Annotated in this window: 115 protein-coding genes and 1 tRNA gene (2 of these 116 only partly in view); 58 read left to right on the forward strand and 58 right to left on the reverse strand. The window is 63.3% G+C overall.

The features are described from left to right. The 8 genes from hemE to CCK88_RS16260 all read left to right on the forward strand — a co-directional run. Positions 1-395, forward strand: the end of a protein-coding gene (gene hemE, locus CCK88_RS16225; protein ID WP_086471611.1) for a uroporphyrinogen decarboxylase. 652 nt of this gene lie to the left of the window's left edge; the window shows 395 of its 1047 coding nt (coding positions 653-1047); the start codon falls outside the window, past its left edge; its stop codon occupies positions 393-395. Next, positions 392-817, forward strand: coding sequence for a protoporphyrinogen oxidase HemJ (hemJ, locus tag CCK88_RS16230; RefSeq protein ID WP_086471612.1), 426 nt, complete (start codon positions 392-394; stop codon positions 815-817). The genes hemE and hemJ overlap by 4 nt, the downstream gene beginning before the upstream one ends. A 198-nt stretch (positions 818-1015) precedes the next feature. Continuing rightward, the gene (gene rho, locus CCK88_RS16235) at positions 1016-2281 is read left to right on the forward strand and encodes a transcription termination factor Rho (protein WP_086471613.1); all 1266 of its coding nucleotides are present in this window, start codon (positions 1016-1018) and stop codon (positions 2279-2281) included. 74 nt (positions 2282-2355) lie between these two features. Further along, positions 2356-3642 (forward strand): tRNA uridine-5-carboxymethylaminomethyl(34) synthesis GTPase MnmE, encoded by a 1287-nt coding sequence (gene mnmE, locus CCK88_RS16240; RefSeq protein WP_086471614.1) that lies wholly within the window; start codon positions 2356-2358, stop codon positions 3640-3642. Positions 3643-3788: 146 nt separating this feature from the next. Then, the gene (gene mnmG / locus CCK88_RS16245) at positions 3789-5651 is read left to right on the forward strand and encodes a tRNA uridine-5-carboxymethylaminomethyl(34) synthesis enzyme MnmG (protein WP_086471615.1); all 1863 of its coding nucleotides are present in this window, start codon (positions 3789-3791) and stop codon (positions 5649-5651) included. Next, positions 5651-6298: a 16S rRNA (guanine(527)-N(7))-methyltransferase RsmG gene (gene rsmG, locus CCK88_RS16250; RefSeq protein ID WP_170926527.1), complete on the forward strand. Its 648-nt coding sequence runs from the start codon at positions 5651-5653 to the stop codon at positions 6296-6298. Before mnmG ends, rsmG begins: the two co-directional genes overlap by 1 nt. A gap of 18 nt (positions 6299-6316) precedes the next feature. Further along, positions 6317-7117: a ParA family protein gene (locus CCK88_RS16255; RefSeq protein WP_086471617.1), complete on the forward strand. Its 801-nt coding sequence runs from the start codon at positions 6317-6319 to the stop codon at positions 7115-7117. 10 nt (positions 7118-7127) lie between these two features. Further along, positions 7128-8003: a ParB/RepB/Spo0J family partition protein gene (locus CCK88_RS16260; RefSeq protein ID WP_086471618.1), complete on the forward strand. Its 876-nt coding sequence runs from the start codon at positions 7128-7130 to the stop codon at positions 8001-8003. A gap of 55 nt (positions 8004-8058) precedes the next feature. On the opposite strand, the gene holA is transcribed toward CCK88_RS16260, so the two are convergent. Together holA and leuS are read right to left on the reverse strand one after the other, a co-directional pair. Next, entirely contained in the window at positions 8059-9081 is a 1023-nt protein-coding gene (gene holA / locus CCK88_RS16265; RefSeq protein ID WP_086471619.1) for a DNA polymerase III subunit delta, read from the reverse strand. After that, positions 9081-11690: a leucine--tRNA ligase gene (leuS, locus tag CCK88_RS16270; RefSeq protein WP_086471620.1), complete on the reverse strand. Its 2610-nt coding sequence runs from the start codon at positions 11688-11690 to the stop codon at positions 9081-9083. The genes holA and leuS overlap by 1 nt, the downstream gene beginning before the upstream one ends. Positions 11691-11822: 132 nt before the next feature. Here leuS and CCK88_RS16275 point away from each other — a divergent pair, with 132 nt between their 5' ends. From CCK88_RS16275 to CCK88_RS16285, 3 genes are all read left to right on the forward strand, one after another. Next, on the forward strand, positions 11823-12497 hold the full coding sequence (locus CCK88_RS16275; protein WP_086471621.1) for a YggS family pyridoxal phosphate-dependent enzyme: 675 nt from the start codon (positions 11823-11825) through the stop codon (positions 12495-12497). A gap of 137 nt (positions 12498-12634) precedes the next feature. Further along, positions 12635-13318, forward strand: a complete 684-nt coding sequence (locus CCK88_RS16280; protein ID WP_086471622.1) for a response regulator transcription factor — start codon at positions 12635-12637, stop codon at positions 13316-13318. Between the two features lie 110 nt (positions 13319-13428). Next, positions 13429-13881 carry a Crp/Fnr family transcriptional regulator gene (locus CCK88_RS16285; protein WP_170926528.1) on the forward strand — a complete coding sequence of 151 codons (453 nt, stop codon included), beginning with the start codon at positions 13429-13431 and terminating at the stop codon, positions 13879-13881. Positions 13882-14022: 141 nt separating this feature from the next. Here CCK88_RS16285 and CCK88_RS16290 read toward each other — a convergent pair whose 3' ends face one another. From CCK88_RS16290 to CCK88_RS16310, 5 genes are all read right to left on the reverse strand, one after another. Next, on the reverse strand, positions 14023-14835 hold the full coding sequence (locus CCK88_RS16290; RefSeq protein WP_086471624.1) for an exodeoxyribonuclease III: 813 nt from the start codon (positions 14833-14835) through the stop codon (positions 14023-14025). 279 nt (positions 14836-15114) lie between these two features. Next, positions 15115-15663: a 50S ribosomal protein L19 gene (gene rplS, locus CCK88_RS16295; protein WP_086471625.1), complete on the reverse strand. Its 549-nt coding sequence runs from the start codon at positions 15661-15663 to the stop codon at positions 15115-15117. 256 nt (positions 15664-15919) lie between these two features. Then, positions 15920-16597 carry a tRNA (guanosine(37)-N1)-methyltransferase TrmD gene (trmD, locus tag CCK88_RS16300; RefSeq protein WP_425290635.1) on the reverse strand — a complete coding sequence of 226 codons (678 nt, stop codon included), beginning with the start codon at positions 16595-16597 and terminating at the stop codon, positions 15920-15922. Beyond that, positions 16597-17133, reverse strand: a complete 537-nt coding sequence (rimM, locus tag CCK88_RS16305) for a ribosome maturation factor RimM (protein ID WP_086471627.1) — start codon at positions 17131-17133, stop codon at positions 16597-16599. The genes trmD and rimM overlap by 1 nt, the downstream gene beginning before the upstream one ends. Positions 17134-17194: 61 nt before the next feature. After that, the gene (locus CCK88_RS16310; protein WP_086471628.1) at positions 17195-17794 is read right to left on the reverse strand and encodes a DUF4893 domain-containing protein; all 600 of its coding nucleotides are present in this window, start codon (positions 17792-17794) and stop codon (positions 17195-17197) included. Positions 17795-17875: 81 nt separating this feature from the next. On the opposite strand from CCK88_RS16310, the gene CCK88_RS16315 reads away from it, so the two are divergent. Beyond that, positions 17876-18202, forward strand: coding sequence for a hypothetical protein (locus CCK88_RS16315; protein WP_086471629.1), 327 nt, complete (start codon positions 17876-17878; stop codon positions 18200-18202). A 72-nt stretch (positions 18203-18274) separates the two neighbouring features. Here the strand turns inward: CCK88_RS16315 and CCK88_RS16320 are convergent, their stop codons facing one another. The 7 genes from CCK88_RS16320 to htpX form a co-directional block, all read right to left on the reverse strand. Next, on the reverse strand, positions 18275-18598 hold the full coding sequence (locus CCK88_RS16320) for a hypothetical protein (protein WP_086471630.1): 324 nt from the start codon (positions 18596-18598) through the stop codon (positions 18275-18277). Between the two features lie 128 nt (positions 18599-18726). After that, the gene (locus tag CCK88_RS16325) at positions 18727-19101 is read right to left on the reverse strand and encodes a metallopeptidase family protein (protein WP_086472010.1); all 375 of its coding nucleotides are present in this window, start codon (positions 19099-19101) and stop codon (positions 18727-18729) included. 53 nt (positions 19102-19154) lie between these two features. Beyond that, on the reverse strand, positions 19155-20561 hold the full coding sequence (gene leuC, locus CCK88_RS16330) for a 3-isopropylmalate dehydratase large subunit (protein ID WP_086471631.1): 1407 nt from the start codon (positions 20559-20561) through the stop codon (positions 19155-19157). Positions 20562-20664: 103 nt separating this feature from the next. Then, on the reverse strand, positions 20665-22248 hold the full coding sequence (purH, locus tag CCK88_RS16335) for a bifunctional phosphoribosylaminoimidazolecarboxamide formyltransferase/IMP cyclohydrolase (RefSeq protein WP_086471632.1): 1584 nt from the start codon (positions 22246-22248) through the stop codon (positions 20665-20667). A 118-nt stretch (positions 22249-22366) separates the two neighbouring features. Next, positions 22367-23983, reverse strand: coding sequence for a heparinase II/III family protein (locus tag CCK88_RS16340; protein ID WP_140049025.1), 1617 nt, complete (start codon positions 23981-23983; stop codon positions 22367-22369). A gap of 103 nt (positions 23984-24086) precedes the next feature. After that, positions 24087-25388: an RsmB/NOP family class I SAM-dependent RNA methyltransferase gene (locus CCK88_RS16345; RefSeq protein ID WP_086471634.1), complete on the reverse strand. Its 1302-nt coding sequence runs from the start codon at positions 25386-25388 to the stop codon at positions 24087-24089. Positions 25389-25433: 45 nt separating this feature from the next. Further along, complete coding sequence (gene htpX / locus CCK88_RS16350) at positions 25434-26417, reverse strand: zinc metalloprotease HtpX (RefSeq protein ID WP_086471635.1); 984 nt, start codon at positions 26415-26417, stop codon at positions 25434-25436. A gap of 94 nt (positions 26418-26511) precedes the next feature. On the opposite strand from htpX, the gene CCK88_RS16355 reads away from it, so the two are divergent. Further along, positions 26512-26724 carry a DUF1674 domain-containing protein gene (locus CCK88_RS16355; protein ID WP_086471636.1) on the forward strand — a complete coding sequence of 71 codons (213 nt, stop codon included), beginning with the start codon at positions 26512-26514 and terminating at the stop codon, positions 26722-26724. On the opposite strand, the gene CCK88_RS16360 is transcribed toward CCK88_RS16355, so the two are convergent. The 7 genes from CCK88_RS16360 to ccmA form a co-directional block, all read right to left on the reverse strand. Continuing rightward, complete coding sequence (locus tag CCK88_RS16360; protein WP_086471637.1) at positions 26699-27196, reverse strand: SRPBCC domain-containing protein; 498 nt, start codon at positions 27194-27196, stop codon at positions 26699-26701. The two genes, CCK88_RS16355 and CCK88_RS16360, sit on opposite strands and share 26 nt — an antisense overlap. 36 nt (positions 27197-27232) lie before the next feature. After that, the gene (locus CCK88_RS18280) at positions 27233-27379 is read right to left on the reverse strand and encodes a Flp family type IVb pilin (protein ID WP_140049026.1); all 147 of its coding nucleotides are present in this window, start codon (positions 27377-27379) and stop codon (positions 27233-27235) included. A gap of 67 nt (positions 27380-27446) precedes the next feature. Further along, positions 27447-27980, reverse strand: coding sequence for a DsbE family thiol:disulfide interchange protein (locus CCK88_RS16365; protein ID WP_086471638.1), 534 nt, complete (start codon positions 27978-27980; stop codon positions 27447-27449). Next, a complete protein-coding gene (ccmD, locus tag CCK88_RS16370; protein WP_086471639.1) occupies positions 27980-28126 on the reverse strand; it encodes a heme exporter protein CcmD in 147 nt (48 codons plus the stop codon). The genes CCK88_RS16365 and ccmD overlap by 1 nt, the downstream gene beginning before the upstream one ends. Further along, on the reverse strand, positions 28123-28884 hold the full coding sequence (locus tag CCK88_RS16375; RefSeq protein ID WP_086471640.1) for a heme ABC transporter permease: 762 nt from the start codon (positions 28882-28884) through the stop codon (positions 28123-28125). The genes ccmD and CCK88_RS16375 overlap by 4 nt, the downstream gene beginning before the upstream one ends. Positions 28885-28894: 10 nt before the next feature. Then, a complete protein-coding gene (gene ccmB / locus CCK88_RS16380) occupies positions 28895-29560 on the reverse strand; it encodes a heme exporter protein CcmB (RefSeq protein WP_086471641.1) in 666 nt (221 codons plus the stop codon). Then, positions 29557-30198 (reverse strand): heme ABC exporter ATP-binding protein CcmA, encoded by a 642-nt coding sequence (gene ccmA / locus CCK88_RS16385; protein ID WP_086471642.1) that lies wholly within the window; start codon positions 30196-30198, stop codon positions 29557-29559. Before ccmA ends, ccmB begins: the two co-directional genes overlap by 4 nt. Positions 30199-30351: 153 nt before the next feature. Here ccmA and acnA point away from each other — a divergent pair, with 153 nt between their 5' ends. The 3 genes from acnA (at position 30352) to CCK88_RS16400 (ending at position 34649) form a co-directional block, all read left to right on the forward strand. Then, complete coding sequence (gene acnA, locus CCK88_RS16390; RefSeq protein WP_086471643.1) at positions 30352-33108, forward strand: aconitate hydratase AcnA; 2757 nt, start codon at positions 30352-30354, stop codon at positions 33106-33108. Between the two features lie 136 nt (positions 33109-33244). Further along, a complete protein-coding gene (locus CCK88_RS16395; protein WP_170926529.1) occupies positions 33245-33979 on the forward strand; it encodes a DUF1223 domain-containing protein in 735 nt (244 codons plus the stop codon). Between the two features lie 319 nt (positions 33980-34298). Next, positions 34299-34649, forward strand: coding sequence for a DUF2794 domain-containing protein (locus CCK88_RS16400; protein ID WP_244557593.1), 351 nt, complete (start codon positions 34299-34301; stop codon positions 34647-34649). Positions 34650-34660: 11 nt separating this feature from the next. On the opposite strand, the gene CCK88_RS16405 is transcribed toward CCK88_RS16400, so the two are convergent. Both CCK88_RS16405 and CCK88_RS16410 read right to left on the reverse strand, forming a co-directional pair. Further along, positions 34661-35158, reverse strand: a complete 498-nt coding sequence (locus CCK88_RS16405) for a GNAT family N-acetyltransferase (protein ID WP_086471646.1) — start codon at positions 35156-35158, stop codon at positions 34661-34663. A gap of 97 nt (positions 35159-35255) precedes the next feature. Beyond that, positions 35256-36026: a Bax inhibitor-1/YccA family protein gene (locus tag CCK88_RS16410; RefSeq protein ID WP_086471647.1), complete on the reverse strand. Its 771-nt coding sequence runs from the start codon at positions 36024-36026 to the stop codon at positions 35256-35258. A gap of 258 nt (positions 36027-36284) precedes the next feature. Between CCK88_RS16410 and thpR the strand changes: the two genes are divergently transcribed. The 6 genes from thpR (at position 36285) to CCK88_RS16440 (ending at position 40293) form a co-directional block, all read left to right on the forward strand. After that, positions 36285-36824 (forward strand): RNA 2',3'-cyclic phosphodiesterase, encoded by a 540-nt coding sequence (gene thpR, locus CCK88_RS16415; protein ID WP_086471648.1) that lies wholly within the window; start codon positions 36285-36287, stop codon positions 36822-36824. A 230-nt stretch (positions 36825-37054) separates the two neighbouring features. Beyond that, positions 37055-37576, forward strand: a complete 522-nt coding sequence (locus CCK88_RS16420; RefSeq protein ID WP_086471649.1) for an invasion associated locus B family protein — start codon at positions 37055-37057, stop codon at positions 37574-37576. 87 nt (positions 37577-37663) lie between these two features. Further along, complete coding sequence (locus CCK88_RS16425; RefSeq protein ID WP_086471650.1) at positions 37664-38170, forward strand: invasion associated locus B family protein; 507 nt, start codon at positions 37664-37666, stop codon at positions 38168-38170. Between the two features lie 218 nt (positions 38171-38388). After that, positions 38389-39597 carry a dual-specificity RNA methyltransferase RlmN gene (gene rlmN, locus CCK88_RS16430; RefSeq protein ID WP_086471651.1) on the forward strand — a complete coding sequence of 403 codons (1209 nt, stop codon included), beginning with the start codon at positions 38389-38391 and terminating at the stop codon, positions 39595-39597. Positions 39598-39661: 64 nt separating this feature from the next. Beyond that, a complete protein-coding gene (locus CCK88_RS16435) occupies positions 39662-39895 on the forward strand; it encodes a type II toxin-antitoxin system Phd/YefM family antitoxin (protein ID WP_086471652.1) in 234 nt (77 codons plus the stop codon). Next, a complete protein-coding gene (locus CCK88_RS16440) occupies positions 39877-40293 on the forward strand; it encodes a type II toxin-antitoxin system VapC family toxin (RefSeq protein WP_244557566.1) in 417 nt (138 codons plus the stop codon). The genes CCK88_RS16435 and CCK88_RS16440 overlap by 19 nt, the downstream gene beginning before the upstream one ends. A 2-nt stretch (positions 40294-40295) precedes the next feature. On the opposite strand, the gene CCK88_RS16445 is transcribed toward CCK88_RS16440, so the two are convergent. From CCK88_RS16445 to CCK88_RS16460, 4 genes are read right to left on the reverse strand one after another with little or no spacing between them, the layout of a single operon-like run. Beyond that, on the reverse strand, positions 40296-41144 hold the full coding sequence (locus CCK88_RS16445) for a 23S rRNA (adenine(2030)-N(6))-methyltransferase RlmJ (RefSeq protein WP_086471653.1): 849 nt from the start codon (positions 41142-41144) through the stop codon (positions 40296-40298). Then, positions 41141-41791, reverse strand: a complete 651-nt coding sequence (locus tag CCK88_RS16450; RefSeq protein ID WP_086472012.1) for a LysE family translocator — start codon at positions 41789-41791, stop codon at positions 41141-41143. The genes CCK88_RS16445 and CCK88_RS16450 overlap by 4 nt, the downstream gene beginning before the upstream one ends. A gap of 56 nt (positions 41792-41847) precedes the next feature. Beyond that, on the reverse strand, positions 41848-42243 hold the full coding sequence (locus tag CCK88_RS16455) for a GFA family protein (RefSeq protein ID WP_086471654.1): 396 nt from the start codon (positions 42241-42243) through the stop codon (positions 41848-41850). Continuing rightward, a complete protein-coding gene (locus CCK88_RS16460) occupies positions 42240-42704 on the reverse strand; it encodes an Lrp/AsnC family transcriptional regulator (RefSeq protein ID WP_086471655.1) in 465 nt (154 codons plus the stop codon). The genes CCK88_RS16455 and CCK88_RS16460 overlap by 4 nt, the downstream gene beginning before the upstream one ends. A gap of 127 nt (positions 42705-42831) precedes the next feature. On the opposite strand from CCK88_RS16460, the gene CCK88_RS16465 reads away from it, so the two are divergent. From CCK88_RS16465 to CCK88_RS16510, 10 genes are all read left to right on the forward strand, one after another. Further along, the gene (locus tag CCK88_RS16465) at positions 42832-44055 is read left to right on the forward strand and encodes an argininosuccinate synthase (protein WP_086471656.1); all 1224 of its coding nucleotides are present in this window, start codon (positions 42832-42834) and stop codon (positions 44053-44055) included. Between the two features lie 228 nt (positions 44056-44283). After that, on the forward strand, positions 44284-46410 hold the full coding sequence (locus tag CCK88_RS16470; protein WP_086471657.1) for a putative bifunctional diguanylate cyclase/phosphodiesterase: 2127 nt from the start codon (positions 44284-44286) through the stop codon (positions 46408-46410). Positions 46411-46686: 276 nt separating this feature from the next. Beyond that, positions 46687-48501, forward strand: coding sequence for a translational GTPase TypA (gene typA, locus CCK88_RS16475; RefSeq protein ID WP_086471658.1), 1815 nt, complete (start codon positions 46687-46689; stop codon positions 48499-48501). A 130-nt stretch (positions 48502-48631) separates the two neighbouring features. Beyond that, positions 48632-49252 (forward strand): DedA family protein, encoded by a 621-nt coding sequence (locus CCK88_RS16480; RefSeq protein WP_086471659.1) that lies wholly within the window; start codon positions 48632-48634, stop codon positions 49250-49252. A gap of 297 nt (positions 49253-49549) precedes the next feature. Further along, positions 49550-49852: a YggT family protein gene (locus tag CCK88_RS16485; RefSeq protein ID WP_086471660.1), complete on the forward strand. Its 303-nt coding sequence runs from the start codon at positions 49550-49552 to the stop codon at positions 49850-49852. 6 nt (positions 49853-49858) lie between these two features. After that, positions 49859-50299 (forward strand): GNAT family N-acetyltransferase, encoded by a 441-nt coding sequence (locus tag CCK88_RS16490; RefSeq protein ID WP_086471661.1) that lies wholly within the window; start codon positions 49859-49861, stop codon positions 50297-50299. Positions 50300-50458: 159 nt separating this feature from the next. After that, complete coding sequence (locus CCK88_RS16495; RefSeq protein WP_086471662.1) at positions 50459-52573, forward strand: sodium-translocating pyrophosphatase; 2115 nt, start codon at positions 50459-50461, stop codon at positions 52571-52573. A 224-nt stretch (positions 52574-52797) separates the two neighbouring features. Beyond that, positions 52798-53883 carry an NHL repeat-containing protein gene (locus tag CCK88_RS16500; protein ID WP_086471663.1) on the forward strand — a complete coding sequence of 362 codons (1086 nt, stop codon included), beginning with the start codon at positions 52798-52800 and terminating at the stop codon, positions 53881-53883. Between the two features lie 171 nt (positions 53884-54054). Further along, positions 54055-54612 (forward strand): dihydrofolate reductase family protein, encoded by a 558-nt coding sequence (locus tag CCK88_RS16505; RefSeq protein WP_086471664.1) that lies wholly within the window; start codon positions 54055-54057, stop codon positions 54610-54612. Positions 54613-54650: 38 nt separating this feature from the next. Next, positions 54651-55013 carry a VOC family protein gene (locus CCK88_RS16510; protein ID WP_244557567.1) on the forward strand — a complete coding sequence of 121 codons (363 nt, stop codon included), beginning with the start codon at positions 54651-54653 and terminating at the stop codon, positions 55011-55013. 72 nt (positions 55014-55085) lie between these two features. On the opposite strand, the gene CCK88_RS16515 is transcribed toward CCK88_RS16510, so the two are convergent. Together CCK88_RS16515 and CCK88_RS16520 are read right to left on the reverse strand one after the other, a co-directional pair. Further along, positions 55086-55988 carry a heme-dependent oxidative N-demethylase family protein gene (locus CCK88_RS16515; protein ID WP_086471666.1) on the reverse strand — a complete coding sequence of 301 codons (903 nt, stop codon included), beginning with the start codon at positions 55986-55988 and terminating at the stop codon, positions 55086-55088. Continuing rightward, a complete protein-coding gene (locus tag CCK88_RS16520; RefSeq protein WP_086471667.1) occupies positions 55985-56428 on the reverse strand; it encodes a MarR family winged helix-turn-helix transcriptional regulator in 444 nt (147 codons plus the stop codon). The genes CCK88_RS16515 and CCK88_RS16520 overlap by 4 nt, the downstream gene beginning before the upstream one ends. 75 nt (positions 56429-56503) lie before the next feature. On the opposite strand from CCK88_RS16520, the gene CCK88_RS16525 reads away from it, so the two are divergent. After that, a complete protein-coding gene (locus CCK88_RS16525) occupies positions 56504-57031 on the forward strand; it encodes a cytochrome b (RefSeq protein WP_086471668.1) in 528 nt (175 codons plus the stop codon). 140 nt (positions 57032-57171) lie between these two features. Here CCK88_RS16525 and CCK88_RS16530 read toward each other — a convergent pair whose 3' ends face one another. Then, the gene (locus CCK88_RS16530; RefSeq protein ID WP_086471669.1) at positions 57172-58545 is read right to left on the reverse strand and encodes a serine hydrolase; all 1374 of its coding nucleotides are present in this window, start codon (positions 58543-58545) and stop codon (positions 57172-57174) included. Positions 58546-58605: 60 nt separating this feature from the next. After that, complete coding sequence (gene ppa, locus CCK88_RS16535; protein WP_086471670.1) at positions 58606-59139, reverse strand: inorganic diphosphatase; 534 nt, start codon at positions 59137-59139, stop codon at positions 58606-58608. Positions 59140-59275: 136 nt separating this feature from the next. Here ppa and CCK88_RS16540 point away from each other — a divergent pair, with 136 nt between their 5' ends. Then, positions 59276-59896 carry a hypothetical protein gene (locus CCK88_RS16540; protein ID WP_140049027.1) on the forward strand — a complete coding sequence of 207 codons (621 nt, stop codon included), beginning with the start codon at positions 59276-59278 and terminating at the stop codon, positions 59894-59896. Here the strand turns inward: CCK88_RS16540 and CCK88_RS16545 are convergent. Further along, positions 59890-60342: a tellurite resistance TerB family protein gene (locus tag CCK88_RS16545; RefSeq protein WP_086471672.1), complete on the reverse strand. Its 453-nt coding sequence runs from the start codon at positions 60340-60342 to the stop codon at positions 59890-59892. The two genes, CCK88_RS16540 and CCK88_RS16545, sit on opposite strands and share 7 nt — an antisense overlap. Before the next feature lie 211 nt (positions 60343-60553). On the opposite strand from CCK88_RS16545, the gene CCK88_RS18285 reads away from it, so the two are divergent. The 3 genes from CCK88_RS18285 to CCK88_RS16555 are packed head-to-tail and all read left to right on the forward strand — an operon-like array spanning position 60554 to position 66379. Then, positions 60554-61363: an ImuA family protein gene (locus tag CCK88_RS18285; protein ID WP_140049028.1), complete on the forward strand. Its 810-nt coding sequence runs from the start codon at positions 60554-60556 to the stop codon at positions 61361-61363. Then, positions 61290-62921, forward strand: coding sequence for a Y-family DNA polymerase (locus tag CCK88_RS16550; protein WP_170926531.1), 1632 nt, complete (start codon positions 61290-61292; stop codon positions 62919-62921). Before CCK88_RS18285 ends, CCK88_RS16550 begins: the two co-directional genes overlap by 74 nt. Then, the gene (locus CCK88_RS16555) at positions 62918-66379 is read left to right on the forward strand and encodes an error-prone DNA polymerase (protein WP_244557568.1); all 3462 of its coding nucleotides are present in this window, start codon (positions 62918-62920) and stop codon (positions 66377-66379) included. Before CCK88_RS16550 ends, CCK88_RS16555 begins: the two co-directional genes overlap by 4 nt. Before the next feature lie 8 nt (positions 66380-66387). On the opposite strand, the gene CCK88_RS16560 is transcribed toward CCK88_RS16555, so the two are convergent. Continuing rightward, entirely contained in the window at positions 66388-66678 is a 291-nt protein-coding gene (locus tag CCK88_RS16560) for a 4a-hydroxytetrahydrobiopterin dehydratase (RefSeq protein WP_086472013.1), read from the reverse strand. Between the two features lie 206 nt (positions 66679-66884). Between CCK88_RS16560 and CCK88_RS16565 the strand changes: the two genes are divergently transcribed. Then, entirely contained in the window at positions 66885-69152 is a 2268-nt protein-coding gene (locus CCK88_RS16565) for a putative bifunctional diguanylate cyclase/phosphodiesterase (RefSeq protein ID WP_170926532.1), read from the forward strand. 133 nt (positions 69153-69285) lie between these two features. After that, positions 69286-70041 (forward strand): N-acyl amino acid synthase FeeM domain-containing protein, encoded by a 756-nt coding sequence (locus tag CCK88_RS16570; protein WP_086471676.1) that lies wholly within the window; start codon positions 69286-69288, stop codon positions 70039-70041. Positions 70042-70060: 19 nt separating this feature from the next. Here the strand turns inward: CCK88_RS16570 and CCK88_RS16575 are convergent. The 5 genes from CCK88_RS16575 to hemC form a co-directional block, all read right to left on the reverse strand. Next, positions 70061-70136, reverse strand: a tRNA-Thr gene (locus tag CCK88_RS16575). Between the two features lie 48 nt (positions 70137-70184). Further along, positions 70185-71570, reverse strand: coding sequence for a heme biosynthesis protein HemY (locus tag CCK88_RS16580; RefSeq protein ID WP_086471677.1), 1386 nt, complete (start codon positions 71568-71570; stop codon positions 70185-70187). After that, positions 71567-72799: a COG4223 family protein gene (locus CCK88_RS16585; protein WP_086471678.1), complete on the reverse strand. Its 1233-nt coding sequence runs from the start codon at positions 72797-72799 to the stop codon at positions 71567-71569. Before CCK88_RS16585 ends, CCK88_RS16580 begins: the two co-directional genes overlap by 4 nt. Positions 72800-72823: 24 nt before the next feature. Beyond that, positions 72824-73555, reverse strand: a complete 732-nt coding sequence (locus CCK88_RS16590; RefSeq protein WP_086471679.1) for a uroporphyrinogen-III synthase — start codon at positions 73553-73555, stop codon at positions 72824-72826. Continuing rightward, complete coding sequence (gene hemC / locus CCK88_RS16595) at positions 73555-74493, reverse strand: hydroxymethylbilane synthase (protein WP_086471680.1); 939 nt, start codon at positions 74491-74493, stop codon at positions 73555-73557. Before hemC ends, CCK88_RS16590 begins: the two co-directional genes overlap by 1 nt. Positions 74494-74549: 56 nt before the next feature. Between hemC and tsaD the strand changes: the two genes are divergently transcribed. From tsaD to CCK88_RS16620, 5 genes are all read left to right on the forward strand, one after another. Further along, positions 74550-75620: a tRNA (adenosine(37)-N6)-threonylcarbamoyltransferase complex transferase subunit TsaD gene (gene tsaD / locus CCK88_RS16600; protein WP_086471681.1), complete on the forward strand. Its 1071-nt coding sequence runs from the start codon at positions 74550-74552 to the stop codon at positions 75618-75620. Next, on the forward strand, positions 75617-76606 hold the full coding sequence (locus CCK88_RS16605; RefSeq protein ID WP_086471682.1) for an NAD(P)H-dependent glycerol-3-phosphate dehydrogenase: 990 nt from the start codon (positions 75617-75619) through the stop codon (positions 76604-76606). The genes tsaD and CCK88_RS16605 overlap by 4 nt, the downstream gene beginning before the upstream one ends. 1 nt (position 76607) lies before the next feature. Next, positions 76608-76901 carry a YciI family protein gene (locus CCK88_RS16610; protein WP_086471683.1) on the forward strand — a complete coding sequence of 98 codons (294 nt, stop codon included), beginning with the start codon at positions 76608-76610 and terminating at the stop codon, positions 76899-76901. Between the two features lie 5 nt (positions 76902-76906). Further along, positions 76907-77341 (forward strand): EVE domain-containing protein, encoded by a 435-nt coding sequence (locus tag CCK88_RS16615; RefSeq protein ID WP_086471684.1) that lies wholly within the window; start codon positions 76907-76909, stop codon positions 77339-77341. Positions 77342-77443: 102 nt separating this feature from the next. Then, the gene (locus CCK88_RS16620) at positions 77444-77845 is read left to right on the forward strand and encodes a DUF1761 domain-containing protein (RefSeq protein WP_086471685.1); all 402 of its coding nucleotides are present in this window, start codon (positions 77444-77446) and stop codon (positions 77843-77845) included. On the opposite strand, the gene CCK88_RS16625 is transcribed toward CCK88_RS16620, so the two are convergent. The 4 genes from CCK88_RS16625 to dapF form a co-directional block, all read right to left on the reverse strand. Next, positions 77837-78526 carry a septation protein A gene (locus tag CCK88_RS16625; RefSeq protein ID WP_086471686.1) on the reverse strand — a complete coding sequence of 230 codons (690 nt, stop codon included), beginning with the start codon at positions 78524-78526 and terminating at the stop codon, positions 77837-77839. The two genes, CCK88_RS16620 and CCK88_RS16625, sit on opposite strands and share 9 nt — an antisense overlap. 92 nt (positions 78527-78618) lie before the next feature. Next, positions 78619-79893: a signal recognition particle-docking protein FtsY gene (ftsY, locus tag CCK88_RS16630; protein ID WP_086471687.1), complete on the reverse strand. Its 1275-nt coding sequence runs from the start codon at positions 79891-79893 to the stop codon at positions 78619-78621. 24 nt (positions 79894-79917) lie between these two features. After that, positions 79918-81180, reverse strand: coding sequence for a tRNA (N(6)-L-threonylcarbamoyladenosine(37)-C(2))-methylthiotransferase MtaB (gene mtaB / locus CCK88_RS16635; protein WP_086471688.1), 1263 nt, complete (start codon positions 81178-81180; stop codon positions 79918-79920). Next, positions 81180-82028: a diaminopimelate epimerase gene (gene dapF / locus CCK88_RS16640; protein WP_086471689.1), complete on the reverse strand. Its 849-nt coding sequence runs from the start codon at positions 82026-82028 to the stop codon at positions 81180-81182. Before dapF ends, mtaB begins: the two co-directional genes overlap by 1 nt. A 245-nt stretch (positions 82029-82273) precedes the next feature. Here dapF and CCK88_RS16645 point away from each other — a divergent pair, with 245 nt between their 5' ends. Beyond that, the gene (locus CCK88_RS16645) at positions 82274-83470 is read left to right on the forward strand and encodes a GNAT family N-acetyltransferase (RefSeq protein ID WP_170926533.1); all 1197 of its coding nucleotides are present in this window, start codon (positions 82274-82276) and stop codon (positions 83468-83470) included. Here the strand turns inward: CCK88_RS16645 and CCK88_RS16650 are convergent. Next, positions 83467-84660 (reverse strand): GNAT family N-acetyltransferase, encoded by a 1194-nt coding sequence (locus CCK88_RS16650; RefSeq protein ID WP_170926534.1) that lies wholly within the window; start codon positions 84658-84660, stop codon positions 83467-83469. The genes CCK88_RS16645 and CCK88_RS16650 overlap by 4 nt on opposite strands. A 195-nt stretch (positions 84661-84855) precedes the next feature. On the opposite strand from CCK88_RS16650, the gene CCK88_RS16655 reads away from it, so the two are divergent. From CCK88_RS16655 to rpsP, 3 genes are all read left to right on the forward strand, one after another. Then, positions 84856-85293 (forward strand): class I SAM-dependent methyltransferase, encoded by a 438-nt coding sequence (locus tag CCK88_RS16655; RefSeq protein ID WP_086471692.1) that lies wholly within the window; start codon positions 84856-84858, stop codon positions 85291-85293. Positions 85294-85490: 197 nt separating this feature from the next. Beyond that, entirely contained in the window at positions 85491-87077 is a 1587-nt protein-coding gene (gene ffh / locus CCK88_RS16660; protein ID WP_086472014.1) for a signal recognition particle protein, read from the forward strand. 33 nt (positions 87078-87110) lie between these two features. Beyond that, positions 87111-87473: a 30S ribosomal protein S16 gene (rpsP, locus tag CCK88_RS16665; protein ID WP_086471693.1), complete on the forward strand. Its 363-nt coding sequence runs from the start codon at positions 87111-87113 to the stop codon at positions 87471-87473. A 121-nt stretch (positions 87474-87594) separates the two neighbouring features. On the opposite strand, the gene leuB is transcribed toward rpsP, so the two are convergent. From leuB to leuD, 4 genes are all read right to left on the reverse strand, one after another. Next, positions 87595-88695 carry a 3-isopropylmalate dehydrogenase gene (leuB, locus tag CCK88_RS16670; protein WP_086471694.1) on the reverse strand — a complete coding sequence of 367 codons (1101 nt, stop codon included), beginning with the start codon at positions 88693-88695 and terminating at the stop codon, positions 87595-87597. A gap of 86 nt (positions 88696-88781) precedes the next feature. Then, positions 88782-89420, reverse strand: coding sequence for a CPBP family intramembrane glutamic endopeptidase (locus CCK88_RS16675; RefSeq protein ID WP_086471695.1), 639 nt, complete (start codon positions 89418-89420; stop codon positions 88782-88784). A 91-nt stretch (positions 89421-89511) separates the two neighbouring features. Next, positions 89512-89907 carry a RidA family protein gene (locus CCK88_RS16680; RefSeq protein ID WP_086471696.1) on the reverse strand — a complete coding sequence of 132 codons (396 nt, stop codon included), beginning with the start codon at positions 89905-89907 and terminating at the stop codon, positions 89512-89514. Positions 89908-89929: 22 nt separating this feature from the next. Then, positions 89930-90535, reverse strand: coding sequence for a 3-isopropylmalate dehydratase small subunit (leuD, locus tag CCK88_RS16685; protein WP_086471697.1), 606 nt, complete (start codon positions 90533-90535; stop codon positions 89930-89932). 480 nt (positions 90536-91015) lie between these two features. On the opposite strand from leuD, the gene CCK88_RS16690 reads away from it, so the two are divergent. Together CCK88_RS16690 and CCK88_RS16695 are read left to right on the forward strand one after the other, a co-directional pair. Then, entirely contained in the window at positions 91016-91525 is a 510-nt protein-coding gene (locus CCK88_RS16690; RefSeq protein WP_086471698.1) for a hypothetical protein, read from the forward strand. A 28-nt stretch (positions 91526-91553) separates the two neighbouring features. Beyond that, a complete protein-coding gene (locus CCK88_RS16695) occupies positions 91554-92489 on the forward strand; it encodes a LysR family transcriptional regulator (RefSeq protein WP_086471699.1) in 936 nt (311 codons plus the stop codon). On the opposite strand, the gene CCK88_RS16700 is transcribed toward CCK88_RS16695, so the two are convergent. After that, on the reverse strand, positions 92486-93433 hold the full coding sequence (locus CCK88_RS16700; RefSeq protein WP_086471700.1) for a hypothetical protein: 948 nt from the start codon (positions 93431-93433) through the stop codon (positions 92486-92488). The two genes, CCK88_RS16695 and CCK88_RS16700, sit on opposite strands and share 4 nt — an antisense overlap. A gap of 241 nt (positions 93434-93674) precedes the next feature. Between CCK88_RS16700 and CCK88_RS16705 the strand changes: the two genes are divergently transcribed. After that, on the forward strand, positions 93675-94352 hold the full coding sequence (locus CCK88_RS16705) for a glutathione S-transferase family protein (RefSeq protein ID WP_210189960.1): 678 nt from the start codon (positions 93675-93677) through the stop codon (positions 94350-94352). 78 nt (positions 94353-94430) lie between these two features. Here the strand turns inward: CCK88_RS16705 and argC are convergent, their stop codons facing one another. Then, a complete protein-coding gene (argC, locus tag CCK88_RS16710) occupies positions 94431-95384 on the reverse strand; it encodes an N-acetyl-gamma-glutamyl-phosphate reductase (protein ID WP_086471701.1) in 954 nt (317 codons plus the stop codon). 55 nt (positions 95385-95439) lie between these two features. Beyond that, the gene (locus CCK88_RS16715) at positions 95440-95913 is read right to left on the reverse strand and encodes an SRPBCC family protein (protein WP_086471702.1); all 474 of its coding nucleotides are present in this window, start codon (positions 95911-95913) and stop codon (positions 95440-95442) included. A 151-nt stretch (positions 95914-96064) separates the two neighbouring features. Here CCK88_RS16715 and deoD point away from each other — a divergent pair, with 151 nt between their 5' ends. Both deoD and CCK88_RS16725 read left to right on the forward strand, forming a co-directional pair. Next, positions 96065-96778 (forward strand): purine-nucleoside phosphorylase, encoded by a 714-nt coding sequence (gene deoD / locus CCK88_RS16720; protein ID WP_086471703.1) that lies wholly within the window; start codon positions 96065-96067, stop codon positions 96776-96778. Positions 96779-96784: 6 nt separating this feature from the next. Then, complete coding sequence (locus CCK88_RS16725) at positions 96785-97141, forward strand: DUF1304 domain-containing protein (RefSeq protein ID WP_086472016.1); 357 nt, start codon at positions 96785-96787, stop codon at positions 97139-97141. A 177-nt stretch (positions 97142-97318) separates the two neighbouring features. Here the strand turns inward: CCK88_RS16725 and CCK88_RS16730 are convergent, their stop codons facing one another. Further along, entirely contained in the window at positions 97319-98716 is a 1398-nt protein-coding gene (locus CCK88_RS16730; RefSeq protein ID WP_086471704.1) for a M20/M25/M40 family metallo-hydrolase, read from the reverse strand. A gap of 131 nt (positions 98717-98847) precedes the next feature. Here CCK88_RS16730 and CCK88_RS16735 point away from each other — a divergent pair, with 131 nt between their 5' ends. The 5 genes from CCK88_RS16735 (at position 98848) to CCK88_RS16750 (ending at position 104517) form a co-directional block, all read left to right on the forward strand. Next, positions 98848-99642, forward strand: a complete 795-nt coding sequence (locus CCK88_RS16735; RefSeq protein WP_244557570.1) for a FadR/GntR family transcriptional regulator — start codon at positions 98848-98850, stop codon at positions 99640-99642. A gap of 136 nt (positions 99643-99778) precedes the next feature. After that, positions 99779-101374 (forward strand): OpgD/OpgG family glucan biosynthesis protein, encoded by a 1596-nt coding sequence (locus CCK88_RS16740; RefSeq protein ID WP_244557571.1) that lies wholly within the window; start codon positions 99779-99781, stop codon positions 101372-101374. Next, entirely contained in the window at positions 101371-101508 is a 138-nt protein-coding gene (locus CCK88_RS18515) for a hypothetical protein (protein ID WP_170926536.1), read from the forward strand. Before CCK88_RS16740 ends, CCK88_RS18515 begins: the two co-directional genes overlap by 4 nt. Before the next feature lie 14 nt (positions 101509-101522). After that, positions 101523-103292 carry a glucans biosynthesis glucosyltransferase MdoH gene (mdoH, locus tag CCK88_RS16745; protein WP_086471707.1) on the forward strand — a complete coding sequence of 590 codons (1770 nt, stop codon included), beginning with the start codon at positions 101523-101525 and terminating at the stop codon, positions 103290-103292. Beyond that, on the forward strand, positions 103279-104517 hold the full coding sequence (locus tag CCK88_RS16750) for an OpgC family protein (RefSeq protein ID WP_086471708.1): 1239 nt from the start codon (positions 103279-103281) through the stop codon (positions 104515-104517). The genes mdoH and CCK88_RS16750 overlap by 14 nt, the downstream gene beginning before the upstream one ends. Positions 104518-104563: 46 nt before the next feature. Here the strand turns inward: CCK88_RS16750 and CCK88_RS16755 are convergent, their stop codons facing one another. The 7 genes from CCK88_RS16755 to CCK88_RS18840 form a co-directional block, all read right to left on the reverse strand. After that, the gene (locus CCK88_RS16755) at positions 104564-104950 is read right to left on the reverse strand and encodes a RidA family protein (protein ID WP_086471709.1); all 387 of its coding nucleotides are present in this window, start codon (positions 104948-104950) and stop codon (positions 104564-104566) included. 95 nt (positions 104951-105045) lie between these two features. Beyond that, entirely contained in the window at positions 105046-105789 is a 744-nt protein-coding gene (locus CCK88_RS16760) for a GntR family transcriptional regulator (protein ID WP_086471710.1), read from the reverse strand. Between the two features lie 64 nt (positions 105790-105853). Further along, entirely contained in the window at positions 105854-107020 is a 1167-nt protein-coding gene (locus CCK88_RS16765) for a pyridoxal phosphate-dependent aminotransferase (RefSeq protein WP_086471711.1), read from the reverse strand. A 42-nt stretch (positions 107021-107062) separates the two neighbouring features. After that, positions 107063-108346 (reverse strand): NAD(P)/FAD-dependent oxidoreductase, encoded by a 1284-nt coding sequence (locus tag CCK88_RS16770; RefSeq protein ID WP_086471712.1) that lies wholly within the window; start codon positions 108344-108346, stop codon positions 107063-107065. Positions 108347-108348: 2 nt separating this feature from the next. Then, positions 108349-109305 (reverse strand): ABC transporter permease, encoded by a 957-nt coding sequence (locus CCK88_RS16775; RefSeq protein ID WP_086471713.1) that lies wholly within the window; start codon positions 109303-109305, stop codon positions 108349-108351. Further along, a complete protein-coding gene (locus CCK88_RS16780; RefSeq protein WP_086471714.1) occupies positions 109302-110240 on the reverse strand; it encodes an ABC transporter permease in 939 nt (312 codons plus the stop codon). The genes CCK88_RS16775 and CCK88_RS16780 overlap by 4 nt, the downstream gene beginning before the upstream one ends. Then, a protein-coding gene (locus CCK88_RS18840) for a dipeptide ABC transporter ATP-binding protein (protein WP_086471715.1) crosses the window boundary here: on the reverse strand, positions 110237-111254 show its 3' portion. The gene runs 827 nt beyond the window's last position; 1018 of the gene's 1845 nt are visible here — the last part of the coding sequence; its start codon lies beyond the right edge, outside the window; its stop codon occupies positions 110237-110239. Before CCK88_RS18840 ends, CCK88_RS16780 begins: the two co-directional genes overlap by 4 nt.

Raw genomic sequence — 111254 nt, forward strand, 5'->3', positions numbered from 1 at the left:
CCCGCAACGTCATGGAGCCCAATCGGCGGATCGTCGAGGGATTGCGGCAGCGCATTCCCAACGCGCCGATCATCGGCTTTCCGCGCGGTGCTGCCGGCAATCTGCGGCGCTATGCGGAGTCCACGGGGGTCAACGTGCTCGGCGTGGATTTTGCGACGCCGCTCGAGTTCGTGCGGTCCAGCCTGCCTCCCGATATCGCGGTACAGGGCAATCTTGATCCGCTGCGCCTGGTGGTCGGTGGGGAAGCGATGGAAAGCCAGGCGCGCGCCATTCTTTCGGCGTTCTCCGATCGTCCGCACATTTTCAACCTTGGCCATGGCATCGTTCCGGAAACGCCGATCGCCCATGTCGAGCGACTGGTTGATCTGGTCAAATCCTGGGAGGCACGCGCATGATCGAGTGGTTCAAGGCCCTGCATGTCATTTCGGTGATCGCGTGGATGGCCGGCATGCTCTACCTGCCGCGGCTGTTCGTGTATCACGCGGTGGCGGAAGTGGGTTCGGTGCAGTCGGAAACCTTCAAGGTTATGGAGCGGCGCCTGTTCCGCGCCATCACGACGCCGGCCATGATAGCGACCTGGGTTTTTGGCCTCGCCATGGTGGGCCACGGCATCGTCGACTGGGGATCGGTCTGGCCCTGGGTCAAGGCGGCGTTCGTGATCGCGCTTTCGGGCGTTCATGGGCTCTACGCGCGGCACCTCAAGGATTTTGCGCGCGACGCCAACCGCAAGTCGCAGAAATATTTCCGCATGCTCAACGAAGTGCCGACGGTGTTGATGATCGTCATCGTGATCATGGTGATCGTGAAGCCGTTCTGAGCGGTCGCAGCCGCGGCGGTTTCACGTGAATCGCTTGGGGCGACGGCGGCACGGCTTGAATAAACGGGCGGATCAGGCTACATGGAGGCAAGGCATCCCCTAATTGCGCGACCGCCCGGTTGCTGCGCGGGTGTCGAACTTCCCCTTCCTTTGTGACTATCCAGTCTTACCGATATCCCTCCAGGGTCGTTTCGCTACATGCAGAATATCAAGCTCAGTGAGCTCAAGGCCAAATCCCCGGCTGAACTCTTGGCCTTTGCCGAGGAACTCGAGGTCGAAAACGCTTCGACCATGCGCAAGCAGGAGTTGATGTTCGCCATTCTCAAGGAATTGGCTGCCCAGGACATCAACATTGTCGGCGAAGGCGTGGTCGAGGTGCTCCCCGACGGGTTCGGCTTCCTGCGTTCTCCTGATGCGAATTATCTTCCGGGCCCTGATGACATCTATGTCAGCCCCAGCCAAATCCGCCGCTTCGGGCTGCGGACCGGCGACACGGTCGAGGGCGAAATCCGCTCTCCCAAGGAAGGCGAGCGCTATTTCGCGCTGCTCAAGGTTTCGACGATCAATTTCGAAGATCCAGAAGCCGTCCGCCACAAGGTCAACTTCGACAATCTGACCCCGCTCTATCCCGAAGAGCGCCTGCGCATGGAACTGCCCGATCCAACGCTGAAGGATCGCTCGGCCCGTCTGCTCGATCTCGTCGCGCCTCTGGGCAAGGGCCAGCGTGCTCTGATCGTTGCGCCTCCGCGCACTGGTAAGACCGTATTGTTGCAAAATATTGCACAATCGATCGCCACCAATCATCCCGAATGCTATCTCATCGTGCTGCTGATCGACGAGCGGCCGGAAGAAGTGACGGACATGCAGCGCTCGGTGCGCGGCGAGGTGATCTCCTCCACATTCGACGAACCGGCATCGCGCCACGTCCAGGTCGCGGAAATGGTGATCGAAAAGGCCAAGCGCCTCGTCGAGCACAAGCGTGACGTGGTGATCCTTCTCGACTCCATTACCCGTCTCGGCCGCGCCTACAACACCGTCGTTCCAAGTTCGGGTAAGGTGCTGACCGGTGGCGTCGACGCCAATGCGCTGCAGCGTCCAAAGCGTTTCTTTGGCGCGGCCCGCAATATCGAGGACGGCGGTTCGCTCACCATCATTTCCACCGCGCTGATCGATACTGGATCGCGCATGGACGAAGTGATCTTCGAAGAATTCAAGGGTACCGGCAACTCGGAAATCGTGCTCGACCGCAAGGTGGCCGACAAGCGCGTCTTCCCGGCGATCGACATCAACAAGTCCGGCACCCGCAAGGAAGAACTGCTGGTCGAGCCAGATATCCTGCGCAAGATGTACGTCCTGCGGCGCATCCTCAACCCGATGGGCACCATCGATGCGATGGAGTTCCTCACCGACAAGGTGCGTCAAACCAAGACCAATTCGGATTTCTTCGATTCGATGAACACCTGATCCGCAGAGATCGACGCTTTTGGAGAGCGACATGCCCCAAGCGTGTCGCTCTTTTGCTTTTGGACCCCACGAGCATGACATCAGCCGATACAATCGTCGCGCTTTCGTCCGGGGCACCGCCTTCAGGTGTCGCCGTCATCCGCCTTTCCGGGCGCGATACAGCCCGCCTGGTGCGCGCAGTCAGCGGTGAATTGCCTGAGCCACGCAAGCTGGTGCTGCGACCGATCGGGCAAGACAGCCTCCTCGATCGCGGGCTTGTGGTGTGGTTTCCCGGGCCCTACAGCTTTACGGGAGAAGATTGCGCCGAGTTGCAGGTGCATGGATCGCCGGCAGGGGTGCGGGCCATCCTGAACCTCCTCATCGCGAATGGGGCCAGGCTTGCCGAAGCTGGCGAATTTACGCGCCGCGCCTTCGAAAACGGCAAGCTGGACCTCATCGAAATCGAAGGCCTGGGCGACCTTCTTGAAGCGGAGACCGAAAACCAGCGTCGCCAGGCCCTGGCACGATTCGAGGGCGGGCTCAGCCAGCGCATTGACGCGTGGCGCGATACCCTGCTCGATCTCAGGGCGGAGATCGAAGCCAGACTCGACTTCTCCGACGAAGGCGATGTCGACGAAGCCCTGCCTGAAGAATTCGGCGCGCAGATTCTGGCACTCTACAAAGATATCGACACGGCGCTGGCCGGCTATGCGCAGGGACTGATCATCCGCGAGGGAATAAGGGTCGCCCTTGCAGGGGCACCGAATGCCGGAAAATCAAGCCTGTTGAACGCGCTGGCCAAGTCCGACATCGCAATCGTTACCGACGAAGCGGGCACGACGCGGGATGTTCGGCAGGTGCCATTGAACATTGATGGGCAGCTTTACATTCTCCTCGATCTTGCCGGTCTCCGCGACACCGACAGCAAGGCGGAAGCCGAGGGAGTCCGCCGCGCGCGCATGGCGATTGCCGATGCCGATATCGTCCTCTGGCTGACCGCGCCGGATATAGAGGATGATCTCGACAGACCGGACAATGCAATTGTCGTGGGCACCAAATTTGATCTCCGCGCGGTGGCTGATGTTGATATCACCGTATCTGCGCTTACCGGTGATGGGATTGACGAGCTCGTGCGCCGTATCACAGCCATCGGAGAGACGCTGACACAGGGCGAGCCGAGTTTGCTCAGCCATGAGCGCGATCGGGTCGCTCTGATGGAAGCGCTTGCAGCGCTGCAGCGCTCGGCGGCACAGCTGTCATCCCCGGAACTTGCTGCCGAAAACCTGCGAATTGCCTCCCAGTCACTTGAACGTTTGGTCGGGCGGCTGGACGCCGAGCGGGTTCTGGACCGGCTGTTCGCGAGCTTTTGCATCGGGAAATGAACCGACCCTCTCGGATTCACGTGAAACACCAGACCTGTAACAACCAAAATTGATTCACGTGAAACATCTGGATGGCTGACATCGACACATCCTTCAATTGATTCACGTGAAACATTGGCCTATGTCAGGCGCCTCGGAGAAATGCCATGACTGACTATGCCGTGATCGTCGTCGGCGGAGGCCATGCCGGCTCAGAGGCTGCTGCAGCCTCGGCACGAATTGGCGTCCCGACTGCCCTTGTCACACATCGATTTGCCACTATCGGCGAGATGAGCTGCAACCCCGCGATCGGCGGTTTGGGCAAGGGTCATCTCGTCCGAGAAATCGATGCGCTGGATGGCTTGATGGGTCGGGTGGCCGATCAGGCCGGCATCCAGTTCCGCGTGCTCAATCGCCGAAAAGGACCCGCGGTTCGCGGGCCCCGCGCTCAGGCGGACCGCAAGCTCTATCGGCAAGCCATGCAGGCGGCGATCCGGGCGCAGCCGAATCTCGATGTCATCGAAGGTGAGGTCGACGATATCGAAGTGACGGATGGCGTGGTGTCCGGGGTCGTGCTCCTGGACGGCCGCCGCATTGGCACCAAGGCTGTCGTGTTGACGACGGGTACGTTTCTGCGTGGCCTTATCCATCGGGGAGAAGAAACAGTTCCCGCAGGCAGGGTCGGCGAAAAGCCTGTTCTGGGTCTCTCAACGCGTCTCGAGGAGTTGGGCCTGCAACTTGGGCGTCTTAAAACGGGCACGCCGGCGCGGCTCGATGCAGCCACTATCGATTATGCCGTGCTCGAAGACCAGCCCGGCGACACACCTCCAGAGCCATTCTCGGCGCTTACGACGGCCATCATGACGCGCCAGGTGTCGTGTCACATCACCCGAACAACAGCCGAAACGCACCGGATCATCTCCGACAATCTTCATCGCTCGGCGATGTATTCGGGCCGTATCCAGAGCCGCGGGCCACGCTATTGTCCGTCGATCGAGGATAAGGTGGTTCGCTTCGCGGATCGGGACAGCCACCAGATCTTCCTCGAACCGGAAGGTCTTGACGATCATACGGTTTATCCCAACGGCCTTTCCACCTCGCTTCCTGAGGACGTACAGGAGGCGTTTCTGCGCTCCATGCCCGGGTTAGAGAATGTGCGGATCATTCGCCCCGGCTATGCAATCGAATATGACTATGTTGATCCGCGGGAGCTTCGCCCGACGCTGGAAGTGAAACGCCAACCTGGTCTCTACCTTGCCGGTCAGATCAATGGCACGACAGGATACGAAGAAGCCGGCGCACAGGGTCTCCTGGCGGGCGCTAATGCTGCACTGGCCTCGACCGGCACGGCTCCGCTCGTCCTGTCCCGCACGGAAAGTTATCTTGGGGTGATGGTCGATGATCTCGTCACCCGTGGGGTGAGCGAGCCCTATCGCATGTTTACGTCGCGCGCCGAATTCCGCCTGCACTTGCGTGCCGATAATGCAGACCAGCGTCTCACCGGACTGGGTTTGAGCAACGGCTTGGTCGGAACCCAGCGCGAAGAAATTTTTCGGCAGAAGTCCGATGCCTTGCGTAAAGGACGCAGCCTGCTTCACAGTCTTTCGGCCTCACCCAGCGAGGCCCGAAAGGCCGGTCTGGCCGTGAACGAAGACGGGAAGCGTCGCACGGCCTTCGATCTGCTGTCCTATCCCGATATCGCGGTAGACGATCTGACGCGGCTCTGGCCCGAACTGGGCAAACTGGACGAGATGATACGCGAGCAGGTGTCTATCGATGCTCAATACGCGGTCTATCTCGATCGGCAGAAGGCAGACATCGAAAGTGTCCGTCGCGATGAACAGCGCGCGATCCCTGACGACATCGACTACCATTCCATCCCGGGCCTCTCGATGGAGTTGCGTAACAAGCTTCATCTCAACCGTCCGCAAACAATCGCGCAGGCTCAGGCCATGGACGGTATGACCCCGGCAGCGATCACATTGCTGTTGGCTGTCATTCGCCGCGGTGAGCTGCGCAAGGCCGGATGATGGGCGACATTGCCGCTATCCAAGCCTATGCCGGGCACGTGACGCGACCCATCGAAGCGGTTGCGAATGACCTGGAATCATATGCCAAACTGCTCACAAAATGGCAGTCCGTACAGAATCTTGTTTCACGTGAAACACTGAGCCAGATCTGGACGCGCCATTTCGCCGATAGTTTGCAAGTCATGACACTGACAAAGCCGAGCGATCGGCTTTTCCTCGATTTTGGGAGCGGCGGGGGATTCCCGGCATTGCCAATGGCAATCGCCAGCAAGGGCAGTGATCGACGGTTTGTGCTGATTGAGCCAACTGCACGAAAGGTCAGTTTCCTGCGCACGGTGACGCGGGAACTGGGTCTCAATGTCACCGTCATCGGTGTGCGGAGTGACCAGACTGATTCACGTGAAACAGGGACGCCTGACGTCATAACTTCGCGGGCGCTCGCCGCGATGCCCCAATTGTGCACCTGGATGGCGCCGTTTTTCGGTCCGCAAACCCGCGCCCTGCTGCATAAAGGGCGGGAACATGTTGAAGAGCTCGCGGAATCGGGTGCGCACTGGCACCATGACGTGCTAATAACCAAGAGTGATACCGATCCGGGCGGCGTGATCGTCGAGGTTACAAATCTGCGCGGAAAATCAGTAAGTTAGCGGCAGACGGAGGCCAATTTGGCACCCCGGATTTTGACTTTGGCGAACCAGAAGGGCGGCGTGGGAAAGACAACCACGGCGATCAATCTGGCAACGGCTCTGGCAGCGATCGGCGAGCGCGTTCTGATTGTCGACCTTGACCCTCAGGGCAATGCGTCGACCGGCCTGGGCATTTCGCGTACCGATCGCGCCCTTTCGGCCTATGACGTGTTGGTCGGGGAGGCAAGCGTTCCAGAGGCCGCGATCATGACGACAGTGCCCAATGTCGCGATCGTACCGTCCACCATGGACCTCCTGGGCGTCGAACTCACCATTGCGGGTCAGGCCGATCGCGCGTTCAAGCTGCGCAATGCCTTCAAGCAGCTCGACGAGCTCCGCATCAATGATCAGGCCGTGAGCTACATCCTGATCGATTGCCCGCCTTCGCTGAACCTGCTGACCGTCAATTCTCTCGTGGCAGCGGATGCCGTGCTGGTGCCGCTGCAGTGCGAATTCTTTGCGCTCGAGGGGCTGAGCCAGCTGTTGCAGACCATCGAGCAGATTCGCTCGACGCTCAATCCGCGCCTCTCGATCCAGGGCGTGGTCATGACCATGTTCGACAAGCGGAACAATTTGTCCGAGCAGGTTCTGCATGACGTTCGCAGCGAAATGGGCGACCTGGTCTACGAGACGGTCATTCCCCGCAATGTGCGGCTGAGCGAGGCGCCGTCCTACGGCAAGCCTGCGCTGCTCTACGATCTCAAATGTGCGGGCAGCCAGGCCTATCTGCGCCTCGCGACCGAAGTCATTCGCCGTGAGCGGCGACTGGCTGCAGCCTAGGAGGCCTCAGATGACCGACAAACCCACACGCCTCGGCCGTGGCCTTGCAGCGCTGATCGGGGACATGGCCGCCATGGAAGGCGCCCGGGTGACCGAAATGGGATCGAGCGGCAAGAAGCTGCCGGTCGACTTCATTATCGCCAACCGCGCAAATCCGCGGCGCACTTTCGACGCGGATCAGCTCGAGGAGCTCACCAACTCGATCCGCGAAAAGGGCGTGATGTCGCCCCTGCTGGTGCGGCCTACCGATGATCCGAACGTGTTCGAGTTGATTGCTGGCGAGCGCCGCTGGCGGGCGGCGCAAAAGGCGGGCCTTCATGACGTGCCGGTCATCGTGCGCGAAGTCGATGACAAGGAAGCGCTTGAGCTTGCCATTATCGAGAACGTGCAGCGTGCCGACCTCAATCCGCTTGAAGAGGCGATGGGCTACGGCCAGCTGATCGAGCAGTTCGAGTATACGCAGCAGGATCTGGCGCAGGTTATTGGCAAGTCGCGGTCGCATGTTGCCAACACGTTGCGGCTGCTGCGGCTGCCTGAGGACGTCCGCGGCATGGTTGCGAGTGGGACGCTGACCGCCGGGCATGCCCGCACGCTGATCACCGTCGAGGATCCAGCCGGTTTGGCGCGCCAGATTGTCGACAAGGGGCTATCCGTCCGTGAAGCGGAGGCGCTCAGCCAGCAGCGCGACCTGCCGCGCAAGAAGCCAGTTGTAGATGCACAGCAGCGGGACGCCGATACCCTGGCGCTGGAGCGCAAGCTGGCCGACGCGCTCGGTCTCAGCGTGGCGCTCAACCATTCCGAGCGCGGCGGAAAGCTCGAAATCCGCTACAAAACATTGGAGCAGCTCGACGACATCTGTCTCAGGCTGACAGGTCGAACCAACTAAGCTGCTGATGGAATTGCTGTTCCACGTGAAACCCGCCGAAATGGCGGGTTTTTTGTCAATGCGTGGCGGCCATCAGGCACAGAGCCAAGGTGGTGCGACGCAAGACAGCCTCGGCCAATTGAGGGCGTCTGCGTGTGTCGGAAACGGCGCCCAAAAGCCTTTCAGTGGCCGATGCCAGAGCGGGCTCAGTCCACAGACGCAATTGCTGTTCCAGCGCGCCCATGCGCGAGAAATGCGGCTTGGGCTTGACGCCCTCGAGCACCGAACGCGGTGTTTTGCCGCCGTCGACTTCCACGCGCCAGCGCCGGATATTGGTGAAATGGGTATTGAGCATGGCAAGGAGCTGCTGCGGATTGACGTTGGCCGCCAGAGCGCGGTTTAGCGCCAGTTCGAGCTTTTCGGCATGGCCGCCACCGGTTGAGTCCAGGATCGCATCTATCGCCAGCGCACCATTATCAGCACAGAGCAGCAGGACGTCGTCGCGCGTCAGCGTCTTTGTGCGGGCCGCATAGAGCGTCAGTTTTTCAAGCTCTCTGCGGGTGATTTCCCGGTCGTTGCCGAGAATGTCCCGTAGCGTCGTTGCCACATCCGGATCGGCGCGAATGCCCGCCTGGTTGAAGGTTTCGCGCATCAGCGCGAGCAGCGTCTCGTCAGAGTCGGGATAGCAGGGCAGGGCGCGTCCCAGCTTCGCCGCTTCGACCAGAGCCCGCAGGGCGTCGCGCGGCGGCAGGTTGTCGGCCTCCAGCACGATCGCAGCGCCGCCCGGATCGTCCCGCAATTCCGTGAGCGGCATCACGAGGGTTTTGGTGGCATTGCGCACACGGATGATGCGTTTTCCGCCGAACAACGACACCGACCGGGCTTCAAGCACCAGCAGCGAAGGATCCGACTGCAGTTCCGGGCCATCGAATATGGTCACGTTAGCGGACGCAGGATCATCACCGCTGAGGAAGCGGATGAGACGTTGTGCGGTTTCGCGCACCAGCCCGCCATCAGGTCCGTAGGCAAGGAATAGGCCTTCGGTGAGATCGGGGCGCGCCAGATAGCGCGCCACCTCATGGGCCTTGAGTGCCGTCATCACACGACCAGATTGACGATGCGATCCTGCACCACCACGACCTTCTTGGGTGTCTTGCCCTCCAGTGCCTTCTGTACAACCTCGAGAGCGAGGACAAGCTTTTCGACCTCGGCTGCGGGCATGCCCTTGGGAACAGTGATTTCGCCGCGACGCTTGCCGTTGATCTGGATCGGCATCGTCACTTCGTCGTCGACCAGCAGGGTTGGATCGACGTCGGGCCAGGATGCGTCAGACACAAGGCCCTGTTTGCCCAGGACTTCCCAGCACGATTCCGCCAGGTGCGGCATCATCGGGTTGATCAGCTGGACAAGGCGCTCCACCCCCTCAAGAAGCGCGGCCGCAAGAGCGGTTCCGGGCTGGCCGTCGCGGGCTTTGGCCAAGGCATTGGTCAGCTCATAGATGCGGGCGACGGCGCGGTTGAAGCCCAGGCCCTCGATGTCCTGTGCTACGCCGGCGACAGTGCGATGCACAACCTTGCGCAAAGACTTCGCATCTGCATCGTCTGACGTAACAGTGCCTGAAGATTGTTTGGCGATTTCAACACTATCATTGACCAGCCGCCAGATGCGCTGCTGGAACCTGCTGGCGCCCTCGACGCCGGACTCCGTCCATTGCACATCACGCTCCGGCGGGGAGTCGGACAGCATGAACCAGCGAGCCGTGTCGGCGCCGTACGTGGCCACGATGTGGTCGGGATCCACGACGTTCTTCTTGGACTTGCTCATCTTTTCGACCGAGCCGATGGTGATCGGACTGCCGGTCTGAATGTGCTTTGCCGTCCGGATATCGGCATTGGTCTCGAAGAGGACTTCGGTCGGCGGCACCCACTCACCCTTCTCGCCCTTGTAGGTCTCGTGGGTCACCATGCCCTGGGTGAACATGCCCTTGAATGGCTCGTCGAGGCCGACATGGCCCGTTGCCTTCATGGCGCGGGTGAAAAAGCGCGAATAGAGCAGGTGCAGGATCGCGTGTTCGATGCCACCGATATACTGATCCACCGGCAACCAGCGATCGGCTACGGCCGGGATGGTAGGCGTATCGGCGTGGGGCGCCGTGAAGCGGGCGAAATACCAGGAACTGTCCACGAAGGTGTCCATGGTGTCGGTTTCCCGGCGCGCAGCACCACCGCACTGTTGGCAGTGGACGTGCTTCCACGTCGGGTGATGGTCGAGGGCGTTGCCGGGCTTATCAAAGCTCACGTCATCGGGCAGTTTCACCGGCAGGTCCTTTTTGGGCACGGGGATCGTGCCGCAGACCTCGCAATGGATCACCGGGATAGGGCAACCCCAATAGCGCTGGCGCGAAATGCCCCAGTCGCGCAGGCGATAATTGGTTTCGAGCGTACCCTGCGGCTTGCCGTCGACGGTGCGGGCACCGAAATGGGCAGCAATCGCTTTCTTGGCATCGTCAATGGAGAGGCCGTCGAGAAAGCCCGAATTGAAAATGTTACCAACGTCAACATAGGCCTCATCGCCGACCGCGAAGGTGGCGGGATCGGCGCCGGGCGGCAAGACGACGGGCTTGACCGAGAGACCATATTTGCGCGCCAGGTCGAGGTCTCGTTGATCGTGTGCCGGACAGCCGAAAATAGCGCCGGTGCCATAGTCCATCAGGATGAAATTGGCCACGTACACGGGCAGTGTTTCGCCCTCGATGACCGGATGTTTCACGCGAAGCCCGGTGTCAAAGCCCTGTTTTTCGGCCTTTTCCAGCGTTTCGGTGGCGGTGCCATGACGATGGCATTCGGCAACGAATTCGGCGAGGCCCGGATTGCTGGCCGCCAAGGCCGTGGTCAGAGGATGATCGGGCGACAGGCCGATAAAGGACGCTCCGAAAATAGTGTCCGGGCGTGTGGTGAACACCTCGATGCTCTTCGCATCGGTTTTGTCGCTGGCGACCAGTTCGAACAGCAGACGCAGGCCCTCGGACTTGCCGATCCAGTTGCGCTGCATGGTGCGCACCTTTTCCGGCCAGCCAGTGAGGCCATCCAGGGCCTCCAGCAGGTCCTCGGCAAAGTCCGAGATCTTGAAGAACCACTGGGTGAGCTCGCGCTGCTCGACTACGGCACCCGAGCGCCAGCCCTTGCCGTCGATCACCTGCTCATTGGCAAGCACGGTCATGTCCACCGGGTCCCAGTTGACCTTGGAGGATTTGCGCGTGACCAGGCCAGCGGCGAGCATGTCGATGAACATGGCCTGCTGGTGCTGATAGTATTCTGGCGAACAGGTCGCGATCTCGCGGGTCCAGTCGATGGAGAGGCCCATCGACTTGAGCTGGGCCTTCATGGCTTCGATATTTTGATAGGTCCAGGTGCCCGGATGGGTCTTGCGCTCGATGGCCGCGTTCTCGGCCGGCAGGCCGAAGGCGTCCCAGCCCATGGGGTGCAGGACGTTCTTCCCGCGAGCGCGCTGGTAGCGCGCCACGACGTCGCCCATGGCGTAGTTGCGCACATGGCCCATATGGATGCGGCCAGACGGATAGGGGAACATCTCGAGGACGTAGTAGGGATCGCGCGGATCGTCATTGGACGTGACAAAGCTCTGGCGCTCGTTCCAGACCTGCTGCCATTTCGGTTCGCTTTCGCGCGGATTGTAGCGTTCGCCGCTCACGTATCATCGTCCTTGCAAGATTTTCCGCAAAGCGCGCCGCAAGGGCGGCGCAGCTTGCGTTTTCGAGGGTTTTTGGCTACCCGGACCATCACCAGAAATCCCTTGCAAGGTCAACAGAAACGGGGCGGCGATATGGCCGACACGCTCTCCGCTGCGCATACGGCGCTCGAATACATCCGCAACCGCATGGAAAAGGCGCGCCGCCGTTTTGGCGCGCCACCCGATCATGTCGAGCTGGTGGCGGTTTCGAAGACCTTCACCGCCGACGCCGTCGAACCGTTCCTCATGGCGGGGCAGCGGGTGTTCGGCGAGAACCGGGTCCAGGAAGCCAAGGACAAGTGGCCCATCCTCCGGGAACGCTACCCCGATGTCGACTTGCATCTCATCGGACCGCTGCAGACCAACAAGGTGCGCGAGGCGGTGGCGCTGTTCGATGTGATCGAGACGGTGGACCGCGAAAAGCTGGCAAGGATGCTGGCAGAGGAAATGCAGCGGGTCGGCAAGACCATTCCATGCTTCGTCCAGGTCAATATCGGTGGCGAGGAACAGAAAGCCGGCGTGTCGATCGGCGAGGCGGTCGACTTCGTTCGCAGCTGTCGGGACCAGTACGGGCTCGATATCGTGGGCCTCATGTGCATTCCGCCCGACGGGCAGCCGGCCGGTCCCTATTTCGCCCTGCTCGCGGAGTTGGGGCGCGCGGCTGGTGTGGCGCAACTCTCGATGGGGATGAGCGGCGATTTCGAGACGGCCATCGCCATGGGCGCCACCCATGTGCGCGTGGGTTCGGCGCTGTTCGGCCGACGTTAGCGCCACCCGGGGCTTGCAACTTTCCCGTCCAAATCGCGTTCTTTCAAGTTGAATAACGCCGTTGTGAAACACCGGCCAAAAACGAGTCGCAATCGTGTGAGCCTTGTCACACCAGACGGAAAAGCCCGGAGAATACAATGAACAAGCGACGCATCCTGGTCGTGGACGACGACGCGGACCTGCGCCAGACTCTGGTGGAACAGCTTCAGGGCGAACCTGAATTCGACATACTCCAGGCCGGCACTGCCAACGACGCCCTCAAGGCGGTTCGCGAGAACAATATCGAACTCACCATCCTCGATGTCGGCCTGCCCGACATGGATGGCCGCGAGGCCGTCAAGCTAATGCGCCAGGAGGGCTACAAGAGCCCCGTGCTGATGTTGACCGGCCACGATACCGATGCCGACGAGATCAAGGGTCTTGAAGCCGGTGCAAACGACTATCTGACCAAGCCGTTCCGCTATCCGGTGCTGCTGGCGCGCATCAACGCTGCGCTGCGCCAGCGCGACCAGAGCGAAGACGCCGTCTTCACCATCGGCCAATACAGCTTCCAGCCTGCAGCCAAGGTGCTGGAGACCAACGACGGCATCAAGGTGCGGTTGACCGACAAGGAAACCTCGATCCTCAAGTATCTCTATCGCCAAGGTCCCAAGACCATTACCCGCGATGTACTGCTCAAGGAGGTATGGGGCTACAACAACCGGGTGACCACGCACACGCTCGAGACGCATATCTACCGGCTGCGCCAGAAGATCGAGCGCGACCCGTCCAATGCGCGTCTCCTGGTCACCGAAGATGGCGGCTACAGGCTTGTCCCCTGATATCGGGACAAGACCGTTCAAATTCGCTCCGAACTGACTTATAGCTTGAATGTGAGCCGCCCAAGTCCCATTGGGCGGCCGTTCGCGCATCGGGTCTGGGGCTCATGAGAATGGACGACGCGGCCGGGGTGCTGGCCCGGGCCGATTTCTTCGACATCTGCGATGATGAGCAGCTGCGAATGCTTGGCTTTGCGGGAGATCGCAAGCACTTCGAAGCCGACGCGGTGATCTACCAGTCCGGGGAGACGCCCGGTGGTGCATTCGTGCTGATCGAGGGCACCGTGCGGGCCCGACACGAGGGCGCGGAAGCCGGCAAGCCTTATGCGCTGTCCGAACCGGGCAGCGTGATCTCGCCAACGGCTCTCATCATCGACAAGCCACGGCCCGTGACCTTCACGGCCGTTACCGATTGCGAACTGTTGTTCGTGCCGCGAGCCGCCTTCATGAAACTGGCGCGGCAGGACCCTGAGCTTGCAGCGCGCGCGGCGGCCCGCATCCAGCAGGATCTGGGGCGCTACATGCATGCGCTGGAGCCACTGCGCGGCAAGATGAAGGGCGCCTGAGGCGCCGTCCCGCTAACCCGAATTCGTCCCCCGGCCTGACCCGAGGATCCGTCGCCAGGCCAGCAAGCGTTGGGAGTGGCCCTCAGACCAAGTCCGAGGGCGGCGCCGTGTTCGGGGAAGGGTCAGTGGCGGATAGCGCCTTCAGACGCTTGCAAAACGCGCAATGACGGGTACGTGGTCGCTCGGCTGCGGATCGTAGCCGCGATAGGTCTTGATGATCTCGGCACCCACCGAGCGTTCGGCGACGTCGGATGTTGACCAGATGTGGTCGAGGCGACGGCCCTTGTCCGCCAGCTCCCAATTGGCGCTGCGGTAGCTCCACCAGGAATAAAGCTTTTCGTCATGGGGCACGTGCTTGCGCACCAGATCGACCCAGCCATGGCCGCCGGAAAGCAGGGCATCGAGGCGCTCGGTTTCCTGCGGCGTGTGGCTGACGATCTTGAGCAGCTGCTTATGGCTCCAGACATCGTTTTCATGCGGGGCGATGTTGAAATCGCCGGCGATCAGGTGGCCGCGCTGGAACACAGGCTCGGTGAACCAGGTCTTAAGTTCGTCGAGGAAGCCCAGCTTGTGCCTGAACTTGGGATTGATCTCGGGATCGGCTTCGTCGCCGCCGGCGGGAATGTAGAAATTGTGCAGCGTGAACGGGCCGTGGCCGAGATCGACGAGGGCGGAGACGTGCCGCGATTCCGGGATGTCGCAGAACACCCGGCTCGATATATCGGTCAGCGGAAATTTCGAGACGATGGCGACGCCGTGATAGCCCTTCTGGCCGTGCACGGCCATGTGTGGATAGCCGGCCTCGATGAAGGCGTTCCGTGGAAACTGGTCATTGGTGCATTTGATCTCCTGAAGCATCAGCACATCGGGCTGATACCGGGCGAGAAAATCCAGCACCATCGGCAGGCGCAGGCGAACCGAATTGATGTTCCAGGTGACGATGGATTGGGTCATTGCGCATCCAGGCTAGATCGAACGGCGGGCAGGGGTCTTATCGCCAAGCCAGGCGCGGGGGTAAAGCCGGAAATGGCATTGGGATGTGGTTGCTGACGCGGGATGGCAGGATGGTGCCGGATGTCCCGCCAACGCGATCGCAACAGTGGCAGCGGCCCTCAAGTCCGTGCGCGCCATCATGCATGCGTTCGCCGCGGCGTTTCACGTGAATCCTTGGCTTCACCGCCAACAAAAAGCCCGGCACAGAGGCCGGGCTTTCCAATTCGACAGGGAGCGATCTTATTCGCTCTTGGCTTCGCCTTCAGCGGCAGCGGCCTGTTCGGCGGCGGCCGCAGCGGCTGCGGCTTCAGCGTCCTTGGCGGCCTGCTCTGCGGCAAAAGCCTCGGCAGCTGCGATCTTTTCAGCTTCGCGGGCCTCGCGGGCAGCCTGGGCGGCCGAGCGTTCGGAGGCTTCGATCTTCTTGGTGCGCGAGTTGGTCGATTCAAAGATACGAGCCGACTTACCGCGACGGTCGCGCAGGTAGTACAGCTTGGCGCGACGGACCTTGCCGCGCTTGATCACTTCGACCGACGAGATGTTGGGCGAGTAGATGGGGAACACGCGTTCCACGCCTTCGCCGTAGGAAATCTTGCGGACGGTAAAGCTTTCGGTGATGCCGCCACCGGAGCGGGCGATCACGACGCCTTCATAGGCCTGCAGGCGTTCCTTGTCGCCTTCGCGGATCTTGACCCAGACCTTGACGGTATCGCCATGGGTGAATTCGGGAAGTTCGCGCTTTGCGGCGAGTTCGGCAACGTGCTCGGCATTGAGCTGTTCAATGATGTTCATTTTCGATCCGTTCGATCTTTTCATGGGAACGACTCTTGCGGGCTTTTGGGCCCCGTCGTCCGGTCTTGGTTGGTAACGGAGGGCAGTCTTCTTGGTCTTTCCGCGCGCGGGTCCGAAACGCCCGACGCACGAATGGGCGGCTCATAGGGGAATTTTGCCCCAGAGTCTAGGGGTTTTGGGCCTGGGGCCCCAAACCCCGGTTCCGCCCTCGGATCAAGCGCGAGGACGGATGGGGGAGCGGAATGGCATCGGAATCCTACTTCAGCAGATCCGGCCGTCGCGCCTGCGTCAGCTCGAGTGACTGCTGGTGCCGCCACTTGGCAATCCTGCCGTGATCGCCGGATGTCAGGACGGCCGGAATGTCGCGGCCCTCGAAAGTCTGTGGGCGGGTGTATTGCGGGTATTCGAGGAGGCCGTTTTCGAAGCTTTCCTCATCGCGGCTGTCGGGTGCGCCGAGGACACCGGGGATCAGTCGCACGACGGCCTCCAGGAGCACCATGGCGGCCACTTCGCCGCCGGCAAGGACATAGTCGCCGATGGAGACTTCCTCGAGCTGGCGGGCTTCTATGACACGCTGGTCGACCCCCTCGAAACGACCGCAGACAATGACGGCGCCCGGTCCGGTCGCGAGCTCATGGGCGCGGGCCTGGGTCAACGGCTTGCCGCGCGGCGACATCAGGATGCGCGGCCGCAGATCATCCGGCGGCGCGACCGTGTCTATCGCCTGAGCCAGGATATCGGGCCTGAGCACCATGCCGGCGCCACCACCGGAGGGCGTGTCGTCGACGGTCCGATGCCGGTCGGTGGCGAAATCGCGCAGCTGCGTGGCGTGCAGCGACCACAATCCGTCATTCATGCCCCGGCCCAGGACCGAAGCGCCGAGCGGTCCGGGAAAAAGCTCGGGGAAGAGGGTAATGATGTCGGCGGAAAACATCAGTCGGGCTCTTCCTCGCCGGGATCGGCATCGAGAGGGGGCGAGATGACCAGATAACCGTCGGCAATGGCGATGGTGGGCACAACGTGCCTGGTGAACGGGTAAAGGAAGGTGTCGCCCGAGCGCGGGTCACGCACTTCCAGGATGTCACCGGCCCCGTGATCGTAGATGGCGCTGACGGCGCCGATGGAGACCCCGCTCTCGAGCCGCGCATCGAGGCCGATCAGGTCGGCGTGGTAAAAATCGTCCTCGTCGTCGATCTCGGGCAGCTGGCTGCGATCGACATAAAGCTCCACGCCGTTGAGCAATTCGGCGGCGTTGCGATCGTTGACGCCCTTGAGGCGGGCGATCAGCACGGTTTTCTGCAGCCGCGCGCTTTCAATCGTCACCGTCAGGCCCGGCCGGTTGGTTGCCAGCGGCCCATAGGAGGCAATATCCCCGGGATCTTCAGTGTGCGAGGCAATGCGCACCTCGCCCTTGATGCCATGCGCGGCGCCGATCGTGCCCATCAGGATGCGAGAGGAATTTTGCGTCATGGCCTGCTCACTGTGGTTGCAAAGGCTCAAATAGCAGCGCCAGTGTCGGGCGCAAGCCCCGTCATTTCACCGGAACAAGTTCGATGACGTCGTGCGTGGACTCGAACATCGGCGCTGGCAGCTCGAGCCGGTAGCGTCGGGTTGTGTCATCGCCGACCCGATAGATACAGCCGACCTGATTGCGTTCGGGATCGTCACCATAGGCTATAGGCTGCTCGTCGCCATAGTGCAGGGCACCCTGGTAGAACACGGCCTGGGCAGCCGAGGTGAGGGTACCGGAAAAGCGCTGCGAGCCAGATGTCTTGTCGATGCGCGAGCCGCCATCGGAAATCGTGCAGGCGAAATAGTCGTAGGCGGTGAGCGGCAGGATGCCGCCGAGCTTGATGGTGCGGCAGCGATATTTGCCATCGGGTATAGCGTCAATGTATCTGTCGCCACCCGAAAACAGTCCGGACACGGTGGCGCGTGCATCGGCATCCGTCGAGAGCAGCGCCTCAGCCAGGCCCATGCTGCGCGAGCGGAAGAAATCGAACATCCGGTCCGAATCGGCTTCGCTGACCTCGACGCCTGCGGGCACGTCGCAGGCCATCCCGGTTGCGGTCTGGGAGGCCAGCATGGCGATCATGACAAGCGTCATGCGTTTGGTCGGTCGGGTCCTCATGCAAAGCCTCCGGTTCTACCTGTTGGGGGAACCTTGCATGGCAAATGCGCTTTCTCAAGGACAGCCGAACTGGAGGTCCCGATGTCTCAGATTCTCACCGACCGCGAAGCCATCCGCGAATGGGCGACGGCCCGCGGCGGCAATCCCATGCTGATGGAGGTGCCCGAGGGCAGCCGGAGCCGGACGCTGCTGCAGCTGACCTTTGGCCAGCACGCCATCAATGCTGACGGCAACGAGGGTCCCGACCGGGTCGGCGGTTTCGAACTGGTGGATTGGGATGAGTGGTTTGCGGCGCTCGAAGCCAACAATCTGTCGCTGATGGTCTCGGATGATCCATCAGGCGGCAATGAAGCGGAATTCAGCTTCGTGGAGCGCGGCGAACGCAGCGACACGTCAGGCGCTGCCTGACCATTGTAAGCGCTGGAGACAGCGCGCGATCGGGACCAAGCTCGGCTTTGTCCCGATCAGCGCCACGGCATGTCAGGTATTTTCCGGCAGCGGCACGGAATTAATCCCGCGCTCGTAGAGCGCCAGGGTGGCTTCGATATCGTCGAGATGCATCTGCAGGCCCTTTTCAACGGCTTCGGCCTGGCGACGGATCAGGTCGCGACGCGACAGCAGGTCGAAGCGTTCGCTCTCGAGTTCCTTGATCGCGAGGTCGATGCGGTCGCGGTGGGTGCCCAGGCGCTGCACCAGCGGAGCAACTTCGCTCGCCGAGGCCTGCTTGATCACGTTTTCCAGTTCTTCGAGTTGTTCAGTGCCAGGCTGGACAATTTTGAGTGCAGTCTTTGACCGCGTCGTCATTTTACTCACCTCACGTTACTCGACCGGTGGTCGATCCATCCAAATAAGTAGGATCAACTACTTAGCCGAGAAACGGGGCATTCCACAGCTTAACCCGTTCTTTACCTTAACGAGAAACCATGCCGAGGTTATAAGCGCTCCTCGGCGTCGGCCGCCGCTTCGAGCGCTTCCATGTCCTCGTCGGAAAATCCGAAATGGTGTCCGAGCTCGTGGATCAGCACATGGGTGACGATTTCGCCCAGCGTGTTGTCGTCGTGCTCGGCCCAATAGTCGAGAATGGCGCGGCGGTAGAGATAGACGGTATTGGGCAGCTGGCCCGTCTGCGGCACGGCGCCGTCTTCGGTGAGACCGATGCCTGAAAACAGCCCCATCAACTCAAAGGGGCTTTCCATTCCGAAGCCTTCGAGGATGTCGTCCTCGGCAAATTCGGCGACCGAGCAGGTCACGTCGGCGGCAAGCGACTTGAAGGGCTCGGGCAGTTCGGCCAGGGCCTTGCTGGCCATGGCCTCGATGTCGTCGAGGGTCGGGGCATGGAGCCCCGACCAGTCCGTGGTCTTCAGTTCCACTCGCGGATGTCGACGAAGTGGCCGGCAATGGCGGCGGCCGTGGCCATGGCGGGGGACACGAGATGGGTGCGGCCCTTGAAGCCCTGGCGACCCTCGAAATTGCGATTCGAGGTGGAGGCGCAGCGCTCGCCGGGGGCAAGCTTGTCGGGGTTCATGGCCAGGCACATGGAGCAGCCCGGCTCGCGCCATTCGAAGCCGGCATTCTTGAAGATCACGTCGAGGCCTTCGGCTTCAGCCTGTGCCTTGACGAGGCCCGACCCCGGCACAACCATGGCCGACACATGCGCGGCCACCTTGCGGTCCCCAATGACGGCGGCAGCGGCGCGCAGGTCTTCGATGCGACCATTGGTGCAGGAGCCGACAAAGACGCGGTCGAGCTTGATGTCGGTGATCTTGGTGCCGGGCTTGAGGCCCATATAGTCCAGCGCCCGCCACTTGGAGGCGCGCTTGGTTTCGTCCTGGATGTCATCCGGGTTGGGAACGATGCCCTGCACCGAAATGACGTCCTCGGGCGAGGAGCCCCAGGAAACGATCGGCGGCAGCTTGGCAGCGTCGAGGATGACGACCTTGTCGTAATGGGCGCCCTCGTCGGTGTGGAGGGTCTTCCAGTAGTCGAGCGCCATGTCCCAGGCCTGGCCCTTGGGCGCGCGCGGGCGGTCCTTCACATAGGCGAAGGTGGTCTCGTCGGGGGCGATAAGGCCGGCGCGGGCGCCGCCTTCGATAGTCATGTTGCAGACCGTCATGCGGCCTTCCATCGACAGCGAGCGGATGGCTTCGCCGGCAAATTCGATCACGTGACCATTGCCGCCGGCGGTGCCGATCTCGCCGATGATGGCGAGGATGATGTCCTTGGCGGTGACGCCCGGCGGCAGCTGGCCATCGACGCGGACCAGCATGTTCTTGGCCTTTTGCTGGATCAGCGTCTGGGTGGCCAGAACGTGCTCGACCTCGGACGTGCCGATGCCGTGGGCCAGGGCGCCGAAGGCACCATGGGTCGACGTGTGCGAGTCACCGCAGACGATAGTCATGCCGGGCAGGGTGAAACCCTGTTCCGGGCCGACGATATGGACGATGCCCTGCCTGACATCGAACGGATCGTAATATTCGATCCCGAAGTCCTTGGTGTTTTCGGCCAGCGCCGCGATCTGGATGGCGCTCTCGGGATCGGGATTGGGCAGGGAACGGTCTGTGGTGGGCACGTTGTGGTCGACAACGGCCAGCGTGCGCTCGGGGTGACGGACCTTGCGGCCGTTCATGCGCAGCCCTTCGAAGGCCTGTGGCGAGGTCACTTCGTGCACCAGGTGCCGGTCGATATAGAGAAGGCTCGTACCGTCCTCGTTATTCTGGACCAGATGGTCGTCCCAGATCTTGTCGTAGAGCGTACGGGCCTTGGTCATATCGGCTTTCCAGCAGCAGGAATGAACTTTGGAGTGGTTCTAATCCCAAGCAGGAAGAGGGTCAAGCACAACCGTACCGCAGGGTACGGCTGTGCCCGAGCAGTCAATGCCGGAAGTGGCGCATGCCCGTCATGACCATGGCGATCCCAGCAGCATCGGCTGCGGCGATGACCTCGTCGTCGCGCATCGAACCGCCCGGCTGGATGACGGCGGTGGCGCCGGCCGCGACCAGGGCCTCGAGCCCGTCGGCGAAGGGGAAGAAGGCGTCGGAGGCGACCACCGAGCCCTCGGTCAGCGCCCCGTCCAGCCCCGCTGCCTGGGCTGCGTCGATGGACTTGCGATGGGCGACGCGCGCTGAATCGACTCTCGACATCTGCCCGGCGCCGATGCCGGCGGTGGCGCCATCCTTGACATAGATGATGGCGTTTGACTTGACGTGCTTGGCCACTTTCGCCGCGAGCTTGAGATCCACCAATTCCTGTTCGGTCGGCTGGCGCCTGGTGACGACCTTGAGGTCGCAATCGTCGACATTCTTGTTGTCGCGGCCCTGCACCAGCAGACCCCCGGCCACCGACTTGACCAGGAGACCTTCGGCCTTGGGATCGGCAAGGCCGCCGGTCAGCAGGAGCCGGAGGTTCTTCTTGGCGGCAATGATCGCCTGGGCTTCCGGAGTGGCGGAGGGCGCAACGATCACCTCGGTGAAGACCTTGACGATCTCGGTGGCCGTTTCGGCGTCGATCTCGCGGTTGGTGGCGACGATGCCGCCAAAGGCCGAGACCGGATCGGTGCGCAGGGCCTTCCTGTAGGCATCGGTCAGGTTCGAAGCCACGGCGACGCCGCAGGGATTGGCGTGCTTGATGATGGCGACGGCGGCAGTTTCCGCCGGATCGAATTCGCTCACCAGTTCGAAGGCGGCGTCGGTGTCGTTGATGTTGTTGTAGGAGAGGGTCTTGCCTTGGACCTGGCTGGCCGTGGCGACGCCCGGGCGGTTTTCACCGGTCTTGTAGAAGGCGGCCCACTGGTGCGGGTTTTCGCCGTAGCGCATGACTTCGCTCAGCGTGCCGGCAAAGCTGCGATAGCTGACATCGGCGAAGTCGATCTCGCGGGCGAACCAGGATGAAATGGCGCTGTCATAGGCGGCGGTGCGGGCATAGGCCTTGGCGGCGAGCTTCTGGCGCAGCGCGAAGGGTATGCCGCCCGACCTGATGGCGTCGAGAATGGCGGGGTAGTCGGCGGGGTCGACGACGACCGTCACATAGGCATGGTTCTTGGCGGCGGAGCGTACCATGGCCGGGCCGCCGATATCGATGTTCTCGATGATCTCGTCATAGCTGGCGCCCGAGGCGACGGTCTTTTCGAAGGGGTAGAGATTGACGGCGACGAGATCGATGGGGCCGATCTCGTGCTCGTCCATCGAGGCCTTGTGGGCCGGATTGTCGCGCACCGAGAGCAGGCCGCCATGCACCTTGGGGTGGAGCGTCTTGACCCGGCCATCCATCATTTCGGGAAAACCGGTGAGGTCGGAAATGTCGCGCACCGGCAGGCCCGCTTCACTGATGAGCTTGTGCGTGCCGCCGGTCGATACCAGCTTGACGCCTGCCTCCGCGAGCCCGCGCGCGAAGTCGGTCATGCCCGATTTGTCGAATACCGAAAGCAGTGCCCGCCCGACCGTTACCGTCTTGCCCATGAGAATGTCGTCTCGCCGTCAATGGAGGAATTTGCGCGCTCGCTAGCACGAGACGGGGCAAAGGCCAATGGGTTTGCGGCGCCTCCATGCGAATGCACGGAGAGATTGGCAGCGGACCCTATTCCTGTTCCAGCGTAAAGATCCACGCTATCTCGGTATCCGGGCCGACACTGGTCTCGAGCACGAGCTGCCGGGTACGGTGGAAACCGAGATAGGCGGACTGGCGCACGCTGTCCTCTTCGCGGAATTGCGCGCCTTCCCAAAGAAAGCTCCACACCGCGCCATTGGGCAGGACCAGCCGGGCAATGCCTTCGCCGGTGGTGCGGCGCACCTTGATGCCGGGTGCCAAATGGAAGCGCAGCGCCAGGAGGCCATGCGGCTCGCCCGTGGCGACGATGCGGTCCTGGCCGACAAGCGTTGTGCCTTCAGAAAGAAGGGTCAGACGGCGCTCCACTTCGGCGCCGAAACGCGGTGCATAGCCGGCGCTGGACATGATCAGCATATGCTCGGCGGTTTCGAGCGTCATCGGCCTGGGCGACGGCGGACGGCCGGCACGAACCTGTGCGGCGCCCTCGGCGTCGATAGTGGCCGAGGAATGGGCCACGGCCTGACGGAAGAGATCGCGGCTCTCCAGCATGTCGGAGGGTGCGGGACCGCAGGAGCCGACGATGAGCTCGCTGCCATGAGCGAATTCGAAGGCGAGGCCGCCATCATGAGCTTCGGTGTCGAACCCTGCGGGCGGACGCAGTCCACTGTCGCCGACGACCACGCTTTCACCGGCCCGGATGATGCCGTAGCCGCCCAGCAGCCGCGAGCGGCGCGATGCCGAGGGTCCATTGGCCTGCACGGCGACAAGCACGTCGTGGGGCACCTGGCCGCAACCGTTGAAATAGACCGGCTCGCCGCTCGACAGCGTCAACGCGTCCAGCGCTTCGTGCATGCGGTCGATGCGATTGGTGAGCTCGGACATGGCCGGGCTGCCGTGACGGCCGACGGCGCGGCGCAGGCTGGCCAGTTCGACCAGCAAGGACAGCTGGAGTTTGGGATTGCGCGAGAGATGCAGGCCATCGCCATCGAGCTGCTGGGCCAGAAGCGCGTCGAGCCGGGCGACATGACCATCAATATCGGGCACGTCGCCGATATTGCACAGCTCGGCGCCCAGGAGGCCGAGAGCGGCGAAAAGGGCCTCCACGGCATCGGCCGCAAGGGCGCCACGCACACGCAGGCTCTGGACCTGGGTGGAGAGACTGCGCTGAATGGTCCGCGTCTGGTCGGGAGTGGCGCCATCGAGCACCAGGGTCAGGTGCCGAAGCCAGTTGAGCACGCGCTGGGCGGTCAGCGTCAGCGTCCAGCTGTCGGCCTCGAACTGACCTTCGCGGCCGATCCAGTCCAGTACAAGCGTCCGCGCGAACAGCCGCTCCCCCGGATCGCGGACGTCGCGGAAGTGCCGCAGCCAGGAAAAGCTATGGAGATTGTTCCACCAGTCGGGATGATCGACATCGATGGCGAAGGGCGAGGCACCGCCGGTCTCGAACAGTTTCGAGGCCAGAAGGTAGCGACCGGACATCATTTCGCGCACGGCCTCGCGGTCCGCCGGGCGGAAGTCGGGGAGGTCGCCCGCATAAGCGTTGTCGGTGTGTCCGCGCCAGGTCCAGCGCAGCAGGGGCATGGTTACGATCTGATCGGCCAGGCCCAGCGCAACGCGTCGGCCGGCCGTCATCAGCCGCCCGCTCACCGTCCGGCCTCCATCCGTGCCGGATCGAAGGCGCCACTCCTGTCGCGTCGTCTCTGCAAGAACCCGATCCCTGCCGGAATACCCGGATAAGTCCCTATAGGCTTTAGCCTGTTCGCCTGAATCGCGCCACGAAGAACCCGTCCATCCCCGGATTTCCGCTTCCCGGCGTCATTGCCGGGTGGGTGCGGACCAGCCCATCCGATGTCACCGCCTCGGAAAGTCCCGGTAGTTCGGCCACGGCCACGGGGAGCAGGGACAGGCCCGGCAGGGCCTCGAGCGCCCAGCGCACCTGGTCTTCGCCCTCGGCCTGTTCGAGCGAACAGACGCAGTAGATCAGCGTACCGCCGGGCGCGAGGCACCGGAAGGCATTGGCGATCAGTGCCCGCTGCAGGCGGACGCGCCCGGCAATGTCCTGCGCCGAGCGGCTCCAGAGCACTTCGGGGTGACGACGGAAGGTGCCGGTGGCCGAACAGGGCGCGTCAAGGAGGACACCGTCGAAGGGGGTTGCCGGGTCGAAGGTCGCGGCATCGGCCTCCACGACCTTGGGCGCATAGCCCAGGCGGGCCATGTTGCCCTTGAGCCGTGCTAGCCTCATGGCATCGCTGTCGAGCGCCGTCACCTTGTAGCCGGCCTTGACGAGCTGCGCGGTCTTGCCGCCGGGGGCGGCGCAGAGATCGAGCACGGTGCTGCCGGCATCGAGGCCGACAAGGCGAGCAGGCAGGGCCGAGGCCACGTCCTGTACCCACCAGCGCCCCTCGTCATAGCCGGGCAGGGCCTCGACGGGCCGGTCGCGATTCTCGATGCGCACGGAATCGGCGATCAGCCGCTCGGCGCCGAGGGCGTCGACAAGGGCCGCATCGTCATCCCGTAGGGTAAGGTCAAGCGGCGCGCCATCCACGAGGGTTTCGGCAAATCGCGACACGGCATCGGCGCCGTAGGCGGCGGTCCAGGCCTGCGCGAGATGCTCGGGCAGCAACAGGGCCTCGTCCATGAGGCCATAGCGCGCCGAATTGGACTGGGCGCGGCGCAACACGGCGTTCATCAGGCCGGCGAGGTGCCTTGCCTTGGAGTCGCGCTTTACCGCCTCGACGGCGAGGAACAGGGCACTATGGGCGCCGAGATCGGGCAGGAAAACGAGCTGGGCCAGCGACAGGCGCAACACCGCCTCGAACGTTCCTGATTTGGCCGGCATGCCTTTTTCCAGCAGCTCGGCCAGCATAACGTTGATCTGGCCGTGGCGGCGCAGCGCAGTGGTCACCAGACGATTGGCGAGGGCACGGTCGCGCCCGTCCGCCATTTCGCCTGCGTCCAGCGGCGCGAAGTGCTCGCCTGCGAGAACGGATTTCAGCCGCTGTGCGGCGGCGAGGCGGAGCTTCAGGCCCGCCGGTTCGGTGCGTTGCGCCAATTCGTCAACTCAGTTGCGGCGCGCAATCAAAGCGAAGCGCGCTTCTTATCCCCAGGGACCGCGGACATTCCCGTCGTCTTCGGTGCGTCCAGCGGTCGGCACTCGCCAGCCGCCGCCGTTGTCGCGGCCGCTCGAAGCGGGGCGCGGGCGGGGCTGGGGCCGGCGCCCCTTATCGTCCACGCTCATTTCCGCCGCAAGCCTTTGCAACGCCTGGATGCGATTGCCGGTGTCGGGATGGGTGGAAAAGAGGTTGTCCATGCGCTGTCCGTTGAGCGGGTTCACGATGTACATGTGCGCCATTGCCGGGTTGCGCTCGGCTGCGACATTGACCTGACGGCCGGCCAGCGTTGCGATCTTGTTGAGGGCCGAGGCAAGAGCCAGGGGGTCGCCGGAGATTTCGGCGCCATCCTTGTCAGCCTCGTATTCGCGGGTCCGGCTCACCGCCATCTGCACCATCGCCGCTGCGAGCGGCGCCAGGAACACCATCAGCAGCGAGCCGATACCGCCCAGCGGATTGTTGCGGTTGTTGCCACCGCCAAAAAACAGCCCGAACTGCGCAAGGGCAGAAATGGCGCCAGCCAGCGTGGCAGTGATGGTCATGGTCAGGGTGTCGCGGTTCTTGATGTGAGCCAGTTCGTGCGCCACGACGCCCGCCACTTCGCGGGTATCGAGCTGGCGCAGCAGCCCCGAAGACACGGCAACCGCCGCATTGTCCGGATCGCGACCGGTGGCGAACGCATTGGGCTGGTCAGTTTCAATGACGTAGACGGCGGGCGTAGGAATGCCGGCACGCTTGGACAGGACATCGACCATGTCATAGAGCTCTGGCGCACGGGAGCGCTCGACCGGGACGGCGTTCTGCATGCGCAGCACCATCTTGTCGGAGTTCCAGTAGGCAAAGAGGTTTGTCACTGCGGCGAAGGCGAGCGCGATCATCATGCCGCCGGTGCCGCCGATGAAATAGCCGACCACCATGAACAAGGCCGTCATACCGGCAAGAAGCACGAAGGTGCGGAAGGCATTGAACATGGTCTAACCCCTTGGGTTGGAAGTCTTGGCAAACTATGTTGTGTGCAGTCCGGTTCCCCGCAAGCGGAATGACGAAAACTTATTGGAATGCGAAATGCCCGGTGATCCAACTCCCGACGCCAATGATCCTGCCGAAGTCCGGGAACTGACCCCGGCTGCCCGGCGTGCGCTGGCCGAAGCCGAAGCGCGGCGGCAGGCGATCGATGCCGCCACCGCGATGGCGCCCAAGGAGAAGGGCGGGCGCGGCGGGCTTGAACCGGGCCGCTACGGCGACTGGGAGATCAAGGGCCTGACCAGCGACTTCTAGGGCCGGCCGGCAACCGGCGTTCCACGAAGGCGGCCAGGTTTTCCAGCGATGACGCCAGGCCTTCGGCATGGTCCTCGGCGCCGATGCCTTCAGGCACATTGGTGGCGCGGATGGTGACAAGGGTTTGTCCTGCCTCTTCGGCGATGATCCAGTCCATGGTCATGGTGCCGGCAAAACGCGGATCGTCGGAGACGAAGTCGACGGCCTGGGACACAAGCGCGCCGGGCTCGAGTTCGGTATAGCGCACATCGACCACATCCTGGGCGCCGCCACTCTTTCCCTCGATACTGACATCGTCGTAGCGCAGTACCATCTTGTAGTGGCCGCCGGCCCGAGGCTCGAATTCGAGCATTTCGCCGCTCATGCCCGTCGGCGGCAGCCAGGCGACGAGTGCATCGGCCTCCGTCATGGCAGCGTAGACGGTCTGGGCATCGGCGTGGATCAGTCGGCTGGCTTGGTCGACACGCGACATCGCTTGTCCCTCAGGTATGCTGGCGCAGCCAGAATATCACAGCGGGAAAAAATCGGTGATGTTGTAGCCGGCAGCCGAGACGGCGAAGGTGGTGGCGACGGTGACGATGCTGGCGATCAGCGCATATTCGATCAGGGTGATCGGGTTCTGCTGACGCAGATGGCTGATGACGCGACGCAACATACAAGTCTCTTCTCGAACGCGAAGACGGCCACGATGCCGCACACACTATGAACGCCAGCTGAATGAATCAGCTTTTCAGCGATTCCAAGGCAGGAATGAGTTCGCTCTCAATGGCTTGCGGCGTCAGCGGACCGACATGCTTGTAGACGATGACCCCTTCGGCATTGACCAGGAAGGTCTCGGGCACGCCGTAGACGCCCCAGTCGATCGAGACGCGGCGGTCGCGGTCGGCGCCGATGGCATCGTATGGATTGCCCAGTTCGGCGAGGAAGGCCCGGGCGTTTTCGGGCGCGTCGGAGTGATTGATGCCGAACATGCGCACGCCAGTCTCGGCCTTGATCGCTTCGAGCAGCGGATGTTCGTCGCGGCAGGGAATGCACCAGGACGCGAAGACATTGACCAGGGTCGGCTGGCCCTTGAGCGTCGCGGCGTCAAATCCCGGAACGTCCAGCCCGTCGACCGGCGCCAGGGCAAATTCGGGCACGGGCTTGTCGATCAGGACCGAGCGCACGAGGCTCGAATCCCGGTCGATGCTGGTGGCAAAGACGGCGATCAGGCCCACGAGGATCAGCAGTGGCAACGCGAAGAGGAGATAACGCATCAGCTGCGCTTGTCCCCGAGCTGGGTCAGGCGCGACCGGGTGCGGCGGCTGTCATAGACGATCCAGCCGATCAGCGCGGCAAGGCCGAGGCCCACCCCGGCATAGGCGATGACGATGAACTGGGCGTGCTGTCCGAGATCGATCATGGCGTGCCTCCGCGCGCGGCCTTGCGCTCCAGCGTGGCGACGCGGCGGCGGCGGACCTCGGTGTGCATGGCCACCAGCTGCAGGGTGATGAACAGGAATGTGAACGCGAAGAACATCGTGAACAGCGGTGTCAGGATCGAGCCCGGCATGGTCGGGCCATCGGCGCGGAACACGCTGGCCGGCTGGTGCAGGGTCGACCACCAGTCCACCGAGAATTTGATGATCGGCACGTTGATGGCGCCTACGAGCGTGACGACGGCAACCACGCGCGCGGCGCGCAGCTGGTCGTCGAAGGCGCGCCAGAGCGCGACGATCCCGAGATAGATGAACAGCAGAATCAGCGTCGAGGTCATGCGGCCGTCCCACTCCCAGAACGTGCCCCAGGTCGGGCGGCCCCACATGGAGCCGGTAAAGAGCGCCATGGCGGTAAAGGCCGCGCCGAGCGGCGCTGCGGCCTTCATGGAGACGTCGGCCATGGGATGGCGCCAGACCAGCGTGCCCAGCGCCGAGACAGCCATGGCGCCATAAACGAACTGGCTCAGCCAGGCGGTCGGGACATGCACATACATGATGCGCACGGTGTCCCCCATCTGGTAGTCGGCCGGCGAGTTGAAGAAGGCGAACCAGAGGCCCGCTGCGAACAACAGCGCCGTAATGGCCACCAGCGGCCAGACCAGCGGCGTGGTCCACTGGACGAACTGGCCGGGATGGGCCAGCCGGTTCCACCAGCTCATTTTGGGCGTGTCGTCGATGCTCATGGCGCGCGCTCTACTCTTCTCCCCAGTCTATCGCAAGGCCCGCCGCAAAGGGAGAGAGCGCCAGGGCCATGAGACTGAGTGCCGCAAGGAACAGCATGGCGGCGCCAGCCTGATCGGGACCGCCGAGCGGGGAAATGGCCCCGACGCCGAAGATCAGCACCGGCACGCAGAGCGGGGCGATGAGGATGGGCGCGAGCAGGGCACCACGGCGAATAGCCACGGTTACCGCCGCCCCGAACGTGCCGAATGCAGCCAGCGCCGGCGTTCCAACCAGCAGCGACATCACCGTGCGCCAGAACGTGTCCATGTCCATGGACAGGATCAGCGCGAGAAACGGCGAGGCGATGACGAGAGGCAGGGCGGCAGTCAGCCAATGGGCGATCACTTTTGCGGCAACCATTTCGGCGAGCGACAGGTCGGCCAGACGATAGAGCGCCAGCGTCCCGTCCTCGCGATCGGGCCGGAAGAGCTTGTCGAGGCCAAGCAGCATGGCGAGGAAGGCCGCGATCCAGATGACGCCGGGGGCGATGCGCGCGAGAAGTTCGCGATCGGGGCCGACCGCAAAGGGAACGATGGCGCCGACGATGATGAAGAACAAGACGAGCGTGAGGATGTCGCCGCCGCCCGCAAGCGCCAGCTTCAGATCGCGTTTGAGAACGCCGAGGAAACCGCTCATGGCCGCGCTCCGAGCGCTAGGGTCGAGAGCCCGGCGATGGCCAGGTCATCGTGGGTCGCGATGACGGCCATGCCGCCATTCCCGAGATGCTCGGTCAGGAGCGTGGCAAGCAGACCCTGACCCTCGGCATCGAGCGCAGCGCTGGGCTCGTCGAGCAGCCAGAGGGGACGGTTGGTGGTCAAAAGTCGCGCCAGGACCAGGCGCCGTTGCTGCCCGGCCGACAGGTAACCGGCGTCGAGACCGGCAATGTGCCCCAGCCCCACGCGCTTGAGGGCGGCCGCAGGCTCCATCCCGGTCGCGCCGTTGATGTCGGTCCAGAACCTGAGGGTGTCGAGAACCCCGAGGCGCGCCCGCACCGCGTTGCGATGGCCGCAATAGTGCAGAGCCGGCCCGTCGTCAGGATCGTGCCCCTCGACCGAAACGCTGCCCGCGAGCGGGTGGAGGAGGCCGGCAAGGGTCAGCAGAAGCGTCGATTTGCCCGCGCCATTGGGGCCGCGCAGCAACAGGCCCGTGCCGGGCGCGACCTCGAAATCCAGATCGCTGGCCAGCACGGTCTCGCCATAGCCGCAGGCAAGGCCCCGGACCTTGAGGCGTCGTGGGTCTTGGCGTTGTGGCTCTTGGACTTGCCCGCGTGTCATGGCCCCATCTCGTATTGGAGACAGGGTGGAACTGGCAAGGCCCCAGCCAATTGACTATAACCGGGGTGATTAGAGTCATTCCAGAAAACGCGGATTTTTCTCTAGGCCCCACGTCCCGGAACGATCCGCGCCAAACAGCAAGAAGGGCGGAGCATCGTGACCTCTATAGACAGCTTCAAATCCAGGTCGACCCTCGTGGTCGGCGGCAAGACCTACACCTACTATTCCATTCTCGAGGCCGAGAAGAACGGCCTTGCCGGCGTGTCGAGGCTCCCGGGGTCGATGAAGGTGGTGCTGGAAAACCTGCTGCGCTTCGAGGACAACCGCACCGTCAAGAAGGAAGACATTCTCGCCATCGCCGAGTGGCTGGTCAGCCGCACCAGCGAATATGAAATCCAGTATCGCCCCGCCCGCGTGCTGATGCAGGACTTCACCGGCGTTCCGGCCGTGGTCGATCTCGCCGCCATGCGCGACGCGACCGCCAAGCTCGGCGCTGATCCGCAGAAGATCAATCCGCTGGTGCCCGTCGATCTCGTCATCGATCACTCGGTCATGGTCGATAATTTCGGCACGCCGCTGGCCTTCAACCAGAATGTCGAGCTCGAATACGAGCGCAATGGCGAGCGCTATGAGTTCCTGCGCTGGGGCCAGTCCGCCTTCGACAATTTCCGGGTCGTTCCACCCGGCACCGGTATCTGCCATCAGGTCAACCTCGAATACCTGGCGCAGACGGTCTGGACCAAGGACGAGAACGGCGAAACGGTCGCCTACCCCGATACGCTTGTCGGCACCGACTCGCATACCACCATGGTCAATGGCCTTGCCGTGCTCGGCTGGGGCGTGGGTGGTATCGAGGCGGAAGCGGCTATGCTGGGCCAGCCGATCACCATGCTGATCCCCGAAGTCGTGGGCTTCAAGCTCGTGGGCAAGATCAACGAAGGCATCACCGCCACCGATCTCGTGCTGACCGTCACCGAAATGCTGCGCAAGAAAGGCGTGGTGGGCAAGTTCGTGGAATTCTACGGACCAGGCCTCGACTATCTCAGCCTCGAGGATCAGGCGACCATCGGCAACATGGCTCCCGAATACGGCGCCACCTGCGGCTATTTCCCCGTCGATGCCGATACGCTCAAGTATCTTTCGACCACCGGACGCGATCCCGCGCGCGTGGCCCTGGTTGAAGCCTACTCCAGGGCGCAGGGCATGTTCCGCACCACCGATACGCCGGACCCGGTCTTCACCTCGACCCTCGAGCTGGACCTTTCGACCGTCGTTCCCTCGCTTTCGGGCCCCAAGCGCCCGCAGGATCGCGTCGCCCTCAAGGACGTGACTCGCAGCTTTGCCGAAGCGCTGCCCGAACTCTCGGGAGGCCGCATCGAGCGCACCAAACTGCCTGCCGACAAGCAGGAAAGCCGCTATGTCGACGAGGGCGCCAATGGCGTCCACGATATCCCTGAGGAGGCTGCTTTCGCGGTCAAGGGCGCCGACTACGGCATCAATGACGGCTCGGTGGTCATCGCCGCCATCACCTCGTGCACCAACACGTCCAATCCCTCGGTGCTGGTCGCCGCCGGTCTCGTCGCCCGCAAGGCCAGGGCCCTCGGCCTCAATTCCAAGCCTTGGGTCAAAACCTCGCTGGCACCCGGATCGCAGGTGGTCACCGATTACCTGACCGCGGCTGGTCTGCAGGAGGATCTCGACGCCATCGGCTTCAATCTCGTGGGATATGGCTGCACCACCTGCATCGGCAATTCCGGCCCGCTGCCGCAGGCCATCTCCGATTGCATCAACGAGAACAAACTGGTCGCCGCCTCGGTGCTCTCTGGCAACCGCAATTTCGAAGGCCGCGTGAACCCCGACGTGCGCGCCAATTACCTGGCATCCCCGCCGCTGGTCGTGGCCTATGCGCTGACAGGCACGCTCAATGTCGACATCACCACCGAAGCGATCGGCACCGGCAAGGATGGCCAGCCGGTGTACCTGCGGGATATCTGGCCCTCAAATCAGGAAATCGCCGAGGTCGTGCGCAAGCATGTGCATGCCGACATGTTCCGCGCCCGCTATTCCGACGTCTTCAAGGGCGACCGGCACTGGCAGGCGATCTCGGTCGAGGGGAGCGAAACCTATGGCTGGAACGGGTCTTCGACTTATGTGCAGAACCCGCCGTATTTCGAAGACCTGACCATGGAACCCAAGCCCGTCACCGACGTGGTCTCGGCCCGCGTGCTGGCGCTGTTCCTCGACAGCATCACCACCGATCACATTTCACCGGCCGGTTCGTTCAAGTCGGGCACCCCGGCAGGCAAATACCTAATTGACCGCCAGGTGGCGCCCAAGGATTTCAACTCCTACGGCGCCCGCCGCGGCAATCACGAGGTGATGATGCGCGGCACCTTTGCCAATATCCGCATCAAGAACATGATGCTCGATGGCGTCGAAGGCGGCTTTACCCTCGGCCCCGACGGGACCCAGATGCCGATCTACGACGCGTCCATGGCCTATCAGGCCCAGGGTACGCCGCTGGTGATCTTTGCCGGCAAGGAATACGGCACGGGCTCCTCGCGTGACTGGGCCGCCAAGGGCACCAACCTCCTGGGCGTCAAGGCGGTCATCGCGCAGAGTTTCGAGCGTATCCACCGCTCCAATCTCGTGGGCATGGGTGTCATCCCGCTGCAGTTTGCGGAGGGCGAAAGCTGGCAGACCCTGGGGCTCGACGGTACCGAAACCGTTGACATCGCCGGGGTCGACACCATCGAGCCGCGCTCGAAGGTGGCAGTCAAGATCACCCGCGCCAATGGCGAGGTCGTGACGATCGAAACGCTATGCCGGATCGATACCGCCAATGAGCTCGACTACTTCAAGAACGGTGGCATTCTGCACTACGTGCTGCGCAGCCTCGTCGCGGCGTAAGCAGCGCTTACATTGCAGATTGCGTGGAAATGGCGGCCCCCGGTGGCCGCCATTTTCTTTGTCCGAATGCGAATCCGCGGAGTCTCACCCTCTTTTGACTAGGCAGGCGAATGGGGCCCGGCTTACAACACCGCCCATGCTCACGAGACGCTCCTTCACCGCTCTTGCCGGATCCGCTTTTTGCCTCGCCCTCTCGGGCCATCCGATGGCGCAGTCGTCGGGCGGCAGGGTCAAGGCGGTGGTCGAGCTTTTCACCAGCCAGGGCTGCGCCCAATGCCCGCCGGCCGATGCCATGCTCACCAGCCTTGCCGAGCGTGGCGATGTGGTGGCGCTGGCCTATCATGTGGATTACTGGGACTATATCGGCTGGGAAGACACGTTTGGATCGAAAGCTTATTCCGACCTGCAGCGGGCCTATGCCCGGGGTTGGAATTCGTCCCGCATCTTCACCCCGCAGATGGTGGTGAACGGATCGGAAGGGGTTGTCGGCTCGAAGCGTGACAAGGTCCAGGCGTCCGTGGGACGTGCGACGCTGCCCCTCGATGTATCGCTGACGGTACAGAACGACATGCTCAAGCTTGAGGCGCCCGCCAATGCGGCGCTCGGCGACGCGACGATCTGGCTGGTGCGCTATGTGCGCCGGGCGGAAGTGGCGATCGAAAAGGGCGAGAATGCCGGCAAATCCATGGTCTATACGCAGGTCGTCGTCGACCGGCAGATGGTGGGCATGTGGGAAGCCTCCACCGGCGCCGAGGTCAAGCTGCCCATCGAGCAGGTCGGCGCAGCCGACGGCGGGATCGCTATCCTGATCCAGCGGGAGCAAAACGGCTTGCCCGGGCCGATCCTCGGGGCAGCCATGCACGACTTCTAGCGCCCGGCACCAACGGCATAGGCCGAAAGAAAACGCCCACTCCGGGGGCGGGAGTGGGCGGTAGACGACTTGGGGTCATTGCATTTTGGGGCGGCTGGCAATCGGGCCTACTGGTTTGGGGGCTCATCGGCCCAGCTGCCAGCCACTGGAGGCAATGGTTGAACAGTGCCGGTCCAATGGGGCGGGGTAAGGGACAAATCGTGGCCGAAATGGGGAATCTTCGCCTGCTTGCCAAGCCGTGAAAATGCGCCGATCATGAAGGTCCGATGACGGGATAAATAGGCGCGTGCAGGGTCCTCCAAACGATAACCGGAACACTCTGGCGCTGGTGCATGTGGGCGAGCCCACAAGCCAGCCCAACCGGCCCGTGCAACCGGTGGTCGCCTTTGACCGCCGCGAGCTGACGCAGATTCTGGCGGTCTATGGCCGCAAGGTCGGCAAGGGCGAATGGCGTGACTACGCCATGGATTTCCTCAAGGACCGCGCCCTCTTTTCCATCTATGCGCGCGTCTCCGAACGGCCGCTCTTCGTCGTCGAGAAGAACCCCAAGCTGCGCAATCGCCAGGGCCAATACATGGTCACCAACCAGCAGGGCATGATTCTCAAGCGCGGCCACGACCTCAGCCAGGTGTTGCGCGTGCTCGATCCGGATCTGGTGGTGGTGGGCTAGGTCCTGGGCCTCTACAGCGCCTTCTGCAGATGCACGATATCGTGCCAGCGGTCGAACTTGAGACCGACCGCCTTGTAGTAGCCGACGCGCTCGAAGCCGAACTTTTCGTGGATGGCGATCGAATTGGCGGTGTCGGCAGTGATCACCGCCAGCATTTGCTTGAAACCGAAGGCCTTGGACTGTGTCAGCAGTTCGGTGAGCATCCGCTTGCCGAGGCCGCGGCCGGTCTCCGCGGGATCGAGATAGATCGAATCCTCGCAGGTGAAACGGTAGGCGGCGCGGGGGCGATAAAAGCTGGCATAGGCATAGCCCACCACCTTGCCCTGACGCTCGGCGATGATGACGGGATGGCCCAGTTTCTTGAGGCCCGCATATTTTTCCGCAATGGCTTCCTCGCCCGGCGCTTCGGTATCGAAGGTGATCGCGGTCTGGTCCACATAATGCCGGTAGATCGCCGTGATGGCGGGAACGTCGGACCAGGTGAAAGAGCGGAGGAGGGTGTCGGACATGGCTGCTTGCAAAGAAAAGGACCGCAGCCCTTGTAGGCTGCGGTCCCGATCAGCGTCCAACCAAAATCTTTGATCGGACCATCAAGTCTTCCGAAGGTTACTCGCGGTTACCGAAGAGGCGGAGCAGCATCATGAAGAGGTTGATGAAGTCGAGGTAGAGCGACAGGGCACCCATGATGGCATTCTTGGCCAGCACGTCGGCGCCGTAGCTCTCGGAGTAGCTTTCCTTGATCTTCTGGGTGTCATAGGCGGTCAGACCGGTGAAGATCAGGACGCCGAGCACCGAGATCGCGAAATCGAGCATGGAGGAGCCCATGAAGATGTTCACGATCGAGGCGATGATGATGCCGATCAGGCCCATCATCAGGAAGTTGCCCATGCCGGTCAGGTCACGCTTGGTGGTGTAGCCGTACAGGCTCATCGCGCCGAAGGTCGCGGCGGTAATGAAGAACACCTTGGCGATCGAAGCGCCGGTATAGACCAGGAAGATGGACGAGAGCGACAGGCCCATGATCGCGGCGAAGGCCCAGAACACGGCCTGTGCGGCCGGTACGGAGAGCTTGTTGATGCCGAAGCTCAGCACCAGCACGAAGCCAAGCGGCGCGAGCATGATGACCCAGGACAGCGGGCTGCCGAAGAGCAGAGCGCCCCACTGGGTGACGTAGGTGCCGTTCTCGAGCTGGCCGACGGCGGCCGACGGATCGGACGTGATCGCAGCCTGGGCGGCGAAGAAGGCCACGAGGCCCGTGATGACAAGGCCGAGGCCCATGTAATTGTAAACGCGCAGCATATAGCTGCGAAGGCCCTCGTCGATGGCCGCGGCCGAGCCGGCCCGCGCACCGAGGGTCTGACGGTCATATTCAGCCATTCTTTGGTTCCCTTTCCCAAATTAGACGCGGTCATTCCACCGCCGGGGGCAATTGGCGTTGCCACTTGGCTCGGAATATGGGGACGGAACCATTGAATGACAAGGATAATCGGTCCCCTGCGACACTGGGACTGGTCCGATAAAGTGTTTGTGTTAGGGTCGGTGGCGCGAATCTTGCCGATACTTTGCAGCTCTGTCACATGCTGGATGGAGAATTGTGCAGGTGCAGGCGACCAACCAACGCCAGGGAGGCTTGTCATGCCCCGGCTCTTTACCGGCCTTGAAATCCCGCCCGATGTGGGATTTGCGCTTTCGCTCAAGCGGGGCGGCCTCACCGGCGCGCGCTGGATCGATCCCGAGAATTACCACATCACCCTGCGCTTCATCGGCGATGTCGATGGCCATGTCGCCGACGATGTGGCCGACAGTCTCGACAGGCTGTCCAACTCGCTGCGATTCCCGATCCGGTTGACGCATCTGGGCAGTTTCGGCGGCGACAAGCCGCGCGCGCTTTATGCGGGCGTCGAGCCATCCGAAGCGCTGAACCGCCTGCAGGCCGCCCATGAGCGTATCCTGCAAAAGGCCGGGCTGGCGCCCGAGGGTCGCCGGTTCGTGCCGCATGTGAGCCTTGCCCGCTTGCGCGGGACCTCGGCGGGGGAGCTGGCGCGCTTCATCGCCGAGGCCGCCCGGTTCGAACCCCTGAGCTTCGTGCCTGCCCGGTTCGTATTGTTTTCCAGCCGCGATTCCGTGGGGGGCGGGCCTTACCTCGTCGAGCAAAGCTACCCGCTCGCCGCCTAGGACGTCGCGCCATCACACCCTTGTTAGCCAGTGGTTAACCCTTTGCCCCACACATGCCCGGCAACCCGGCCCCATGTGCCGCATTCCCGCCGCCTTTGCCTTTCATTTGATGCAAATAGCCTGGTGGTGGCGGGGGCCGACAGGTTTTGACACCTTGGTAACCATGTTCGGGGCAGACTGGGCGGACAGAACGCCCCGAACGGCAGCAAGATAAAGAGGATGAATTGGCGATGACGACGAAAACCGGTGGCCTCGTACTCGGGCTCGCGGTGGCGACGATCATGGCTCTGGCACCGGCCGCGCAGGCGCAGCAGGCAACGGAGCTGGGCACCTTCAATGCATGGTCGGCGTATACGGCCACGGATCAGAGCGGGCAGCTCTGCTTCATCATCGGCGAGCCGCAGTCGAGCGAACCGGCCGGCGCCAACCGGGATCCGATCAAGTTCCTGATCGTCCACCGCAAGGGCATGGGCTCGAAGAACGAAGTCCAGACCCAGATCGGCTACCCCTACAACACGTCGGATGCCAAGGCGTCCGTGGCCATCGATGGCAAGAGTTATGTCATGGCCGCGCGCGGCTCGACGGCATGGCTGGCATCGAGCGGCGACGAGCCGGCCTTCGTGCAGGCGTTCAAGGCCGGCGGCCAGATGGTGGTGCGCGGCACCAGCCAGCGCGGAACCAACACCGTCGATACCTATTCTCTCTCCGGTGCGACTGCCGCCGTCAACGCGATCGACGCTGCCTGCCAATAAGGGCTTGCCTCGTCCGCCCCTAACCTTTGTAACTGGGCTCCGGGTCGCCTGACCCGTTGCCCAGTTCCTTATTGAAGCCGAGACCCGATGACCCGTATCCTTGCCCTGCCGCTCGCCGCAATGCTGTCGCTGGCCACGTTCCTGCCGGTCCAGGCGCAGTCGGCGCGGGTGCTGGGCGATTTCCGGGACTGGTCGAGCTTTGCGGCCGACGATGGCGGCGGCACGGTCTGCTTTGCCATGACCAAGCCCAAGAGCGTCGAACCGACGCCGGAGGGCTACAGCGAGGGCTATCTCTACATCACCAATCGGCCTGCCGAGGATGTGGTGAACGAGTTCAACGTCGTTGCCGGCTATACTTTCCAGACGGGTTCGCGCGCCACGGCCAGCGTCGGCGGCCAGGAATTCGCGCTTTTCACCCAGGCTGACGCGGCTTGGCTCGACGACAGCGCCGAGGCGGCAAACCTTGCGGCTGCGATCCGCTCTGGTTCCACCGTCGTCATCACCGGCACTTCGGCCAATGGCACGCAGGTGGTGCAGTCCTATTCGCTGTCCGGCGCCACCGCCGCACAGCAGGCGATTGGGGCTGAGTGCTGATCCTCAGCGCTTCTGGTTGCGTCCCTGATTGACCCGAGGATCATTCCAGGCTCGTAAGGGTGACGCGTGACCCTCGGATCAAGTCCGAGGACGGCTCTGAGTTTTGGAGCGCTGCGCGTCCATCGCAGGCCCGCCTCCCAGCAGCGTGACTTTGCGTAACGCCGCGCCATATGCTATTGGCCGCCAACTTCCCGCATTGCTGAGCTCCGTTGCGCCCCATGTCCATAGCGCTGAACCTTGACCATTCGACCGCCATTCGCCCGGCTCCTGCCGCGCGGCCGTCGCTGATCGGCCTTTCCAAGGCCGGCCTTGCCGAGGCGCTGGTCGGCCACGAGGTGGTCTCGGAAAAAGAAGGTCGGATGCGCGCCAGCCAGCTCTGGAACTGGCTCTACGTCAACGGCGTCACCGATTTCGACCGCATGACCAATGTGGCCAAGCCGGTTCGCCAGAAGCTTGCCGATACCTTCAACCTCGATCGCCCGGAAATCGTCACCGAACAGGTGTCGGTCGACGGCACCCGCAAGTGGCTGTTCCGCTTCCGCGACCCGCAGAACCCCCACATGCCGCCGGTGGAAGTGGAAACGGTCTATATTCCCGAAAGCGATCGCGGGACGCTGTGCGTGTCCTCGCAGGTGGGCTGCACGCTGACCTGTTCGTTCTGCCATACCGGCACCCAGAAGCTGGTGCGCAACCTGACAGCCGGGGAAATCCTGGGGCAGATCCTCATGGCGCGCGAGCGCCTCGGCGATTTCCCGGGTGGTTCGCGCCCCGACGACGGTGGCCTCGTGCCATCGGGGGAAACCCGCGCCATCACCAATATCGTCATGATGGGCATGGGCGAGCCGCTCTACAATTACGACAACGTCAAGCAGGCGCTGCTGATCGCCTCGGCCGGCGATGGCATGTCCATTTCCAAGCGCCGTATCACGCTCTCGACCTCGGGCGTCGTGCCCTATATCGAGCCCACCGGCCGTGAAATCGACGTCATGCTGGCCATTTCGCTGCATGCTGTGCGCGACGATCTGCGCGACGTGCTGGTGCCGATCAACAAGAAGTGGCCGCTCAAGGAGCTTTTGGAAGCCTGCCGCAATTACCCCGGCCTTTCCAACGCCCGCCGCATCACCTTCGAATATGTGATGCTCGATGGCATCAACGACAGTGACGCCGAGGCCAAGGAACTGGTGCGCCTGCTGGCCGGTATCCCGGCCAAGATCAATCTCATCCCGTTCAACCCCTGGCCCGGTTCGAACTACGGCACCTCGCCAAGCTCACGCATCGAGCGCTTCGCCGATATCGTGAACAAGGCCGGTTATGCCTCCCCCGTGCGCACGCCGCGCGGCCGCGATATCTTCGCCGCCTGTGGGCAATTGAAGAGCGAAAGCGAACGTCTGACCAAGAAGGACCGCGAGGCCCTGCTGGCGCTGTAGGGCTGGACCAACGAATTCTGGAAAATGCCGGGATAATGCCCTATATCAGGGCAATGGAGGCATCATGAAGGTTTCCGTAAAAGCTGCTGAAGCAAACCTGAGCGAATTGATCGACGCCGCGCTTTCGGGCGAAGAAGTCGTTATCGACAAGGACAGCTCAACAGCCGTAAGAATCGTGCCGGTCCAGCAGTCTATGCCGTTCAAATTTGGGCTGCTGGCGGGTAAAGTTGGTGAAGTGCCCGACTTTCTCGAGCCCATGAGCGAGGAAGATCTCGCAGCATGGGAAGGCGCGGCTTGAGCCGGGTTTTGCTGGACACCCATGTTTGGGCTTGGTCTCTAGCGGACGACAAGCGACTTTCCTCCCGAGCTTTTGACGCTATTGCAGCGGCTGAAGCAGTTTCCGTGAGCGCAATTAGCTTATACGAGATTGGACAAAAGGTTCGTTTGGGCAAGTGGCCCGAGATGGAGCCACATTTTTTGGACTTGGATAAGTTTGCTGCTCGCCAAGGCGTGGAGTTACTTGCCGTGTGGCCCTCGGCGTGTCTGGTTGGGGCAGCCTTTCAATGGAACCACCGAGATCCATTCGATCGAATTATAGGGGCTACGGCGCTTGTTGGAGAATACACGCTTATTTCTGCCGATATGATTTTCGATGAGCTTGCAGACTATCCCGGATGGCAGGGGCGCCTCTGGTAGCCCTACTCCCCAGCCACCCAATCCACGCGCCAGCGTCCGCGCCGCTCTTCACTGAGCAAATCCGTAAGCGCCGGCAGTACCGCCCGCATTTCTTCGTCCAAGACATAGGGCGGGTTGACCACGACCATGCCTGTACCATGGAGGCGCGGCGGCTCTGATGGCGGGCGAATGGTCAGTTCGATCCGCAGGATTTTGGGGATGCCTGTCGCCTTGAGCGCCTTGATATAGGCGTCGACTTCGGCAACGTCCTTGATCGGATACCAATAGGCGTAAATGCCGCCAGGCCAGCGTTGATGGCCCTGCACCAGACTTTTGACCATGCGCGAAAATTCGCCCTTCTCCTCGAAAGGCGGATCGACCAGCACGAGGCCGCGCTTTTCTTTGGGGGGCAGATGGGTGCCGAACAGCTTCCAGGCATCGAGCTCGGTGACGCGCGTCTGGAAATCCCCGGCGAAGTTCTGCCTCAGGCGATCGGCATCCATCGGGTGCAGCTCGAAGGCCATCAGCCGGTCCTGGTCGCGCAGCATATGCCGCGTGATGAAAGGCGAGCCCGGATAGAAGCGCAACTTTCCGTCCGGATTACGTGCCCGCACCGCGTCGAGATAGGGCGCGAGCAGGTCCGCCACATCCTGCGGAAGTTTCACGTGAATCAGCCGGCCGATGCCGTCCTGCCATTCGCCGGTCTTTTCCGCCTGGTCCCCGAAGAGGTCGTAGATGCCAAGCCCCGCATGGGTGTCGATCACCCGGAAGGCGGCATCCTTTTTCATCAGGTAGGTGAGGATGCGGGTGAGGATGGTGTGCTTCACGACATCGGCAAAGTTGCCGGCATGAAAGGCGTGGCGGTAATTCAAGACTTGCGGCCTTCGGCGAGCAGGATGGTGGCGGCGAAGGCGATGAAGACGGCGGCAAAGCTCCAGTTGAGCGCCTTGGACACCCATTGATTGTCGCGCAGCGTCGTCGTCAGCCATTCGGCGAAGAGCACGGTGGCGATGACCACGGGGAGCGATACGATGATGAATTCGACGCCCAGGAACAGCAGTTTGCTGGCCGCCGCCGGGTCATCGGCGGAGATGAATTGGGGCAGGAAGGTCACGAAGAACAGCGCCACCTTGGGATTGGTGAGGTTGATGGCGAGGCCGGTCATATAGCTTTGCAGCAGGCTGGGCTGCCTGCCACCGGCCCGCGTCACCAGAAGCCCGCCGCCCGAACGGATCGCCTGGATGGCAAGCCATACTAGGTAAAGCGCGCCGATGATCTTGAGGGCCCAGAAGGCCGCCGGGGCCGCCACGATCAGCACGGATATCCCGAAGGCGACGAGCGTCGTGTGCACGGCAATGCCGGTACTGGTGCCCAGAACGGCGGCAAAGCCGTGTGCGCGTCCGAAATTCATGGTGCGCGAAACGAACAGCGCCATGTCGGGCCCCGGCGTGACGGCCAGGACAAAGCCGGCTAGCGCAAAAGTGAGGATGACCGAAATATCGGGAATGAAAGCGGGCATGAGCGGCTCATCTGGCAGGCATTGCCCATGCTCATAGCCTGCCGCTTGCAGCGACACTAGGGCTCGCTGCGCCCAGGGACGGTGCGATTGCGCTCATAGCGGCGCGCCACCGGGAAGGGTGGAAGCCAGGATTCGCGCCTGATGGTCCAGATTTCGTATGTCGGCACATACTGATCGGGCCCGTCGAGGCAACCGAGGCTGATTTCGACCTCATCGCCGCTGACCGAGAAGACAGGCGACCCACAAAGGCCGCAGAAGTGGCGGTTCTCGAGGTGCCGGGTCTCCCCGGCTATCGTCACGGCATCCGCGGGAAAGATGGCGGAGGCATGAAAAAGCGCGCCGTGAAACCGGCGACAGTCGAGGCAATGACAGATGCCCACCCGATAGGGGACACCGGTTGCGGTAAACCGCACGGCGCCGCAGCGGCAGCCTCCGGAAACCGGCCCTGTCATAGCGGCAGCTCCCGCGTCGCCTTGATCGTTTCCATGGGCACGTCGGTCTTGACGCTCTGCACGCTTGGAATACGCATCAGGTAGTCCGATTGAAATCGCCAGTAGGCATGGAGATCCTTGGTCACGATGCGCATGATGGCGTCGCATTCGCCGGTGGTGAGATAGCATTCGGCCACTTCGGGAAACTTGCGAACCGTTTCGGCAAACTGATTGGTGGTTTCGGCGTCCTGTGTCTTGAACCAGATGCGCGCAAATACGGTGAGGCCGAGACCCAACTTGGGCGCATCGAGCACGGCGACATACTGGTCGATCACGCCTTTTTCCTCGAGCAGCTTCACCCGCCTCAGGCACGGCGAAGGCGACAGGCCCACGGCACTGGCCAGTTCGACATTGGACATGCGGCCATTGCGTTGCAGGGCGCGAAGAATACGGCGATCGATGGCATCCAGCATTTCTGGCATGACGTGCCTCAATAATCAGTTCAATTGGCAGATTACGCCAATGAGTGTGCAATTTTTGCGATAATCGCAAGAGAATTGCGCGATCCCGGGCGTATCGTGGCCGCATCGGAACTCTGGACGAGATGTAATGGCAAACGAGATCAAGAAAGTCGTGCTGGCCTATTCGGGTGGCCTCGACACCTCCATCATCCTCAAATGGCTGCAGGAAACCTACAATTGCGAGGTCGTGACCTTCACGGCCGACTTGGGGCAGGGCGAGGAGCTGGAGCCGGCGCGCAAGAAGGCCGAGATGTTCGGCATCAAGGATATCCGCATCGAGGACCTGCGCGAGGAATTCGTGCGCGACTTCGTGTTCCCGATGTTCCGCGCCAACACGGTCTATGAAGGCCAATACCTGCTCGGCACCTCCATCGCCCGTCCGCTGATCTCCAAGCGCCTCGTCGAAATCGCCCAGGAAGTGGGCGCCGATGCGATCTCGCATGGCGCGACCGGCAAGGGCAATGACCAGGTGCGGTTCGAGCTGACCGCCAACGCGCTCGATCCTTCGATCAAGGTGATTGCGCCTTGGCGCGAGTGGGACCTTCGAAGCCGCACCCAGCTGCTCGACTATGCCGAGCGCAACCAGATCCCGATCGCCAAGGACAAGCGCGGCGAAGCGCCGTTCTCGGTCGATGCCAACCTGCTCCACACCTCGTCGGAAGGCATGGTTCTCGAAGATCCGGGCGTGCCCTTCCCCGACTACGTGCCGCAGCGCACGGTCGATCCGGAAAAGGCCCCCGACGAGGCCGAGATCATCACCATCGGCTATGAAAAGGGCGATCCGGTCTCGATCAATGGCGAAAAGCTGTCGCCCGCAGCGCTTCTGACCAGGCTCAACGAGCTCGGCGGCAGGCATGGCGTCGGTCGTCTCGATCTGGTCGAGAACCGTTTCGTCGGCATGAAGTCGCGCGGGCTCTACGAAACGCCGGGTGGCACCATCCTCCTCGTGGCGCATCGCGGCATCGAATCGATCACGCTCGATCGCGGCGAGGCCCATCTCAAGGATGAGCTGATGCCCAAATATGCCGAGCTCATTTATAACGGCTTCTGGTTCTCGCCCGAACGCGAGATGCTGCAGGCCCTGATCGACAGGAGCCAGGACTATGTCACCGGCGAGGTCACGGTGAAGCTCTACAAGGGTTCGGCCAGCGTCATTGCGCGCACCTCGCCGCATTCGCTCTACAACATGGATCTCGTGACCTTCGAAGAAGGCGCGATCGCCTATGACCACAAGGATGCCGCGGGCTTCATCCGCCTCAACGGTCTCCGCCTCAAGACCTGGGCCGCACGCAACATGAAGGCGCAGGGCTAAGACAGCGCGTCGGGGCCGGCCTCGGCCGGCTCCGGCGTGCGCGAGTGTACGTAAACTCATACCCTATCATTTTGCGCCGGATATGGGCATGCTGCATCAAAGACCGGCGCGGCGCGGGTCGAGGCACGTCCTTCGCGAAATCGATTGAACCCGCCACATTTAAGCCCGCGTTAAGCAGACGTGACTAGCTTTTGCGCACGTCGCGAATTGGCTCTTTGGGGAGGGTGGATGCGCTCGGATGACGTCGGCAAGGATGGAGAGGTTGCCGAGGCTCTGCTCCTGGATGCAGCGCTGGAAAGCATTCCCTATGGCTTTTGCGTATGGTCGCCGCAGTTCCGCCTCTTGATGTGGAACAAGCATTACCGCGACTTTTACGGCTTTTCCGAAGATGCGATCCATCGCGGCATGACGCTCGAGGACGTGGTGCACCTGTCTGCGCGCCTCGGCAACCATCCGGGCCAGAGCCCGGACCAGTTCTACGAACATTATACCAGCGACCTCCTGGCCAACCGCAACGGCGCGCGGCAGAAGGCTCAGGAAGTGGTGGCCGGCGGGCGCATCATTGAAACCGCCCACGTTTATTCGGAAAAGCTCGGCTGGGTCGTCACCCACGAGGACATCACCGACGAGATCGCCCGCTCCGAGAGCCAGCAAAAGCGCAAGCTCGAGCTCGAGCGGCAGAACATCCGGCTCGATGCGGCGGTGAACAACATCTCCATCGGCCTTTGCATGATGGATGCGCGCGGGCGCCTGGTGATCTGCAACGAGCCCTATGCCCGCATCTACAATCTGCCGATCCAGCTGCTGCGGCCGGGCAGCCAGCTCGAGGACATCCTGGCGCATCTGTTCGACATGGGCATGTCGACCGGCGGCACCAAGGACGACTACATCGCCTGGCGGCGCGAGGTCATTTCCCGCCGCGAATACGGCAAGAACATCCATGAGCTGAACGGTCGCACCATTCTCATGCAGCATCATCCGATGAAGGATGGCGGCTGGGTATCGACGCATGAGGACATTACCGAGCAGCGCCAGGCCGAGGCGCGAATCCAGCACCTGGCCCGCCACGACGCCCTGACCGACCTGCCCAACCGCATCGAGTTCCTCGAGCAGATGGCGCGCGTCGAGGCCGGGCTGACGCGCGGCGAGATGGCCGCGGTGCTCTATATCGACCTCGATCATTTCAAGGCCGTCAATGATACGCTGGGCCATGCCGTTGGCGACGAGGTGATCAAGCAGGCCGCCGTACGGCTCTGGGGCACGACGCGCGAGAGCGATCTCCTGGCCCGGCTGGGCGGCGACGAATTCGCCATGCTCTTGCGCCCGATCGACGGCATCGACACGGCGGCGCGCGTCGCCGACCGCATCGTCAAGGCCATGCGCGCGCCCATGGTAATCGGCGGCCAGCAGATCGAGATCGGCGCCTCGGTCGGCATCGCCGTGGGGCCGGGCGACGGCACCACCACCGACCATCTGGTCAAGAATGCCGACCTTGCGCTCTACAAGGCCAAATCCGAAGGGCGTTCGACCTATCATTTCTTCGAGCCCGGCATGGATGCCGAACTGCAGCAGCGGCGCTCCATCGAGGCGGGGCTCAGGCTCGCCATCGAGCGCGACGAATTGCGGCTGATGTTCCAGCCGCTGCTGGCGCTGGAGGAAAACCGCGTCACCTGCGTGGAGGCGCTGCTGCGCTGGGACCACGACGATCGCACCATCTCGCCGGTGGAGTTCATTCCCGTCGCCGAGGAGACCGGTCTCATCGTGCCGATCGGGGAATGGGTATTGCAGGAAGCCTGCCGCACCGCCGCCAGCTGGCCCGGAGACGTCCGCGTCGCCGTCAATCTTTCGCCGGTGCAGTTCCGCAACAAGGATCTCGTCGGCCAGGTCAAGGCGGCGCTGAGCGAAGCCGGGCTTGCACCGACGCGGCTGGAGCTGGAAATCACCGAAAGCCTGATCCTCTCGGACAGCGAAAGCACGATCGCGGCACTGCACGAGCTGCGCGGCATGGGCGTGCGCATCTCCATGGACGATTTCGGCACCGGCTATTCGTCGCTGAGCTACCTGCGCAGCTTCCCCTTCGACAAGATCAAGATCGACCGCTCGTTCATGCGCGACATTGCCACGCGCAGCGACAGCCAGGCCATCATCAAGGCGGTCATTGGCCTCGGGCAATCGCTGGGCATGACCACGACGGTGGAAGGCATCGAGACCGAAGAACAACTGGCCATGGTGCGCGAACACGGCGTGTCCGAAATCCAGGGCTTCCTGTTCTCGCCGCCGCTCAAGCCCAAGGCGCTGGCCAACATGCTGCATTCCGAAGCCGTCAAGGGACAGGCCAAGCGCAGGGCGTCCTGACGCCGTATTGGGCCTGCCGCCCTTCGGGCGCCTTCCCCATCGTGGGACAGAGTGGCTCGCGCGGAGCGCGAGAGGTGTGAGGGGGAAGCGCAACCCCGTCCTGCAGATTGAAACCTTGTTAAAACCGGCCTCTTGCTATATGAGGCCGGGCAACTGCCGGGCCGCTCCCTGTTTTGGCCCTGGTGCACTCATACCGCATGGTCCGTTCTGACCCTCCCACCCGAGAGCGCTCCCGTGGGATCGGTTTCGTGGATCGTGCCAACAAGGCTGGATTTCATGTCCCTGCGCAATATCGCCATCATCGCCCACGTTGACCATGGCAAGACCACGCTGATCGACGTTCTGCTCAAGCAGTCGGGCTCCTTCCGCGAAAATGAACGCGTCGAAGAGCGCGCCATGGACAGCAACGATATCGAGCGCGAGCGCGGCATCACTATCCTGGCCAAGGTCACGTCGCTGCTCTGGAAAGACACGCGCATCAATATCGTCGACACGCCCGGCCACGCTGACTTCGGCGGCGAAGTGGAGCGCATCCTGTCCATGGTCGATGGCGTGGTGATCCTGGTCGATGCGGCTGAAGGCCCGATGCCGCAGACCAAGTTCGTGCTCGGCAAGGCGCTGGCCCAGGGCCTGCGTCCGATCGTTGCCATCAATAAGATCGACAAGTCCGACGAACGCCACCTCGAAGTGCTCGAAGAGATTTTTGATCTCTTTATCGCCCTCGATGCGTCGCCCGAGCAGCTGGACTTCCCAGTTTTGTACGGTTCGGCCAAGCAGGGCTGGATGGCGCTGGAGCCCGAAGGCCCCAAGGAAACGCTGGCGCCGCTGCTCGACAAGGTCGTCGAACACGTGCCCGAGCCATCAGTGGAGGAAGGCGCCTTCCGCATGCTGGTGACCACCATCGAACGCAATCCGTTCCTTGGCCGTATCCTCACCGGCCGCATCACCTCGGGCTCCGTCAAGGCAAACGACCCCATCCACACGCTCAATCGTGAAGGCAAGGAAGTCGAAAAGGGCCGCGTTTCCAAGGTTCTGGCATTCCGCGGCCTCGAACGCACCCCGGTCGATGTCGGCGAAGCCGGCGACATCGTCGCCATTGCCGGTCTCGTGACCTCCACCGTGGCTGATACGCTTTGCGCCACCTCGGTGACTCAGCCGATCGCCGCCAAGCCGATCGATCCCCCGACCCTGTCGGTCACCTTCCGCATCAATGACGGCCCGCTGGCCGGCCGCGAGGGCGACAAGGTGCAGTCCCGCGTCATCCGCGAACGCCTGATGCGCGAAGCCGAGGGCAATGTCGCCATCCGCGTCACCCCCGGCGACGACAACGACTCTTACGACGTGGCCGGTCGCGGCGAACTTCAGCTCGCCGTTCTGATCGAAAATATGCGTCGCGAAGGTTTTGAGCTCACCATCGGCCGCCCGAAGGTGCTGTTCAAGGAAGAGAACGGCGTCACCCTCGAGCCGGTCGAAGAAGTCATCATCGACGTCGATGACGAGCACACCGGCACCGTGGTGCAGAAGCTGACCGAGCGGAAGGGCGAGCTGACCGACATGCGTCCGTCGGGCGTCGGCCGTACCCGCATCCAGCTCCTCGTTCCGACCCGCTCGCTGATCGGCTATCAGCCGGAACTGCTGTCCGATACCCGCGGCACGGCGATCTTCAACCGCCTGTTCCACTCCTTCGTCCCCTATAAGGGCGAACTGCCGGGCCGTCGCACCGGCGTCCTGATCTCCAACGGCACCGGCCAGTCGGTGGCATATGCCCTCTGGAACCTCGAAGAGCGTGGCCCGATGATGATCGATGCCGGCGTCGACGTCTACGAAGGCATGATCATCGGCGAGCATTCCCGCGAGAACGACCTCGAGGTCAACCCGCTCAAGGGCAAGCAGCTCACCAATATCCGCACCACGTCCAAGGACGAAGCGGTGCGTCTAACCACCCCGAAAAAGCTGACCCTCGAACAGTCGCTCGGCTATATCGCCGAAGACGAGTATGTCGAAGTGACGCCCAAGTCGATCCGCCTGCGCAAGATCTGGCTCGACCCGAACGATCGCAAGCGCATGAGCCGCGCCGCCAAGTCGGCCTGAGGGCTGCCATCTGTCGCATGCGCGCCATGCGATCAGGGACTTGGCCCCGTCGCCGACATCGCTAGACTGTCGCACATTGCCCGGCTCGTCCGGGCAATGTCATATCGACCAACTGAAGGAATAGACGCGCATGACTGATTGGATCATCCAGACCATAACCGAGCTGGGCTATGTCGGGATTTTCCTTGTCATGCTGGCGGAATCGCTGTTTCCGCCGATACCGTCCGAGTTGATCATTCCCTTTGCCGGCTTTGCCGCCGCCAATGGCGATCTCAATCTCTTCGGCGTTCTCGCCACCGCCACGGTCGGCGCGGTCGTCGGCATGCTGCCCTGGTATTTTGCGGGACGGTTCTTCGGCCTCTCCCGCGTGCGCTGGCTGGCGGACCGGTTCGGGCGCTTCATGGCGATGAATTCGGACGAAATCGACATTGCCGTCAGCTGGTTCAAGCGCTACGGGCCGATCATCGTCCTGTTCGGCCGTCTGGTGCCGCTGATCCGAACGCTGATCTCGATCCCCGCCGGGCTCTCGCGCATGCCGCTCAGCCTCTTTCTCGTGGCGTCGACGCTGGGTGCGCTGATCTGGAATACCTTCCTCACCATGGCCGGCTTCATTCTCCACGAGCACTACCACGTCATCGAAGTTGTGCTCGATCCGCTCAGCTACGTGGTCCTGGCCCTGGTCGTGCTGATCTACCTCTTCCGCGTCGTCACCTGGAAGCCGAGCCGCGTCAGCAACGAGCCGGCCGAATAGGCCGTCGCATTCTGCGAGAATTTCGCATTTTGCGGCAACGCGCCTTGCGCAAAATGCGAATGTTCAGAGAGACTTAATCTCTGGGCCCGGTTTTGCGGGGGCCCGGAACTGGCACGGTTCGTGCAATTGAGCAGTGGTCCGGATCTAAGTGTGTGCGTACCGGTCAGTCAGTCATTCGGGGCTTCGCATCGCGTATCTGATGCGGAGCCCCAGTGCTTTGGTGGTCCTTCGCACCTGGACTTGCCGCAAGCGGCGGCAACCACTAGATAATTCGCACCCTTTGTTCCGGAGACGCCCATGCGCGCCGTGCTCGATATCATCCTGATCCTGCTCCAGCTCTACTGGTGGGTGCTGCTCATCATGATCATCATGAGCTGGCTGATCTCGTTCAACGTGATCAACACCCGCAATCAGTTCGTCGCCATGGTCTGGCAGGTCATCAACCAGCTTACCGAGCCGGTCCTGAGACCCATCCGCCGCTTCATGCCCAATTTCTCCGGCCTCGATCTCAGCCCGCTCGTGGCCTTCCTCCTGATCTTCTTCATCCAGTCGATCATCGGCTACTATATCTATCCCGCCGTCATCCGCGCCGGCATCTGATCCACCATGGCGCTGCCGGCGGGCTTTGAGGTTTCGACCGATCCTGCCCGGATCGACGTGGACTACGTTCATCACTACCTGAGCACGATCAGCTACTGGGCCGGCGGCATCCCGCGCGATGTCGTCGCCCGCTCGATCGAGAACAGCATGGCCTTCGGCCTTTATGCCGATACAGGCCGCCAGGTCGGGTTTGCCCGCGTCATCACGGACAAGGCGACTTTTGCCTGGCTGGCCGACGTGTTCGTCGATCCCGCCATGCAGGGCAGGGGTCTTGGCAAGGGACTGATGGCTGCCATCCTGGGCCATGCCGACCTGCAGGGCCTGAGGCGTTTCATGCTGACCACGCTCGACGCCCACACGCTCTATGCCCAATACGGCTTTGCCGCTCCGCCCCATCCCGAGCGATTGATGGCGATCGTGCGCAGCAATCTCTACCGTCCGGGCTGACGCGCTGCGACAAATCATCGCAATATCCATTGCTTAACCATGCAATCCCGCTAAGCTCCTTCCTCGGAGGGGGCCCGATGGAGGGCGGGAATCGGACCGGGCAAAAGATCCGGACGGAGCCGGCGCGGGTCCTCGGAGGATTATTTCGAGGGACTTCTTATGGATCTGGCACTTTGGCTGATCGTGTTGTGCGGTGGCCTCTCTATCGTCTATGGCGTGATAACGACCCAAGGCCTGCTCAAGGCCGATGCAGGGTCGGCGCGCATGCAGGAAATCTCGGCCGCCGTGCGGGAGGGCGCATCGGCCTATCTCAAGCGGCAGTACACGACCATCGCCATTGTCGGCGTCGTTATCCTGATCGCCGCATTCTTCCTTCTGGGCATCTACGCCGCCATCGGCTTCCTGATCGGCGCGGTGCTCTCTGGGGCAGCCGGTTTCATCGGCATGAACGTGTCGGTGCGCGCCAATGTGCGTGTCGCCCAGGCCGCCGTCGGTTCGCTGGCCAAGGGGCTCGATCTCGCCTTCAAGTCCGGCGCGGTCACCGGCATGCTGGTGGCGGGCCTTGGGCTGCTGGGCGTCACGCTTTACTTCATCATCCTCACCAGCATCGGTTTCGAGCCGACCAGCCGCACCGTCATCGATGCCCTGGTGGCGCTGAGCTTCGGCGCCTCTCTGATTTCGATCTTCGCGCGTCTGGGCGGCGGCATCTTCACCAAGGGTGCGGACGTGGGCGGCGACATGGTGGGCAAGGTCGAGGCCGGCATTCCGGAGGATGATCCGCGCAATCCCGCGACCATTGCCGACAATGTGGGTGATAATGTCGGCGACTGCGCCGGCATGGCCGCCGACCTTTTCGAAACCTATGTGGTGACCATCGTCGCCACCATGGTGCTGGCGGCGATCATCCTGCCCGAGCAGTTCAAGCTCATCGGCATGGTGCTGCCGCTGGCCATCGGCGGCGCCTGCGTCGTCACCTCGATCATCGGCACATATTTCGTCAAGCTCGGCTCTGACAACAACATCATGGGCGCGCTCTACAAGGGCGTCATCGCCTCGGGCGTGCTGTCCCTGATCGCGCTGCTGCCGGTACTGTGGCTGATGTTCGGCGACATGAATGTCGCCATAGAGACCGAGGCCAAGACCTTCACGCCCTGGTCGCTGTTCTGGTGCGGCGTGGTCGGCCTCGTCATCACCGGCCTCATCATCGTCATCACCGAATACTATACCGGCACCAATCGCCGTCCGGTGAACTCCATTGCCGAAGCCTCGGTCACCGGCCACGGCACCAATGTCATCCAGGGTCTTGCCGTGTCCCTGGAATCGACGGCGCTGCCGGCCATCACCATCATCGCTGGCATCATCGTCACCTATTCGCTGGCGGGTCTGTTCGGCATTGCCTTCGCCGTCGCCACCATGCTGGCGCTGGCCGGCATCATCGTGGCGCTCGACGCGTTCGGCCCGGTCACGGACAATGCCGGCGGCATCGCGGAAATGGCCGGTCTCGACAAGGAAGTGCGCCACAATACCGACGCTCTCGACGCCGTCGGCAACACCACCAAGGCCGTCACCAAGGGCTATGCCATCGGTTCGGCCGGGCTCGGCGCGCTGGTGCTCTTTGCCGCCTATACCGAGGATCTCAAGCACTACTTCACGGATCTGACCGTAAGCTTCGATCTGGCCAATCCCTACGTCGTGGTCGGCCTGCTGTTCGGTGGCCTGCTGCCCTTCCTCTTCGGCGGCATGTCGATGACCGCCGTCGGCCGTGCGGCACAGGCGGTGGTGGTGGAAGTGCGCCGCCAGTTCAAGGAAAAGCCGGGCATCATGGCCGGCACCGACAAGCCCGACTATGGCCGGGCCGTCGACATGCTGACCAAGGCGGCGATCAAGGAAATGATCGTTCCCTCGCTGCTGCCGGTGCTCAGCCCCGTCGTCGTCTACTTCGCCATCCTCTGGATCGCGGGCCAGGCCAATGCCTTCTCGGCGCTCGGCGCCATGCTCATGGGCGTCATCGTCACGGGTCTCTTCGTCGCCATCTCGATGACGGCGGGGGGCGGCGCTTGGGACAATGCCAAGAAAAGCTTCGAGGATGGGTTCACCGACTCGCACGGCGTCACCCACATGAAGGGGTCCGACGCGCACAAGGCCTCGGTGACCGGCGACACCGTTGGCGACCCCTACAAGGACACGGCGGGCCCTGCCGTCAATCCGATGATCAAGATCACCAATATCGTGGCCCTGCTGCTCCTGGCGGTGCTGGCGAATATGGGGATGTAGCGGGCGCTGGCACCGCTTTCATCCTCAGATCACCAACGAACGGGCCCGGTCATCCCGGGCCTGTTTCTGTTCAATGCCAGCTATTTAGCGCCCAAGGCTTGAGTGCAGCCCGAAATCCCCAGCCCCTTCAATTGCGTACTCCTACCAAAGGTATAATGGTCAACTGTTGACAGTTGATAGTTGATAGTTGTCTAGTCATGCGGTTCCGGTAGGAGGGAATATCCATGAACAAGACTGTTGCAAGGTTTGTCGGCGTGCAGGCCGTCACCATGCTGCCCCTGATGATGGCGTCGACGGCGGCGGGGACCGCGGGCGCACTGGCGCAGGAGGCGGTGTGCGATACCGCCTCGCCATCGGTCATCTGCGAATTTGTCAGCGCGGAGGACCTTGTCCACGTGCCCGATACCAAGTGGGTCCTGGTCAGCAGCTACAGCACGGCCGGGCGTCCGGGCGAGGGCTTGATGCTCGTCGACAGCACGACGCGTGAAAGCCAGGTCGTCGAATGGACCACGGCCGATGCGGCTGGCCCCGAGGGGTGCCCCGGTCCGCTCGAGCAGGCCGAACTGTCGCCGCATGGCATCGCCATTGGCCCGGGCGAGGGCGATGCCCTCAAGGCCTATGCCGTCAATCATGGCCGCCGCACCATCGAGATGTTCGATGTCACCACCGGCGGTGAGGTGCCGCAGTTTGCCTGGAGCGGCTGCGTTGTGCTGCCCGCCAGTGTCAATCCCAATGCTGTCGCGCCGCTGCCTGACGGCCGCCTTGCGGTCAGCTCGTTCCTCGTCAATGGCGACGATGCGGCGACCGAAAAGTTCTTCGCCCAGGAGAATACCGGCTTCATCGCGCTCTGGGATCCGGCCAGCGGCTGGTCCGAGATGGCTGGCAGCGAGGCCTCGGGCAATAATGGCGTCGCAGTCTCGCCCGATGGCAAATATCTCTTCTTTGCCGCCTGGTCGGGCATGGAAGTCGTGCGCCTGACGATCGATGCCATTCCCTACGAGCGCGAGTCCATCCCGGTCGACTTCCTTGCCGACAACATGCATGTCGGTCGTGATGGCCAGCTGCTGCTTGCCGGCCAGTTCTCCGATCTCGATGGTGGCTTCAGCTGCATTGCCGGCCCGGATTCGCCCTGGGTGTGTCCGCTCGACACCAAGGCGGTGAGCATCGATCCGACCACGCTCGAAGTCACCGAACTCTTCACTCTCGCTGGCTCGCCCGAGTTCGGCGCCGGCACGACGGTGCTTGATCTGGACGATGAATACTGGGTCGGCACCTTCCGCGGCAACGCCATCGCTCGCGTCGCCCGCTGAGCCGATCCGATCGCATTGCGAAGGCCCGTCGGCGACCCCGGGCCTTTTTCTTGTCGCGGCCGAAGAAGCGATGACCAGGAGCAGATAAAATGTCGAACCGGCCGGATCAGCTTCGTCGTCCTGCCGAAACGGGCAGTGGCGTGCTGTCCGATAGCAAAGGGAAATCAAGCGATGCGCAAGGTTACAGCCGGTCTTTTTCATTCCGTCGATGGCGTGGTGCAGGATCCGTTCAAGTTCCAGTTCGACAGCTTTGACGATGAACTGGGGCAGTTGCTCACCGGCGTCGAGGGCAAGGTCGATACGGTGTTGATGGGGCGCAAGGGCTGGTCGGAATGGGCCGGGTACTGGCCCAAGGCGGAGCAGGACATGGACTTCGCCCAGTTCATCAATGCCGTGCCCAAGCATGTCGCGTCCAGCTCGCTCAAGGCGGCCGACATGGCACAATGGTCCAATTCCAGCCTGATCGAGGGCGACTTCCTCGACTATGTCCGTGCGCTCAAGGCGCAGCCGGGCGGCGAGATCGGGGTCATGGGTGGCATTTCCCTCGTGCGGCAGTTGCTGTTTGCCGGGCTGATGGACGAGCTGTCGCTCATCACCCATCCGGTGGTTGCCGGGCAGGGCCGGCATCTGTTCGAGCCATCGGACCCGACCACCCGTCTCGAACTCCTGCGGTGCGAGACCACGTCCAAGGGCAATGTGGTGCAGGTCTATCGCCGCCGGATCGATTGAGCGGAAACGCGCGTTGCTCCGCAAGGAAGGGGAAAAACATGTCGAAACCCATGACCGTCCAGGGCATCTATGCCTGTATCGCCGTGTCCGACTTCGAGGCCGGAGTCGATTTCTACATTCGCCTCATGGGTCGCGAGCCCGATGACCGGCCCATGGATGGCCTTGTGCAATGGCGTCGCGACGGCGGCTTGCAGATCTGGCGCGACGTCGCCCATGCCGGGCACAGCCGCACCACCATCGTCGTGCCCGTCATGGCCGATGAGAGGGCGCGGCTTGAGGCGGCGGGCATCGCGCTCGGACCAGACATGGCGGGAGATTGGGGCATCGTTGCACAGATCGAAGATCCCGACGGCAACCAGGTGACCCTCGCCGAACCGCCCAAGGGGTTTGTCGGGAACTGATCGCACGACGGCCGCTCCTGTTGAGCGGGCGCGGCCCAGGCAAGGTGTGTCCCTCCCCCTATCCGGGGGAGGTCAGGTGAGGGCACACCCTGCTATCGCCCGTAGCCGGTTCAGCACCCGTTCCTTCTCCTGCGTCAGACCTTTGTAAGCGAGCTGCTCGGGCGTCAAAGCCGCGATCTGTTCTGCCAGCGAGACAGCGATGTGGGCGCCGTTCACATGCGTGTCCAGCCGTTCGATGGGATCGAGAGAAAGGCGGATCGAAAAGGCGATCGCGCCGGTGCGCGGCAGCTTGCGCAGGGTTTGTCGTTCGACGCGCAGATAGACCGGGTCGGCGCGTTCGCCTGTGCCGAAGCGCTGCTCACCCGGTCCGGACAGGTCGGGGTGGAACAGCCTTGCGTCACCATAAAGCGAGAAATTCCAGCGAATCATCGGGGTTTCCGGTCGCATGGCGTCGAACATGCGCGCCATGATTTCGGCCTGGCGCGTCCCCGGTCCGAAGCCGGGCACCGGCGCGTGGATGTCGGCCAGCACTTTTCCCATTTTCTCGGACAGTGTCCAGGACGAGGGGAAACAAAGCGAGGCGGCCGTCAGGCGCCATCCTTCGGGGCTGCGTTGTAGTAGCAGCAGGTCGTCCTGCACCAGTTGCGAAGCGATCAGCAGCGGGCTTGCCTCGGTCTGCAGTTGGACAGTTCCACTCCCTGCGATTGCCATGCAATCGGGGCTGTTATGTCGCCATAGTTCGGGAAATCGCCTGGGCAGATGCGTCACCAGCAGGTCGAGCAATTCCTTCTGGGCCGGTCGGCTCCCGGGCTCCTCGGCAAAGACCGCGTCCCGCCTGTCTTCAAGCAGTTGAGCCTTCTCGGCCAGCTGGCCTGGCATGGCGGCGTCGGGTTCGAGCCATTGCTCGGGGTCCAGTGGCTGCGTGCCGATCCTGAACAGGGGCGACGAGCCGTCATAGGGCGTCGGCATGCTCATGCGTCTGCCGCCTCCCGCGCCACCAGCGTTGCGATGATGCGTTTGATCAGCGCGAAATACTGCGCGCTCTCCGCCTCGGAAAGCCCGTCGAGAGCAATGGCGTTGATCCGTTCCGCGGCCGCCTCGACATCGGGCAGCTTTGCCCGCGCTGCCGGCGTCAGGGTCACGAGCTGCGATCGGCCGTCATCAGGGTTGGGGCGCCGGCTGACCAGTCCGTCGCGCTCCATGCGGTTGAGGGTGGCGGTCATCGTCGCCTGTTCGACCCCGGCCCGCTCGGCAATGGTCTTCTGGCTGGCTTCGCCATGTTCGAGCGCCAGCAGCACCGGCATATGTGCCGGCATCAGCCCGATCTGCGCAAGGTGCCGCTCCAGTTCGCGCACCAGCAGGCGGCCGGCCCAGTTGGTCAGATAGCCAACGGATGTATCGCGATTCAAAGCCATTTACATAGCATGCTCAGTAATTATATAGTGTGCTAAGTATATCGCCATTCCCCCGCGCAGCAAGGGAGACGTTCCGTGCCTTTGAAAAGCTCCACAAGTCGTTATGGTGCCATAGCAGCCAGCATCCACTGGCTGTCCGCGATTGCGGTCATCCTCATGCTGGTCAGTGGCCTCGTCATGGGCAATGAGGACGATCTCGTGCCCCGTCTCCTGCCATTCCACGTCGCACTGGGTGTTGTCGTCGGCCTCCTGACGCTTTTTCGCGTGGTCTGGTGGTGGCTTTTCGATAAGCATCCCCAGCCCGTTGCAGGCACCAGTCGCATGCAGGAATGGGCCGCACGGCTCGTGCATCTGGGCTTGTATGTCGCCATACTTGTCATGGTCGCGTCAGGCGTCGCCACCGTGGCGCTGACCGGCGCGGCTCCTGCCATCTTCGGGGGCGGTCCCTTGCCCGAATTCGACGACGTCGCGCCGTATGACATGCACGAATTGATGAGCCGCCTGCTCATCGTGCTCGCCCTTGGCCATATCGGGGCGGCCCTGTTTCACCAGTTCATCAAGCGCGACGGACTGATCGGGAGGATGCGAGTGGGCAGTCGGTAATGGCTGTGACTGGGCGATCTCCTCATCCGGCGCTACGCGCCATTCTTATTCCTCTCCCCATCGGGGAGAGATGGCTCGGCGGAGCCGGGTCGGCGAGGGGGATTGTCTGATCACGCTCGGAGCGGGTGTGCTTCTTAAACTCACTCCACCCGCATGGCCGGCAGTTGCCGCCCATTCTGGAACAGGGTCAGGCTTTTCGCCACGCCGTCTGCCACCTCGAACGTGATCTGGGCCTCGACGGCCCGGTAGAAAAACGCCGTTTCGCTTTCGGGAAAGATTTCGAGGGCAGGTTGCCCGGTCAGCTGCGCGTAAATCCTCCCATCGTCCGTGGTGATGGTCATGACCACGCCCGGCGCCATCACATAGTCACCCACATATCCTTCGAGAAGTGTCGGATCGATCTCGGCGACCTCGCGTGCCTTGGGTTGTTCGCGCAGGGGCAGGGAGGGATCGAGCAGGTGCATGCCGATATCGTTGATACCCTGTTCTGTAGACATGTTGGAGAGCACGACGACGCCATTGCCCGAATTGCGCTCGAAACCGGCAAAGCTTGCAAATCCACCGGTGCGGCCGTTGTGCCAGACAATCTCGCCCGATCCGGTGGGCGTGATGAACCAGCCGAGCCCGATGGAGCCGCTGTCGCCGATCGGCCGGACGCGTTCAAGCATCTTGTCGAAGCCGGGCTTCAACTCCGTTTCCGTCGCACCGCTGGCTGCGGCAATGAATTTGATGAGGTCGGCGGCGGTCGTCACCAACGCCCCGGCAGGCGCCACCGCGTCGAAATCCCAATAGGGCACGGGATCGCCCGACCCGTCATGGCCGATGGCCATGCCCTCGGGCAGTTCGGCCCCAAGCGCGAGGCGTGAGCTTTCCATGCCCAGCGGCATCAGCACCTCGTCCTCCACCGTCTTGGCATAGGGCTCACTTGTGACGCCCTCGATGATCTCGCCGAGCAGGGCGACGCCGACATTGGAATATTCGAAGCCTTCGCCCACCGGCCGCGCCAGCTGCTGTTCGCGCAGCCAGGCGAGCAGTTGCTCGTCGGTATAGCCGGAATAGGGATTGTCGAAGCCGCGAGACAGGATTTCGGGCGGCAGGCCGGTAAGCCCCGACATGTGCGAGGCGAGGTCGAAGGCCGTGATCGGCTTGTCGGAGGGGGGAACCGCAGTGCCTTCGGGCAGGTAGTCGGTGATCGGTGCGTCGAGGTCGATCTCGCCCTCCAACGCAAGCTGCGCCAGGACGAGACTGGTAAACACCTTGGTGATGGACCCCGCCTCGAAGGGGGTGAATTCGTTGATCGGCGCGGGGTCGTCGCGCCCGAGCGTGCCATGAGAGACAAAGCGCGTTTCACCGTTCTCGATCACGGCCACGGCAATGCCGATGCTGGCCCCGTCGCGATCGATGCGGTCGGCCAGGATCTGCGAGATTTCGCCATTGTTGGGCATGGCTGCTTCCTGGGCAAAGGCCGTGGAAGCAAGGAGCGCGAAGGTCGCGGCGGCGAGGGCAGGCTTCATGAAAAAGTCTCCGGCGTCAGTCCGATAGGAGCATAACGCCGGAGAGCGGATATGGATCGCTTACTTGGCGGCCTTGGCCATGGCGATGGAGTCGAGAATGACCTTCTGCGCATCGGCGAGGTTGCCGATCCGGTCGATCTTGGCCCATTTGCCGGGCTCGAGATCCTTGTAGTGGGTGAAGAAGTGCTTCACGCGCTCGAGCTGGATTTCGGGGAAATCCTCGATGTCCTTGATGCCGTCATACATGCGGGTGAGCTTGGAGACGGGCACGGCGATGATCTTCTCGTCCTGGCCGCCATCGTCTTCCATGAACAGCACGCCCACCGGACGCGAGCGCACCACGGCGCCGGGCACGAGTGGGCGCGAATTCATGACGATGACGTCGAGCGGGTCGCCGTCGCCGCACAGGGTGTGCGGAACGAAGCCGTAGTTTCCGGGATAGCGCATGGGCGTGTAGAGGAAGCGGTCGACGAACAGCGCGCCCGAGTCCTTGTCGATTTCATACTTGATCGGCTCGCCACCGAGCGGCACTTCGATGATGACGTTGAGGTCGTCGGGCGGGTTCTTGCCGGTTGGGATCGCGTCGATGTTCATGTTGTTGCACTTCGCCGTGGGGAGGAAATTGTCGGGGGCAGGTTCTGCCCACAATGGCATCCAAAGGCAAGGCACAAATCGGTCGCGGTGATTCGCTTCGGCCGCGGTTCGGAGGCATGGTCATGATGCCGGCGCATTGATCCCGATGATCGGCGGCGGTGCTGATCTGGCTGAGGGAGTCGACGTCGTGGCAAAGGTTAACAATGTGATAGCAATTTCGGCTCTGGTGCTGGTTTTCGGAGCAACTTCGGCGGCTGGACAATCAGGTTTTGTCAGCGCTTTCACAAATCTGGATCTTTCCAATGACTGCCTGGTGCTGGAAGCGGATGACTTCGGCGCGTCCTGGTCATGCCCGGGATACAAAGGTTTTCCGCTCAAGGTGCAGGAAGGCGATCTGCGCTTTTCGCTGGGCTATGGCTTCAATGCGGACGAAAATAGCGTTGGTTCCCAGACACTTCCGCCGTTCAATCGATTGGGCGAAAAGCTCGAATGGCGGTTGTCGAATGCGTCGGGCCGCTGGTTTCCGATCGCCACGATCGTGCGCTACCACACCGCCGATCCCGAGACCGGCGAGGATTCGGGACAGGTGCTGGTGGTCAGCCAGATTGCTGAGGGCAACAGCTGCCACATTGCCTATGTAGACGCCAAAGCCAATGCCGATGCCAATGTGCTTGCTCAGCAAGCTGCTGATAAGGCAGGAGATTTTGATTGCGCCAATGACGAGGTCGAGATCATCGGCGCTTTCGAGGCCTACTGATCCTCGGGCTCTGCGGCCTGGCCTTTGATCTGGTTTCGCAGGATGGTCCGGTCCCGGCTCGAGACGCCGATCAGTTCAGCAATGCGCCAGACCATGTTGTCCTCGAGCTCGTGGTTGCGGCGATCGGCGAAGACCACGGTCCACATCATGCGGATGATCTCGATGCGATCGCCCATCTCCAATAGGGTCAAGCCACTGGTAAACTTGTAGAAATCCACCGATTCGGCATCCTGCCGCGCGGCTTCGCGCACGAGCTTGTCCACGGCCTGTTCGTCGAGATCGTAATGGTCCATCAGCGCACCGCGGATGGCCTTGCGCTCGGCATCCTGCATGGTGCCGTCGACGCCGGCCAGATGGACGAGCAATGCGGCCACGGCCAGTTTTGGGTCGTGCAGGTCGGCCGGCGCATCGGTTTTTGCGAACAGACGGGTCAAGGCCTCGAACATGGCGGTGGCTCCTGGGCGAAAATTTTCTGCCTGAACGGCTCGGGGAGAGCCTAGCCATAAGTGGCCGTAACTCAATGATTCCGCGCCGGTTTCACGCTGTCTTGAGCAGGGATGATGCAGGCGAGCCACAGCATGAGCCCAGAAAAAGGACTCGACTCTTGCATCAAGCGGAGTCTAATTGTTCTTGTTTTGTTCACATATGGGTCGGGCCATGCAAACCCCAGATCGCCAACAGCGCCTTGCCGCGCTGCGGGACGTCATTGCCGATATCGAGCGAAAACCGGCGCTGGCGGAGATGCGTGACAGCCTTGATTCACAAGAAGAAAGCGATGCTTTTCCGACGCTTCCTGCAGGTCTGGTGCAGGAAATCTATGCCGATGAAAGCCGCGATGGCGGGCTGGGTCTTGGCTTTGCGCTGGCCCAGGCCAAGAGCCTGCTGACGGAGCGGCGGCCCAGCGTCTTCTATATCCAGATGGCAAGCGACGCACAGACATTCGGCATGCCCTATGGACCGGGTCTGTCCTGGTTCGGAGTGGATCCAGGCGCCATGGTGATCGTGCGGACCGCCGACATGACCGAATTTCTGTGGGCGGCCGAGGAGGTGGTCTCCTGCCGCGCGGTTGCGGCCGTGGTCGCCGATGTGCGCGGCACGCCGAAACTGCTCAATTTCACTGCCAGCCGGCGGCTCAGCCTCAGGGCGAGCGCCAACGAGGTGTCGCTATTTCTGCTGCGCTACGGCCTGGGTGCGGAGAGCAGCGCCAGCCATCTGCGCTGGCGGATCCTGCCGCATCGAAGCGGCCGCCACCCCTATGACAATAGGGCTCCCGGCGCCCCGCGATGGCGCCTGAAACTCGAGAGAGGCCGGATCGCCGGACAGCGCAACGCGTGGTTTTTGGAATGGACAGACAATGGGCTTGCAGTCTTTAACTCACCGTCCGCCGGAAACCATGTTCGCACCCCGGCGTCGCTTCCTGGTCTTGTACCTGCCCTATTGGGCGACGGATTTTCTCAAGCGGGCTAATCCTGCGCTCAAGGATGTTCCGCTGGTCCTCTATGAGAGGATCAAGGGCGGTTTGCGCCTGGCGGCAATCGAGCCGGACCTCATGAAGCAAGGTCTCAGGATCGGCCAGAACCTTGCCGATGCCCGCGCGATCTGGCCCAACCTGACGGTCCTCGAAATCGACAGGGCCGGACTGACGCTCGCCTTCGAGAGTTTTGCCGACTGGCATTCCAACGCCAGTCCCCTGGTGTCGATCCTTTCCGACGTCTCTCCCTTCGGCGACCTGGTCCTTGACGTGACCGGGGTCAGTCATCTGTTCGGTGGGGAAGAGCAGATGCTGCGCATGGTGCTGTCGCGCCTGCGCGACCTTGGCTACGTGGTGTCCGGAGCGATTGCGCCCACGATCGGCGCTGCCTGGGCCGTCAGCCACTTTGCCCGCAGCCAGGTGGTGAATGATGCCGATCTTGCCGCGGTGCTGCACGCCCTGCCGGTCGCAGCCCTGCGATTGCCCGAAATGCAAGTGTCCACTTTCGTGCAGATGGGCCTCGATACGATCGGGCAGGTACGGCACCGTTCGCGCAAACAGCTCAAGGCGCGTTTCGGATCCGTGGTGATGCGGCTCGACCAGGCCTTCGGGCATATCGAGGAGCGGATGGCGCCGCGGCTTCCGGCGGTCGAGCATCATGTGGACAGGCGCCTCGCCGATCCGATCAGTCTCATGGATGACGTCCTGATGCTCACCCACGATTTGGCGGTGCAGCTGAGTTTCCGGCTGGAAGCCCAGGGCCTGGGTGCGCAGACTTTCCACCTGTTTCTCTACCGGGTCGACCACAAGGTGATGACCCTCTCGCTCAATGCCGCAAGGCTGACCCGGGACCCGCACCATATCAGCGATCTCTTTCGTCACCGGGCGCAAAGGCTGGCGGGTGAATATGATGCAGGTTTCGGTATCGACATGGTGCGCCTTGCAGCCAGCAGCGTCGAGCGCCTGGATGCGGTTCAGGCGGGAGCATTCTCGGTCGAAAACGGACTTGAAGACATCGACCGGCTCAATGACCGGCTGTCGAGCCGCCTTGGTACCACGGCGGTACTTCAGACCGAACAGGTTGCCAGCCATTTGCCCGAACGGGCTGCCAGGCTGGTACCGGCCCTGGCCAGTCGCAGTTCCCAGCGCATTGCAGCTCCACCCCTGCATCGTCCCTTGCGCCTCTTGCCCATGCCTGAACGCGTGGCAATCACGGCGCAGGTGCCCGATGGCCTGCCGGCCATGATGGTCTGGCGACGCGAAACCTACAGGTTGGTCAAAGGGCAGGGGCCCGAGCGACTGGGCAGCGAGTGGTGGCGACATGCCGTGCGGCTGGAACTGGTCGAGCCGCCCAAGCCGAAAAAGCCGGAGCCTGGCGAGACACCCAAGCCGCCGCCTTACATTCCCAAGCTCGACCGTCTTGATCCGCGGGCCGGGACACGGGACTATTTCGTAGTCGAAGACCAGGATGGGCGCCGCTTCTGGGTTTTCCGGCAAGGCCTTTATGGAGCAGGTTCCGAAATCGGGTGGTACGTGCACGGGATTTTCCCATGAGCATGGACCTGCTTGCCGAGGCCGACGCGCCACCACCGATCCGGCTGGAAGCGCCGTTCTATGCCGAGTTCATCGCCACCAGCAATTTCTCCTTCCTGCGTGGCGCGTCGCACCCTGAAGAGCTTGTAGCCCATGCCATGGCCATGGGTATGACCGGCCTCGGACTGTGCGATCGAAACAGTTTTGCCGGGGTGGTGAGGGGCTTTGTGGCTGCCCGGGAAAACCGCGAAAGAAGCCCGGATTTCCGCTATTTCGCAGGTGTCCGGCTGGCCTTTGCCGATGGCACGCCAGATGTCATCGCCTATCCCACCGACCGGGTATCCTATGGGCGGCTCTGCAAGCTTTTGACCATCGCCAACCGTCGCGGGGACAAGGGCGATCCGCGCCTGCTGTTTGACGATCTGTTCGGGTCGAGCGCCCCGACCTCGGACACCGAACAAGGGCCGGTGGAGGATTTTTCGCAGGGCCAGCTCTTCATCGTGATGCCGGATGAGAAGGACTGGGCACGCACCGAACAGACCCTGGACCGGCTTAGCCGCCAGTCTCCCGGACGGGTGTGGATTGCCGGCGTGCCGCGCTTCGACGGGCATGATCGGGCCCGCCTCAATCGCACCGACGCCCTGGCCAAGCGCCATGGTGCAAGGATGATCGCCAGCAATGACGTTCACTATCATCGGGCCGACCGCAGCATCGTCCTCGATGTGGTCTCATGCATCCGCGAACATGTGACCCTGGAAGAGGCCGGATTCCTGCTCACGGCCAATGCCGAGCGGCATCTCAAGTTTCCAGGGGAAATGGCCAGGCTCTTTGCCGAGCATCCCGATGCGCTTGTGCAGACCCAGGTGTTTGCCGGCCGGATCGGTTTCGGCCTCGAGCAGCTCGAATACAACTATCCCGAGGAAACCATCGGCGATGGTGAGACCGCGCAGCAGACCCTGGAGCGGTTGACCTGGGAAGGGGCCGCACGGCGCTTTCCAGAAGGCCTTCACGACGACATCAAGCGCAGCATCTGGTCCGAGCTTTGCCTCATCGCCTACAAGGGCTATGCCGCCTATTTCCTGACCGTCCATGACATCGTCAAGTTCGCCCGCGAAGAGCGAGGAATTCTCTGCCAGGGGCGTGGTTCGGCCGCCAATTCCACCGTTTGCTTCTGCCTCGATATAACCTCGGTCGATCCACGCAAGGCCACGCTGGTGTTTGGCCGGTTCATTTCCACCGAGCGGGACGAACCACCCGATATCGACGTCGATTTCGAGCACGAACGGCGTGAGGAGGTAATGCAGTATGTCTACCAGAAATATGGCGGCCGCCGCACCGGGCTGACGGCAAACGTCATTTCCTACCGCTCCAAGAGTGCCATCAGGGAAACGGCCAAGGCGTTCGGTGTTTCCGACGACACCATTGCTGCCTTCAACCAGCTCCATTGGGGCTGGGGCAGCAAGCTCGACCTGCGCGATCTCGCCAATCTCGGACTCAATCCGGACGATCCGGTCATGGCGCAGATGTTCGAAGTGGTGAAGGTCCTGCGCGGGTTCCCGCGCCATCTCAGCCAGCATGTCGGCGGCTTCGTCATCACCCGCGACAGCCTCGAAAGCCTTGTTCCCATCAGCAAGTCGGCCATGGACAGCCGGACAATCATCGAATGGAACAAGGACGATATCGACGCCCTAAAGATTCTCAAGGTCGATATCCTGGCCCTTGGCATGCTCACCTGTCTGCGGCGTGGCTTCGATCTCATGCGCACCCATTATGGGCGCACCGTGGAGCTGGCAGACCTGCAGAGCGAGGAGTTCCGAGATCCCGAAGCCGCCCGCCCGGTTTATGAAATGACCCACCGGGCCGATACGATCGGCGTGTTCCAGATCGAGAGCCGGGCACAGATGACCATGCTGCCCCGTCTCAAGCCCGTCCGGTTCTATGACCTCGTCATCGAGGTGGCGATCGTCAGGCCGGGTCCGATCCAGGGGGGCATGGTTCATCCCTATCTCAAGCGCCGGGACGGCACCGAGCATTGGGAAGCCAAGCCCGACGATCCGCTCGACCAGGTCCTCAAGAAAACCCTGGGTATCCCGCTGTTCCAGGAACAGGCGATGCAGATGGCCATCGTTGGAGCCGGCTTCACGCCCGGAGAGGCCGACCAGCTGAGACGGGCCATGGCGTCATGGCGCCGCACGGGCAAGATCAACATCTTCAAGGAGCGTTTCATTGCCGGCATGACCGGCAATCCCAAACGCAACTATACCCGTGAGTTTGCCGAGAGGTGCTTTTCGCAGATCGAGGGCTTTGCCGAATACGGTTTTCCCGAGAGCCATGCGGCAAGCTTTGCGCTGCTTGTCTATGCCTCCTGCTGGCTCAAATGCCATTACCCTGATGTCTTCCTTTGCGCCCTGCTCAATTCCCAGCCGATGGGTTTTTATGCACCAAGCCAGTTGGTGCGGGATGCAATCGAGCACGGTGTCGAAATCCGGCCTGCCGACGTCAACGCCTCCATGCTGGAATCGACGCTGGAGCCCACGCAGCGCGATGGCGTCGCCGAGCATGTCTGGCCCCGGCACAGGCCAATGATCGAGCAGATCTGGACAAGACATGCGGTGCGGCTGGGGTTGGAGCGGGTCGAAGGTCTCGCCGAAAAGGATGTCGCGCGGATCGTGGCGGTGCGTGGCGCTGGCTACGGATCCGTTCGGGAACTCTGGTTGCGAACGGGAATACCCGTTGCAAGCCTTGAAAAACTTGCGCGGGCAGATGCCTTTTCCTGCTTCGGGCTCAATCGGCGCGAGGCGCTGTGGGCCGTCAAGGGCCTGGTCGGAACGCATGGCGCCGAAACGCTACCGCTGTTTTCTGCGGCCGGGCCACCCGGGGATGAGACGGCCGAGGAGCCCGCAGGCCTGCCGCTCATGTCTCCGGGAGAAGAGGTGGTGCACGACTATTCCACCTTGTCGCTGTCGCTCAAGGGTCATCCCGTGCAGTTCCTGCGCCCCATGCTGATGGCACGGGGCACGACGCGGGCGGAAAATCTGCCACTGGTGCCGGCTGACGTGCGTGTGGAAGTAGCGGGGCTGGTTCTGGTCCGGCAACGGCCCGGCACTGCAAGTGGAGTGATCTTCGCCACCCTAGAAGACGAAACCGGCGTCGCCAATGTCGTTGTGTGGCCCAAGCTTTTCGAGGACGACCGGCTGCGCAAGATCCTGTTGTCGAGCCGCATGCTGGCCGTCAGGGGCAAGGTCCAGTCCGGCCATGGCGTCATCCATGTGATTGCCGAAGATTTCGAGGACCTGACCCCGCAATTGCTCGACCTCTCCCATGGCAAGGACTATGGCGACCGCATCCTGGCCCGTGCAGACGAGGGCAAGTCCGGCCCGCCAGGCAGCCAAAGCCGTGATCGCAATGCCGTCAGGGAGATCGAAATGGCGCGGCGGCGAGCCTATGCAGCCTTGCCCAAGGGCCGGAATTTTCACTAAATCCGGTATCAGCCCAAGAGTGCGTCAACCTTGCCGGCCATCTCGATATCCTTCTGGCTCAGTCCGCCTGCATCGTGTGTGTTCAGGATGATGCTGACCGTGTCGTAGACATTGGACCATTCGGGGTGGTGCCCAGCCTTTTCGGCAAGCAGCGCTACCCGGGTCATGAAGGCGAAAGCTTCGGAAAAATTCTCGAAGCTGAATTGACGCGAAATCGCATCCTTTGCTTCGTCGAATGTCCAGTCGGTCAGGCCTGCCAAGGCCTTTTCCCGCGCGGCGACTGTCAACTTCGCGACCATGGAATCCTCCGTCGGTTCGGTCTCTCCAATCAACGCCCTGGAACCCACATGGCTCCGCACCGCCACGGCCGCGATATTAACTCGCCGTTCAGCGTTCACGCCGAATCGCGACGCCCATCCCATCCATGCAAGGGCTTGTTAATGCCTCGCGCGCCCAATGGAGCCGCAATAGGGAAATTTCCGTGCTGACTTCAGCCCGAAAGACAATGCCGTCCCTGGACTACGTGTCCATCATCCGCTCGGTCTATGGCGACCGCGGCGCGATGCTGGCTGGCTCGGTTGCCAGTGCCTTCGCGGCGGGTCTGACCGCCTGGAAAGCGCAATCGGTTTCCCTTTACGTGGTGGCCGGGCTGTTTCTGGTCCTTGGCCTTGTCCGCGACATCAATATGCGCGCCTTCTGGAAGGCCGCGATCAGCGCCGATGACGGCGAAGCTGCCCAGTATTGGGAAAATCGTGCTGTCGTCCTGGGTGCCATGCTCGCCCTGGTCTACGGCCTCTGGTGCCTCGTTGCCATGCTGATCGTGCGCGATCCCTATGCCGAACTGGTCAGCGCCTCGCTCACCATTGCCGTCATGGTTGGTATCTGCGCGCGCAATTTCGGCCTCGATCGGCTCGTGACCATACAAATGCTGATGGTCATCGTGCCGCTTTCGCTCGGCCTTCTGCTACGCGCCGATATTTTCCATCCCGTGCTGGCCGTCCTGCTGATCATCATGCTCCTCAGCTTCCGCAAACTGGCGGCAGACATCAGGGCGATCCTGCTCAGCGCCGTGCATGGACGCGTCGAGGCATCGCGGCTCGCAGCCGAACTCGATATGGCCATCACCACACTCGATCACGGCCTGTGCCTGCTGGACGACAAGGGCGCCGTCAGCGTCGCCAACGAGCAGGCCCTCAATTTCTTCGCGCTGATCGGGGCACCCAACCTGCTGCGGGCGCCGCTCAGCGCAGTCCTGCGAGACCGAAGCGCCGCCGGCAAGCTTCCGGCCATCGGCGTGGAGCGCCTGCTCGATCTCGTCGAACGCCGTGCTTCGGGCAAAGTGCAGCTCAGCGTCGCTGATGGACGCCACTACGAGGTCACTGTCAGCTCCGGCCGCGACCGGTGCGTGCTGCTGATCGAGAACATCAGCGAGCGCGTCGCTGCCGACGAGCGCATCACCTTCATGGCCCGCCACGACACCCTGACCGGCCTGCCGAACCGTGCCTATTTCGGCGAACTGGTTGCCGACGACCTCGAAATCCGTCGTCGCAAGCGCAGCGACGCATTGCGCTCCCTGACCATCATCGACATCGACGATTTCAAGCATGTCAACGACACGTACGGGCATATCGTCGGTGACGCGCTGCTGGTGGAAGTTGCCCAGCGGTTGCGCAGCGTCGTCGGGGCCGATGCGGTGCTCGCGCGCCTGGGTGGCGACGAATTCGTTATCTACGGCAGGTCGGAAGCAGGCCCGGAGAGGGACAGCCAGACCATCATGCAGGCCTTCGGCAAGCCGTTCCACCTCGAGGGCGTCACGCTCAACGTCAATGCAAGCCTCGGCCTCGTGTCCAGCACGCAGGGTGAGGACACGCTCGACGATCTGATGACCAAGGCCGACCTTGCCCTCTACTCCGCCAAGGCGGAGGGAAAGGCCACAAGCCAGATTTTCCATGCGCAGATGGATGTCGACTACCATTACCGCCAGCGTCTCAAGGTCGACCTGAGGCATGCCATATCAGCGGGCAAACTCAGCCTCGCTTTCCAGCCGCTGCTCGATATCGGCACGCGCAAGGTGGTGTCCTGCGAGGCGCTGGCCCGTTGGGAACACCCAGAGCTGGGGCAGGTGCCGCCCTCGACCTTCATTCCGCTCGCCGAAGAAATCGGTCTCATCTCCGAGATTACCGCGTGGGTTATCGGCGAGGCTGCATTGCAGTGCAGTCAGTGGCCTGGCCAGGTCGGTGTCGCGGTTAACGTCTCGGCGCGGGACTTCCGCGCCATAGACCTCCAGGGCGTGGTCGACGAGGCCTTGCTCCGCACCGGCCTTCCGCCCGAGCGTTTCGAAATCGAAGTGACCGAGACGGCGGTCATTGAAGAGCGTGATATTGCCAGCAATGTTCTCGCTGGGCTTGCACGGCGCGGAGTGGGTATCGCGCTCGACGATTTCGGTACGGGATATTCCTCGCTCAGTTATCTCAGCGCGCTTCCCTTCTCCAAGCTCAAGATCGATCGCTCCTTCGTTTCGGAGATCGCCGAGCAGCCGCGGGCGCTGAGCTTGCTTACCAATGTTGCACGGCTCGGACGGGACCTCGATCTGGTCGTCGTGGCCGAGGGTGTCGAGACCGAGGCGCAGCTCAATGCCATGGTCGCGCACACGCCGATCCAGCAGGTTCAAGGCTACCTTTTCAGCCGCCCGCTACCCCAGCGCGATATCGCCGAACTGATCTCTCGGCTCAATGCCGGCAGCGCCCGGCAGACAAATCGCCGCATTGGTTAACGCCACCTAACCCCCTGACGCCACCTTAGAAATTTTCTGCGCCGAAACTCGCGCCGGACAAATGCGAGATATTTGCCAGTACAAACATGGATAATGAAAGGTTAAGGTTTTCACGTACTGGGGGACATTGGTAATGAGTGCGGCAACCCAATCGGCGACCGGCGCGTCACGTTTTGCGACAACCCTGATCGACCTCCTCGATCGCATAGAATATCGCCGGGTATCGCCGGCGGATCAGCTCGATCCCGTCTATCGGCTCCGTTACGAGGCGTATCGTCGCGAGGATTTCGTGCCGATCAATTCGCAGCAGGTGACACGCGACGAATATGACGACGCGACAAACTGCTACTGCTTCGGGGTCTATATCGATGGCGAACTGGTCAGCTCGATCCGCTTTCACCATGTGACGTCGCAGAACCGCACGTCACCAAGCCGCACGATCTGGCCCGAAGTGCTGGAGCCCATGCTCGATCGCGGTCATGGCTACATCGATCCCAGCCGCTTCACCGCCGATCACGACGCCTCCCTGGCTCTGCCGGCGCTGCCCTATCTCACGCTGCGTATCGTTGCCATGGCGAGCGAATATTTTCCGGTGCGGTACACCATCTCATCGGTCCGCGCCGAGCATGCCGCGTTCTACAGGCGTATCTTCGGCTCCGAGCGACTGGCCGACGAACGGTTCTGGGGCGAGCTGAAATTTCCCGTCTGCCTCTATGCGGCAGAGGTGCCCACGATACGCGACCGCGTCGCAGACCGTTTTCCATTCTTCATGTCGACACCCGAAGAGCGAGAGCACCTATTCGGCAATGGTGCGGGCCGGCATCAGGCCATAGCGCCGACGGCCCGCATGGCGCATCGTCTGCGCCAGATGGAAATGGCGCAGGGCTGACCTGAACTCGAGGAAGAAGTGGTGCCGCTTGCGTGACTCGAACACGCGACCCCATCATTACGAATGATGTGCTCTACCAACTGAGCTAAAGCGGCTTGCCGCGACCGTCGATTTGCATCGACCGTCAGGCGATTGGCGGTCTTTTACTGGGCGTTTTCGGTCGGCGCAAGGGGCAAGGCTGTATCGGCTGCAAGCAGGGCTGGCGGAGACGCCGCCGGCGCTGCCGCCAGCGGTGTCTGCCGGCTGTTATTGGCAACCGGAACCTTCCACTCAAAGGCGTCGAGGCGCCCGGTGACGGGTGATAGCGGTTCCCATTCGTCGCTGACGATGCCGTCGGCCGTCCAGGCCGGATCGCGCGGCGCGCGCACGGCACGCGCGAGCCATTCGCGAGCCTTGCCCTGATCGCCCGACTGACCCTCTTCGATTTCCGCCATCAGCGTCGCCACGCCCTGCGTCGCCTCGGTGCCGGCAAAAGGCTGCAGTGCAGCGCGCGCTCTCGGCCAGTCATAGGCGTCGATGGCGGCGCGTGCCATCGCCATGCCGGCAGCGCGGTGCGGGGCAGGCAACTCGATAATCTCGCCCAGGCGCTTCAGGCGGTCGACGGCCGAGGCACCCGATTGCGAATGCGCATAGAGCGTCGCCACGTCCGGGTGGCCGGTCGATCGCCAAATGCGGCGCAGAAGGCTTTGTGCGCGCCGCGCTTCACCGCGGTTAGAATAGATGCGGGCAGCGATCAGGGCGGCGGGCACGAAATCGGGCAGGAGTTTGAGGGCCGTCAAAGCGTGGTCCAGCGCCGCATTGGCCTGGCTGTTTTCCAGTTCGCGCGCCCGTGCGGTTTCAATGACCGCCTGACGACGACGTTTGCGGGCTTTGTCCTCGCGTGTGGTGGCCGGTTCGGCATTCACCATGGCGACGGCCTCGGCCCACTGACCCCGACGGGCAAGATCGTCGAACACGGCCTGGCCAGCCCAGCCGGTCTCGGGCGCGAGTGCCAGTGTCTTGCGGGCAAAGGTGAGAGCAGCGTCTGGCCGGTTTTGTGCGCGGGCCTGGTCGTAAAGACCGGTCAGGGCGGCCACCGCCGTCTTTTCGCTGCTGATCAGGGCACGATAGTGCTCGCGTGCAGCGGGCATGTCGCCCAGGGCGAGGTCGGCGCGGGCTTCGAGGAGTTTTGCAGCGCCGTTGTCGGGAAGGCGCGCCTGGGCCTCGCGCGCCATGATGCGAGCTCTGGCCGGGTCTCCGGCCTGCAATGCGATCACGGCGTCGGACAAGGCTTCGACGCCTTGCTCCCGACGACGGGCAGTGCGACGACGGGCCATGGCACGCGGTGCGCCGATAACGCGACGGACCACCGCCCACACTAGTATGACCAGCGCGGCGGCCAGCAGCAGGATGACGACGGCGGTGCCGAGGCGTGGCTGCATGCGGTAGCCGGCCAGCTCGAGCGTCATGGTGCCGGGCAGGGAAATGATCCAGGCAGCGACGCCGGCAATGACCAGGCTGCCGATGATCCAGGAGGCGAGACGGATCATGCGCCGCCCCCTGCGTTAAGCACCGACTGGCGCAACTCGGCAAGGAAAGTCTGGGCGGCTGCAAGACTGGAGATATCCGCCGGCAGTTCGCCCGCTGCGCGTCGCATCGGCTCGGGCAGGGCGTTGATCTCAGCCTCGGCGCTGGCGAAATCCCGACGGGCCACCGCATCTTCGAGACGGGCGATGGTGGCGTCTGGCGTATTTCCCTCGACCGCACCGGCCGGCCGCATGGCGATCACGCCGCGGAACCAGTCGGCCGTCGCGTCCTGCCAGCCGACATCGGCGGTGGCCGGGCGGCCGGCCAGCATGTCCGGCAGCGCAGCATTGAGCCGGCTGGCGATACTTTCCGGCCGCGGCAGACCGCTCGCCGCTCGACCTGCGACTGCCTCAGGCACAAGCGTTTCCGGCAGGGCCTGCCGGAGCGCGGCGAGTTCGGTTTCGAAACCGCGGCCACTGCCGAAAGCGCTTTCCAGCCCGGAAAAGATCAGAGGCAGACGAACGGCGGCCGCATCTGCGCCCGCGGTTTCGGTGGTCGATTGCGTCAGGGTCGCCAATTGCTGCTGCGTTTCTGCCAGTTGCGTGGCGGTGTTGGTGCCTTCGGTCCGCAGCGTGGCAAGCTCGTTCTCGATCGCACTCAGCGCTTCGGGACTGGTGGTGCCCTGAGGCTGGGCTTCCGCCAGCGCATCGATGCGGGCAGAAAGGGCGTCGATCTGCTCGGCCAAAGCCGGATCGGTACCGGTCGGCTCTGCGGCGGGCGCTTCGCGCAGGGCCGTCTCCAGCGATGCCACACGGCTCGTGAGGGTCACGAGGTCGTCCTGAACCGTGCCGGTGGCCGTCTCCAGATTTGGGATCGCCGTTGCGAACTGGGCGAGGCGAGGGTCGGCTGGCGCAGCGGTCTGCGGCGTAGCGGGCCACAGGCCAAGCGACGCCAGAGCGTAAGCTGCACCAAGCCCGATGATGCCTCCGGAGATGCCGGCAATCCATGCCCTCCCATTGCCGTCTGCCTTGGGCTCGTCGACCTTCGGCTTGGTGACAGGCGGTAGTTCGGCAGCCTTGCCCGCAGGTTTTTCCGCGGCAGACTTTTCGGCCGGCTTGGGAGGGTCGGCGGGTTTGCTCGAACTGGCCGGGCGCGCGGTGCCTTCGAGCACGGGCGGCTTCACCGGCCCAGTTTTGGCCGCCGATGCCTTGGTTGCAGATGCGGGCGTCTCATTGCCGGTCTGTTCAGCCATGCGCTTTCCTTTGCGTTCCCCCGATCATGACCCAGTTTGCTCTCTGGCAAAAGCCAGGGCCAGCGTCATCATCGCTTCCTCGCTCGGGTGATCGGCGAGCAGCACGCGACTGAAATGTGCCTCGAGCAGGGGTTTTGCGACATTCTCGGATAAACAAAGCACCGGGAGCTTCCGGCGTTCCTCCGGCGGCAAAATGTCCTTCACCAGATCGCAGAAAATCTCGGCCGTGCGTCGCGAATAGAGCAGCACCGCACCAAACTGCCCGCCCGCGAGAGCCGAAGCGACGGTCTGGGGGAATTGGGTTTCAGCCACCATCTCGTAAACCGGCACCGTGGCGACCAACAGACCATGCGGCGCCAGGGCATGCGCCAGATCGCCGCTGAGATGGCTGCCGGCAGGATAAAGCACCGGCCCCGAGAGCCGCGCGAGGGCGATTGCCGTGGTGAGCGACTCAAGCGTTCCGTCGGCTGCGGTGACGGTGTCGAACCCAGCTTGGCGGGCCTCGTGCGCCGTGCGGTCGCCAACGGCGAATACCGGCTTTGCGAGCAGGGCGCCAAGCGCGCCAAGATCCTCGAGGGCCCGAATGGCATTGGTGCTGGTGAGAGCCAAAGCCGCGAAACCCTCGGGCGGCGGCAGGCGGGCCGATAGTGTCTGGCGCGTCATGACCGGGGCGATTTCCGCTGCGATATCCAGTGCGGCCAATCGCTCGAGCGTGGCTTCCGCATCAGGCTCGGGTCGCGTCACCAATACGCGCATCAGTGGCTCCAGCGGCGCAGAAAGTCTTCACCAGCTTGCGCGATCAGATCTTTTCCGACCGTTTCACCCAAAACCTGCGGATCGCTCCCCTGCGCTTCCGCCCGGAAACTGGTTTGACCGTCAAGGCTGAGGATTTCTCCCTTGAGGGTCAGCATGGTGCCGGAGAGCCCGCTCAGCGCCCCAACCGGGGTGCGGCAAGAGCCGTCAAGCACCGCCAGCATGGCCCTTTCTGCGGCGATAGCGGAATGGGTGGGCGCATGGTCGAGCGGCGCCACGATTTCGGCCAGACGTTGGTCACCGGTGCGGATGGCAAGGGCAATGGCGCCCTGGGCGGGCGCTGGCATGAAGTCATCCGGATCGAGGATGGCGGTGGCGCGATGCGCCTCATCGAGGCGATTGAGCCCGGCCAAGGCCAGCAACGTTGCATCGGCGACCCCATCTAGCAGCTTTTGGAGCCGCGTATGCACATTGCCGCGGAATGGGACGATGCGCAGATCGGGTCGGAGGCGCAAAGCCTGCGCGGCCCGCCGGATGGACGAGGTGCCAAACCGTGCGCCCTCGGGCAGATTGTCTATGCCCTTGACCGAGACCGAGATGAACGCATCACGCACGTCTTCGCGGTCGAGAAAGGCGGCCAGCACCATGCCGGGGGGCATGGCGGTCGCCACGTCCTTGCTCGAATGCACGCCGATATCGATGCGCCCGGCCAGCAGCGCTTCGTCGATCTCCTTGGTGAAGACACCCTTGCCGCCGATAGCGGACAGGGTCGTGTTTTCCGCCTGGCTGCGATCGCCGCCGGTGGAAAAAACCTCGATCTCGATGGTCTCTTCGGCAAGGCCGTGGGCCTTGGCCAGCAAGCTGCGCACCAGTTTCGCCTGGGCCAGCGCCAGCGGGCTGCCGCGTGTTCCGATCCGGGCGAAGGGGGAGGGCGATTGCATGAGCGGGCAGTCCTGGTGTAGGCGATTATCTCGTTTTTGGAGTAGACCAGATCGTCGTGACCGGGCAAGCGCAAGCCATCATACTGGGCATCGAAACCAGCTGCGACGAAACCGCCGCGGCGGTGGTCATGCGGGATGAATCGGGTCACGGCACAATTCGTTCCAATGTCATCCGCTCGCAACTCGATGAGCACGCGGCCTTTGGCGGGGTGGTGCCGGAATTGGCGGCACGCGCGCATGTCGAATGGCTCGACCACATCATCGCCCAGGCGATCGACGAGGCCGGCATTGCGCTCGAGGACGTCGATGCCATTGCCGCAACGGCAGGGCCGGGTTTGATCGGCGGCGTGCTGGTTGGGCTGACGACGGCCAAGGCACTGGCTGCGTCGCTCGGCAAGCGGCTCATTGCCGTCAACCATCTCGAGGGCCACGCCCTGACGGCGCGCCTGACCGATGGCGTCGCGTTTCCCTATCTGATGCTGCTGGTCTCGGGCGGCCATAGCCAGTTCGTGCTGGTGCGCGGCGTGGGCGACTACGAACGCTGGGGCGGCACGATAGACGATGCCCTGGGTGAGGCCTTCGACAAGGTTGCCAAGCTTCTGAGCCTCGGCCCTCCCGGCGGACCTGCGGTTGAACAGGCGGCAAAGATGGGCGACCCGCGGCGATTCAAGTTTCCGCGGCCACTGTTGCGCGAAGAGCGTCTCGATTTCTCCTTTTCCGGGCTCAAGACCGCCGTGCGATTGCAGGCGGAGGCGCTGGCGCCGCTCACGGACCAGGACGTCGCCGACATCGCGGCAAGCTTCCAGGATACGGTGGCGGCGATCGTCGAAACACGCTCGCGTCAGGCGCTGGACCGGTTCAGCCGAGCGTTTCCCGGCCAGGAGATGCGGCTGGTCGTCGCCGGTGGCGTGGCGGCCAATCGTCGGATCGCCGCGGCGCTGGAAAACCTCTGTCGGGAGGCAGGTGCCCAATTGGTGGTTCCGCCCATCGTGCTGTGCACCGACAATGGCGCAATGGTTGCCTGGGCAGGAGCCGAGCGGCTGGCGCTGGGCGCAGAGAGCGACCTCGATGTGGCGGCGCGGCCGCGCTGGCCTCTCGACACGCCCGACATGAAGGTGGGCGCATGAGCGTATTCGAAACCGTCGCAGTGATCGGTGGAGGTGCCTGGGGAACCGCTTTGGCACAGGCCTCCGCCATGGCAGGCCGGGCGACGACACTGGTGGTTCGGACACCCGAACAGGCCGATCGCATCAACGCTGCCCGTACGAACGAGGCTGCCCTGCCCGGACAGGCGCTGCTGCCCAATGTGACCGCGACGTCCGACCCGAGCGAGGCCGACGTGGTCGTGCTCGCGGTGCCGGCGCAGGCGACACGCACGCTGCTGTCCGGCTTCGATCCGCAGCTGCTGGCCGGTCGCCCGGTCGTGCTGTCTGCCAAGGGGCTCGAAACCGGCACACTGGCGCGCCAGAGTGAAATCCTTGCGGACATGGCGCCGGATGCGATTGGCTTCGTGTTATCCGGCCCCAGTTTCGCGGCTGACGTGGCGGCGGGCCGACCCACGGCTGTGACCTTGGCCGGGGACGACGCAAACCTCACATCCGATCTTGCAGCGGCATTGGCCGGCCCTAGTTTCCGACCCTATGCAGCCGATGACAGAGTTGGTGTTGAGATCGCCGGCGCGCTCAAGAATGTCTACGCTCTGGCCTGCGGCGCTGTGGACGGCGCACAATTGGGCGCATCGGCGCGGGCTGCGCTGATTGCTCGCGGTTACGCCGAAATGGCCCGCATGGTGACGGCCATGGGTGGTTCGGCGCATACGTTGACAGGTCTTGCCGGTCTGGGCGACCTGACGCTGACCTGCACGTCGGTGCAGTCCCGAAACTATCAGTTCGGCATGGCGCTGGGCGCGGGACGCCGAACCGAAGACATTCTCGGCTCGGGGGCCAAGCTTGCCGAAGGCGTCGCTACGGCGCCGGTCGCCGCAGCCTTGGCGCGCAGTCTTGGTGTCGACGCTCCATTGATAGATGCCGTCGACGCCGTCGTCGCCGGCAAGGCCGATATTGCCACCGTGGTTGCGGGCCTCATGTCCCGCCCGCTCAAAAGGGAAGCCTGAAATGCTCTATGCCATGATCGCCAAGGACGCCCCGGGCGCACTGCAGAAGCGCCTCGACACGCGGCCGGTGCATCTCGACCACCTCAATTCATTGGGCAAGAAACTGGTCTTTGCAGGTGCGCTGCTCGATGCTCAGGATCAGCCGGAAGGTTCGATCGTCGTGTTCGAGGCGGAGACGCTGGAAGAGGCCGAGGCCATGGCCGCGGCCGATCCGTTCGTTCCGGCTGGCGTGTTTGCCAGCTACGAGGTCAAGCGCTGGCGCATTGCCATTAACACCACCGGCGTGGAGTTTTAAGCCTCATGGCCTACTGGCTGATGAAGTCCGAACCGGACGTGTTTTCCTTCGATGATCTCGTCGCGAAAACCGAACGCGGCGAGGTCGAGGAATGGCATGGCGTGCGCAACTACGCGGCGCGCAACAACATGAAGGCCATGGCGGTGGGGGATCAGGCCTTTTTCTACCATTCCAATATCGGCAAGGAGATCGTCGGGATCATGACGATCGTGGCGCCGGCGCATCCCGACAGCACCGGCGAGCTCAATGCAAAGGGCGAAGTCGTCTGGGAATGCGTCGATGTGCAGTCGGTCAGACCATTCCCGCGCCCGGTGACGCTGGCCGAGATCAAGGCCACGGAGGCACTTTCCGAGCTCGAACTGGTCAAGCTCTCGCGCCTTTCGGTGTCGAAAGTGTCCGATACCGAGTGGAAGCTGCTCTGCAAGATGGGCGGGCTCTAGCCAGAGCGCTGAGACAGCGCTGACGCTGCTGCGATCTCTTCACGATCGTCTCCGCCGGGATTAACATTGCCCTTGCGCCGATCTGGCGCAGGGGGAACACTCATGTCGCATTTTGCCGTGAACTGGCTGGCCGTCGTGCTGGCCGCGATTGCCGCCTATGCCTTCGGCGCCGTCTGGTACATGGGCCTGTCGCGCCAGTGGATGGCAGCGCTGGGCAAGACCAAGGATCAATTGCAGGTCGGGTTCACGCCCTTCATCTGGTCCTTCGCGGTGGAGCTGGTGATGGCCTATTTCATCGCCCTGCTCACGCCCGTCATGATGGGGGAGATCACCGTTGCCTCAGGCGCTCTGGTCGGCGTCCACATGTGGGTCGGCTTCGTCATCACCACCCTGATCATGAATCACCGCTACGAAGGCATGAAGTGGTCACTGACCGTCATCGACGGGTTGCACCTGCTCGGTGTCCTGGTCATTCAGGGCGTGGTGATCGGGCTTCTAGGCTAGGTCGCTGCCGCTTGCCACCGGCGGGACGTTCACCGGTTCCGCCGTGGGGGCGTATTTGTTGAGCAGGGGCAACTGGGTCATTGAGAAAACCACGGTCAGTGGCATGATGCCCCACACCTTGAACGCCACCCAGAAGTCGGTGGAGAAATTGCGCCAGACCACTTCATTGACGACGGCGAGCAGGATGAAGAACAGACCCCAGTTGAGGGTCAGTTTCCACCAGCCTTCGGGTCTGAGCTTGTAGACGTCGCCGAAGACGTATTTCAGCAAGGACTGCCCGAACAGCAGGCCGCCCAACAGCACCGATGCAAAGAGCACATTGGTGATGGTGGGCTTGATCTTGATGAAGGTCTCGTCCTGCAGCCAAAGGGTCAGGCCGCCGAAAATCAGCACGACGACGCCGGTGACCAGCGGCATCACCGGGATCTTCTTGAGAAGAATCTTGGAAAGCACCAGGGATACGGCCATGGCCACCATGAATACGGCCGTGGCGAGAAAGAAGCCTTCGGGAAAGATCGCGTCCAGCGCAGGGACGGCTGCAAGAATGCGGTCGCCCATGAAATTGACGACGAAGAAGATGACCAGGGGCCCCAATTCAAGCGAGAGCTTGGTGATCTGCGGCTTGAGGTCTTCCCAGTTGACTTCTGGTTCGGCGGCTTTGTTGGTCATCTTGTGTTCCATCGGCCCAATGTGATGCCAGGGGCCATGCGATGCAAGGGTTCAATAGGCTGCAAGAGTGGTGAGATTTTGGCTGCAGCGGCGAGGGGCGAACCTTAGTCCTGGCCCGCAATCGCCCGGGCGAAATCGCGCGCCTTGAAGGGTTCGAGGTCGTTGACGCCCTCTCCAACGCCGATGAAATGCACCGGAAGCCCGAACTTGCGGGCGATGGCGACCAGAATGCCGCCACGCGCCGTGCCGTCGAGCTTGGTCATCACCAGCCCGGTGACCCCAGCGCGCTGGCCGAAGATTTCCACCTGCTTCAGCGCGTTCTGGCCCGTAGTGGCATCGAGCGTGAGCAACGTTGCGTGCGGCGCCTCGGGTTCGACCTTCTTGATGACGCGAATGACCTTTTCCAGCTCGTTCATCAGCTCGTCGCGATTTTGCAGACGCCCGGCGGTATCGATAATCAGCACATCGCGCCCTTCGGCCTTGGCCTGGGTCACGGCATCATAGGCGAGGCCGGAGGCATCGGCGCCGGCCGGCCTGGAAATAACGGGCGCGCCGGTGCGCTGGCCCCATACCTGGAGTTGTTCGATGGCTGCGGCGCGGAAGGTGTCGCCGGCCGCGAGCATGACCGACTTGCCTTCAGCGGCAAATTTCTGCGCCAGTTTGCCGATCGTCGTGGTCTTGCCCGAGCCGTTTACGCCGATCATCAGGATGATGAAGGGTTTCTTGGCTGTGTCTATGGTCAGCGGGCGCGTGACAGGGCCGAGAACTTTCTCGACCTCGTCGGCGAGCACCGCGCGCACGTCTTCGCCCGACACGTCCTTGTCGAATCTGTCGCGCCGCAGGGTGTCGGTTATGGCCATTGCCGTCTCGATTCCGAGATCGGCCTGGATCAGGACGTCTTCGAGCTCGTCGAGGGTCGCCGCGTCGAGCTTGCGCTTGGTGAAGACCGAGGTGATCGAGGTCGTGAGGTTGTCCGACGAGCGACGCAGGCCGCTGGCTAGGCGCTGAAACCAGCCCTGCTGCGGTGCCGCGGTTTCCGGCGCCGGGATGATCGGCATGCTGTCTCGAGCGGCCGCCGCCCGGTCTTCGATGTCCTCGACGTAATCGGGGGTCGTCTCGGGCGGGCCAGGGGGCGGAAGAACCTCCGGCTCGGTGGGGGGAGCGGTCTGAGGCTCGGGTTCCGGCTCGGGTATCGAGGGAATGGCGTCCGGGGTGATCGGTGTTTCCGGAACGGTCTCCGGTTCCGGTTCGGGCGCCGGAGGCACAGGCTGCGGGGCCGGCGTCACCGGGTCTATGGGGCGCGTTTCGGGTGGTGCGGGCGAGGGTGCCGGTTCAAGGCCAAACAGACGCTGGAAGAAGCCGGGTTTCTTTTCGGTCATTGGTTTACCTGGTTCCTTTTACCTTCAGGCTGCCGCGCGCAGCGGCTCCCCGTCCAGACCACCGGCATTGGCGCCCGTGATCCTGATCGCGACGATCCTGCCCGCCTCGATGCCCGCAACGCGCACCGGAACGAATTGTTCGGTTCGGCCGATGCCGCCGCGTTCCACCAGAACGGTTTCCGTCTTGCCCAGCCGGCTTTCGCAGAGCGCCCGGAACTGCCTGTCACCGGCTTCGCGCAGTCGCCCGGTACGAGCCCGCGCCACGGCCTTGTCGACCTGTGGCATGCGGGCGGCAGGAGTGCCGGGGCGCGGCGAATAGGTGAAGGCGTGGATATAGGTGAGCCCGGCTTCTTCGATAAAGCGCAGCGAATTGTCGAACATGGCGTCGGTCTCGGTCGGGAAGCCGGCAATGATATCGGCGCCGAAAACCATGTCCGGCCGCAAGCCGCGGAGCCTGCTTACGACAGCGAGGGCGTCATCGCGCAGGTGACGCCGCTTCATGCGCTTCAGGATCATGTCGTCGCCCGATTGCAGCGACAGGTGCAGGTGCGGCATGAGCCTTTGATCGGTCACCGCGTCATAGAGCGCATCGTCCGCCTCGATACTGTCGATGGACGAGATGCGCAGGCGCGCAAGATCGGGCACGTGCCGAAGGATCGACTGAACCAGCATGCCCAGGGTCGGGCTGCCGGGCAGATCGGGACCATAAGAGGTGATGTCGACGCCGGTGAGAACGACTTCGCCGCAGCCGTTGGCGACGAGCTTTCTGATTTGCTCGACAACCGCACCCATCGGCACCGAGCGTGACGGACCGCGGCCGAACGGGATGATGCAGAAGGTGCAGCGGTGATCGCAACCGTTCTGCACCTGCACGAAGGCGCGGGTATGGCCGTCCATCGCCTCGATCAGGTGCGACGCAGTTTCGCGAACGCTCATGATGTCGTTCACCTGCACCTTGTCATTGATGGGAAGGCCGAAGGTGAGGGAAGCGTAGCTCTCCGCCTTGAGCTTGTCGGCATTGCCGATGACCAGATCCACCTCGGTCATGTCGCCGAACGACCGCGCGTCCGTCTGGGCAGCGCAGCCGGTCACGATGATGCGGGCGTTTGGATTGTCGCGACGGGCCCTGCGCACTGCCTGGCGCGCCTGCTTGACCGCTTCCGAGGTGACCGCGCAGGTGTTGATGATGATCGCATTGTCGAGACCCGCCTTTTCAGCCTCGCCCTTCATCACGCTGGCCTCATAGGCATTGAGGCGGCAGCCGAATGTCAGCGTCTGGATTGCCATCAGGCCGCTTCACTCCGGGTCCACGCGCCGGTCGACGGATCGAATACGCCGCGCCATTCGCGTTCGGCCGGGCCCGTCAGGGTCACATGGTCGTTGTCGAGCCATTCCACCACGAGGTCGCCACCCGGCAAGGTGACCGTTGCCTTGCGCGCCGTCCGACGGGTGCGGGCGCCATTGACCAGTGCCGCGCAGGCCGCCGTGCCACAGGCTTCGGTCAGACCGGCACCGCGCTCCCAAACGCGCAGGATGATCTTGTCGGTCGCCACGACCTGGGCAATCCCGATATTGGCGCGCTCGGGAAAGATCGGATGGTTTTCGAGCAGCGGGCCGAAGCGATCGAGCGCATAGGACCACACGTCGTCCTTGACCCAGAATGTGGCGTGCGGATTGCCCATCGACATGGCCGATGGCGAATGCAGCACCGGTGCGTCGATGGGCCCGATCTGCAATTCGATCTGGCGCGTATCGGCGAATTCCTCGGCCAGCGGGATGTCGTACCAGGCAAACCTGGGTGTCCCCATGTCGACGGTGATCTGACCGTTTGCTTCTTCTTCTCCGAACAGGATGCCGGCGACGGTTTCGAAGGTGAAGCGCTGGCGCCCCTTCTCGGCTGTGAGGGTCTGAATGACGCAACGCATGCCATTGCCGCAGGCCTGGGCGCGCGAACCATCGGAATTGATGATCTCGATATAGTTGACCGTGCCTGGCGTGCGGGGATCGTGGATCGCCATGATCTGATCGAACCGGGTCTCGGCACGGGCATTGATCGCGATCGCCGCTTCAGGCGTCACGCGCCCGTCGACGCCGCGCATGTCTGCGACGATGATCTGGTTGCCCAGTCCGTTCATCTTGAGGAAGGGGACGTTACCCACGGCTGCGGTTCCGATTGGCGCCGGCCGGATGGTTCGGCAGGCAAAGGGTTTTCACTGTTGTGCCCTATATGGCGGATGCATCGGCAAATTGCCAGCGCCAGCCGGTCAAGCTGGCTTTAACCAGTGTCGGGAAGTTAATCCGGCTCTAGGGATTTTTCGACTATGATCGGCGTTATGCCAACAGCATGACCGGCGCTCGCTTGCGCCGCAGGATACCGCCCATGATCACTGACACGCGTCCCGAGACCCGACCGAGCGCCGGCGACCAATCGTCCGCCATTGTCGTCGCGCGGCTCGACGCCGCGCAGCTTGCGGCCCTGCCGGCAGCGCAGTGGGACCTGCTGACGCGAAACAGCCTCACGGAAAATCCGTTCTTCGATCGCCGGCAGGTGTTGGCGTCGCTCGCCACCGTCGACAAAGGCAAGAAGGTCGGCGCCCTCAGCTTTTCGGTGGGCGGGGCGTTGGTGGGGCTTTTTCTCTTTCAGTCCCGATCCAAGATTCCAGCGCCCTTTCCGGTCGCCAATGGCCTCGCCAACGACTACCTGCTCAATGGGACGCCACTGATCGACAGGGATCATGCCGATGCAGTGATCGAAAAATTCCTCGATCTCGTCAGGACCGGCGGAGCGCCGGCCATCTGGGCGTTCGACGATGTCGACCTCGACGCTGCGGTGTTCCAGAAACTTCGCGCGGCAGTGGCGGCAACCGGGATGGCCTGGGCGACGGCCACGCCCTACCAGCGCGCCTATCTCACCCGACTTGACGGTGGGCTCGAGGAACACCTGACGCAGGTTCTCTCCAAGAACCGGCTCAAGGATGTGCGGCGCACCATGCGTCGCCTGGGCGAAGCCGGGCACATCGCGCTCGAACATGTCGAGGATGAAGCACGCCTTCCCGGGCGCATCGATGATTTCCTGACGCTCGAGAATGCAGGCTGGAAGGGCGAGATGGGGACGTCGTTCCTGTCGCGTCCGGCCGATGCGGAATTCGCGCGATGCTCCTATGTCGCCGGGCTGGCGGCCATGGACAGCCTGCTGCTCGACGGGCGACCGATCGCCATGAAGCTCTCGATTCGTACGCAACGGACCGCCTTTACTCCCAAGATTGCCTATGACGAGACCTACAAGAAACTCGGGCCCGGAATGGCCCTCGAATACATGCTGATCGAAGATTTCTATGCCAATGACACGATCGACGCCGTTGATGCGGCGGCGACAGCGGAGGGCCATTCGGCGCTGAACTTCTTCAACAACCACAAGTCGATGGCGACGGTCATACTCGGCTGCCGGTCGTGGCAGGTGCGTCTGTTGGCGTGGCTGCATGACGGTCGCGAGACGCTGAAAAAGAAAGTGCTCGAATTCAGGGCCAGACAGGCCGAGCGTCGCCATGCGGCGCCCAAGCCGGATGTCGAGACCTAAGCGCTGCCCTTGCCGCGCAGGCGAAACAGCGCCCGGCGCACGGTGGTCGTGATCTGCCACAGTTTCGGGTTCTGCTTGATCGTGCGCTTGAGCGCGGTCACCCGTCCCATGATCGCCGCCGCGGCGCGGCCCTTTGCCGTCAGCGGCACCAGCGCCTGGTAGACCGGCTCAGGATCGGTCCAGCGACCCTTGTAGCTGAAGTCGCCCAGGCCGATGTCGAAGGTCTTGAACCCGTCGTCGATCAACTGATCCATCAGCTCGGCGATGAGAATGTGCATCAGGCTGAACTTGCTGCCTTCGTCCGAGGTGGTCGAATTGATGTAGAGCGAATAGTGGTCGCCCGCGGTCGTGCCCCAGGCGGTTGCGGCTATCTGGTCGCCGCCCATCAGCGCGTGGGCCACGAAAACCGGCCTGGGGTCGCCGAAACTAGCGGCCGTCGCGTCGCGGAAGAACCGCCGGAAGTACGGCTCCTCGAAGATATTGGTGATGCCCATTTCATTGAAGCGGGTGCGGCGCTGGGTGAGGAAGGCTTCGTGCACCTGTGCCAGGGTGGCTGCGTCGGCCACCCGCACGAGCCGCACTGTGCCCATCGCTTCTTCCATGCGGCGCCGGCTGCGCATGAGGTCGCCGCGACGCTTCGGCGCCAGGCGGTGCTTAATGAACGGCTTGGGGGTGTCACCGATCTCGGTGCGGTAAAAGTGCGATGCCCCTGGGGCATGGGGCAGCTGCAGCAACGGATTGGCGAGACCATTCCAGGTGACGAGAAGATTGTCGAACGACAGGAGATCGATGCCGCCAAGCAGTTTCGAGACGCTGGTAAAGATCGACAGCAGCGCCCGCGCATCCGGTTCGAAGCCGGGCGCCGTGATCATCCAATCGGCATTGGAGGTGTCCGAGCCGAGAATATGCGCCCTCCTGAGACCGCCGGAGCGGCGAATGCCCAAAGGCAGCAAGGCAACCGGCCGGCCATCCTGCCGAATAATGGCGATGGCGACGGTGACGTCCGCTTCGGCTCCGGCCGCAAGCAAATCTCTGATCCAGTCGAAGCGCTGATAGGGGGTCGTCGTGCCTTTCGTTTCAAGCGCGCGCCAGCTCGCCTCGGCCGCAGCCAGGGTGTCGAAGAGAGTGACATCCGACTGCGACACGCCGTGGTCGAGCGAATTCTGGCTGGCGACAGTGGCGGTGGACATTGGCCTTCGAAGACAGGTTGTTCGGGTGCGCAGCCTAGCGGGCATTCCGCAGCATTGCGTTAATCTGCTCAGCAGAAACGGGCTTCTGCGCCACTTGATTTCGGCCATCTTCGGCCGCTTCGGTTCAGGGTTAATTTTCCATCATTCAGGCTCCTCCTGACAAAGGCTGGCGGAAAGGACGGGCAATAAGGACGCATGGCAGACCAGATTTCTCCCCGAATTGCGAAAGCTGTTGCAGCGCTGCCGCTGAAGCCCGACCTGCGCATCCTCGAAATCGGGTGCGGAACAGGCGTGGCGGCGCGCTCGATCTGTGGCGTTTTGACGACGGGCAAGATCGTCGCCATCGACCGGTCGGCCAAGGCTATCGCGATCGCCAGGGCCGGATCGGCCACGGCGCTGGCAACGGGGCGTCTTGAATTCCGCCAGTCGGCAATCGAGGATTTTGTGCTTGCGCCGGGTGAGGCGCACTTCGATTTCGCCTTCGCCATGCGGGTCGGGTCACTCGACGGGCGCCACCCGGAACTGGCGAGCCAGGCGATCGAGCGGCTGCGTGCGGCCCTCAAGCCCGATGCCCTGGTCTTTGTCGATGACCGGGCGCCTCTGAGCATCCGGGATATTTCCCGCTTTTCTTGACTCGCCCGGCACTTTCCCCTAAAGCCACCCCGTTCATCAGGCTTTTGCTCCTGACCAGCCGACCGGGACCCCGCATGGGTCTCAAGATCCCGGAGGCCAACATCCGCCAGCGCGTTGCGCCCGCGGGTGGGTTTTGCATTTGGCCTTTTGGCACTTATCTCTCCGGGGCTTACTCCCGCGAGCGAAAAGGAAAACAGATGTTCGAGAGCCTCTCCGACCGGCTTGGCAAAATTTTCGATGGTCTTCGTGGACGCGGCGCGCTGAACGCTGCCGATGTCGATGCGGCCATGCGCGAAATCCGCCGGGCGCTGATCGAGGCCGACGTCAGCCTCGAAGTCGTCCGCGCCTTTGTCGAACAGGTCCGCGAACGCGCTGTCGGGGCCGAGGTCACCCGTTCGGTGACGCCGGGCCAGCAGGTGGTCAAGATCGTCAATGACGAACTGGTCCAGGTGCTGGGATCGGACGCCGTCACCATCGATCTCAATGCGCCGGCGCCAGTCACCCTCCTCATGGTGGGTCTGCAGGGCTCGGGCAAGACCACGACCACGGCCAAGATCGCCAAGCGGCTCAAGGACCGGCAGAAGAAGAAGGTCCTGCTTGCTTCGCTCGATACCCGCCGCCCGGCCGCCATGGAGCAGCTGCGCGTGCTCGGCGAACAGGTCGGCGTCGACACGCTTCCCATTGTCACCACCGAGACCCCGGTGGAGATTGCCCGCCGCGCCGAGCGCGAGGGCCGTCTCGGCGGGTATGACGTCCTTATTCTCGATACCGCCGGCCGGACCCATATCGACGAAGAATTGATGGTGGAAACGGTCTCCATCAGAGAGATCGCCAAGCCCCACGAAATCCTGCTCGTCGTCGATGCGCTGACCGGCCAGGACGCGATCAACGTCGCGCGAAGCTTCGACACCCGTCTCGACATCACCGGTATCGTGATGACCCGCGTCGATGGTGACGGCCGCGGCGGTGCGGCGCTGTCGATGCGCGCAGCCACGGGCAAGCCGATCAAGCTGATCGGCGTCGGCGAAAAGATGGATGCGCTCGAGGATTTCCATCCCTCGCGCATCGCCGACCGGATCCTGGGCATGGGCGATATCGTCAGCCTCGTGGAAAAGGCCGCCGAGCACGTCACGGCCGAAGACGCGGCCAAGATGGCGAAGAAGCTCAAGAAGGGCGCCTTCGACCTCGATGACCTGCGTGCCCAGCTCATCCAGATGAAGAAGATGGGCGGCATGGGCGGCCTGATGGGCATGTTGCCCGGCGCGGGCCAGCTCAAGAAAGCCATGGCCGGCGCCAATGTCGACGAAAAAGTCTTCGACCGCCAGATCGCCATCATCAATTCGATGACGGCCAAGGAGCGCGCCAATCCCGATCTGCTCAACGCCAGCCGCCGCAAGCGCATCGCTGCCGGTGCCGGTGTCGAGGTTTCGGAAATCAACAAGCTCGCCAAGCAGCACCGCCAGATGGCCGACATGATGAAGAAGGTCGGCAAGGGTGGCATGGGTGCGTTGGGCGGCATGTTCGGCGGCAAAATGGGCGGGATGCTCGGCGGCATGCCGGACCTGTCGAAAATGGATCCCAAGCAGCTCGAACAGATGGCCCGCCAGGCCGGCATCGATCCCGAGCAGCTCAAGGGCCTGCCCTCGGCAGACCTTCCGCCCGCGCAGAAGGCGTTGCCCAGCGACGTCAATGCGCTGCTCAAATCCTCCGGCGGACCGGCCTTGCCCGGTCTTGGCGGAGCTCCCCGTTTCCCCGGCCTGCCCGGCCTGGGCAAGAAGAAATAACCGACTTAACCGATCACCTGACAGGACTGCAAAATGGCTCTCAAGATCCGCCTTGCCCGCGCCGGCACCAAGAAGCGCCCCTTCTACCACATCGTCATCGCTGACGCCCGTTCGCCGCGCGACGGCCGCTTCATCGAGAAGCTGGGCACGTTCAATCCGCTGCTGGCCAAGGATGCCGAAAACCGCGTCGTGCTCGACACCGAGCGCGCCAAGCACTGGCTCTCGCATGGCGCACAGCCGACGGACCGCGTGCTGCGCTTCCTCGACACTGCCGGCCTCGTCAAGCGCGAAGCCCGCAACAACCCGAACAAGGCCGTCCCCGGCGACAAGGCCAAGGAACGCGCCGAAGAGCGCGCTGCCAAGGCTGCCGCCGGTTCGGAAGCTGCTGCCGAGTAAATTCAGGTTTCATTGCCTGAAAAGAATATCCCCGGTCTCGCGACCGGGGATATTTTTTTGTCTTTTGTCTGCCGATGCCAAGACCACCGGGATGACATCGCGGGTAGGGCGGCTGTTGCGCTTACTGCTTCAGCTTGGCCAGGATCGCGGCGCCCATTTCTTCGGTGCCGACGGTCTTGCGGTTGTCCTGGGCGATGTCGCCGGTGCGCAGGCCATCGCTCAGCACAGCCGAGATGGCACCTTCGACCTTGCCGGCCAGTTCGATCATGTTGAACGAATAGCGCAGGGCCATGGCGAAGCTGGCGATCATGGCGATGGGATTGGCGATGCCCTTGCCGGCAATGTCGGGGGCCGAGCCGTGCACGGGCTCGTAGAAGGCCTTGCGCTTGCCGGTGACCGGATCGGGCGCACCCAGCGAAGCCGAGGGCAACATGCCGAGCGAGCCTGTGAGCATGGCCGCGACGTCGGAGAGGATGTCGCCGAAGAGATTGTCGGTGACCATGACGTCAAATTGCTTGGGCGTGCGGACCAGCTGCATGGCGGCGTTGTCGGCCAGAATGTGGTGCAGCTCGACATCTGGATAGTCCTTGCCGACGCCCTTGACCACTTCGTCCCAGAGCACGCCCGACTTCATGACGTTCTTCTTGTCGGCAGAGTGGACCTTGCCACCACGGGTGCGGGCCAGATCGAAGGCGACGCGCGCAATGCGGTCGATCTCGTAGGTTTCGTAGACCTGGGTGTCGATGGCGCGCTTCTGGCCGTTGCCGAGATCGGTGATGGTCTTGGGTTCACCGAAATAGACGCCGCCGGTCAGCTCGCGGACGATGAGGATGTCGAGGCCTTCGACCAGTTCTTTCCTCAGCGAAGAGGCGTCGGCGAGGGCGGGGTAGCAGATGGCGGGACGCAGATTGGCGAAGACCGCCAGTTCCTTGCGCAGGCGCAGAAGGGCCGCTTCCGGGCGGTGCTCATAGGGCACGTTGTCCCACTTGGGGCCGCCCACGGCCCCGAAGATCACGGCGTCGGCTGCCTTGGCCTTGGCCACGTCCTCATCGGTGATGGCAACGCCATGCTTGTCATAGGCAGCGCCGCCGGCAAGGCCGCTGTCGGTCGAGAAGTCGGTGAGGCCCTCGCCATTGGTCCAGGCGATGAGCTTTTCGACCTCAACCATGATTTCGGTGCCAATGCCGTCGCCCGGCAGAAGGAAGAGGGAATGGGTAGCCATGATGGGAATGCTCCTCGCCGTACTGGTGGGTACACCTGAATTTGGTGCCGACATAGCCGGTTTTGCGGGCCTTGCGCAAGGCGGGATCAGGTAATTCCGTTCCGGTCGAACAGTACCCAGAAGGCGAAGACATTGGTGAGGCCGTGGGCAAGGCTGGTGTAAAAAACCGAGCCGGTGCGCCAGGCGATCCATGCCCAGAAGAGACCCAGTAGACCGGCGCCGCCGACAAGGGTGAGCACACCACCATCGAAGACCAGGCCGTGGCTCAGCGCCAGGGGGACATGCCAGAGCGTAAAGAGCGCCCAGCCGAGCCAGAAGCCGAGGCGGGGCCGATCGCGGAAGGTGCCGAGAAAGCCGCCGCGCCAGGCAATTTCCTCGAGCGGGCCGTTGATGAAGGCGATCAGCAGCGCCAGATACATGCCGCCCTGGCTGAGGATGGCGGTATTGGGCACGAAATTGACCACAGCGACGATGCCGACCTGGACAAGGAGCGCTGGCAGCAGCCACCAGTCGCGCCAAGCCAGCTTTTCCGAGAACAGGCGCCCATCATCGCCGGCAAGAGCATGCCAGCCGATGACCGGCAGGCAGAAAAACAGCCAATAGAAAGTGATGGACAGCAGGTAGCCGTGCAGAGGGTGCCAGGCGGTGAGCGCCGGCACGATGAAAAACAGCGCCCCGATCAGGAGCGCTGCGTGGATCACCAAGACAATCTGCCGCCGGTTCATCCTGGCATCATACCCTGGCTGGGCCCGGCGGGGACATTGTTTTGTCGCGCTTCCAAACCGCGAAACCGTTGCCACTTTCGCTGGAAGCGCTCTAGGCGTGGCTGGTGGCCGCGCCGATGCGGGCGGTGACCTCGATCTCGATCTTCATGCCTTGCTCGATCATCTGCACGATGAGCATGGAGGCGGCCGGACGGATATCCTTGAACACCGGGCCGACGGCAGCGACCACGGCATCCACGTCGGCACGGTCGCCGACATAATAGACCACGCGGACGGTGTCCTGGATGGAGGATCCGGCTTCCTTGAGCGCCTTGTCGATGGTGGCCAGAGCATTCCTGGCCTGCTCGCCGACGCTTTCGGGCATGGTCATGGTGGCGTAGTCATAGCCGGTGGTGCCGGAGACATAGACCGTATCCTCGTGGCGGACGGCACGGGAATAGCCAAAGGTTGCTTCGAAAGGGGAGCCGGTGGAAACGCGCTGAACCAATTTTGTCTCGTTGCTGGAGGAGTTAGAGCCAGGGACGCTGGGAGGCCATCTTGCCTTCGAAGGCGGAGATGGATGGATCCGATTTCAGCGTGCCGGCGATATCGTCGAGGCCTTCGAGCAGGATCTGCTTGCGGCTCGGATCGATGTCGAAATGCAGCGTGCCGCCATCGGGTCCCTTGATGGTCTGGCTTTCGAGATCGACGGTCAGCGTGGCATTGGCGCCGCGCTCGGCATCGTCGAGCAGCAGCTTGAGCTGATCGGGAGTGACCACGAGCGGGAGGATGCCGTTCTTGAAGCAGTTATTGTAGAAAATGTCGGCAAAGCTCGTCGAGATCACGCAGCGGACGCCGAAGTCGAGCAGGGCCCAGGGGGCATGCTCGCGGCTCGAGCCGCAGCCGAAATTGTCGCCAGCGATGATGATCTGCGCCTGACGATAGGCGGGCTTGTTGAGCACGAAGTCGGGGTTTTCGGAGCCGTCCTCGTTATAGCGCATTTCCGAGAACAGCGCGGTGCCGAGGCCGGTGCGCTTGATGGTCTTCAGATACTGCTTGGGGATGATCATATCGGTATCGATGTTGATGATCGGCAGGGGCGCCGCGACACCGGTGAGGGATGTGAACTTGTCCATGGGCCTTGGGGAACCTCGCGAGATCATGCCGCGCTCTCCGGGCGCTCAATGTGCCGGAAGCGCTGTGTTGCCGCAGGTCATGCCGCAAAAGCGGCTTTTGGGCAAGCCTGAACCGTACCGAAGCGTACGGCAAGCGCTTGCGCCGGTCGGCTTTTGGCCTCCGGTGCAACGGAAACTGACGGACCCCGAGGCGGATAGCGCCCCAGAATGACAAAAATGCGAGACGCGAACCGCCCCGGGGCGCCGGTTTTTGGAACTGTCCGGCGGCGGGGGATCGCTCGTCCCGTCGCGGCCGGACTGGAACCCGTGGGAGAGGCAAAACCCCCACCCGGCTCACCCGGCCACTGTTCGCCTGCAGGCCGCCGCGCCGGGTGATGGGCAGGAGTATGGCGCAGGTTGGGGGCGCGGGGATAAGTTTGGTTCGGCGACGCGGGCCATCGCATCAGCTATGATCGTTGTCGACACGGGGACACCAAAGGGATGAAAGCATTGCGCAGGGTGATCAGCGTCATCTGCCTGTTGTTGGCCAGTCCGGGAGCCGTCGGTGCCATGCCGATCGATCTCAGCGTCGAGCGCCTTTTTGATCTGTGCGCATCGGCCAGCGTCGCGGCCGCCGCGAAAACGGGTGATCAACTGGGATGGGAACGCCTTGCCGAGGCCGAGATCGAGGACTGGCGCGCCGGTTTTGTCGCGCATAATGGCGGATCGGTCGAGCTTGTGGGCTGGAAGCGCGTGCGGGACGGCAAAGCCGAGACCACGTCGTTCTGGATAGCGACCGGTCCGAATGCCCACAAAGGCTGTACCTATGGCACCGAGGACGCGGCCTCGTTTCTCGACGCACTGACGGAATGGCTGGGTGAGCCGGACAGTCTCGAGGAATACGACGATGTGGAAGCGGTCACCGCTTGGTGGGAGCGCGACGACGGCGAATATTCGTTCAGCCAGGTCGGAGCGTCCGCCAGCGTCTTGATCAAGCCGAACTGGCCCTGATGCAGACAGACCCTGGGCGGATATCGCGATGAAGACCCTGGCAGATTTCGATGTCGGCCTGCTGCTGACGCTGGATGCGCTCCACAAGGAGAAGAATGTCACCCACGCAGCGGCGCGACTGAACATCACGCAATCGGCGCTGTCGGCCCGGTTGACGCGGCTGCGCCACCTGCTCGGCGATCCGCTGTTCATCCCCTCGACCTCAGGGCGCGGAATGGTCGCCTCGCCCCATGCACTGGCGCTGCAGCCGGAGCTCACGCGGCTGCTCGACCAGTGGACCGCCTTCATCGGGACGGCCAAGGTGTTCGATGCGGCGACGAGCCGGCGCATTTTCCGCGTGGCCGCCACCGACAATCCGGCCTCGATCCTGGCGCCGGACCTGATCCCGCTGGTGCGCACGGAGGCGCCCCATGCCAAGATCGCCTTCACGACGCCCAACAAGGCCACAATCGCCCAGGACCTCGAGGACGGCGCGGTGGACGTTTTCGTCGGCGTCGCCGAGGACGGGGCACCGGGCCTGATGGGCCGGAAACTGTTTCAGGAGCGTTTCGTGACGGCTCAGCGCCGGGGCCATCCGCGCGGCACCGGGCCGCTGAGCCTCGATGAATTCTGCGCGCTGGACCATCTGCTGATCTCGACCAGCGGCGGGCATTTTTCCGGGATGATCGACAGCGCGCTGGCGGAAACGGGCAGGCAGAGAAACGTCGCCGTTTCGGTGCAGAGCTATGCGCTGGCGCCGCTGATGCTGAGCAGCACGGATTTGGTCTGCACCCTGCCCAAGCGGTTCCTCGAGCGCTTCGAAGGCGTGTTGGATTATGTCGACGCGCCGCTCGAGCTCGCGCCGTTCGAGGTGAACCTGTTCTGGCATCCGCGAATGAGCGCGGATGCCTCGCATTCATGGCTGCGCGAGCGGATTTTGCGAAGCGCCCGGCGTTCGACGCCAGGCGCTCCCGCCGCCGGTTAGAAATCCTGCAGGACGTAGTCGCCGACCTTGTCGGCCTTGGGGTCAAACAGGGTATCGAGACGGGCGTTGAGGACATAGATGTCATCGCCGGCTTTGGCCGCCGCTGTCGGCATCGAGAGGGCGCTGGGCTCCGTACGTTCGATGGAAGCGGTCTTCCAACCGTCGGTCGAGACAAGTTCGACGATGCGGTCGGCACCCAGGTTCTGCACGACCACGAGATGCTCATCGTCGAGCAGCTGAATGCCATCGGCGCCGGTCAGCGCTTCGGGCAGTGCGACGCGCGCGATGTCGGTGGGATCGGTGGTGCTGACCCTGAAGAGCTCGCCGGTATTGTATTTGCCAACCAGCAGGAAGCCGTCGGGGTGCCAGGCGATGCCGTTGAGGTTGAAGCCTTCGGCGGTCAGGAAAGACGGGTCCTGGGCAAAGATCGACGCCACGCCTTCGGTGTCGATCCTGTAGACGATCGGCGCAAAGCTGTCGGTGACATAGGCATTGCCGTCGGCATCGAGCGCGATGTCGTTGGCGAAATGCGCGCCCTGGGAGAGCGCACCCAAGTCGTAATAGGCCTTGGGCGTGCCGGTGGTCGCATCATAGGTGGCGATGGCGGCCAGCGTGCCTTGGGTGGCCGCCGATGTCCTGATGCCGGCGCCGGGATCGGAATTGGTCACCCAAAGCGTATTGTCCGCGTCGCTGACCAGCAGACCGACCGTGGTGACGAGACGGTCATCGGCAATGAAGGGGGAATAGGTGCCGGCCCTGTCGAGCGTGGCGACGAGACCTTGGGTCACCGAGCCAAGGAAGAAGACGTCCTGCCGGGCCGAGTAGGTGAGGCTTTCGGGATAGGCGTCGTCGGTGGCGAAATTGATGTCCTGCGCAAAGGCGGGGCTCATCGCCGAGAGTATCGCGGCAGTTGCAATGCCGGCCAGAAGCGTGCGGGTGGTCATGTCGAGGTCCTTTCGATCGTCGATGCCGAGGATCTAGGCGACCACCGCTGGCCGCGGAAATTCGCCGCTCCGATTGGACCAATCGAAGCGGGTGATGGGTCGGGCGCCGGAGCCGGGCATTGGCGCTGTCGATGGGACCCAGTCGGGCAATGCGTTGGTGCGCCGGCGCCCCTGTCGGTCATGGTGTGCGCGGTCCGCCCTCTGCCGTTGCGGCGCGACCCAAGGCGCGAAAGGACCCAGCATGATCGACTTCTATTTCCACGCCACGCCCAATTCCATGAAGGTGGCGGTGCTGCTCGAGGAGCTACAGCTGCCGTTCACCGTCCGGGCAGTGGATATCTTCAAGGGCGAGCAGCACCTGCCGGCCTTCAAGGCCATCAATCCCAACGCCAAGGTGCCGGCCATCGTGGATGAGGGAACCGCGATATTCGATTCCCACGCCATCCTTCTCTACTTGGCGCAAAAGCATGGAGCTTTCGTGCCGGAGAACCGGAGCGAGCATGGCGTGATGCTGTCCTGGCTGCAGCTCGTCGCCACCGGGCTTTCGCCCTTTTCGGGGCAGGCCATCCACTTCAAGCATTATGCGCCCGAGGCCATCCCCTATGCGGTGAACCGCTATACGCGAGAGGTGGCGCGGCACTACGAAGTTCTCGAGGCGCGCCTGGGGACCGCGCGATACCTGGCGGGCGACCAATATACCATTGCCGACATGGCCCTTTGGGGCTGGGCCGCTTCTGCCGGCTATGTGTTCGGGGAGGGGGCCCTTTCGCCCTATCCCAATGTCGAAAGGTTCATGCAGGAGATGGCTGCGCGACCGGCCGTGCAGCGCGCCTTGGCGATGAAGGCCGCGCATGTCTTCAAGGCCGAGCTCGACGCGGAAACGCGCAAGGCGATGTTTCCCCAGAACGAGCCGGCCTGAGCCGATTGCGCAAAAAGCAAACCCCGGGACAATCGCCCGGGGTTTTTTCATCGGTAGCATCGGGAGATGGACGCGGCCTCAGCCTTCGAGGCTTTCGCGCGGATCGACGCCGAGCATGATGTTGAGGTTCTGCACAGCCGCACCCGAAGCACCCTTGCCCAGGTTGTCGTAGACGGCTGCTATGACGGCCTGGTTGCGCTCGTCATTGGCGAAAACGTGCAGGGTCATCGTATTGGTGCCGTTATGGGCCTGCGGGTCGAGGGCCGCGGTCTTGCCCAGGGCCGGATCGTAGGCGGCGACGCGCACGAAACTATCGGGGATGGCGGCGTAGAAATCGGCCAGCGCAGCGTGAATGTCCCTGCCGGTCGGAATATCGGCAACCATGTCGAGATGGAGCGGCAGGGACGTCGTCATGCCCTGCGCGAAATTGCCGACCACGGGTTCAAACAGCGGGGCACGATTGAGCCTGGCGTAGTGGGCCATTTCGGGCAGGTGCTTGTGGGCGAAGGTGAGGGCATAGGGCATGAACTGGCTGGCGCCGGTCCCTTGTGCCTCATAGTCCTCGATCATCTGCCGGCCGCCACCGGAATAGCCGGAAATGCCGTGATAGGAGAGTGGGTAATCGCCCGGCAGGAGCCGCGCCTCGACCAGCGGGCGGGCGGCGGCGATCAGGCCCTGTGGCCAGCAGCCGGGATTGGCCACGTAGCGCGCCTTGCGGATTTCCTCGGTCTGGTCGATGTCCATTTCGGCAAAGCCATAGGCCCAGCCTTCGGCGACGCGGTGGGCTGTCGAGGCGTCGATGACGCGGGTCGTGTGGTTTTCAATGAGCCGCACGCTTTCCCTGGCCGCATCGTCGGGCAGGCAGAGAATGGCGACATCGGCCGCGTTGAGGAGGCGCTGGCGCTCGGCCTGATCCTTGCGCTTTTCGGGCGCGATGGAAATGACCTCGAGGTCGCGACGACCGGCGAGGCGCTCGCGGATCTGCAGACCCGTGGTACCGGCTTCGCCATCGATGAAGATTTTTGCGACCATGTTTCGTGCCTTTCCTGAAACGGCGGGCCGTAAATGGGGCCGGACGCCGCCCGCGTCAAGCGCCGTGGCGCAGCGTCGTGTCGACGGCTTCGAGCATGCGCATCCAGGCGCGTTCGGTCTGGGGCAGATAGTCGCTCCAGCGGGCGTCCATCTCGTTGTAGAGCGTGACGACGCTGCCGCTGCCCTCCGGTTCGGGCTCGATGATGATGGTGACCACCGAGGGGTCCTGCTCCTCGGAGGGGTCGACGATGAAGGTGTAGCTGACCCTGGTCGGTCGATCGAGCGCGAGAAAGGTGCCCCAATTGTCGGATGGTTCGCCGTTCCTTGTGCCAAGGATGCGATAGGCGCCGCCCACTTCCGGGTTGAAGTCGAAGCCGGTGATCGTGCCGGAGGCGCCGGTGTTGGCCCAGGCTTCCTGCCAGCGGCGGACTGTGGCGGGCTCGACAAGGGCATCGTAGACCGCCTCGGGCGGGGCAGCGAAAAGGTGGGTTACCTTGGCTTCGATCCTGGCGGTGTTGTTGTCGGGCATGGCGCTTCCTTCCTGATGGGCAAACTGCCGGACCGGGCCTTAGTTCCGCGGGTTCAACAGCTTGGCGGTTGTGATGACAACAGCTTGGCGGTTGTCAGGGTCGCATGCCGGTGGCATTGAATTGACCAGACGGACAAACCCGGAGCACGAGATGACCACGCCGCACAACCACGCAAAGCCAGGCGATTATGCCGAGGCGGTGCTGCTGCCGGGCGATCCGCTGCGGGCCAAATGGATCGCCGAGACATTTTTCGAGGCGCCGCGCCTCGTCAATTCGGTGCGCAATTGCCTGGGCTATACGGGTACGTGGAAGGGCAGGCCGGTTTCGGTGCAGGCCTCGGGCATGGGCCAGCCGTCGCTGTCGATCTATGTGCACGAGCTGATCAACGTCTATGGCGCCAAGGCGCTGATCCGCGTGGGCACCTGCGGCGGCCTCAATGCGAAGGTGAAGGTGCGCGACGTGGTTCTGGCGCAGGGCGCCTCGACCGATTCCTCGATCGTCAAGGGGCGGTTCGGAGCCTTCAACTTCGCGCCCATCGCCGATTTCGGCCTGCTGCGCTCGGCGGCCGACAAGGCCGATGCACGGGGGCTGAAATTTCATGCGGGCAACATGCTGAGCTCGGACATCTTCTATCATGCCAATGGCATTGCCGGATACGATCAGCTCCCCGAGCATGGGGTGATCGGCGTCGAGATGGAAGCGGCGGCCCTTTATACGCTGGCCGCGCGGTTCGGCGTCAAAGCCTTGACCATCTGCACGATGACCGATTGTCTCATCACGCATGAGGAGATAGATGCCGAGGCACGCCAGACTTCGCTCACGGAGATGGTGGAACTGGCGCTCGACGTGGCTGTGGAGGCGTAAATGGCTGTGATTGCAATGGTGCTGGTCGGGCTCGTGGCCCTGCTGCATGTCTATATCATGCTGCTCGAAGTGCTGTGGTGGGACACGCCGCGCGGGCAGAAGGCCTTCGGGCTGACGGCGGAATTCGCCAAGGCGACCAAGGTGCTGGCGATCAACCAGGGCGTCTATAACGGGTTTTTGGCGGCAGGCCTCATCTGGGGCCTCGTCCATCCCGATCCGGAGCTTGGCTGGCAGATCCAGCTGTTCTTCCTCGCCTGCGTGGCGGTAGCCGGGATCGTGGGCGCAGTGACGTCCTCGCGGAAAATCCTGTTCATCCAGACGGTGCCGGCGGTGATCGCGATCCTGGCGGTGGTGCTGGTTTAGAGGCACCCCCACCCGGCCTCCCCCTGATAGAGGGGGAGGAGCAGAGGTCATCGCCAAAGGCACAGTAGACGCGATCTGTCCCTCCCCCTCTATCAGGTAGGGCTAGGTGGGGGTTACGCCGCCATTCGAGCATAGCTCTCATGGCCTTTTCGCCTTGATTTGCTCCACTGGAGCAAATTAGCCTTCGGCACGGCTCAAAGCGCCGAGCACCCGCACCCAGCTGCGGATGCCGCGGTGGTAGCTTTCGAGGTCGTATTTCTCGTTGGGGGAGTGGATCTGGTCGTCCACATGCGCGAAGCCGATCAGGAGCGTGTCGAGGCCGAGAATGGACTTGAACTCGCCGACGACGGGGATGGAGCCGCCCGAGCCGGTGATGACCGCCTGCTTGCCCCATTCGTCGGTGAGGCCTGAAAGCGCCTGGCGCAGAAAGTCGCCGTCGGCCGGCACGGTGATGGCGGGCGAGCCGCCATGGGGAATGAATTCCACCGAGCAATCGGGGGGCAGCATCTTCTCGACATGGGCGCGGAAGGCGGCGCGGATCTTGTCGGGCTTCTGGCCCGAGACGAGGCGGAAGGAAATCTTGGCCGAGGCCTTGGCAGGGATGACGGTCTTGAATCCGTCGCCGGTATAGCCGCCGATCATGCCGTTGATTTCGCAGGTCGGGCGGGCCCAGAGCATTTCGAGCACCGAGCGGCCTTGCTCGCCGGCCGGGGTCGAGAGGTCGACGCTGCCGAGGAACGCCTTGTCGTCGAACCCCAGACCCGCCCATTGCGCCTTGAGTTCAGGCGAGATTTCCGCGACGTCGTCGTAAAAGCCGGGCAGGGTGACCGAGCCATCGGGTGCGCGCAGGCTCGCGATGATGTCGGCGACGACCTGATTGGGATTGCGCGCCGCATTGCCGAACATGCCCGAATGGAGGTCCTTGTCGGCGGCCGTGACGACGATCTCGTCGGCGACGAGGCCGCGCAGCATGGTGGTGATCGAGGGGGTCTGGCGATCCCACATGTCGGTGTCGCAGACCAGGGCAATGTCAGCCTTGAGCTCTTCGGCATTGGCCTTCATGAAGGGCGGCAGGTTCTTGCCGCCGCTTTCTTCCTCGCCTTCAAGCATCAGCGAGATGCGGATGGGCAGTGAGCCGGTCGCCTTTTTCCAGGCGCGACAGGCCTCGATAAAGGTCAACATCTGGCCCTTGTCGTCGGAGGCGCCGCGCGCAACGATGATCTTGCGGCCATCCTTTTCCACGATCTGCGGATCGAAGGGATCGGTGTGCCAGAGGTTGAGGGGGTCGACCGGCTGCACATCGTAGTGCGCGTAGAACAGCACGTGCGGTCCATCCTGCTGCGGGCCATGGGCAACGACAACCGGGTGGCCGGGGGTGGGGCGCGCCGCGGCGTCGAACCCCAGATCGGTCAATTCCCGGACGATCCAGTCAGCTGCCTTGCGGCAATCGTCGGCAAAGGCCGGATCGGTCGAGATGGACTTGATGCGCAGAAGATGGAACAGACGCTCCAGGCTCTGATCCAGCCCCGAATCGACTTCAGACAAGACGGCGTCGATGGTTGCAGGGCTGGTCATGGCAAATCCTTGGGTCGCGAATCCGTAAAAATGGAAGGCGCACCATGGCGCGTCGGGTCGCGCCCTGTCCAGTGCAGCGCCATCAGGCGTTATTGTCATACTATTGCGCCTGTGATTAGGTCGGATCGAGAATGAAGCAAGGCGGGGGTGGCATGGACAGGTCCGGTGGACGCGCACGGCATTCGGGTGATCTCATTGCCGCGCTTTCGGGCCGGAGCCTGGCACGCAACCTCCATTCGGACGTGCTGTGGGAATTGGGCCTCGCCATCGTTTCGGGCACCTATGCGCAAGGCGCGATCCTGCCGTCGGACGGCGAATTGCTGGAGCGCTTCGGCGTGTCGCGCACTGTGCTGCGCGAAGCGCTGAAGACACTGGCCGCCAAGGGGCTGATCGAGGCCCGCGCCCGTATCGGCACGCGCGTCCTGCCGCGTAACCGCTGGAACCTGTTCGATGCCGACGTGCTGGCCTGGTTCTTCGAACTGGGGCCCGACGTTTCGTTTCTGCGCAGCCTTGCCGAGGTGCGGATCGGGATCGAGATCGAGGCGGCCGCGCTGGCGGCCGAGCGCTGCGGGCCGGACGAGGCCGCCGAACTGGTCGGCTGGGTCGACCGGATGGCCGGTTCGGTGACGCCGGCGGATTTCGCGCGGTTCGACCTCGAGTTCCACAAGGCCGTCGCCGAGGCTTCGGGCAATCCGTTCATGGCTTCGATCAGCGCGCTGGTTGAAATGGCGCTGACAGCGGCGTTCACGATTTCGTCGCCGGTGAACGATCCGGAGGCTCTCGCCGTTACAGTGGGTGTTCACCGGCGCATCGCCGAGGCCATTCGCGACGGCAATGCAGACGAAGCACGCCTCGCCATGCGGGACGCGATCTCGCAGGGCTTCGACCGCGCCGCCGGCCGGATGGAGGCCGCGGCTTCGACCTGAAGCCCGGGCATAGTTGTGTGACAGTGCGAAAGCCACTCCATGAGCTGGCTGCATGGCACCTATGCAACAACTTTTTGATCTAGTCGGCGTTGCGAGTTTGTCCAACAACCGGGCGACTTTTGTAACGGGTACCAATGTGACGCGTCATCACACCCCCCTGCCCAATCGCCGAGCGGTTCTGGCAGGGATAGGTTTTTCACTGTTTCTCGCTTCCACCACATCGCTGACCCGCCCGCTGCTGGCGCAGCAAGACGAGCGCTTTGCGTTCGACTTCGACAGTTTCAGCGCGCGCATGAAGGCCATGGCCGCCGCCGAGCACCAGCCGGTGACGGCGGAAATTCCGGCCGCCTTCAACAGCCTCGATTATGACGCCTATCGGCTCATCCAGTATCGGGGCGAGGCCAGCAAGTGGGCAGGCGATGCCGCGGGCTATCAGTTGCAGGCATTTCACCTGGGCTGGCTCTATAACGAACCCGTCAAGGTCTACGAGATCGAGGGCGGGGAAGCCCATCCGATCGGCTTTGGCGCGGCGGACTTCGACTATCACAATGCCGAGGTGGGCGCGGCCGCCCAGGCGGAGGCGTTTCCGGGCGTTGCGGGTCTGCGTGTCAACTATCCGCTCAACCGCGCCGATGCGATCGACGAGCTCGTGACGTTCCTTGGTGCGAGCTACTTCCGGGCCCTTGGACGCAACAATATCTACGGGGCCAGCGCCCGTGGGCTCGTGCTCAATTCATGGGTCGACGTGCCGGAAGAGTTTCCGCGCTTCTCCGAATTCTATGTCGAAAAGCCGAACGAGGGCGCGCCCCTGGTCGTTTACGCGGCAATGGAGAGCCCGAGCGTGACCGGGGCTTACCGCTTCGTCATCACCCCCGGCAGCGACGCGTCGCAGGAAACCGTCATGGACGTGACGGCGCGCCTTTATTTCCGCACCGACGTCAAGGAACTGGGCGTTGCGCCGCTGACCTCGATGTTCCTTTATGCCGAGGCCAATCGCGGCGGGTTCGACGACTATCGTCCGCAGGTGCACGACAGCAACGGCCTGCTGGTCGAACGGGAGAGCGGCGAGGTCATGTGGCGCGCGCTCAACAACAGCGCCTGGCTGGGCAATTCCTATCTGGCCGAAACCAATCCCAAGGCCTTCGGGCTGTACCAGCGCGGCCGCGACTTCGAGGCCTACCAGGATGCCGGGGCCCATTACGAGCGCCGCCCCTCGGTGCGCGTCGAGCCCGTGGGCCAGTGGGGCCAAGGCATGGTGCGACTGGTGGAAATTCCCGCCAAGCTCGAAGCGGACGATAATATCGTGGCCTTCTGGATTCCGGCCGAGCCTGCGCTTGCGGGCGAGGAACGCGAATACAGCTATCGGCTGATCTGGGGCGATCTCAACCCGGAAGACACTGTCGGACTGGCCTATGTGGCCGAGACCCGCGGCGGTGTCGGTGGTGTGTCGGGCGTGGAAAACGCGTCCAACCTGCGCAAGTTCGTCGTCGACTTCAAGGGTGGCGAGCTCGACACCATGCCAGCGGGCACGCCCATCGATGTTCTGGCCACTGTTGGCGGCGGCGTGATGCGTACCTCGGTTTTGTCACGAATTGATGCGAATGGCGCGTGGCGTCTCGTCATGGATGTCGAGGCCGAACCCGGCGCAACGCTGGAACTCAAGGCCTATCTGGTGGGCCTGGGCAAGAAACTGACTGAAACCTGGCTCTACCAGTGGAGGCCCGCCGCATGAAGCATGCCGCCGATTTCCCCTTCGTGGCCGGACTTCCGGACGCACCCCTCCACATGCCCAAGCAGCAATTGGAACCCAGACGCTCGCTGATGCAGGCCATCCGCGCGACGCTATGGTCCTTTGCGGGCCGTTGAGGGCCACGATCGGCATGTACAGGCCGGCCCTTCTGCGCTGCATCGCCCTCATGGCGGCCGCCGGCCTCAGCCTTGCCGGGGCCTGGCTGTTCCTGCGCTTTACCGGGGAAGGTGGCCTCAACGCTCTCGATCTAGTGCGCTTCGTGCTTGTGGCGGTCAGCGGCTTCTGGCTCGTCTGGGGCAGCACGGCCGCCGTGCTCGGCGTGTTCACGCCTGAGCGCAGGCCGACCCCGGTGCAAACACCGCTCAAAAGCCGCACGGCGGTCCTCGTGCCCATCTACAACGAGGACCCGGTCGCCACATTCTCTCGCGTCGCGGCAATGAACCGGAGCCTCGTGCGCCTCGGGGCCGCCGAGCATTTCCACTTCGCCATATTGTCCGATACGCAGGCAATCGAACTGGCCGCCGAGGAAGTGGTGCAGTTCGAGCGGCTGATCACCGAGCCGCTGAGCGAAGGCCGCATCTTCTATCGCCGGCGCGAGCGCAATGTCGGACGCAAGGCCGGCAATATCGAGGACTTCGTTTCCCGCTCGGGCGGTGCCTACGATTTTGCCCTGATCCTCGATGCGGACAGCCTGATGGAAGGCGAGACCATCGTCGCCATGGCGCGCCGGCTCGAGGACGATCCCAGGCTGGGCCTGTTGCAGACCGTGCCGACCATCATCAATGCGCGGACACTATTCGGCCGCTCCATCCAGTTCGCCGCGGCCTACCTGTCGCCCACCTTCGCGCGCGGGGCCGGGCTGATGCAGGGCGCGGAGGGACCCTATTGGGGCCACAACGCGATGGTGCGGATGCGGGCCTTCGCAGCCAGCTGCGGACTGCCCGAACTTTCAGGCACCCCGCCATTCGGCGGGCATATCCTCAGCCATGACTATGTCGAGGCGGCGCTGTTGTCGCGCGCCGGCTGGACCGTGGCGGTCGATCCCGCGCTCAAGGGATCCTACGAGGAAGCGCCGGACAATCTCATCGAATACGCCAAGCGCGACCGGCGCTGGTGCCAGGGCAATCTGCAGCACGGTCGGCTGCTGCTGGCGCCCGGGCTCAAGGCCTGGAGCCGCTTCACCTTCGTTCAGGGCATCATGGCCTATCTGGCTTCGCCGTTCTGGCTGCTGCTGCTGGTGGCCAGCATTGCTGGCGCCATGTTGCCGAACCTTCCCGCGCTGCTGCCCGGCTTCGAGCCATCGGCCATCCCCATGTGGGTGCTGGGCGCGGCCGTCGCGGCGATCCTCGTCGTGCCCAAGCTGATGATCCTGGTGCGTGGCCTGTTCGACGGGCAGAACCGGCGCTTTGGTGGCACGCCAACCGTGCTGCTTTCGGTTTTGGGTGAAATCGTGCTCTCGACGCTGCTGGCGCCGACCATGCTGCTGATGCAGAGCCGGTCGGTGGTGCAGGTGCTGCTGCGGCTCGATGGCGGCTGGCCCGCCACCCAGCGCGGACAGACGCTGGTGCCGCTCGGCGATGCCCTGCGCGCCAGCTGGTGGATGGTGGCGATCGCCGCTGTCGCCCTTGGCAGCATGCTGATCGCTGCGCCCCAGGCGGCGCTCTGGCTGGCACCGGCCACGCTTCCCGCAATGCTGGCGCCGCTGCTGATCTGGGCCACGTCGCGGCCGACCCGTCGGGCGCTGCCGCGCCTGTTCCGCAGCGACATGGAAGCGGCTCCGTCGCCTGTTATCGTGGAGCAGCGCCGGCTGCTGGCGGCCTGGACCCAACCGCGCACTGCAATCGAAGGTCGTGCCGCCCCGGCGGCCGTGACGAGGACATCGCCCCATGTCGTTGCCTGACGGCGCCCATCCATCTCAGGCCCATGCCGTCTGGCACCGGATCAGCGCGGCGCTGGTGCCGCAGGTTTCGCGCGATGTCAGCGGGGTGGCGGCGGCACGCGATCCCCGGCTCGACATGTTCCGCGGGCTGGCGCTGGTGATGATCTTCATCAACCACGTGCCGGGCACGATCTACGAAACGCTCACCAACCGCAATTTCGGCTTCTCGGACTCGGCGGAGGCCTTTGTCTTCATGTCGGGCATGGCGGCGGGCCTCGCCTATTCCGGCGCCTTTCGCAGCGGCACAATGTGGACGGCGCTGACCCGCGTCTGGGCGCGGGCGCGGCACCTTTACTTTGTCCATATCGCCATCACGATGATGTGCCTCGCGATCTTCGCGGCGGCGGCGCTGTGGTTCGAGATGCCCGCGGTTCTGCTCAAGAACAATGTCGAGCCGGTGCTGCGCTATCCGCTGCAGTCGCTGATCGGCATTCCGCTGTTGAGCCACCAGCTGGGCTATCTCAACATCCTGCCGCTCTACACGATGCTGCTGCTTGCCGCGCCGATCTTCATCATGATCGGGATCAGGCGACCCTGGCTGACGCTGGCGCTGTCGGTCGCGCTCTGGGCGCTGGCCGGGCAATTCCGCATCAACCTGCCCAATTTTCCCAATGCGGGCGGCTGGTTCTTCAATCCCTTTTCCTGGCAGATCCTGTTCGTCATCGGCCTCTTGTCGGGCATGGCGATGAAGCGGGGCGAGACCTTCATTCCATTCAACCGGACGTTGTATGGCGCGGCCGCGGCGTTCCTCGTCTTCGTGCTGTTCTGGGTGAAAATTCCGGAGCTCGGCGCTCTTGGCCGTAGTGGCCTGGGGCTCCTGGCCGATGCCGGCGCGCCCTTCTACATCACCTGGTTCGACAAGACGTTCCTGGCGCTGCCGCGGCTCCTGCATGCGCTGGCGTTGTTCTACGTGCTGGGACACATGCCGCTGATGATGCAGTTCGCGGCCTCACGCTATGCCGCGCCGCTGCGGGCCATGGGCCGGCAGGGCCTTGCGGTGTTTGCGACGGGCACGGTGCTCAGCATTTTCCTCCAGGTGGTCAAGACCCCGCGCCAGCCCGACCCGCTCTTTGACGGCATGATCCTGGGCGGCGGCATCCTGGCGCTCTTCGCGCTGGCCACCATGCTGAACTACACCGCGTCCCTGCGCGCCAAAACCGCCGCCGCCAAGGCCGCGCGCGCATAGGCGAGATCCTTCGGGAGGCGGCAGCCTGTCAGGGAGAGACGCCAGATCAGCTGCGCTTTCTCGCGGTGACCTCGATCTCGACCTTGATCTCTTCCACCGGGAAGCCGCAGATGATGGTCGTATTGGTCGGGCGAGGATCAGAGAAGGTTTCGCCCAGCACGGTCGACACCGTCATCACGTCCTTGCGGTCGGCGATATAGACGTTGAGGCGGACGATGTCGGCGAGCGTGGCGTCGGCCTGTTCGAGGGCACGAGCGATGGTGCGCAGCGACTGGCGGGTCTGCTCTTCGGGATCAGGCGAGATGGTTCCGTCTTCATTGTGACCGGCCGTGCCTGACACGAACACCCACTCGCCATCGACGAGGGCGCGGGAATAACCGGCGAGCTTTTCGAATTTCGAGCCGAAGGAAATGGCGCGGCGATCTGTCGACATGATGTGGTCCTCGAAAGTGTGCTTAATGATCAGATGATCACCGGGTCAGGGGAGGCGTGCGCAGATGCGCGCCGAACGGGCCGGGCTGCGGCAGATCAGGGTGTGCCGGTGGTCTCTTCTTCCGACGCCAGGATGTCGAGCAACAGGTCCTGCGAACCTTTGATGTCAGCCTCACAGGCGAGGCCCAGCGCGATCCAGTCGCGGCTCCGGATAGCCTCGATCATGGCTTCGTGCTGGTCGGTGAAGCCGGCGCGGTGTTCGGTCTTGAGCAGATCGCGCATGCGGTCGGAGAGGAAGCGCACGTAGGGTCCCGAGCGCAGCCAGAGGTTTTCGATCTGGCTGAGCAGTACGCGGCTGCCCGCGGCCTGATAGATGTGGAAGTGGAAAGCGCGGTTGGCCGCGGTCATCTCGGTATTGGTTCCGGCGCTGGCGCTGGCGCGATGGTGGGCGAGGATCTGCTCGAGCGTGACGATATCGGCCTCGGTGAGCCTGGGTCCGGCGATGCGGGCGGTGGCGCCCTCGACGATCATGCGCGCCAGCGTGATGTCGCGCAGTTCCGTCGCGGTGATGGCCGGAACATAGGCCGTGCCCGAGGCGGAAATGCTCAGGGCATTCTCCGATGCCAGGCGCCGCAGCGCCTCGCGCACCGGCATGTGGGAGGTATGGAACCGCTCGGACAGGGACGCGATGGTGAAGGCTTTTCGTGCTTCGAAGGCCCCCGACATCAAGGCGTCGCGCAACTGCTCATAGACAAGGTCGTGCACCGTCTTGCGGGACGAGACGGGCTTCAACTCGCCGGTCGAGAATTTGCTTTCGAGCAATCCAATACCCTTTCCCATCGGCCGGCATCCCTACTCTTTGCTAGTATGATCAACCGCCACCCACCGCAACTCGGAAATACCGCTAGCCAAGCTGCCGGACGAAGGCGGTCATGCGGTCCAGCGCCGTATCGATCTCGTCCAAGGACAATGATCCGAAACAAACGCGCAGGCGTCCTTCGCCGGCGGCGCCGTAGAAGCTGCCTGCCTCGGTGACCACGCCGGCTTCGTCCATCAGGCGCTCGGCCAGGGTCTGCGCCGGCAGACCGAGGGCGGAAATGTCGGGGAAGGCATAGATGGTACCCTGCGGCCAGGGGCAGGTGATGCCGGAAATCTGGTTGAGGCGGGTGACGACGCGGTCGCGCTTGGCGCGGTCGTCGGCAATGAGATCTGCGAGGATCGCGGGATCGCCGCTGAGCGCGGCAAGCGCGCCTTCCTGGATGAAGGTGTTGACGTGGGTCACGTCATTGGCGGTGATCTTGAGGATGGCGCCAACCGCCGCCGCGGGCGCCGCGAGGTAGCCGATACGCCAGCCGTCCATTGCATAGCTTTTGGTGAAGGCGAAGAGCGTGACCGTGCGCTCGGCCATGCCGGGCAGGGAGGCGATGGAGATGTGCCTGGCCTCGTCATAGACGATTTCCTCGTAGACCTCGTCCGAGACCACGATCAGGTCGTGGCGGATGGCGATGTCGGCCAGCGCCGTCAGTTCCTCGCGCGAATAGACGCGCCCGGTCGGATTGCACGGGTTGATCAGCACGATCATCTTGGTGCGCGGCGTGACGCTGGCCTCGATGCGGGCAGCGTCGATGGCGTAGTCATTGGCCGCGTCGAGCGGGACCGGCACCGGTACACCGCCGGCCAGTTCGATCTTGCCGATATGTTGCGGATAGTAGGGTTCGAGCAGGATGACTTCGTCGCCGTCGTCGATAAAGGCCATGAGGGCGGCATAGGAGCCGTGGGTCAGGCCATTGGTGACGACGACCTCGTCGGGCGAAACCTCCATGCCGTTCTGTCGCGCCAGCTTTTGCGCAATGGCCTCGCGCAGGGGCAATATGCCGGGCAGGTCCGAATAGTGCACCTTGCCATCCTCAATGGCGGCGATGGTGGCATCCTTGATGTGCTGGGGCGTGTCGGCGAACGGCTTGCCCAGCTCCATATGGATCAGGTCTTCGCGGCCGCTTGCGGCAGCGCGCGCATACATGCCGAAGGATTTTTTCGAAGTGCCGGTGATGCGGCGGGCGAGTTGCTTCATGTCACATATCCTGACGGCAGTCGTGGTCGTGCGGGCGTGCGATCATCGGGCGAACCTGTCCTTGAGACGGGCCTGGATGAGCGCAGCCGAGGCGACGATGGGCGTAAAACGATGGAAGGGCAGCGGGCGCAGTGGCCGCAGCGGAATGGGCAGCTGGTCGGGGTCTTCGCCCTGGGCAGCGCGGGCCAGGACGCGGCCCAGCTGGGCGGTCATGGCGATGCCGCGGCCATTGCAGCCGATACCACCGAACCAGCCGTCATCCATCTGGTAGAGCCGCGGCAGGAAATCGGGCGTCATGGCGGCGACGCCGGTCCATACCACTTCGGGCGTGACGGCCTGTGGCAGGCCGAGTTCGCTACTGAGCCGTTCGGCGACGGTGCGGCCAAGACGGTCAAAAGCGCCGAACGGGATGGCCGCCATACCGCCGCTGATCAGGCGATTGTCGCGGTCGAGCCGATAGGTAAAGAGGTTTTGCCTCGTATCGCCGACGGGCCGGCCTTCGGGCGCGATGCGTCGGACTGTGTCGGCATCCGCCGGCGAGGTCGCGATCTGATAGACACGCAGGGGCACGGTCGAGCGGCCCATGCGCGCGGCGATGCCCATTGTAAATGCATTGGTACACTGAAGCACTTTTTTGGCGATCAGCGTCGCGCCTGAGCGCGTGGTGAGGCGCCAGCCGCTGCCATCGCGGGTGACCTTGTCGACGCTTTGCCCCTCGTGAACGGTGCCGCCGCGACGGCGGACGGACTGGACGAGGCCCCGCAGATAATCGAGCGGGTGGATGGTGCCGCCTTCCGCGTCGAGCAGCGCGCCGGAATAGATGTCCATGCCCGTCTGCTGACGGGTCTCGTCGGCATCAAGAAAGGTGACGGGGCGGCCCAGGTCCCGCCAGAGGGCAGCGCGGGCCCGGAGCATTTCGGCGCTCGCAGCACCGAAAGCCGGGTTGAGCCAGCCGACCTGTCGAGCGTCACAGTCGATACCGTCTTCCGCGATGGTGCGGAAAACCGCGTTGGCGCCGTCTCCCACGAGCCGCAGCAGCGCGTTGCCGCCCTGCTCGCCCAGCTTGGCCCGTACCGCATTGGGGTCGGCCTTGGCGAAATTGGGAACCACGAAACCGGCATTCATGCCGCTGGCGCCGGCGCCGATTTGGCCCGCCTCGAGGACCGCAACCGAGCGTCCGGCAATAAGCAGTTCGCGCGCCGCGGTAAGGCCGGTGAAGCCGCCGCCGATCACGGCGACGTCGACGGATTGCGGCGGCGTCCCATCGGTTTCCGCCGGCAGGCGTGCGGTGCGCGTCCAGAGCGTATCCTTGGCAGGGCTGGGCATGGTCAGGTCCGGATCCGCGGATCGAGCAGGATGTAGAGAAAATCCACGATCAGGTTGGCGATGACGATGAAGAAGCCGGCCAGCATGACCACGCCGATGATCACCGGCCGGTCCTGGGTCTGCACCGATTGCACGGCCAGCGAGCCGATGCCCTGGAGGCCGAAGACCTGCTCGGTGACCAGCGCTCCGCCCAGCAGTGCGGCGATATCGGCGCCGAGTTGGGTGGTGAGCGGCGAGAAGATCGAGCGCACGCCGTGCTTGTAGACGACCTTGCGCTCGGAGAGGCCCTTGGCGCGCGCCGTGCGGATATAGTCCTCGCCCAGAACCTCGAGCAGCTGGCCGCGCGTCAGTCGGGCATAGATGGCAGCCGAGGTAAAGGCCAGCGTGAACCAGGGCAGCATCAGGTGCCAGGCCCAGAGACCGGGATTGGGGAGAAACGGCTTGAATCCGCCCGGTGGAAACAGCGTGAAGCCGGCCTGACGCGGCACGAAATAGAGAAAATAGAGGGCTGCCATTCCGAGCACGAATGAGGGGAAGCTCACTCCGATCAGGACGAAACCCTGGCCCAGGCGGTCCAGAAGGCTGCCCGGCCGTCGCGCGGACATGATGCCGATGGGAATGCCCATGAGCAGCCAGAGGATGACGGCGCCGACGCAGAGCGAAACGGTCGCCGGCATGCGATTGCTGATGAGGTCGAGCACAGGCTGCTGGTTGCGATAGGAATAGCCCAGATCGCCACTGAGGCTGCGGCCTACAAAACTGAGATATTGCTCGAAGATCGGGCGATCGAGGCCCAGGTTTTCGCGCACCTGCGCCACCTGGGCTTCTGTCGCGCGCTCGCCGGCGACGACACGGGCCGGATCTCCGGGGGCGACGAAGAACAGCGTGAAGACAAAGCCGCTCAGCATCACGAGGACAAGTGCGGCAAAGCCGATGCGGCTGGCGATGAAACGGATCATGGCGCGCTCCTCACGGACGTCTTTTTCTTCTTGAGCGCTTTGTGACGCATGCTGGCGGGATCGAGCGCGTCGCGCAGGGCGTCACCCAGGATATTGAAGGACAGGGTGGTGAACAGCAGCGCCAGGCCGGGGAAAAGCACCAGCCACCAGGCGAACATGTAGATGGAATTGTTGGCGGCCTCCGCCAGCATGCCGCCCCAGCTGGGCGCCGGTGGCACGATGCCCAGGCCGAGGAAGGACAAGGTTGCCTCGAAGATGATCGAGGTGGGCACCATCATGGTCGTATAGATGATGATCGGCGCCCCCAGATTGGGCAGGATGTCGGTGACCATGATCGACAGGTGCCCGGCGCCCATCGAGCGCGAGGCGGTGACGAATTCGCGTTCCCTGAGCGAAAGCACCTGGCCACGGATGACGCGACCCATGGTGGTCCAGGAAAAAAACACAATGACGGTGAGGCTGAGTGGCAGGCTGGGGCCGAACACGGCCACCAGCGAGAGCATGCAGAGCAGCACAGGGATGCTCATGACAAGATCCATCAGCCGGCCAAGGACCACATCGATCCAGCCGCCGAAATAACCGGCGACGAGGCCGACGGTGACGCCGATCATCGCGGCCAGCAGCGAGGCGACAAGGCCGATGGCCAGGGAAATGCGGGCCCCGTGGGCCAGGCGAACAAGGACGTCGCGCCCCAGCTGATCGGTACCGAAGAGAAATTCGCCGCCGGGCGGCACGGGCAGGCCGGTGGGGGTGAGGCCGATATCGAGGAACTGCGCGGTGGGGCCGTGGCCGGTCAATGCCGCGATGCCGTCGGCGCCGATTGCCGCGGCCACCAAGGCGATGATGAACAGCATGGCCAAGAGGCCGGCGCGGTCGGCGAGGAGGCGGCGCAGGGTGAGCTCGAGCGAGCCGCGCTGCTTGATTTCGGCGCTCATGGCGTGGCTCCCGACGACAGCGGATCGGCAAGGCCGCCGCTCTTGCGATAGTGCGGATCGGCCGCCGCCAGCAATTCGCGCGTATAGGGATGCTGGGGGTGATGGTAGAGCGTCTCGGTCTCGCCGCGCTCGACCACCTGGCCCGCCTTCATGACGAGGATTTCGGAGCTGACATGACGGACGACCGCCAGATCGTGGGAGATGAACAGGTATGACAGTCCCAGTTCGCGCTGCAGCCTGGCGATGAGATTGAGAATCTGCGCCTGGATGGAGACGTCGAGGGCGGAGACCGGCTCGTCGAAAATGATGATCGAGGGATTGAGCGCCAGGGCGCGGGCAATGCCGATGCGCTGGCGCTGGCCGCCGGAGAATTCGGAGGGGAAACGATTGTAGTGCTCGGGGTTGAGCCCGACGATCTCCATCAACTCGCGCACCTTGTTCTTGCGGGCGGCGCCGTGGGCGACCTTCTGGATGCGGAAGGGGCCGCCGATGATCGAACCAACGCGGCGGCGAGGATTGAGCGAGCCGAACGGGTCCTGGAAGACCATCTGCACACGCTTGCGCATCTCGATCCAGTCGCGCCGGTCGAGGCCGAGAACGCTCTGGCCTTCGATGGTCACGTCGCCCGACGTGGGCGGCAGCAGGCCAGCGATGATGCGCGCCAGGGTCGACTTGCCACAGCCGCTTTCACCGACGATGCCGAGCGTCCTGCCGCGCGGCAGTTCAAGGCTGACACCCTTGAGCACTTCGAGATTGATGTTCTTTCCAAACAGCGAACGGCCGCCATAGGTGAGCCGGACGTCGGACACCTTGACGACGATATCGGAGTCCTGCGCCAGGGCGGGCGCCTGATCGGGAGCGGCGGGAAGGGCGGCGGGGGTGTCCGACGCCTTGGCTTCGAGCCAGCAAAGCGAGCGCGTGCCATCGGCGAAACTGCGCAGCGGCGGGCGCTCCTTGCGGCAGATATCCATGGCGGCGGCGCAGCGTGGCGCGAAGGCGCAGGCCTTCTGCTCG

It is taken from the genome of Devosia lucknowensis, from assembly GCF_900177655.1.
GTDB classification, from domain to species: Bacteria; Pseudomonadota; Alphaproteobacteria; order Rhizobiales; family Devosiaceae; genus Devosia; species Devosia lucknowensis.

Excerpts from the sequence above, each read along its gene's own strand:
- hemJ (WP_086471612.1), top strand. The coding sequence starts at position 392 with ATGATCGAGTGGTTCAAGGCCCTGCATGTCATTTCGGTGATCGCGTGG.
- rho (WP_086471613.1), top strand. The coding sequence starts at position 1,016 with ATGCAGAATATCAAGCTCAGTGAGCTCAAGGCCAAATCCCCGGCTGAA.
- mnmE (WP_086471614.1), top strand. The coding sequence starts at position 2,356 with ATGACATCAGCCGATACAATCGTCGCGCTTTCGTCCGGGGCACCGCCT.
- mnmG (WP_086471615.1), top strand. The coding sequence starts at position 3,789 with ATGACTGACTATGCCGTGATCGTCGTCGGCGGAGGCCATGCCGGCTCA.
- rsmG (WP_170926527.1), top strand. The coding sequence starts at position 5,651 with ATGGGCGACATTGCCGCTATCCAAGCCTATGCCGGGCACGTGACGCGA.
- CCK88_RS16260 (WP_086471618.1), top strand. The coding sequence starts at position 7,128 with ATGACCGACAAACCCACACGCCTCGGCCGTGGCCTTGCAGCGCTGATC.
- holA (WP_086471619.1), bottom strand. The coding sequence starts at position 9,081 with ATGACGGCACTCAAGGCCCATGAGGTGGCGCGCTATCTGGCGCGCCCC.
- CCK88_RS16275 (WP_086471621.1), top strand. The coding sequence starts at position 11,823 with ATGGCCGACACGCTCTCCGCTGCGCATACGGCGCTCGAATACATCCGC.
- CCK88_RS16280 (WP_086471622.1), top strand. The coding sequence starts at position 12,635 with ATGAACAAGCGACGCATCCTGGTCGTGGACGACGACGCGGACCTGCGC.
- CCK88_RS16285 (WP_170926528.1), top strand. The coding sequence starts at position 13,429 with ATGGACGACGCGGCCGGGGTGCTGGCCCGGGCCGATTTCTTCGACATC.
- CCK88_RS16290 (WP_086471624.1), bottom strand. The coding sequence starts at position 14,835 with ATGACCCAATCCATCGTCACCTGGAACATCAATTCGGTTCGCCTGCGC.
- rplS (WP_086471625.1), bottom strand. The coding sequence starts at position 15,663 with ATGAACATCATTGAACAGCTCAATGCCGAGCACGTTGCCGAACTCGCC.
- trmD (WP_425290635.1), bottom strand. The coding sequence starts at position 16,597 with ATGTTTTCCGCCGACATCATTACCCTCTTCCCCGAGCTTTTTCCCGGA.
- rimM (WP_086471627.1), bottom strand. The coding sequence starts at position 17,133 with ATGACGCAAAATTCCTCTCGCATCCTGATGGGCACGATCGGCGCCGCG.
- CCK88_RS16310 (WP_086471628.1), bottom strand. The coding sequence starts at position 17,794 with ATGAGGACCCGACCGACCAAACGCATGACGCTTGTCATGATCGCCATG.
- CCK88_RS16315 (WP_086471629.1), top strand. The coding sequence starts at position 17,876 with ATGTCTCAGATTCTCACCGACCGCGAAGCCATCCGCGAATGGGCGACG.
- CCK88_RS16320 (WP_086471630.1), bottom strand. The coding sequence starts at position 18,598 with ATGACGACGCGGTCAAAGACTGCACTCAAAATTGTCCAGCCTGGCACT.
- CCK88_RS16325 (WP_086472010.1), bottom strand. The coding sequence starts at position 19,101 with ATGGCCAGCAAGGCCCTGGCCGAACTGCCCGAGCCCTTCAAGTCGCTT.
- leuC (WP_086471631.1), bottom strand. The coding sequence starts at position 20,561 with ATGACCAAGGCCCGTACGCTCTACGACAAGATCTGGGACGACCATCTG.
- purH (WP_086471632.1), bottom strand. The coding sequence starts at position 22,248 with ATGGGCAAGACGGTAACGGTCGGGCGGGCACTGCTTTCGGTATTCGAC.
- htpX (WP_086471635.1), bottom strand. The coding sequence starts at position 26,417 with ATGTTCAATGCCTTCCGCACCTTCGTGCTTCTTGCCGGTATGACGGCC.
- CCK88_RS16355 (WP_086471636.1), top strand. The coding sequence starts at position 26,512 with ATGCCCGGTGATCCAACTCCCGACGCCAATGATCCTGCCGAAGTCCGG.
- CCK88_RS16360 (WP_086471637.1), bottom strand. The coding sequence starts at position 27,196 with ATGTCGCGTGTCGACCAAGCCAGCCGACTGATCCACGCCGATGCCCAG.
- CCK88_RS18280 (WP_140049026.1), bottom strand. The coding sequence starts at position 27,379 with ATGTTGCGTCGCGTCATCAGCCATCTGCGTCAGCAGAACCCGATCACC.
- CCK88_RS16365 (WP_086471638.1), bottom strand. The coding sequence starts at position 27,980 with ATGCGTTATCTCCTCTTCGCGTTGCCACTGCTGATCCTCGTGGGCCTG.
- ccmD (WP_086471639.1), bottom strand. The coding sequence starts at position 28,126 with ATGATCGATCTCGGACAGCACGCCCAGTTCATCGTCATCGCCTATGCC.
- CCK88_RS16375 (WP_086471640.1), bottom strand. The coding sequence starts at position 28,884 with ATGAGCATCGACGACACGCCCAAAATGAGCTGGTGGAACCGGCTGGCC.
- ccmB (WP_086471641.1), bottom strand. The coding sequence starts at position 29,560 with ATGAGCGGTTTCCTCGGCGTTCTCAAACGCGATCTGAAGCTGGCGCTT.
- ccmA (WP_086471642.1), bottom strand. The coding sequence starts at position 30,198 with ATGACACGCGGGCAAGTCCAAGAGCCACAACGCCAAGACCCACGACGC.
- CCK88_RS16395 (WP_170926529.1), top strand. The coding sequence starts at position 33,245 with ATGCTCACGAGACGCTCCTTCACCGCTCTTGCCGGATCCGCTTTTTGC.
- CCK88_RS16405 (WP_086471646.1), bottom strand. The coding sequence starts at position 35,158 with ATGTCCGACACCCTCCTCCGCTCTTTCACCTGGTCCGACGTTCCCGCC.
- CCK88_RS16410 (WP_086471647.1), bottom strand. The coding sequence starts at position 36,026 with ATGGCTGAATATGACCGTCAGACCCTCGGTGCGCGGGCCGGCTCGGCC.
- thpR (WP_086471648.1), top strand. The coding sequence starts at position 36,285 with ATGCCCCGGCTCTTTACCGGCCTTGAAATCCCGCCCGATGTGGGATTT.
- CCK88_RS16420 (WP_086471649.1), top strand. The coding sequence starts at position 37,055 with ATGACGACGAAAACCGGTGGCCTCGTACTCGGGCTCGCGGTGGCGACG.
- CCK88_RS16425 (WP_086471650.1), top strand. The coding sequence starts at position 37,664 with ATGACCCGTATCCTTGCCCTGCCGCTCGCCGCAATGCTGTCGCTGGCC.
- rlmN (WP_086471651.1), top strand. The coding sequence starts at position 38,389 with ATGTCCATAGCGCTGAACCTTGACCATTCGACCGCCATTCGCCCGGCT.
- CCK88_RS16435 (WP_086471652.1), top strand. The coding sequence starts at position 39,662 with ATGAAGGTTTCCGTAAAAGCTGCTGAAGCAAACCTGAGCGAATTGATC.
- CCK88_RS16440 (WP_244557566.1), top strand. The coding sequence starts at position 39,877 with ATGGGAAGGCGCGGCTTGAGCCGGGTTTTGCTGGACACCCATGTTTGG.
- CCK88_RS16450 (WP_086472012.1), bottom strand. The coding sequence starts at position 41,791 with ATGCCCGCTTTCATTCCCGATATTTCGGTCATCCTCACTTTTGCGCTA.
- CCK88_RS16455 (WP_086471654.1), bottom strand. The coding sequence starts at position 42,243 with ATGACAGGGCCGGTTTCCGGAGGCTGCCGCTGCGGCGCCGTGCGGTTT.
- CCK88_RS16460 (WP_086471655.1), bottom strand. The coding sequence starts at position 42,704 with ATGCCAGAAATGCTGGATGCCATCGATCGCCGTATTCTTCGCGCCCTG.
- CCK88_RS16465 (WP_086471656.1), top strand. The coding sequence starts at position 42,832 with ATGGCAAACGAGATCAAGAAAGTCGTGCTGGCCTATTCGGGTGGCCTC.
- CCK88_RS16470 (WP_086471657.1), top strand. The coding sequence starts at position 44,284 with ATGCGCTCGGATGACGTCGGCAAGGATGGAGAGGTTGCCGAGGCTCTG.
- typA (WP_086471658.1), top strand. The coding sequence starts at position 46,687 with ATGTCCCTGCGCAATATCGCCATCATCGCCCACGTTGACCATGGCAAG.
- CCK88_RS16480 (WP_086471659.1), top strand. The coding sequence starts at position 48,632 with ATGACTGATTGGATCATCCAGACCATAACCGAGCTGGGCTATGTCGGG.
- CCK88_RS16485 (WP_086471660.1), top strand. The coding sequence starts at position 49,550 with ATGCGCGCCGTGCTCGATATCATCCTGATCCTGCTCCAGCTCTACTGG.
- CCK88_RS16490 (WP_086471661.1), top strand. The coding sequence starts at position 49,859 with ATGGCGCTGCCGGCGGGCTTTGAGGTTTCGACCGATCCTGCCCGGATC.
- CCK88_RS16495 (WP_086471662.1), top strand. The coding sequence starts at position 50,459 with ATGGATCTGGCACTTTGGCTGATCGTGTTGTGCGGTGGCCTCTCTATC.
- CCK88_RS16500 (WP_086471663.1), top strand. The coding sequence starts at position 52,798 with ATGAACAAGACTGTTGCAAGGTTTGTCGGCGTGCAGGCCGTCACCATG.
- CCK88_RS16505 (WP_086471664.1), top strand. The coding sequence starts at position 54,055 with ATGCGCAAGGTTACAGCCGGTCTTTTTCATTCCGTCGATGGCGTGGTG.
- CCK88_RS16510 (WP_244557567.1), top strand. The coding sequence starts at position 54,651 with ATGTCGAAACCCATGACCGTCCAGGGCATCTATGCCTGTATCGCCGTG.
- CCK88_RS16515 (WP_086471666.1), bottom strand. The coding sequence starts at position 55,988 with ATGAGCATGCCGACGCCCTATGACGGCTCGTCGCCCCTGTTCAGGATC.
- CCK88_RS16520 (WP_086471667.1), bottom strand. The coding sequence starts at position 56,428 with ATGGCTTTGAATCGCGATACATCCGTTGGCTATCTGACCAACTGGGCC.
- CCK88_RS16530 (WP_086471669.1), bottom strand. The coding sequence starts at position 58,545 with ATGAAGCCTGCCCTCGCCGCCGCGACCTTCGCGCTCCTTGCTTCCACG.
- ppa (WP_086471670.1), bottom strand. The coding sequence starts at position 59,139 with ATGAACATCGACGCGATCCCAACCGGCAAGAACCCGCCCGACGACCTC.
- CCK88_RS16545 (WP_086471672.1), bottom strand. The coding sequence starts at position 60,342 with ATGTTCGAGGCCTTGACCCGTCTGTTCGCAAAAACCGATGCGCCGGCC.
- CCK88_RS18285 (WP_140049028.1), top strand. The coding sequence starts at position 60,554 with ATGCAAACCCCAGATCGCCAACAGCGCCTTGCCGCGCTGCGGGACGTC.
- CCK88_RS16550 (WP_170926531.1), top strand. The coding sequence starts at position 61,290 with ATGTTCGCACCCCGGCGTCGCTTCCTGGTCTTGTACCTGCCCTATTGG.
- CCK88_RS16555 (WP_244557568.1), top strand. The coding sequence starts at position 62,918 with ATGAGCATGGACCTGCTTGCCGAGGCCGACGCGCCACCACCGATCCGG.
- CCK88_RS16560 (WP_086472013.1), bottom strand. The coding sequence starts at position 66,678 with ATGGTCGCGAAGTTGACAGTCGCCGCGCGGGAAAAGGCCTTGGCAGGC.
- CCK88_RS16565 (WP_170926532.1), top strand. The coding sequence starts at position 66,885 with ATGCCGTCCCTGGACTACGTGTCCATCATCCGCTCGGTCTATGGCGAC.
- CCK88_RS16570 (WP_086471676.1), top strand. The coding sequence starts at position 69,286 with ATGAGTGCGGCAACCCAATCGGCGACCGGCGCGTCACGTTTTGCGACA.
- CCK88_RS16580 (WP_086471677.1), bottom strand. The coding sequence starts at position 71,570 with ATGATCCGTCTCGCCTCCTGGATCATCGGCAGCCTGGTCATTGCCGGC.
- CCK88_RS16585 (WP_086471678.1), bottom strand. The coding sequence starts at position 72,799 with ATGGCTGAACAGACCGGCAATGAGACGCCCGCATCTGCAACCAAGGCA.
- CCK88_RS16590 (WP_086471679.1), bottom strand. The coding sequence starts at position 73,555 with ATGCGCGTATTGGTGACGCGACCCGAGCCTGATGCGGAAGCCACGCTC.
- hemC (WP_086471680.1), bottom strand. The coding sequence starts at position 74,493 with ATGCAATCGCCCTCCCCCTTCGCCCGGATCGGAACACGCGGCAGCCCG.
- CCK88_RS16605 (WP_086471682.1), top strand. The coding sequence starts at position 75,617 with ATGAGCGTATTCGAAACCGTCGCAGTGATCGGTGGAGGTGCCTGGGGA.
- CCK88_RS16610 (WP_086471683.1), top strand. The coding sequence starts at position 76,608 with ATGCTCTATGCCATGATCGCCAAGGACGCCCCGGGCGCACTGCAGAAG.
- CCK88_RS16615 (WP_086471684.1), top strand. The coding sequence starts at position 76,907 with ATGGCCTACTGGCTGATGAAGTCCGAACCGGACGTGTTTTCCTTCGAT.
- CCK88_RS16620 (WP_086471685.1), top strand. The coding sequence starts at position 77,444 with ATGTCGCATTTTGCCGTGAACTGGCTGGCCGTCGTGCTGGCCGCGATT.
- CCK88_RS16625 (WP_086471686.1), bottom strand. The coding sequence starts at position 78,526 with ATGGAACACAAGATGACCAACAAAGCCGCCGAACCAGAAGTCAACTGG.
- ftsY (WP_086471687.1), bottom strand. The coding sequence starts at position 79,893 with ATGACCGAAAAGAAACCCGGCTTCTTCCAGCGTCTGTTTGGCCTTGAA.
- mtaB (WP_086471688.1), bottom strand. The coding sequence starts at position 81,180 with ATGGCAATCCAGACGCTGACATTCGGCTGCCGCCTCAATGCCTATGAG.
- dapF (WP_086471689.1), bottom strand. The coding sequence starts at position 82,028 with ATGAACGGACTGGGCAACCAGATCATCGTCGCAGACATGCGCGGCGTC.
- CCK88_RS16645 (WP_170926533.1), top strand. The coding sequence starts at position 82,274 with ATGATCACTGACACGCGTCCCGAGACCCGACCGAGCGCCGGCGACCAA.
- CCK88_RS16650 (WP_170926534.1), bottom strand. The coding sequence starts at position 84,660 with ATGTCCACCGCCACTGTCGCCAGCCAGAATTCGCTCGACCACGGCGTG.
- CCK88_RS16655 (WP_086471692.1), top strand. The coding sequence starts at position 84,856 with ATGGCAGACCAGATTTCTCCCCGAATTGCGAAAGCTGTTGCAGCGCTG.
- ffh (WP_086472014.1), top strand. The coding sequence starts at position 85,491 with ATGTTCGAGAGCCTCTCCGACCGGCTTGGCAAAATTTTCGATGGTCTT.
- rpsP (WP_086471693.1), top strand. The coding sequence starts at position 87,111 with ATGGCTCTCAAGATCCGCCTTGCCCGCGCCGGCACCAAGAAGCGCCCC.
- leuB (WP_086471694.1), bottom strand. The coding sequence starts at position 88,695 with ATGGCTACCCATTCCCTCTTCCTTCTGCCGGGCGACGGCATTGGCACC.
- CCK88_RS16675 (WP_086471695.1), bottom strand. The coding sequence starts at position 89,420 with ATGAACCGGCGGCAGATTGTCTTGGTGATCCACGCAGCGCTCCTGATC.
- leuD (WP_086471697.1), bottom strand. The coding sequence starts at position 90,535 with ATGGACAAGTTCACATCCCTCACCGGTGTCGCGGCGCCCCTGCCGATC.
- CCK88_RS16690 (WP_086471698.1), top strand. The coding sequence starts at position 91,016 with ATGAAAGCATTGCGCAGGGTGATCAGCGTCATCTGCCTGTTGTTGGCC.
- CCK88_RS16695 (WP_086471699.1), top strand. The coding sequence starts at position 91,554 with ATGAAGACCCTGGCAGATTTCGATGTCGGCCTGCTGCTGACGCTGGAT.
- CCK88_RS16700 (WP_086471700.1), bottom strand. The coding sequence starts at position 93,433 with ATGACCACCCGCACGCTTCTGGCCGGCATTGCAACTGCCGCGATACTC.
- CCK88_RS16705 (WP_210189960.1), top strand. The coding sequence starts at position 93,675 with ATGATCGACTTCTATTTCCACGCCACGCCCAATTCCATGAAGGTGGCG.
- argC (WP_086471701.1), bottom strand. The coding sequence starts at position 95,384 with ATGGTCGCAAAAATCTTCATCGATGGCGAAGCCGGTACCACGGGTCTG.
- CCK88_RS16715 (WP_086471702.1), bottom strand. The coding sequence starts at position 95,913 with ATGCCCGACAACAACACCGCCAGGATCGAAGCCAAGGTAACCCACCTT.
- deoD (WP_086471703.1), top strand. The coding sequence starts at position 96,065 with ATGACCACGCCGCACAACCACGCAAAGCCAGGCGATTATGCCGAGGCG.
- CCK88_RS16730 (WP_086471704.1), bottom strand. The coding sequence starts at position 98,716 with ATGACCAGCCCTGCAACCATCGACGCCGTCTTGTCTGAAGTCGATTCG.
- CCK88_RS16735 (WP_244557570.1), top strand. The coding sequence starts at position 98,848 with ATGAAGCAAGGCGGGGGTGGCATGGACAGGTCCGGTGGACGCGCACGG.
- CCK88_RS18515 (WP_170926536.1), top strand. The coding sequence starts at position 101,371 with ATGAAGCATGCCGCCGATTTCCCCTTCGTGGCCGGACTTCCGGACGCA.
- mdoH (WP_086471707.1), top strand. The coding sequence starts at position 101,523 with ATGTACAGGCCGGCCCTTCTGCGCTGCATCGCCCTCATGGCGGCCGCC.
- CCK88_RS16750 (WP_086471708.1), top strand. The coding sequence starts at position 103,279 with ATGTCGTTGCCTGACGGCGCCCATCCATCTCAGGCCCATGCCGTCTGG.
- CCK88_RS16755 (WP_086471709.1), bottom strand. The coding sequence starts at position 104,950 with ATGTCGACAGATCGCCGCGCCATTTCCTTCGGCTCGAAATTCGAAAAG.
- CCK88_RS16760 (WP_086471710.1), bottom strand. The coding sequence starts at position 105,789 with ATGGGAAAGGGTATTGGATTGCTCGAAAGCAAATTCTCGACCGGCGAG.
- CCK88_RS16765 (WP_086471711.1), bottom strand. The coding sequence starts at position 107,020 with ATGAAGCAACTCGCCCGCCGCATCACCGGCACTTCGAAAAAATCCTTC.
- CCK88_RS16770 (WP_086471712.1), bottom strand. The coding sequence starts at position 108,346 with ATGCCCAGCCCTGCCAAGGATACGCTCTGGACGCGCACCGCACGCCTG.
- CCK88_RS16775 (WP_086471713.1), bottom strand. The coding sequence starts at position 109,305 with ATGATCCGTTTCATCGCCAGCCGCATCGGCTTTGCCGCACTTGTCCTC.
- CCK88_RS16780 (WP_086471714.1), bottom strand. The coding sequence starts at position 110,240 with ATGAGCGCCGAAATCAAGCAGCGCGGCTCGCTCGAGCTCACCCTGCGC.